Source organism: Janthinobacterium sp. SUN033 (assembly GCF_030397595.1).
GTDB lineage: Bacteria > Pseudomonadota > Gammaproteobacteria > Burkholderiales > Burkholderiaceae_D > Janthinobacterium > Janthinobacterium kumbetense.
On sequence record NZ_JAPQNV010000004.1, the window covers coordinates 115,344 to 227,573 of the forward strand.

Annotated in this window: 111 protein-coding genes and 1 tRNA gene (2 of these 112 running past the window's edge); 21 read left to right on the top strand and 91 right to left on the bottom strand. The window is 63.2% G+C overall.

The annotated features are described in order from the left end of the window. Positions 1-1,392 carry the 3' end of a translocation/assembly module TamB domain-containing protein gene (locus OX460_RS17580; protein ID WP_289899449.1) on the top strand. It extends 3,036 nt beyond the left edge of the window, so 1,392 of the gene's 4,428 nt are visible here — the last part of the coding sequence; the start codon falls outside the window, past its left edge; its stop codon occupies positions 1,390-1,392. A 73-nt stretch (positions 1,393-1,465) separates the two neighbouring features. On the opposite strand, the gene OX460_RS17585 is transcribed toward OX460_RS17580, so the two are convergent. Together OX460_RS17585 and OX460_RS17590 are read right to left on the bottom strand one after the other, a co-directional pair. Beyond that, positions 1,466-1,705, bottom strand: a complete 240-nt coding sequence (locus OX460_RS17585) for a hypothetical protein (protein WP_099378551.1) — start codon at positions 1,703-1,705, stop codon at positions 1,466-1,468. A gap of 24 nt (positions 1,706-1,729) precedes the next feature. After that, a complete protein-coding gene (locus tag OX460_RS17590) occupies positions 1,730-1,882 on the bottom strand; it encodes a hypothetical protein (protein ID WP_168208500.1) in 153 nt (50 codons plus the stop codon). A 223-nt stretch (positions 1,883-2,105) separates the two neighbouring features. Here OX460_RS17590 and OX460_RS17595 point away from each other — a divergent pair, with 223 nt between their 5' ends. Then, on the top strand, positions 2,106-2,624 hold the full coding sequence (locus OX460_RS17595; protein WP_289899450.1) for a hypothetical protein: 519 nt from the start codon (positions 2,106-2,108) through the stop codon (positions 2,622-2,624). A 9-nt stretch (positions 2,625-2,633) separates the two neighbouring features. On the opposite strand, the gene OX460_RS17600 is transcribed toward OX460_RS17595, so the two are convergent. From OX460_RS17600 to OX460_RS17635, 8 genes are all read right to left on the bottom strand, one after another. Continuing rightward, positions 2,634-3,443, bottom strand: a complete 810-nt coding sequence (locus OX460_RS17600) for a hypothetical protein (protein WP_289899451.1) — start codon at positions 3,441-3,443, stop codon at positions 2,634-2,636. An 88-nt stretch (positions 3,444-3,531) separates the two neighbouring features. After that, entirely contained in the window at positions 3,532-4,110 is a 579-nt protein-coding gene (locus tag OX460_RS17605) for a nucleotidyltransferase family protein (protein ID WP_354669832.1), read from the bottom strand. Positions 4,111-4,114: 4 nt separating this feature from the next. After that, complete coding sequence (locus OX460_RS17610; protein WP_289899452.1) at positions 4,115-5,125, bottom strand: DUF4424 family protein; 1,011 nt, start codon at positions 5,123-5,125, stop codon at positions 4,115-4,117. Then, entirely contained in the window at positions 5,125-7,956 is a 2,832-nt protein-coding gene (locus OX460_RS17615; protein ID WP_289899453.1) for an ATP-binding protein, read from the bottom strand. Before OX460_RS17615 ends, OX460_RS17610 begins: the two co-directional genes overlap by 1 nt. An 8-nt stretch (positions 7,957-7,964) precedes the next feature. Beyond that, entirely contained in the window at positions 7,965-8,720 is a 756-nt protein-coding gene (locus OX460_RS17620; protein WP_289899454.1) for a hypothetical protein, read from the bottom strand. Further along, complete coding sequence (locus tag OX460_RS17625) at positions 8,713-10,083, bottom strand: hypothetical protein (protein ID WP_251349306.1); 1,371 nt, start codon at positions 10,081-10,083, stop codon at positions 8,713-8,715. Before OX460_RS17625 ends, OX460_RS17620 begins: the two co-directional genes overlap by 8 nt. Positions 10,084-10,307: 224 nt before the next feature. Then, positions 10,308-11,072, bottom strand: a complete 765-nt coding sequence (locus tag OX460_RS17630; RefSeq protein ID WP_099665640.1) for a DUF3108 domain-containing protein — start codon at positions 11,070-11,072, stop codon at positions 10,308-10,310. Beyond that, on the bottom strand, positions 11,073-12,191 hold the full coding sequence (locus OX460_RS17635; RefSeq protein ID WP_289899455.1) for a DUF3108 domain-containing protein: 1,119 nt from the start codon (positions 12,189-12,191) through the stop codon (positions 11,073-11,075). It lies immediately after the preceding gene. Positions 12,192-12,340: 149 nt separating this feature from the next. On the opposite strand from OX460_RS17635, the gene OX460_RS17640 reads away from it, so the two are divergent. After that, on the top strand, positions 12,341-13,051 hold the full coding sequence (locus OX460_RS17640; RefSeq protein ID WP_289899456.1) for a PhaM family polyhydroxyalkanoate granule multifunctional regulatory protein: 711 nt from the start codon (positions 12,341-12,343) through the stop codon (positions 13,049-13,051). A gap of 21 nt (positions 13,052-13,072) precedes the next feature. On the opposite strand, the gene OX460_RS17645 is transcribed toward OX460_RS17640, so the two are convergent. The 11 genes from OX460_RS17645 to OX460_RS17695 all read right to left on the bottom strand — a co-directional run bounded on the left by OX460_RS17645 (position 13,073) and on the right by OX460_RS17695 (position 24,455). Further along, positions 13,073-13,369, bottom strand: a complete 297-nt coding sequence (locus OX460_RS17645; protein ID WP_251349309.1) for a hypothetical protein — start codon at positions 13,367-13,369, stop codon at positions 13,073-13,075. Next, on the bottom strand, positions 13,353-15,083 hold the full coding sequence (locus OX460_RS17650) for a tetratricopeptide repeat-containing response regulator (RefSeq protein WP_289899457.1): 1,731 nt from the start codon (positions 15,081-15,083) through the stop codon (positions 13,353-13,355). Before OX460_RS17650 ends, OX460_RS17645 begins: the two co-directional genes overlap by 17 nt. Before the next feature lie 11 nt (positions 15,084-15,094). Further along, positions 15,095-15,814 (bottom strand): HAMP domain-containing sensor histidine kinase, encoded by a 720-nt coding sequence (locus tag OX460_RS17655; protein ID WP_289899458.1) that lies wholly within the window; start codon positions 15,812-15,814, stop codon positions 15,095-15,097. 158 nt (positions 15,815-15,972) lie between these two features. Then, a complete protein-coding gene (locus tag OX460_RS17660) occupies positions 15,973-17,775 on the bottom strand; it encodes a family 2A encapsulin nanocompartment cargo protein cysteine desulfurase (RefSeq protein WP_289899459.1) in 1,803 nt (600 codons plus the stop codon). Next, the gene (locus tag OX460_RS17665; RefSeq protein ID WP_034784363.1) at positions 17,750-18,679 is read right to left on the bottom strand and encodes a family 2A encapsulin nanocompartment shell protein; all 930 of its coding nucleotides are present in this window, start codon (positions 18,677-18,679) and stop codon (positions 17,750-17,752) included. The genes OX460_RS17660 and OX460_RS17665 overlap by 26 nt, the downstream gene beginning before the upstream one ends. A 118-nt stretch (positions 18,680-18,797) precedes the next feature. Beyond that, positions 18,798-19,022, bottom strand: coding sequence for a helix-turn-helix transcriptional regulator (locus OX460_RS17670; protein WP_034784364.1), 225 nt, complete (start codon positions 19,020-19,022; stop codon positions 18,798-18,800). A 7-nt stretch (positions 19,023-19,029) separates the two neighbouring features. After that, positions 19,030-20,016, bottom strand: coding sequence for a serine O-acetyltransferase EpsC (gene epsC / locus OX460_RS17675; RefSeq protein WP_072457056.1), 987 nt, complete (start codon positions 20,014-20,016; stop codon positions 19,030-19,032). A 19-nt stretch (positions 20,017-20,035) separates the two neighbouring features. Further along, the gene (locus OX460_RS17680) at positions 20,036-20,533 is read right to left on the bottom strand and encodes a rhodanese-like domain-containing protein (protein WP_251349313.1); all 498 of its coding nucleotides are present in this window, start codon (positions 20,531-20,533) and stop codon (positions 20,036-20,038) included. 213 nt (positions 20,534-20,746) lie between these two features. Further along, entirely contained in the window at positions 20,747-22,378 is a 1,632-nt protein-coding gene (gene mnmC, locus OX460_RS17685; protein WP_289899460.1) for an FAD-dependent 5-carboxymethylaminomethyl-2-thiouridine(34) oxidoreductase MnmC, read from the bottom strand. After that, on the bottom strand, positions 22,378-22,941 hold the full coding sequence (locus OX460_RS17690; RefSeq protein ID WP_289899461.1) for a DNA-3-methyladenine glycosylase I: 564 nt from the start codon (positions 22,939-22,941) through the stop codon (positions 22,378-22,380). The genes mnmC and OX460_RS17690 overlap by 1 nt, the downstream gene beginning before the upstream one ends. A gap of 38 nt (positions 22,942-22,979) precedes the next feature. Next, on the bottom strand, positions 22,980-24,455 hold the full coding sequence (locus OX460_RS17695; protein WP_289899462.1) for a PLP-dependent aminotransferase family protein: 1,476 nt from the start codon (positions 24,453-24,455) through the stop codon (positions 22,980-22,982). Between the two features lie 108 nt (positions 24,456-24,563). Here OX460_RS17695 and OX460_RS17700 point away from each other — a divergent pair, with 108 nt between their 5' ends. Both OX460_RS17700 and OX460_RS17705 read left to right on the top strand, forming a co-directional pair. Then, positions 24,564-25,025: an OsmC family protein gene (locus tag OX460_RS17700; protein ID WP_289899463.1), complete on the top strand. Its 462-nt coding sequence runs from the start codon at positions 24,564-24,566 to the stop codon at positions 25,023-25,025. Beyond that, the gene (locus OX460_RS17705) at positions 25,026-25,679 is read left to right on the top strand and encodes an FMN-binding negative transcriptional regulator (protein WP_289899464.1); all 654 of its coding nucleotides are present in this window, start codon (positions 25,026-25,028) and stop codon (positions 25,677-25,679) included. 125 nt (positions 25,680-25,804) lie between these two features. Here the strand turns inward: OX460_RS17705 and OX460_RS17710 are convergent, their stop codons facing one another. The 3 genes from OX460_RS17710 to OX460_RS17720 form a co-directional block, all read right to left on the bottom strand. Beyond that, a complete protein-coding gene (locus OX460_RS17710; protein ID WP_251349319.1) occupies positions 25,805-26,758 on the bottom strand; it encodes an AEC family transporter in 954 nt (317 codons plus the stop codon). A gap of 99 nt (positions 26,759-26,857) precedes the next feature. Beyond that, positions 26,858-27,295 carry a CHRD domain-containing protein gene (locus tag OX460_RS17715; protein WP_289899465.1) on the bottom strand — a complete coding sequence of 146 codons (438 nt, stop codon included), beginning with the start codon at positions 27,293-27,295 and terminating at the stop codon, positions 26,858-26,860. A 154-nt stretch (positions 27,296-27,449) separates the two neighbouring features. Then, complete coding sequence (locus OX460_RS17720; protein WP_289899466.1) at positions 27,450-28,007, bottom strand: helix-turn-helix domain-containing protein; 558 nt, start codon at positions 28,005-28,007, stop codon at positions 27,450-27,452. Positions 28,008-28,260: 253 nt separating this feature from the next. Here OX460_RS17720 and OX460_RS17725 point away from each other — a divergent pair, with 253 nt between their 5' ends. Further along, positions 28,261-28,497, top strand: coding sequence for a hypothetical protein (locus OX460_RS17725; protein ID WP_289899467.1), 237 nt, complete (start codon positions 28,261-28,263; stop codon positions 28,495-28,497). On the opposite strand, the gene OX460_RS17730 is transcribed toward OX460_RS17725, so the two are convergent. The 4 genes from OX460_RS17730 to OX460_RS17745 are packed head-to-tail and all read right to left on the bottom strand — an operon-like array spanning position 28,494 to position 33,175. Then, positions 28,494-29,498 (bottom strand): spore coat U domain-containing protein, encoded by a 1,005-nt coding sequence (locus tag OX460_RS17730; RefSeq protein WP_289899468.1) that lies wholly within the window; start codon positions 29,496-29,498, stop codon positions 28,494-28,496. The two genes, OX460_RS17725 and OX460_RS17730, sit on opposite strands and share 4 nt — an antisense overlap. After that, positions 29,498-31,846: a fimbria/pilus outer membrane usher protein gene (locus OX460_RS17735; protein ID WP_289899469.1), complete on the bottom strand. Its 2,349-nt coding sequence runs from the start codon at positions 31,844-31,846 to the stop codon at positions 29,498-29,500. The genes OX460_RS17730 and OX460_RS17735 overlap by 1 nt, the downstream gene beginning before the upstream one ends. Before the next feature lie 57 nt (positions 31,847-31,903). Continuing rightward, positions 31,904-32,632, bottom strand: a complete 729-nt coding sequence (locus tag OX460_RS17740; protein ID WP_289899470.1) for a fimbria/pilus periplasmic chaperone — start codon at positions 32,630-32,632, stop codon at positions 31,904-31,906. 12 nt (positions 32,633-32,644) lie between these two features. Further along, the gene (locus OX460_RS17745; RefSeq protein ID WP_077399020.1) at positions 32,645-33,175 is read right to left on the bottom strand and encodes a spore coat U domain-containing protein; all 531 of its coding nucleotides are present in this window, start codon (positions 33,173-33,175) and stop codon (positions 32,645-32,647) included. Between the two features lie 349 nt (positions 33,176-33,524). Between OX460_RS17745 and OX460_RS17750 the strand changes: the two genes are divergently transcribed. Then, the gene (locus tag OX460_RS17750; RefSeq protein WP_289899471.1) at positions 33,525-34,328 is read left to right on the top strand and encodes a response regulator; all 804 of its coding nucleotides are present in this window, start codon (positions 33,525-33,527) and stop codon (positions 34,326-34,328) included. On the opposite strand, the gene OX460_RS17755 is transcribed toward OX460_RS17750, so the two are convergent. Together OX460_RS17755 and pnuC are read right to left on the bottom strand one after the other, a co-directional pair. Then, entirely contained in the window at positions 34,325-36,892 is a 2,568-nt protein-coding gene (locus OX460_RS17755) for a TonB-dependent receptor (RefSeq protein WP_289899472.1), read from the bottom strand. The two genes, OX460_RS17750 and OX460_RS17755, sit on opposite strands and share 4 nt — an antisense overlap. Before the next feature lie 332 nt (positions 36,893-37,224). After that, positions 37,225-37,815: a nicotinamide riboside transporter PnuC gene (gene pnuC / locus OX460_RS17760; protein WP_289899473.1), complete on the bottom strand. Its 591-nt coding sequence runs from the start codon at positions 37,813-37,815 to the stop codon at positions 37,225-37,227. A gap of 252 nt (positions 37,816-38,067) precedes the next feature. Between pnuC and OX460_RS17765 the strand changes: the two genes are divergently transcribed. Further along, complete coding sequence (locus tag OX460_RS17765) at positions 38,068-38,799, top strand: transporter substrate-binding domain-containing protein (RefSeq protein WP_289899474.1); 732 nt, start codon at positions 38,068-38,070, stop codon at positions 38,797-38,799. 6 nt (positions 38,800-38,805) lie between these two features. Here the strand turns inward: OX460_RS17765 and OX460_RS17770 are convergent, their stop codons facing one another. After that, positions 38,806-39,507 carry an isochorismatase family protein gene (locus OX460_RS17770; protein ID WP_289899475.1) on the bottom strand — a complete coding sequence of 234 codons (702 nt, stop codon included), beginning with the start codon at positions 39,505-39,507 and terminating at the stop codon, positions 38,806-38,808. A gap of 53 nt (positions 39,508-39,560) precedes the next feature. Beyond that, positions 39,561-40,427 carry a pirin family protein gene (locus tag OX460_RS17775; protein WP_289899476.1) on the bottom strand — a complete coding sequence of 289 codons (867 nt, stop codon included), beginning with the start codon at positions 40,425-40,427 and terminating at the stop codon, positions 39,561-39,563. Between the two features lie 119 nt (positions 40,428-40,546). Here OX460_RS17775 and OX460_RS17780 point away from each other — a divergent pair, with 119 nt between their 5' ends. Next, positions 40,547-41,452: a LysR family transcriptional regulator gene (locus tag OX460_RS17780; RefSeq protein WP_289899477.1), complete on the top strand. Its 906-nt coding sequence runs from the start codon at positions 40,547-40,549 to the stop codon at positions 41,450-41,452. Between the two features lie 46 nt (positions 41,453-41,498). Beyond that, complete coding sequence (locus tag OX460_RS17785; RefSeq protein WP_289899478.1) at positions 41,499-42,302, top strand: metallophosphoesterase family protein; 804 nt, start codon at positions 41,499-41,501, stop codon at positions 42,300-42,302. On the opposite strand, the gene OX460_RS17790 is transcribed toward OX460_RS17785, so the two are convergent. Beyond that, positions 42,299-42,472, bottom strand: a complete 174-nt coding sequence (locus OX460_RS17790) for a hypothetical protein (protein WP_289899479.1) — start codon at positions 42,470-42,472, stop codon at positions 42,299-42,301. The two genes, OX460_RS17785 and OX460_RS17790, sit on opposite strands and share 4 nt — an antisense overlap. 265 nt (positions 42,473-42,737) lie before the next feature. Continuing rightward, entirely contained in the window at positions 42,738-43,694 is a 957-nt protein-coding gene (bla, locus tag OX460_RS17795) for a subclass B3 metallo-beta-lactamase (protein WP_289899480.1), read from the bottom strand. A gap of 86 nt (positions 43,695-43,780) precedes the next feature. On the opposite strand from bla, the gene OX460_RS17800 reads away from it, so the two are divergent. Beyond that, positions 43,781-44,638 carry a metallophosphoesterase family protein gene (locus tag OX460_RS17800; protein WP_289899481.1) on the top strand — a complete coding sequence of 286 codons (858 nt, stop codon included), beginning with the start codon at positions 43,781-43,783 and terminating at the stop codon, positions 44,636-44,638. On the opposite strand, the gene OX460_RS17805 is transcribed toward OX460_RS17800, so the two are convergent. Beyond that, on the bottom strand, positions 44,635-45,162 hold the full coding sequence (locus OX460_RS17805) for a dihydrofolate reductase family protein (RefSeq protein ID WP_289899482.1): 528 nt from the start codon (positions 45,160-45,162) through the stop codon (positions 44,635-44,637). The two genes, OX460_RS17800 and OX460_RS17805, sit on opposite strands and share 4 nt — an antisense overlap. Before the next feature lie 41 nt (positions 45,163-45,203). Here OX460_RS17805 and OX460_RS17810 point away from each other — a divergent pair, with 41 nt between their 5' ends. After that, positions 45,204-45,803, top strand: a complete 600-nt coding sequence (locus OX460_RS17810) for a TetR/AcrR family transcriptional regulator (RefSeq protein ID WP_289899483.1) — start codon at positions 45,204-45,206, stop codon at positions 45,801-45,803. Here OX460_RS17810 and OX460_RS17815 read toward each other — a convergent pair. The 25 genes from OX460_RS17815 to OX460_RS17935 all read right to left on the bottom strand — a co-directional run bounded on the left by OX460_RS17815 (position 45,800) and on the right by OX460_RS17935 (position 72,076). Beyond that, entirely contained in the window at positions 45,800-46,579 is a 780-nt protein-coding gene (locus OX460_RS17815) for an enoyl-CoA hydratase (RefSeq protein ID WP_251349336.1), read from the bottom strand. The two genes, OX460_RS17810 and OX460_RS17815, sit on opposite strands and share 4 nt — an antisense overlap. Before the next feature lie 73 nt (positions 46,580-46,652). Then, a complete protein-coding gene (locus OX460_RS17820; RefSeq protein WP_035824191.1) occupies positions 46,653-47,849 on the bottom strand; it encodes an acetyl-CoA C-acyltransferase in 1,197 nt (398 codons plus the stop codon). A 60-nt stretch (positions 47,850-47,909) separates the two neighbouring features. Continuing rightward, on the bottom strand, positions 47,910-48,407 hold the full coding sequence (locus OX460_RS17825; RefSeq protein ID WP_289899484.1) for a YiiD C-terminal domain-containing protein: 498 nt from the start codon (positions 48,405-48,407) through the stop codon (positions 47,910-47,912). Between the two features lie 11 nt (positions 48,408-48,418). Beyond that, the gene (locus tag OX460_RS17830; RefSeq protein WP_289899485.1) at positions 48,419-50,830 is read right to left on the bottom strand and encodes a 3-hydroxyacyl-CoA dehydrogenase/enoyl-CoA hydratase family protein; all 2,412 of its coding nucleotides are present in this window, start codon (positions 50,828-50,830) and stop codon (positions 48,419-48,421) included. Between the two features lie 14 nt (positions 50,831-50,844). Beyond that, on the bottom strand, positions 50,845-52,635 hold the full coding sequence (locus tag OX460_RS17835; RefSeq protein ID WP_034753387.1) for an acyl-CoA dehydrogenase C-terminal domain-containing protein: 1,791 nt from the start codon (positions 52,633-52,635) through the stop codon (positions 50,845-50,847). 78 nt (positions 52,636-52,713) lie between these two features. Next, positions 52,714-53,316, bottom strand: coding sequence for a TetR/AcrR family transcriptional regulator (locus OX460_RS17840; RefSeq protein ID WP_034753385.1), 603 nt, complete (start codon positions 53,314-53,316; stop codon positions 52,714-52,716). Between the two features lie 258 nt (positions 53,317-53,574). Then, the gene (locus OX460_RS17845; RefSeq protein WP_289899486.1) at positions 53,575-53,964 is read right to left on the bottom strand and encodes an RNA-binding S4 domain-containing protein; all 390 of its coding nucleotides are present in this window, start codon (positions 53,962-53,964) and stop codon (positions 53,575-53,577) included. After that, positions 53,961-55,124: a cardiolipin synthase ClsB gene (clsB, locus tag OX460_RS17850; protein WP_289899487.1), complete on the bottom strand. Its 1,164-nt coding sequence runs from the start codon at positions 55,122-55,124 to the stop codon at positions 53,961-53,963. Before clsB ends, OX460_RS17845 begins: the two co-directional genes overlap by 4 nt. A 9-nt stretch (positions 55,125-55,133) precedes the next feature. Beyond that, a complete protein-coding gene (locus OX460_RS17855; protein ID WP_251349339.1) occupies positions 55,134-55,955 on the bottom strand; it encodes an endonuclease/exonuclease/phosphatase family protein in 822 nt (273 codons plus the stop codon). A gap of 72 nt (positions 55,956-56,027) precedes the next feature. Further along, positions 56,028-56,321 carry a hypothetical protein gene (locus tag OX460_RS17860; protein ID WP_046682130.1) on the bottom strand — a complete coding sequence of 98 codons (294 nt, stop codon included), beginning with the start codon at positions 56,319-56,321 and terminating at the stop codon, positions 56,028-56,030. 18 nt (positions 56,322-56,339) lie between these two features. Further along, positions 56,340-56,804, bottom strand: coding sequence for a dihydroneopterin triphosphate diphosphatase (nudB, locus tag OX460_RS17865; protein WP_289899488.1), 465 nt, complete (start codon positions 56,802-56,804; stop codon positions 56,340-56,342). An 87-nt stretch (positions 56,805-56,891) separates the two neighbouring features. Further along, positions 56,892-58,694 (bottom strand): aspartate--tRNA ligase, encoded by a 1,803-nt coding sequence (aspS, locus tag OX460_RS17870; RefSeq protein WP_180278639.1) that lies wholly within the window; start codon positions 58,692-58,694, stop codon positions 56,892-56,894. 63 nt (positions 58,695-58,757) lie between these two features. Further along, a complete protein-coding gene (locus OX460_RS17875) occupies positions 58,758-59,399 on the bottom strand; it encodes a DUF502 domain-containing protein (RefSeq protein WP_077398981.1) in 642 nt (213 codons plus the stop codon). Between the two features lie 40 nt (positions 59,400-59,439). Further along, positions 59,440-59,748: an FmdB family zinc ribbon protein gene (locus OX460_RS17880; RefSeq protein WP_077398979.1), complete on the bottom strand. Its 309-nt coding sequence runs from the start codon at positions 59,746-59,748 to the stop codon at positions 59,440-59,442. A gap of 79 nt (positions 59,749-59,827) precedes the next feature. Next, the gene (locus OX460_RS17885) at positions 59,828-60,430 is read right to left on the bottom strand and encodes a methyltransferase (protein WP_289899489.1); all 603 of its coding nucleotides are present in this window, start codon (positions 60,428-60,430) and stop codon (positions 59,828-59,830) included. Positions 60,431-60,449: 19 nt separating this feature from the next. Further along, positions 60,450-62,021: a ubiquinone biosynthesis regulatory protein kinase UbiB gene (ubiB, locus tag OX460_RS17890; RefSeq protein ID WP_099665676.1), complete on the bottom strand. Its 1,572-nt coding sequence runs from the start codon at positions 62,019-62,021 to the stop codon at positions 60,450-60,452. Continuing rightward, entirely contained in the window at positions 62,018-62,656 is a 639-nt protein-coding gene (locus OX460_RS17895; protein WP_251349342.1) for an SCP2 sterol-binding domain-containing protein, read from the bottom strand. The genes ubiB and OX460_RS17895 overlap by 4 nt, the downstream gene beginning before the upstream one ends. Positions 62,657-62,808: 152 nt before the next feature. Then, positions 62,809-63,753 (bottom strand): Tim44-like domain-containing protein, encoded by a 945-nt coding sequence (locus OX460_RS17900; RefSeq protein ID WP_289899490.1) that lies wholly within the window; start codon positions 63,751-63,753, stop codon positions 62,809-62,811. Positions 63,754-63,795: 42 nt separating this feature from the next. After that, positions 63,796-64,530 (bottom strand): bifunctional demethylmenaquinone methyltransferase/2-methoxy-6-polyprenyl-1,4-benzoquinol methylase UbiE, encoded by a 735-nt coding sequence (gene ubiE / locus OX460_RS17905; protein ID WP_034753359.1) that lies wholly within the window; start codon positions 64,528-64,530, stop codon positions 63,796-63,798. Positions 64,531-64,559: 29 nt separating this feature from the next. Next, positions 64,560-65,801: a sigma-70 family RNA polymerase sigma factor gene (locus OX460_RS17910; protein WP_289899491.1), complete on the bottom strand. Its 1,242-nt coding sequence runs from the start codon at positions 65,799-65,801 to the stop codon at positions 64,560-64,562. A 2-nt stretch (positions 65,802-65,803) separates the two neighbouring features. Further along, positions 65,804-66,148, bottom strand: a complete 345-nt coding sequence (locus OX460_RS17915) for a YciI family protein (protein WP_289899492.1) — start codon at positions 66,146-66,148, stop codon at positions 65,804-65,806. A gap of 215 nt (positions 66,149-66,363) precedes the next feature. Next, entirely contained in the window at positions 66,364-66,816 is a 453-nt protein-coding gene (locus OX460_RS17920) for a DUF971 domain-containing protein (RefSeq protein WP_077398965.1), read from the bottom strand. A 9-nt stretch (positions 66,817-66,825) separates the two neighbouring features. Further along, the gene (locus OX460_RS17925; RefSeq protein WP_289899493.1) at positions 66,826-67,275 is read right to left on the bottom strand and encodes an HIT family protein; all 450 of its coding nucleotides are present in this window, start codon (positions 67,273-67,275) and stop codon (positions 66,826-66,828) included. Beyond that, complete coding sequence (locus OX460_RS17930) at positions 67,275-71,315, bottom strand: DUF3683 domain-containing protein (RefSeq protein WP_289899494.1); 4,041 nt, start codon at positions 71,313-71,315, stop codon at positions 67,275-67,277. Before OX460_RS17930 ends, OX460_RS17925 begins: the two co-directional genes overlap by 1 nt. A gap of 269 nt (positions 71,316-71,584) precedes the next feature. Next, positions 71,585-72,076, bottom strand: a complete 492-nt coding sequence (locus OX460_RS17935; protein WP_099665684.1) for a YqaA family protein — start codon at positions 72,074-72,076, stop codon at positions 71,585-71,587. 201 nt (positions 72,077-72,277) lie between these two features. Here OX460_RS17935 and ilvA point away from each other — a divergent pair, with 201 nt between their 5' ends. The 5 genes from ilvA (at position 72,278) to rapZ (ending at position 77,610) form a co-directional block, all read left to right on the top strand. Further along, complete coding sequence (gene ilvA / locus OX460_RS17940; RefSeq protein ID WP_251349349.1) at positions 72,278-73,813, top strand: threonine ammonia-lyase, biosynthetic; 1,536 nt, start codon at positions 72,278-72,280, stop codon at positions 73,811-73,813. Between the two features lie 82 nt (positions 73,814-73,895). Continuing rightward, on the top strand, positions 73,896-74,738 hold the full coding sequence (queF, locus tag OX460_RS17945; protein ID WP_289899495.1) for an NADPH-dependent 7-cyano-7-deazaguanine reductase QueF: 843 nt from the start codon (positions 73,896-73,898) through the stop codon (positions 74,736-74,738). A 333-nt stretch (positions 74,739-75,071) separates the two neighbouring features. Further along, positions 75,072-75,554, top strand: a complete 483-nt coding sequence (locus OX460_RS17950) for a PTS sugar transporter subunit IIA (protein WP_071079718.1) — start codon at positions 75,072-75,074, stop codon at positions 75,552-75,554. A gap of 36 nt (positions 75,555-75,590) precedes the next feature. Then, positions 75,591-76,526: an HPr(Ser) kinase/phosphatase gene (hprK, locus tag OX460_RS17955; protein WP_034753337.1), complete on the top strand. Its 936-nt coding sequence runs from the start codon at positions 75,591-75,593 to the stop codon at positions 76,524-76,526. Positions 76,527-76,746: 220 nt separating this feature from the next. Then, entirely contained in the window at positions 76,747-77,610 is an 864-nt protein-coding gene (gene rapZ / locus OX460_RS17960; protein WP_099665687.1) for an RNase adapter RapZ, read from the top strand. Here rapZ and OX460_RS17965 read toward each other — a convergent pair whose 3' ends face one another. The 8 genes from OX460_RS17965 to OX460_RS18000 all read right to left on the bottom strand — a co-directional run bounded on the left by OX460_RS17965 (position 77,611) and on the right by OX460_RS18000 (position 84,299). After that, positions 77,611-78,696 carry an enoyl-CoA hydratase/isomerase family protein gene (locus OX460_RS17965; protein WP_289899496.1) on the bottom strand — a complete coding sequence of 362 codons (1,086 nt, stop codon included), beginning with the start codon at positions 78,694-78,696 and terminating at the stop codon, positions 77,611-77,613. A gap of 128 nt (positions 78,697-78,824) precedes the next feature. Then, entirely contained in the window at positions 78,825-79,187 is a 363-nt protein-coding gene (raiA, locus tag OX460_RS17970; protein ID WP_034778388.1) for a ribosome-associated translation inhibitor RaiA, read from the bottom strand. A 69-nt stretch (positions 79,188-79,256) separates the two neighbouring features. Further along, positions 79,257-80,735 carry an RNA polymerase factor sigma-54 gene (locus tag OX460_RS17975; protein WP_251349351.1) on the bottom strand — a complete coding sequence of 493 codons (1,479 nt, stop codon included), beginning with the start codon at positions 80,733-80,735 and terminating at the stop codon, positions 79,257-79,259. A 4-nt stretch (positions 80,736-80,739) separates the two neighbouring features. Further along, the gene (gene lptB, locus OX460_RS17980) at positions 80,740-81,495 is read right to left on the bottom strand and encodes an LPS export ABC transporter ATP-binding protein (RefSeq protein WP_077398949.1); all 756 of its coding nucleotides are present in this window, start codon (positions 81,493-81,495) and stop codon (positions 80,740-80,742) included. Continuing rightward, positions 81,495-82,076: a lipopolysaccharide transport periplasmic protein LptA gene (gene lptA / locus OX460_RS17985; protein WP_099665690.1), complete on the bottom strand. Its 582-nt coding sequence runs from the start codon at positions 82,074-82,076 to the stop codon at positions 81,495-81,497. The genes lptB and lptA overlap by 1 nt, the downstream gene beginning before the upstream one ends. A 25-nt stretch (positions 82,077-82,101) precedes the next feature. Continuing rightward, complete coding sequence (gene lptC, locus OX460_RS17990) at positions 82,102-82,713, bottom strand: LPS export ABC transporter periplasmic protein LptC (protein WP_251349352.1); 612 nt, start codon at positions 82,711-82,713, stop codon at positions 82,102-82,104. A gap of 42 nt (positions 82,714-82,755) precedes the next feature. Then, entirely contained in the window at positions 82,756-83,289 is a 534-nt protein-coding gene (locus OX460_RS17995) for an HAD hydrolase family protein (RefSeq protein ID WP_077398943.1), read from the bottom strand. Then, positions 83,289-84,299 (bottom strand): KpsF/GutQ family sugar-phosphate isomerase, encoded by a 1,011-nt coding sequence (locus OX460_RS18000; RefSeq protein WP_099665691.1) that lies wholly within the window; start codon positions 84,297-84,299, stop codon positions 83,289-83,291. The genes OX460_RS17995 and OX460_RS18000 overlap by 1 nt, the downstream gene beginning before the upstream one ends. 108 nt (positions 84,300-84,407) lie before the next feature. Between OX460_RS18000 and OX460_RS18005 the strand changes: the two genes are divergently transcribed. Then, positions 84,408-86,387, top strand: coding sequence for a monovalent cation:proton antiporter family protein (locus OX460_RS18005; protein ID WP_289899497.1), 1,980 nt, complete (start codon positions 84,408-84,410; stop codon positions 86,385-86,387). Here the strand turns inward: OX460_RS18005 and OX460_RS18010 are convergent, their stop codons facing one another. From OX460_RS18010 to OX460_RS18020, 3 genes are all read right to left on the bottom strand, one after another. Continuing rightward, on the bottom strand, positions 86,388-87,548 hold the full coding sequence (locus OX460_RS18010) for a DUF484 family protein (RefSeq protein WP_289899498.1): 1,161 nt from the start codon (positions 87,546-87,548) through the stop codon (positions 86,388-86,390). A gap of 34 nt (positions 87,549-87,582) precedes the next feature. Next, positions 87,583-88,434, bottom strand: coding sequence for an MOSC N-terminal beta barrel domain-containing protein (locus OX460_RS18015; protein ID WP_251349354.1), 852 nt, complete (start codon positions 88,432-88,434; stop codon positions 87,583-87,585). Positions 88,435-88,562: 128 nt separating this feature from the next. Then, positions 88,563-89,657, bottom strand: coding sequence for a type II asparaginase (locus tag OX460_RS18020; protein WP_099665695.1), 1,095 nt, complete (start codon positions 89,655-89,657; stop codon positions 88,563-88,565). A 133-nt stretch (positions 89,658-89,790) separates the two neighbouring features. Between OX460_RS18020 and OX460_RS18025 the strand changes: the two genes are divergently transcribed. Further along, positions 89,791-90,285 (top strand): hypothetical protein, encoded by a 495-nt coding sequence (locus OX460_RS18025; RefSeq protein WP_251349355.1) that lies wholly within the window; start codon positions 89,791-89,793, stop codon positions 90,283-90,285. Then, positions 90,282-91,118, top strand: coding sequence for a MipA/OmpV family protein (locus tag OX460_RS18030; RefSeq protein ID WP_251349356.1), 837 nt, complete (start codon positions 90,282-90,284; stop codon positions 91,116-91,118). Before OX460_RS18025 ends, OX460_RS18030 begins: the two co-directional genes overlap by 4 nt. Before the next feature lie 12 nt (positions 91,119-91,130). On the opposite strand, the gene OX460_RS18035 is transcribed toward OX460_RS18030, so the two are convergent. From OX460_RS18035 to OX460_RS18105, 15 genes are all read right to left on the bottom strand, one after another. Beyond that, entirely contained in the window at positions 91,131-93,584 is a 2,454-nt protein-coding gene (locus tag OX460_RS18035; RefSeq protein WP_289899499.1) for a TonB-dependent receptor, read from the bottom strand. Positions 93,585-93,690: 106 nt separating this feature from the next. Continuing rightward, positions 93,691-94,674, bottom strand: coding sequence for a siderophore ABC transporter substrate-binding protein (locus OX460_RS18040; RefSeq protein ID WP_099665699.1), 984 nt, complete (start codon positions 94,672-94,674; stop codon positions 93,691-93,693). Position 94,675: 1 nt separating this feature from the next. Continuing rightward, entirely contained in the window at positions 94,676-95,446 is a 771-nt protein-coding gene (locus tag OX460_RS18045; RefSeq protein WP_289899500.1) for an ATP-binding cassette domain-containing protein, read from the bottom strand. Further along, a complete protein-coding gene (locus OX460_RS18050; RefSeq protein ID WP_289899501.1) occupies positions 95,443-96,393 on the bottom strand; it encodes an iron chelate uptake ABC transporter family permease subunit in 951 nt (316 codons plus the stop codon). Before OX460_RS18050 ends, OX460_RS18045 begins: the two co-directional genes overlap by 4 nt. Then, the gene (locus tag OX460_RS18055) at positions 96,390-97,346 is read right to left on the bottom strand and encodes an iron chelate uptake ABC transporter family permease subunit (protein WP_289899502.1); all 957 of its coding nucleotides are present in this window, start codon (positions 97,344-97,346) and stop codon (positions 96,390-96,392) included. The genes OX460_RS18050 and OX460_RS18055 overlap by 4 nt, the downstream gene beginning before the upstream one ends. Then, positions 97,343-99,127, bottom strand: coding sequence for an ABC transporter ATP-binding protein (locus OX460_RS18060; RefSeq protein ID WP_289899503.1), 1,785 nt, complete (start codon positions 99,125-99,127; stop codon positions 97,343-97,345). Before OX460_RS18060 ends, OX460_RS18055 begins: the two co-directional genes overlap by 4 nt. Next, positions 99,121-100,887, bottom strand: a complete 1,767-nt coding sequence (locus OX460_RS18065) for an ABC transporter ATP-binding protein (RefSeq protein ID WP_289899504.1) — start codon at positions 100,885-100,887, stop codon at positions 99,121-99,123. The genes OX460_RS18060 and OX460_RS18065 overlap by 7 nt, the downstream gene beginning before the upstream one ends. Before the next feature lie 103 nt (positions 100,888-100,990). Then, a complete protein-coding gene (locus OX460_RS18070) occupies positions 100,991-101,971 on the bottom strand; it encodes a FecR domain-containing protein (protein ID WP_289899505.1) in 981 nt (326 codons plus the stop codon). Positions 101,972-101,974: 3 nt separating this feature from the next. After that, on the bottom strand, positions 101,975-102,493 hold the full coding sequence (locus tag OX460_RS18075; protein WP_251349364.1) for a sigma-70 family RNA polymerase sigma factor: 519 nt from the start codon (positions 102,491-102,493) through the stop codon (positions 101,975-101,977). 121 nt (positions 102,494-102,614) lie between these two features. Further along, on the bottom strand, positions 102,615-104,027 hold the full coding sequence (locus OX460_RS18080) for an oligosaccharide flippase family protein (protein ID WP_289899506.1): 1,413 nt from the start codon (positions 104,025-104,027) through the stop codon (positions 102,615-102,617). A gap of 21 nt (positions 104,028-104,048) precedes the next feature. Beyond that, on the bottom strand, positions 104,049-104,597 hold the full coding sequence (locus tag OX460_RS18085) for a dTDP-4-dehydrorhamnose 3,5-epimerase family protein (protein ID WP_099665707.1): 549 nt from the start codon (positions 104,595-104,597) through the stop codon (positions 104,049-104,051). A gap of 55 nt (positions 104,598-104,652) precedes the next feature. After that, positions 104,653-105,681: a glycosyltransferase family 2 protein gene (locus tag OX460_RS18090; protein WP_289899507.1), complete on the bottom strand. Its 1,029-nt coding sequence runs from the start codon at positions 105,679-105,681 to the stop codon at positions 104,653-104,655. Positions 105,682-105,687: 6 nt separating this feature from the next. Continuing rightward, entirely contained in the window at positions 105,688-106,779 is a 1,092-nt protein-coding gene (gene ychF / locus OX460_RS18095; RefSeq protein WP_099665709.1) for a redox-regulated ATPase YchF, read from the bottom strand. A 155-nt stretch (positions 106,780-106,934) separates the two neighbouring features. Beyond that, positions 106,935-107,168: a helix-turn-helix transcriptional regulator gene (locus OX460_RS18100; protein WP_034778346.1), complete on the bottom strand. Its 234-nt coding sequence runs from the start codon at positions 107,166-107,168 to the stop codon at positions 106,935-106,937. Then, positions 107,168-107,743, bottom strand: coding sequence for a DUF2975 domain-containing protein (locus tag OX460_RS18105; protein ID WP_289899508.1), 576 nt, complete (start codon positions 107,741-107,743; stop codon positions 107,168-107,170). The genes OX460_RS18100 and OX460_RS18105 overlap by 1 nt, the downstream gene beginning before the upstream one ends. A gap of 118 nt (positions 107,744-107,861) precedes the next feature. Here OX460_RS18105 and OX460_RS18110 point away from each other — a divergent pair, with 118 nt between their 5' ends. After that, positions 107,862-108,959, top strand: coding sequence for a serine hydrolase domain-containing protein (locus tag OX460_RS18110; RefSeq protein WP_289899509.1), 1,098 nt, complete (start codon positions 107,862-107,864; stop codon positions 108,957-108,959). Here the strand turns inward: OX460_RS18110 and pth are convergent, their stop codons facing one another. The 5 genes from pth to ispE form a co-directional block, all read right to left on the bottom strand. Further along, the gene (gene pth / locus OX460_RS18115; RefSeq protein WP_034778342.1) at positions 108,960-109,544 is read right to left on the bottom strand and encodes an aminoacyl-tRNA hydrolase; all 585 of its coding nucleotides are present in this window, start codon (positions 109,542-109,544) and stop codon (positions 108,960-108,962) included. A gap of 115 nt (positions 109,545-109,659) precedes the next feature. Beyond that, complete coding sequence (locus OX460_RS18120; RefSeq protein WP_077408940.1) at positions 109,660-110,268, bottom strand: 50S ribosomal protein L25/general stress protein Ctc; 609 nt, start codon at positions 110,266-110,268, stop codon at positions 109,660-109,662. Between the two features lie 166 nt (positions 110,269-110,434). Next, positions 110,435-111,385, bottom strand: a complete 951-nt coding sequence (locus OX460_RS18125) for a ribose-phosphate pyrophosphokinase (protein WP_034753270.1) — start codon at positions 111,383-111,385, stop codon at positions 110,435-110,437. 150 nt (positions 111,386-111,535) lie between these two features. Continuing rightward, positions 111,536-111,612, bottom strand: a tRNA-Gln gene (locus OX460_RS18130). 78 nt (positions 111,613-111,690) lie between these two features. Further along, positions 111,691-112,230 carry the 3' portion of a 4-(cytidine 5'-diphospho)-2-C-methyl-D-erythritol kinase gene (ispE, locus tag OX460_RS18135; RefSeq protein WP_289899510.1) on the bottom strand. 345 nt of this gene lie beyond the right edge of the window, so only the last 540 of its 885 coding nucleotides appear in the window; the start codon falls outside the window, past its right edge; the stop codon is at positions 111,691-111,693.

Consider the following 112,230-nt stretch of genomic DNA (forward strand, 5'->3'; position numbering starts at 1 on the left):
AACCAGCAGCTGCGCCTGGCCGTGAAACTGGACGGCGCGCGCGCGGGGCAGAGCGACATCAATGCCACCGTGCAAATGCTGGGCGGACGCATCAGCAACGACAGCGCCCTCTCCCTGACGGGCACCACCAGCATCGATACACTGGCCTGGCTGGCGCCGCTGACGGGCCAGCCAGGCCTGGAACTGGGCGGCGCCCTGAAAGTGGCGCTGTCCGGCAGCGGCACCATCGGCGCGCCGCAATTGAATGGCGACATCAACGGCAGCAAGCTGCTGGTGAACTGGGCCGACCAGGGCTTGAAATTGCGCAATGGCGTGCTGCAAGCCAAGCTGGCCGGCGATCAATTGCAATTGCAGCGCCTGAGCTTTGACGGCGGCGATGGCAAGGTACAGGCAGACGGCTGGGTACGCTTTGCGAATGGCGAAGCGAGCCTGGAACTGAAATTGATGGCCGACCGGCTGCAGGCGCTGTCGCGCCCCGACCGCACCTTGATCCTGTCGGGCAACAGCACCCTGGTGCGCAACGACAAGCGCTTCAGCTTCGAGGGCAAGTTCAAGGCCAACCGCGCGCTGATCGAACTGGCGCCGCAGGATACACCCACGCAAAGCAGCGACGTGGTGGTGCTGGGCAAGGAAGTCAAGGGCAGCAAGGAAGCGCCGTCGCTGCCGCTGAATATCGACCTGGAATTTGACCTGGGCAATGCCTTCCACTTGCGCGGCATGGGCATCGATGCGGACCTGGCGGGCAATGTGCGCGCCAGGGTCATCAACCGCGCCGCGCCGCGCGTGACGGGCAGCATCAAGGTTGTCACAGGTCAATACGCCGCCTACGGACAAAAGCTGTCGATCGAACGGGGCTTGATCGCCTTCACGGGCGCCTACGACAACCCGTCGCTGAACATCCTGGCCGTGCGCAAGCGTCCCGAAGGCGAAGCCTTGTCGGAAACGAATGTGGAAGCGGGCGTGGAAGTGCGCGGCACGGCCCAGGCGCCGACGGCCAAGCTGGTGTCTACCCCGAGCGTGTCGGACAGCGACAAGCTGGCCTGGCTGATCCTGGGCCACGGCGCGGAAACGGCGGCCGGCGATGAAATGGCCTTGCTGACGACGGCCGCAGGCGCCCTCTTCGGCGGCTCCGGCGGCGGCTTGCAAGGCAAGCTGGCCAATTCGCTGGGACTCGACGAAGTGGGCCTGTCGCAGGCGCAAGGGCTGGAAAGCACAGTCGTCACCGTTGGCAAGCGCCTGTCCTCGCGCGCCTACCTGACGTTCGAGCAAGGCACGAGCACAGCGACGAGCCTGGTCAAGCTGCGTTACAAGCTGAACCGCCGCATCACCCTGCAATTCCAGACCGGCACGAACAATGCCCTGGACGTGCTGTACACGTGGGCGTTCGACTAATCAGACGTTGAAGTGCAAGAAACAACAAAGGGCGCCTCGGCGCCCTTTTCTTTGCTCTGCCGCAAAGGCAAACTTACTCGGCCACGTCGAGGCCCCGCTCGATCATGCCTTCGACGTACGCGCGCAAATATTGTTCCAGCGCGGGGCCGGACAGCACGTTGGCCGTCAGCGCGCCATGGGGCGAGCCTTTCAGCACGCCATCGTGATACACGCGCGCAATCCAGGCCACGTCCGTGCCCTGGGTGTAATCGAGTTCATAGTCGAACGATTCTCCGCTGACTTTGCGTGTGTAGACTTCCTTGACAATTGCCATCTAAAACAGCCTTTCTTGACGAGATTAACTGGGATGCGGGTGCGGCACGGGATCGTCCTGCGGCACCGGGTGCACGGGCCCCGGATGGTGCCCGGGCGCTTCTTGCGGCTCCGGCGCCGGCATGGGTTCATCGACGGGCGCCGGGTCGGGCGCGCGGTGGGCATGGATGACGGACATGGCTGGCCTCCCGGCGGACAAAAGAAGACCATACCACGAGATGCCCGCCGCCTGTCCATGTTTGCCTGCCGGCCTGACGTCCGCGGCCGGCGGCACGGCGTGACAAGGCATAGTGCTTGCATGCCATGTAAATGTCAACATGCAACTTTTACCGTTTGACAAGCATCGCCGCCTGCCCCCATCTGGCTTACAATCGCTGTTTTACCCGTACCCGATTGCATACATGGAAACCACCACCCTCGCCCTGCTGTTACTGGTCCCGCTGCTGGTCTGGCGCATTTATTCGCGCCTGAAGAAACTGGTGGCGCGCCAGAAATCGCAGCTGTGGCGGCACTGGACGGTGGCAATCGCCTTCCCCGCGCTGCTGCTGTTCCTGGCGACGACGACGAAGTTCGACGTCCTGCCCCTGTCCAGCCTGGGCGCGGCCGCGCTGGCCGGCGGCTGGCTGGGTGTGCTGGGCTTGAAGCTGACGCGCTTCGAACAGGTCGGCAAGGACTTTTTCTTTACCCAGCACCGCTACCTGGGCCTGGCCATCACGATGCTGTTCATCGCCCGCCTGCTGTACCGTGGCATGCAAATCTACATGAATTCACGCGCCGACGTGCCCGTGCCGCCGCCACCGTTCGGCCAGAGCGCACTGACGATGGCCGCCTACGGCCTCGTCATCGGCTACTACGCCGTGTATGCGTGGGGCCTGGTGCGCTGGCGCCAGCGCAACCAACCGCTGCAGGCGCCCGAATAAGTCATCCCGTCAGTAGTACTGGCACAGGCCTTCGCAGGTCGTCACCGACAGCGCCTGGCGTATCGTCGCCAGCGCCGGCGCCAGGGCGGGATCGAGGTCCTTATCCGCATCAGCCAGACTGCCCAGCAAACGCTCGCGCAACGGCGGCGCCATCAGCGCGACGTTCGGCGTTGCGTACTGCGCGGCCGCTTCCAGCATGCGCTTCTTTTGCGCCACGGTCCAGAACGGCACTTGCACGAACTGCACCACGCCGACATACAGGGTGGTCGAGCCCTTGCTGAAGGCGCGCGCCCGCATGCGCTCCGTACCGCTCACTACCTGCAGCGGCTGGCTACTGAATTCCTGCTCCATCAAGCCAATCAAGTGCGCATGGCAATGCATGCCAAAGGCAAAAAAAGTACTCATTTCATCGCCATAATTGGCCAGGTTCTCCGTTACCTGGTCATTGCGCGCCTGCTGCAACTCGGCGCCGGACAGCGGCAGCGGCCGCTCGCTGCCAAACGTGTAATACGCCTTGCCGATGTTGGTTGCCCGTTCGCACAGGGCCACGCTCGGGTTGATGTCCTGCAACGCCGCAACGGGCGCCCGGAACAGGCCCGGCGCGTCGGTAATCCGGGCAATCAACGCTGCCACTTCAGGGTCGCCCAGGCGCGGCAAGCCGCTTTGCAGCGTGGCCTTGGCCATCAGCGCTTCCAGGCGCGCGCTGGCTTGCTGGAAATCGGTATAGCTGTCGGCCCAGGCGGCGGGCGCCGCGAGGATGGAGGAAAGGCAGAACAGGCGGCCGAGGCGGCGCAACGGCATGGAAATCGACAGGGACATGGGATCAGGAAAACACTATTGGAAAATTGGCAATTATAGGCAATCTGTATCCACAGTGCATTTAATTATGTTTTAAACCACGTTTCACCTAGGCGATGATGGTGACGCGCGGCCAGCGCGCCGCATAATCCTTGCTGGCCAGGCGCTGCGCATAGCCGTCCAGGCTGATGCGCGCCGGGTTGCGCCGCACCACCATATCGAACAGGTCATCGAGGCCATGCGGCGCGATGATGCCGATTTCGCCGTCAGGCTGCAGCGAGATGCCGACCGAGGTGGCAAACTCGGGCCAGGTAGCGATGGCGTCTTCCAGCGACAGCAGGGGCGGCACGGCGTAGCCGAACGCGTCTTCGAACCACAGGTGCACCCGCGCCTGGTTGCAGACCTCCCACGGCACGCCGGGCAGCACGGTTTCCAGGCGCTGGCGCAGCTGTGTTTCGCTTTCGGGATGCACATCGCGCGCATCGAAATACGCCACGTCGACGTCGCTCAAGGCCGACGCTTGCGCGTAGCCATGCAAGGCATCCCACACAAGGTTGCGCACGGCGCCGGCGCCGATGCAGCAATGGGGCAAGCCCAGCTGCGCCACGGCGTGCAAGGCTTGCATGCACCACGGCGTGGCGCTGGCGATGGCGCGCAGGCGCGCCGCCAGTGCTTCCTGCCTGCTCACGCAGCTAGGGCCGGATCTGCGGCGCCACGCCGTCGTTGGCGACCGTGCCTTCGACATTGCCGAAGTACACGTCCAGGTCTTGCTTCGGATGGAAGTTGCGCAGCTTGACTTGCAAGGTGGTGGGATTGATTTTGGTAAACGTGCCGGGGAAGCACAGGCTGACCAGCTCGTCCGGCTTGCCCTTGATCAAGTTCAAGGTAAAATCTTCGATGCCATTCTTCCAGGTATTGCCGGTAGTCAAAATGTACGACACCCACACGGCATTGACAAAGCCGCTTTCGCCCTGCTGGGCCGCCAGGCGGTTCCACGTCTTGTAGAAGGCCTTGTCGCCGCAGTATTTCTTTTCAAATGTATTGCCGTCGCCCAGGTAGGACGCGCCCGGACCAGCCGCGACGAACGGCGCATATTGATGGCGCACGCGCACGACTTTGCCGGCAGGGAATTTCTGCTGCCACAGGTAGATGACTTTCACGGTCCAGGCCGGTACCCATTCCTCGTCGTACAGCTGGGCCAGCAAGCCTTCGCGGATCATGATCTTGCTCTGCGCGGCCGTCAGCGGCGCCACTTTCTTGTCGAACGGCGTATGCGAGGGGAAATACGCGATTTGCGCGTCCGACAGGCCCAGCTGGCGCAAGCGGGCCGTCACGTCGTTGGCGTCGAGCTTGGCGACGAAGGTGGTTTTATATTCCTTGCGCTTGCCATCCACGTCGACGGTAAACTGCTGTGGCTGGCCATAATACGTGGGCGAGCCGTGGTAGCCGGAAGCGTATTCGGGCAGCGGGAAGAAGATCGTCTCCTCCACATCCGTTTTCGACTCATTGAGGAACTCGTATTCGACCTTGATCAATTCCGCACTCACGCTGAGCACTTCCTTTTTCATGGCCACGGCATCCGTCTTGCCGAACAGGATGCCGCCTGCGCTCACGGAGCCGATGCCGTCGTTGGCCACGGCCGGCGCCGAACACGCCAGCGCCAGCGCCAGCGCGGCAGATGCCAGCAAGGTGCGCACCAGCATCACGCCACCTTGCCCGAGACGGGATCGACCCGGCGCTGCAGCACGAAAATCGGTTGCGCCCATTGGGTATCCTTTTTCTTCTTGCTCGTGATCAAAGTCAGTTCCGATGGATCGTAGACATCCGTGTTGTGCGTCAACGGCGTCGTCATCAGGTATTGCGCTTCCGTGTTCTTCAGGAATTCGCCCACCAATTGAATATTGCGGATATCGAGGTGGGCAAACGGTTCGTCGATGAAGACGAAGCCGCCGGAACCGTCTTCCGATTTCAGCAAGCCGATCAGCAGCACCAGCGATTTCATCACTTGCTGGCCGCCCGACGCTTCGCCATCGTTCATGCCGATCACGCCCTTGCCGTCGAACTTGAAGCGCACGTGCAAGCCCGCCTGCGACAGCTGCACGTCGTCGTTTTCCAGGCGCACGGGGTCAGCATGCACTTCGATGCCGGCCAGTTCGCCCAGCTCCTTGATGTTCTTGCTGTACGTCTTGATGGTGTAGCGCAAGCGTTCCATGTAGGCGCCGCGGGCATTGCCCGTCGCTTCGATGGCGCGGTTGTTCTGGTAGCGGCGCTCGTCCGTTTCTGACTGGCGGCCATGCAACTGGTCCGACAGGCGGTGGTGCTGGTCGATGACGGTGGCGTCGAGTTCCCAGTCGTCGCGCGCCAGGCTGTTTTGCAGGCTGGCCACGCGCAAGTCGACCTGGTGCGCATTCTGATGCTCGGCCACGAGGGCCGCGCGGCGTGCGGGACGGCGCCAGCTTTTCGGCAAGTGGCGCCACGCATGGCGCAGGGCCAGCAAGGCGCGCGCATGCTCGGCGCGCTGTTCGATTTGCTTCTTGTAACCGAGGCGCGAGCCCGCTTCCGCCTCGGACAGGGCCAGGCGCGCGTTTTGCCACACGGTATCGGCACGCGTGCGCGCCACGGTGGCGTTCTTCGTCAGGTTTTGCAACTCGCCCAGGCGACCGCCCACTTCCAGGCGCTCTTCCTTCAGCGGCTTCGAGTTGCGCAGCGCTTCGGCGAATTCTTCCTGGCGCGCACTGAGTTCCTTGGCCGCGTCGACGCCGGCGATGCGCGCTTTCAAGGCGCCCACTTCGGCCGCCAATTTCGAAATCGCCAGGGTCAGGGTGTCTTCCTGCCCTTCCAGGCCCGGCAGGGAGCGCAGCAGCGCTTCCAGGCGGCCGCTGCGGCCAGCCTGGCCGAAGCGGTAGCGCGACGCTTCCACGAACAGCGAGCGCCCGCCGCGGCGTTCGCGGTGGTACGCCTCGGGCGTGATCCACTCTTCGTGGTTGCCCAGCTTGAAACCTGCTTCGACGGAATCGACGCGCGCAATGCGCGACAGTTGCTCGATCAGCCAGCTGGGCACGGGCGCGGAAAATTTCACCACGGCCAGCAAGCTCTCGTCTTTCGCGACAGGCGCCGTGACCAGGTCGGGCACGATGAAGTGGCGATAGCGCTCCTTCTCGGCCAGACGATAGGCGGCCGCCGCATCCTTGGCCTTGTCCAGCAGCACCACCGAAGCGTAACCGCCCAGCACGCCTTCGACGGCACCCTGCCAGCGGCTGTCCGTCACTTCGACGATGTCCGACAGCATGGCGTGGCCAATGCCCGCATCGCGCAGCGCACGGCGCATGCCGCGCACGTTGTCCGGCTCCGGCATGGCCGTCTTGCCTTGCAGCGCGGCAATAGTTGCCTGTTCGCCCGCGATGCGCGCCGCCAAGGCGTCGCGCTGCTGGCGCTGCTGCAGCAATTGCGCTTCCTTCTGTTCCAGCTGGGCCGCCACTTCGGCGATGTCGCTGCCCGAGTCCGCCGCCAGCTTGTGCAAACGGTCTTTCTGCTCCAGCAGGCTGTCCAGCGGTTTGAGCTTGCTATTGATCAAGGACAAACGACTCTGCAAGCCGATCGATTCCTGCTCCAGCAAGGTTTCGTTCATTTGCGCGTCGGACAGGGCCTTCGCCTGCGATGCCAGCGCATTGCGTTTATCGGTCAGCTGCTGGTCCGCCTGCGCCATCGGTTTGCGCGCATCGCGCAATTGCCGGCTGGCCGTGGCCGCTTTTTCGCGCGCCTCGTGGTACTGCAGGCTGGGCAGCACTTCTTCCAGCAGGTTGCGGCGCTCTTTATGCAGCCCTTCCCACTGGTGGTAATTGGCCACGCGCAGGCGCAGGCCTTCCAGGTTGGTCTTCGACGCTTCCAGTTCCGTCTCGAAGCGCTTCAGTTCCACTTCCGTGTCGCGCTGGTGGCGCTTGGCTTCGTCGTAGGCGTCCAGCACTTCCTTGTCGCCGAACACCTGGAACACCAGGTCGAGCAGCTGGCGCGGCGCGTATTCGCACAGCTTGTCCGTCTCGCCCTGCTCCAGCGCCAGCACTTTCGACATGGCGGGCGACAGGCCCGCATTGGCCAGGCGCTTGCGGTAGTTTTCCACGCCCAGCCAGTCGTTGGCATCCGTGATGTCCTCGATCTGCACATTGCCCGGACGCATCAGATACTGGCGCTTCCAGTCGCCGCCATTCTTCTGGATCTGGCAAAACAGCGTCACTTCATCGTCGCTGAAGAAGCCGGAACTGCGGAACGGCCGGTTCGACAGCTGCTTGCCCACGTTCTTGTTGTCGACCACGGCGCGCAGCCAGGCCGTCTGCTGGCCCGAGTGGCGCGCATAGTGCTTATACGTGCGTCCCATCGAGCAGTCGAGGCCGAACAGGGTGCGCAAGGCGTCGAGCAAGGTCGTCTTGCCCGAGCCGTTCTGCCCCGCGATGGTGATGATCTTCGCGTCGAGCGGAATATTCTTGATGCGCTGCCAGTAATCCCAGTGCACCAGTTCAAGTGATTTGATATGAAACATGGGCGCTTTCAGTGAGGGAGGTCGGACGACGATGCGTCGCCGGCATCGTCGGCGTCGGGCAAGTCGCCGATGTCGGCGGACAGCTCGTCTGCCAGATCGGCGTCGAGCAGCGGATCGCCGCTGACGGCCACCAGGCGCGACGGCGCGCGCTTGAACACGTCGGCCAGGGCGCCATTGATGATGCGCTCTTTCAGCACGTCCGTATCCATCATCAGGTCCAGCAGCGGGCCTTCCAGGATGAAGTCGCCGCGCCGCTCGATGAAGCCCAGCTTGGCCAGGGTGCCCAGGTTCATGTCCATGCGCGTCTTCTTGCCCAGCTTGTCGCCGAAGTCCGACAGCAGCGCCTTGTAGGAAATGCCGATCGACGCGTCTTCCGCGCGCGGCAGCGGTTTTTCCGTGCCAAACATGTCGTTCTGGTCATCGTCCGCGTGCTGGTGCGTTTCCTGGCGTTCACGCTTGGGCAGGATGATCTGCGCCCACAGCACCACCAGCAAGGCCACGCCATCGCGCGCCAGGCCGAAGTTATTGTTTTGCCACACGTCGCGCGCGCCGAAAATCTTCGGTTCGATGGTGCGCGTCAGTGCCAGGGTGACATGGTCGGCGTACACGTTGTCGAGCAATTTCAAGCCGCAGGCCAGCAGGCGCGCATCGATCTCGGCGCGGAACAGCTCGTCGGACAGCACGCGCTTGACGAGCTTGTCGTCGCGGCGCAGGGTTTGATGCGTGAGCAGGCGCGCAATCAGGATTTGGGAATCGTCATTCATCAAAGGTGGCGCCATCTAAATCAAGTGAAACATTCAGTGAAAGCGAGGCGATCGACATGGCCGCCACGTGGGGGTCGGTCAGTTGGACCATCTCGTCGGTCGGAGTAAAAGTGATCGGCAAACGGGCCAGTTCGGCCGTGGATCCCTGCAAGCTCGCTTCGGAGACGTCACCCAGCAGCGGCAGCATGGAGGCGCGGTACGAAGCCACGGCAAAGCTGGCCGGCAACAGGGAATCCTGCACGGGCACCGATTTCGGCCCTTCTTCGCCGATGCTGGGGAAATTGCCCAGGCTGGCGAAGTTCGACAGGCGTTCGAGCAAGTCATCGAGTTCGAGTTGCATGGCGGGACCGTCGCTGATGGTGGTGGGCGCGTCCTCTCCGCTGGGCAGGCCCGTGTTGATGACACCCGCCGCCCGTTCGGACAGCAGTTCCGTTTCGGCCACGTCGATCATTTCGGCCGGCGTGGAGAACAGGGGCACGACAGGCTGGTCGATGGCGCCTTCGGCCAGGCTGGCCAGGTCGTCATGCAGCAAGAGCCAGCGCTTGATGTCCGTGGTCGACAGGCCCGACTGGCCCAGGTGCACCCGCTGGCGCTCGATCTGGTTCAGGGCGCGCGAAAACATGCCTTGCATGTTCAGCAATTTGCTTTGCGCGCGGCCGATCGCCTGCGCTGCCTTGTGCGTGGCGCTGTCCGCGTTTTCATCGGACGTGATCGCCACGAGGATCTCGGACCCCTTCTCGACCCAGTCGCAAGCCATGTTCCATTTCGCTTGCGCCGTGCGCAGGCGGAATTCGGAACCGGAGGCGATCGCGTCGGAGAATTCTTCCGTCAAGTCCACCAGGCGGCCCAGCAAATGCTGCAATTGCTCGACCGACACGCCACCGACGGCTTGCGCGCCCGCCACCTGCGACAGCAGGAAACCCATTTCCGCTTCATCTTCCGTCTGCCCCAGGCCCAGCAAGCTGTCGATGGCGGACAGCACATTGCGCGCCATCGGGGTCACGCGGTACACGCCCTGCTGCGCATCCCAGGCCAGCAACTGGTTCGAGCGCAGGCGCAGCAAGACCGTTTCCAGGCTTTCCGGCAACAGATATGCGAGTTTCGTATTGATATCGGCACGCGTATAGGCGGACGTGGCCGCATCGGACGCGAGCTCGCGCAACACCAGCAGACGCACCAACACGCCATCGAAACCGCCGTGGAACAGGGCCGTAAACACTTGCAGCAAGGGCTGCGCCCGCTTCAAGTGAAAAACTTGCTCAATTTCATCGGCCGAAATATTGGGCTGGAAATGCGCCTGCAAGGAATCGTGATGCTCCTGCTCTGTCTGATTTGCATCCGTAGCCACGGCTGCACTTGCCATTATATCAATCATTCTTTTCCGGATGAGTGTTCAGCGGGCGGCGCTGCGGGCTAACGCGGCGCTGCGGGGCGGGGGCGTCAGTATATCAGTTCTGACATGCAATTTAGCGCATGGGAGGGGGCAGTGCGGACATGGCGCAACACGGCAGGTGCGCCGTGCCAGGCCAGGAGGATGAAATGGGGGGCCAAACACGGCATGCCTGGTCCCAATCCATTAGTGAACACTTACTTCCTGACGATCTTTTGCAAGGTTTGCTCGACGTAATCGCCGTCTTCATCGGCGAACGTCACCTTCACGGGATACCATTCCAGCGACGGTGCCAGCCACAGGTCCACTTGCTGGCCCTTCTTGTCCGGCGGCGGCGCCTTGACCAGGTGCACGGCTTCCACCAAACCCTGGCCCGTGGCGACCGTTTCCTGCTTGACGACCTTGAAGGTCCACGGTTCGGCGTCGTGGCGGCCGGCAACGAAGAAGCTCCATTCCGAGCCGGGCGTGAATTTTTCCGGGGTGGCGCGCGCCACGCTGACCAGTTGCCAGACGGTACTGTTGCGATCCTGCTCGCCACCTTTCAGCGGATACGTTTCATCGCCTTCGCTGAAGACGATGCTCTTGCTGTCGCGCTTGAAGGTGGTCGTGGCCGCTTCCTTGCGGAAACGTTTTTCCACGAACTGCGCCGGCGCCAGGCCGTAATCGTCGACCGTGCCTTCGCTGCGCTGTTCCAGGATCTTGCCGAACAGGGCGGCCTTGGTTTCGGCCAGCAGCGAATACTTGCCGTCGCCGGCGCGCCAGTTGCTGACCGATTCGCCGGACAGCGCAATGCCGCGCTGTTTCGCCTTGATCGAATAGACGAGGTCGGCCGACGGCGCCAGCTTGTACGGGCGCTTGATGACGGGATGGTCCACGGGTTCGTCCGCCGCCATGGCGGGCGTCAGGGTGGCCGCCAGCAGGCTGGCAGCCAGGACGCGTTTCAAGGTAGTCAAAGTAGTCATTTATTTTCCTGTTGATTCATTTACGGAGATCTTGGTCACGGTTTGCGTGGTCAGCGCCCCGTTCGCTTCGGTATTGCGTATTTGTACCGGATACCATTGCATGGACGGCGCCAGCCAGACATCGAGCTGCGACGAATACGTGCCGGGCTTCGGCGGCCGGCGCAGGTGCCACGTCACCAGGCGGCCCATTTTCGTGTCCAGTTCTTCCTCGCCCACCAGGTGGAAGCGGAACACGGTCGCTTCCTTTTCCTCGCCGACGAGAATGTCGATATTGCCCACCAGCTGGTTGACGTCGGCACGGCCGATGGCGGCCAGCTGGAACGGCACGGTGGCCTTGTCCTGCGCCCCTTCCTGCCATGGCGCCGTGGCCGTCGTTGCCGAAAACGTGATGGCCTTGGCGTCGCGGTTGAAATGCGTGGCCGTTTGCGCGCGGCCCTTGCGTTTCTCCGTGGCCGTGACGGGCACGATGCCGCTGCCATCGATCCGGCCCTCGCTCGTCAGCACCAGCAGGTTGATGCGCGTGATCAGCATGCTCAAGCCCACTTCCAGTTTCAGCTGATACGTGTCGCCCCGGTTTTCCCACGCCATCGCGGCCACGCCCTGCCACTTGGTGCCGTCCGCATCGCGCCGGTCCACGTGCAGGTCGAACTGGGCCGAAGCGGGCGCGTTCGTCTTGTAGTGGCGTGCCTGCTCGACGGGCGGTGGCGGCGGTTCGCTGGCCGGCGCGGGCGCGGTGGCCACGGCGGGCGCCGGCGCCGTGATGGCCGGGGCCGCCACGGCGGCCGGCTCGCTCGTGGCCGGGCCTTCCGGCACGTCGCTGACGGGCGCCGTCAACTGCGGCGTTTCGCTCGACGCCAGCTCCGTCGGCGGCGGTGGTGGCGGCGGCCTGGGCTTGGGCACGGGCCGCAGTTCGGGCGGCGGCAGCGGCACCACCGGCAGGGGCTTGGGCGGCTCGGCGATCAAGGCCATGCTGACCATCTGCGCATGATTCTGTCCCAGCGGCACCATGCTGGCGCGCGAGGTGAGCCACTCCAACGCCACGTAATGCAGTACGCCGATGACCGCGACAAAGATGACGGTGCGGCGGCGCGGTGGCGAAAAGAAGGAGTCAGGCATCATAGGCCGTAGTGTAACGCTTCCGCCCCGCTTCCCGCTTCTTGCCCGTGCTCAACTCTTAATGTTTTATGTAAGAAAATGTTGGCGGCATTGCGTCAGTTGCAAGCCGATATCTGCTACGCTAAGGCTATCCACCTACCAGGAGATTTCGCATGGCAAACCCGCAAATGCCCCAAATGCCGGGCGCAGCAGTTGTGACCGATACGCTCGACTTCGTCAAAAACCTGTGGGGCAGCATGAGCGTGCCCGGCATGGGCATGCCTGGCATCACGGCGCCCACCATGTCGGTGGAAGAGCTGGACAAGAAAATCAATGACTTGAAGGCCGTCGAAGCATGGCTGAACCTCAACACCAGCATGCTGCGCGGCAGTATCCAGGCGCTGGAAGTGCAGCGCGGCACCATCGCCACCTTGAAATCGATGGGCGCGTCCCTGGCGGCAGCCATCACCCAGCCCGGCGCCAGCGAAAAATCCGTGTTTGAATCGGTGCCCTACGCTTCCGCGTTTTTCCAGCAAGCCACACCTGCGGCGCCTGAACCGAAACCGGCGCCTGCGCCCGCACCGCCACCCGCTGCGGCGGCGCCCGCCGATGCCGGCAGCCAGGCCGGAGCCCAGCTGGCCAATCCAAGTGCCTGGTGGAATTTGTTACAAGATCAGTTCACGCAAGCCGTCTCGACAGCAATGTCGTCCGACGCCGCCAGCGCGGCAGCGGCCAGCTTTGGCGGCGTCAGCAAAGCCAAGCCAGCGGCCAGCAAGCCGGCCAAACCTGCCGAAGCAGGCACGGCAGCCAAGGCCAAGGCCCCGCTGCGCAAGGCGCCCGCGAAACGCGCAGCGCCCAAGGCCAAAGCACCAGGCAAGGCCTGATGTTTCAAGCCGGCAATATGATCAGGCGATACGATGAATGCGGATCGCCTCGATCATGTTGTCGGCCTGGCGTTTTACGTCACCGATCGTGATCAGGCCTTCGTCGGCCAGCGCCTTGGCGTGCTCGTACGAAGACTGGAATGTTTCCAGCGTGTCTCCCTTGGCGGCGACCGGGCGTACCCAGGCAACGGCGCCGACCTTCATTTTTTTGTATACTTCATTGACCACATCACGCATAGTTTCTTCCTTATTGTTGTAAAGCAACTCAAGCACGGGCGAACCCACGCTGGCCCCTAGTTTATCATCCGGCACGCTCACGCACGGCTTTTCCCCCTTTTTCCGCTGCCGGCGGCGCATTTTCCGGCGCCGCGACGGCGTCTTCCGGCCCGGGCGGCGGCGTCAGCTGCACCAGTTGCTCCATCAATTGCGCGAAGCGCTGCTGCCCTGGTGCAATTTTGTCTACATACAACAACACTTCCATGGCTTCGGCCGCCAAATCTGCCTGAAACCCGCGCTGCTGCAGGAAGGAAACGATGATTTGCGCGGAATTGAACAGGATGCGCAAGTTGTTCGGCAGTTTTTCGCGCGCCGCGCGCATCCAGGCGACCGCTTCGTTGAGCTTGTCCGTCTTCCACAGCAGCACGCCCTTGTTCATCAAGTCCGACGCTTCCTTGCGCGAGGCGATGATCAGGCTCGTGCCTTCGTCGCCCATCTTCGCCTTGTCGAATATCTTTTGCACTTCGTCCTGCACCACCTGGTTGTCGTGGTTGTTCTTCACCACGTAGCACAGCAGGCCGGCCGGCGCATCCTTCACGCCGACGGCGAACAGCAGGGTCGCCAGCTCCATGCAGATGGCCTTCTCGGGCCGCGCCGGGTCTTCCAGCAGCATGGCTTCGAGCTCGTCGCCGCACTTGCGCGCGCGCCGGTAATCGCCCGTTTCGTGGTGCACCATGCCTTCCGTGATCTTCGCGCGCAAGCCGATCTGTTCGGGCGAGAATTCGCGCTGCGCCAGCAACAGCCACTGCAGCGCCTCTTTCGCATCCTTCTTCAGGCCGCACACGCGCGCCAGTCCCAGGTAGGCGTCCGGCGTCTTCATGACGGAAAACTCGCCGATGGAAATACACTTGCGGAAAGCCTTTTCCGCCATGCTGACATTGCCCACTTTCAGGGCCGCCAGTCCCAGGTTGCGCTGGCGCGGCACGGAATTGGGCGACAGGCGCGCCGCCTTTTCCAACACGCCGCACGCTTCCTCGTGCTGGCCCATCAGCTGGTAGGCGACGGCCATCTGGTCGTAGGCGTCGATGTAATACTTGTTTTCGACGATCACGCCCTGGAAAATCTGCCGCGCCGCCTCGTGTTCGCCGTTATTCATGCGTATCTTGCCCAGGCCCGCCTTGGCCCAGCTGTAATCGCGCTCGGCCAGCACTTTTTCGTACACGACGCGGGCTTTTTCCGGCTCGCCGCTTTTCAGCAGCAAACTGGCCTTCATGCGCAGCAATTCCAGCTCGTGCAGCTTGTTGACCTCGATCTGCGCGTCGCACAGCTTGGCCGCGCGCAGATAATCCTTTTCCATGCAAGCCTGGTCGATTTCACGGAACACCTGCTTCTTGTGCCACACGCGGTTCAGCCGCGTCAGCAGCACGCCTTCCGTGATCGGCTTGATCAGGTAGGCGTCGGGCTGGTGCTCGGCCGCGCCCATCACCGATTCCACGCTTTTTTCGGCCGATACCATCAGCCACACGCTCGATGGCGCCGTCAGGTTGCGCACGCGCGTCTCTTCCAGCACTTGCTGGCCATTCTTGCCTTCGCCCAGGTTGTAGTCGCACAGCACCACGTCGTAGCGCGTCTTGGCCAGCAGCTTCATGGCTTCGCCGCCGCTGGCCGCCTGGTCGATATGGCGCGCGCCCAGGTTGCGCAGCGATTCGCGCAGCAGGATGCGGATGCCGATGAAGTCGTCGACCAGCAGATAATGTTTGTCGGCCCAGTCGGTGCTGCCCGCTTCGGCGGCGGTGGCGTGGCTGTCTGTCGTCATGGATTCCTCGTTCAGGGCAGGCGCAGGATGAAACAGCCGCCGCCCAGCGCGCCGCCATTTTCCAGGGCGATGCTGCCGCTGCTGCCCCGGTGCTTGTGCATCTTTGCCACTTCGCTGGAAAAATACAGGCCCAGTCCCGTGCTGTTGGTGGAAAAATTCACGCCGGCCGCCATGCCATCCATGGCCGCGCTGCCCGCGTCGAGCAAGGCCTGGGTATAGCCGTCGCCATTGTCTTCCACGCGCAGCTCCAGCATGTCGTCGTGCTCCCGCACGGACAGGCGGATCGTGTCTTTCGTGTAGCGGATGGCGTTGTTGATGGCATGCGCGAGCACGCCGATGACCAGGTCTTCATCGAGGGTCCAGATCAGCTCGGGCGGACAGGCCGTCTCCAGCTGGATGCCTTTCGAGGCCAGCAGGATCTTTTCCTGGTCCACCACCTGGTCGATGACCTGGCTGACCAGTTGCGGCTGCACGTCGAAGGGGTAGCCGGGCTTGCCCACTTCCTTGTACAGGGCCAGCAGCTGGATCAGGTTATCGTTGAGGCGCTTGGTCTGGTACAGCATCTGCGCCATCTGCAGGTAGGCGGGGTCGGCCCGGGGCGCGGGCTTGGCCTGCTCGGCCGCCAGCAGCGACTCCAAGGTGCCGCTGACAACGCTGATCGAGTTTTTCATGTCGTGCACGGTCGACGCCAGGAACAGGAAAAGCTCGGGCGAGCTGTGTTGATCTTCCACCGGATATCTCCTTGGGGGCCGCGGCTTGAATATTGCCAAGGATAAATTATACCGCCAGCCTGCGGGCGCCTGCCAGCCAGGCGCAAAGTCCGTGACATGACGCAACAATGCCGCCCCCGCTGGCGCAGGGGCGGCATCGACTTGACAAGGCGGCAAGATCAGCGGCGCGCGCCCGCCAGGCGTCTGACCACGACGATCATGCGGTCGATTTCCTCATACGTGTTGTAGAAGGCGAACGAGGGGCGCACGGTCGCTTCCACGCCGAAGCGGCGCAGAATCGGCTGGGCGCAGTGGTGGCCCGAGCGCACGGCGATACCCTCGTCATTGAGGGCGCGCCCCACTTCCGCCGGCTCGTAACCGGCCAGCACGAACGAGGCCACGCTGGCCTTGTCCAGCGCCGTGCCGATCAGGCGCACGCCGGGAATCGCTTGCAAGTGGTGCGTCGCGTATTCCAGCAGCGCGTGCTCGTAGGCGGCGATGTTTTCCAGGCCGATGCGCTGCACGTAGTCGATGGCCGCGCCCAGGCCCACGGCATCGGCGATATTACCCGTGCCCGCTTCGAAACGGTTCGGCACGCCCTGATAGACGGTGCGCTCGAACGTGACGTCGGCGATCATGTTGCCGCCGCCCTGCCACGGCGGCAATTGCTCGAGCAAATCCGCCTTGCCATACACGGCGCCGATGCCCGTCGGACCGAACACTTTATGCCCCGAAAACACATAGAAATCGGCGCCCAGCGCCTGCACGTCCACGCGCAGGTGCGACACGGCCTGCGCGCCGTCGACCAGCACGCGCACGCCGGCCGCATGCGCGAGCGCGATGATCTGCGCCACGGGCGTGACCGTCCCCAGCGCATTCGACACCTGCGTCACGGACACCAGCTTGGTGCGCCCGTTGAGCAGCTTGCGGAATTCATCAAGGATGATCTGTCCGCTGTCGTCGACGGGAATCACGCGCAATGTCGCGCCCTTTTCCGCCGCCAGCTGCTGCCACGGCACGATATTGGCGTGGTGCTCGAGCTGCGAGACGATGATCTCGTCGCCGCTGCCGATGTACTTGCGGCCAAAGGTATTGGCGACCAGGTTGATGCCTTCCGTGGCGCCACGCACGAAGATGATTTCATTGGCCGAAGCGGCGCCCAGAAAACTGGCCACCTTGGCGCGTGCCGCTTCATAGGCATCGCTGGCGCGCGCCGCCAATGCGTGCGCGGCGCGGTGGATGTTCGAGTTCTCGTGCGCATAGAAATACGACACGCGGTCGATCACCGACTGCGGCTTGTGCGTGGTGGCCGCATTGTCGAACCAGGCCAGCGGCTTGCCGTTGACGCGTTCGGCCAGCACGGGAAAATCGCGCCGCACGGCATGCACGTCGAACGGCGCCGGCGTCTGGTGCTGGCCAGGCGTCGTCGCCGAGGGCAGCTCGGTCTGGAAATAGAACGCGGGCTGGCCACTGGCTGGCGAGACGGGCAGCTGGCGCGCGGGCGCCTGCTGCGGCGTGGCAAACAGACCCCGCACATCGTCGGGCACCGCCTGCCCTTGCCCCTGCCGCGCCAAGCCATCGAGGCCATTGCCCGACGCGGGATAACCATGCGCGCCACCGATAAAATAATACGGCGACGGCGCAGCCGGCGCATTGATCGCCGACAAGCGCGGCGTCGGCACCGACGCGGGGGCCGGCGCAATGGGCGCTTCCAGGGGCGCCGTCACGGGCGGCACCTGCGCCGTCGCCACGCCGGGAACGATGGCGGCGAACGCAGGACCGGGTTGCGGCGGCGGACGGTTCGCATAGCGGGGCGCCGCATCGAGCACGCTGCCGGAACCGCCGAGGCTGGGCGACTTGTCCAAGCCCGGCAGGCGAGCAAAAAACTCGCCCGCCAGACGGTTCAAGGTCGCTTCGTCGGGTAAAAACGGGACGGCAGGCAAACCCGCCGCGCCATCACTTGTAGGTGTCTGGGTAGTCATGGTATTTACCGATCTCCACGTCTTCCAGTACGGCCAGCGCATCGTCGGTCAGCACGGCCAGCGAGCAATACAGCGAAATCAGGTAGGACGAAATCGCGTGGCGGTTGATGCCCATGAAGCGCACGGACAGGCCCGGGCTTTGCTCGCCCGCCAGGCCAGGCTGGAACAGGCCGATCACGCCCTGGCGCTGTTCGCCCGCGCGCAGCAGGATGATCTTCGTCTTGCCGTCTTCGATGGGCAGCTTGTCGGACGGCACCAGCGGCACGCCGCGCCACGTGAGGAACTGGGAACCGAACAGGCTGACGGTCGGCGGCGGCACGCCGCGGCGCGTGCATTCGCGGCCAAAGGCGGCAATCGCCAGCGGATGCGCGAGGAAGAAGCCCGGTTCCTTCCACACTTTCGTCAGCAGTTCATCGAGGTCGTCCGGCGTGGGCGCGCCCGTCAGCGTAAAGATGCGCTGGTCGTCGTGCACGCTGGCCAGCAGGCCGTAGTCGGGATTGTTGATCAATTCGCTTTCCTGGCGCTCCTTGATCGTTTCGATGGTCAGGCGCAGCTGCTCCTTGATCTGGTCGTGCGGACTGCTGTACAGGTCCGACACGCGCGTGTGCACGTCGAGCACCGTGCTGACGGCATTGAGGAAGTATTCGCGCGGCTGGTCGTCGTAGTCGACGAAGGTTTGCGGCAGTTCCGACTCGTCGCGCTGCGAGCAGGCCACGCGCACGTCCTTCGGATTTTTCACGCGGTTCAGGCGGTAGATACCCGCTTCCACGGGCAGCCATTGCAGCAGGTGCACGAGCCAGCGCGGCGTGATCGTGGACAGCTGGGGGACGCTCTTGCTTGCATTGGCCAGCTGGCGCGCGGCGTTATCGCCCAGCGCGAACTGGTTCTCTGTTGCTTCTGCCATGACTACTCCTGATGAGAAAAGTGAATATGCTTATCTGAAAAACAAATAAAGTATCAAGCGTCTCCCCTGATCTCTCAACATGCTATCGCCATCAACGGGGCGTTTTAATCCACCCGCTTTAATCCACCAATTCCGGCTCGCAGCGCGCCATCAAGCCCGCCAGGCCGATGCCCAGCGCGCCGGCCAGCTTTTCCACCGTCAGCAGCGACGGCGTGGCGGCGCCCCGTTCGATCTCGCCGATGAAGGAGCGGTTCAAGTCGGCCGCTTCGGCCAGGCGCTCCTGCGACCAGCCATGCCCTTCGCGCAACTGGCGCACGGCCAGTCCAAACTGTTTGATCAACATGCTGTCCTCATGGGTGATGGGCAAAAGCGGGGTGGGATGGCGCCGGCAACTCCGGCGCCTCCTGCTGGTTATGCGCTTGCGTGACATGGCTGCCGGGCGCCACGCTGCGGGTCAGCCAGACATTGCCGCCGATGACGGAGCCCTGGCCGATGGTCACCCGTCCCAGGATCGTCGCGCCCGCGTAGATGACCACGTCGTCCTGCACGATGGGGTGGCGCGCCAGTCCCTTTTTCAGCACGCCGTCGGCGCCGGCGGGAAAGCGCTTGGCGCCCAGGGTGACGGCCTGGTAGATACGTACCCGTTCGCCGATGATGGCCGTCTCGCCGATCACCACGCCCGTGCCATGGTCGATGAAAAAACTGCTGCCGATGATGGCGCCCGGGTGGATGTCGATGCCCGTCTGCGAATGGGCCACTTCGGCGATGATGCGCGCCACCAGCGGCGCGCCCAGTGCATACAAGGTGTGCGCCAGGCGGTAATGGATGATGGCCAGGATGCCGGGATAGCACAGCAGCACTTCGTCGACGCTGTGGGCGGCCGGGTCGCCATGGAAGGCTGCCGCCACGTCCGTGTCGAGCTGGGCACGGATGCGCGGCAGCGCGCGGGCGAAGCGCTGCACGATGGCCAGCGCCTGCTGTTCGATGGACACCGTCTGCTGCAAGCCGTGCTGGCGCGCGTGGTAACTGAGTTCGCGCCGCACCTGTTCGTGCAAGCCCGTCAGGGTCGTGTCGAGCGTGTGGCCGACAAAGAAATCCTCGCTCTCCTGCTGCAGGTCGAGGGGACCCAGGCGCATGGGGAACAGGGCCGCGCACAGGGCTTTGATGATGTCGTGCAAATGCTGGCGCGACGGGAATTCGCGCGCGCCGCACTCCTGATTGCTGGCCAATCCTTCGCGCCACTGCTCGCGCACGGCGCGCAATTCATCGACGATCTGGCGCAATTCCCATTGCGGCTGCGCGGCAAGGGAGACAGGGGGAATGGCTCGCTGGTTCATGGTGATCCTGAAGGGAGATTTAATCTTGCAGCCAGGGCAGCGCATGCCAGCGCCAGCCACCGCTGTGGCCGCGCTGCTGCTGCTCGTCGAGGTCGCCCTCGAAGCCTTGCGCGATATTGAAGACGTGCGTGAAGCCCGCCTTGGCCGCCGCTTCGGCAGCTGCGGCCGAACGCTTGCCGCTGCGGCACAGCAGCACCACGACGGCGTCCTTGCCGCCCACTTTCGCTTCCAGTTCGCGCGTAAAGCGGGGATTGCGGTTCATGGACGTGCCGGTCGCCCACGCCACGTGCAGCGAGGCGGGCACGTAGCCGACGAAGGTGCGTTCTTCATTCGTGCGCACGTCGACCAGCACGGCTTTGCCGGCCTGCACCAGCTGCCATGCATCCTGCGCACTGACGATGCCCGCATACGGCAAGCCTTGCGCCTGCGCCTGGGTACGCGCGAGATTGAGCACTTCGTCAAACGCCGCCTCGCCGTGCGCGGCGCGGGGATCGAAAATCAGTTCTGCAGCAGCCATCTTTCCACCTCTTTATTCCGTCGTCAAAAACCAGCACGAGTCCACTGTAGCGAACTTATGTTGTTCGGAAAACAAATTAAAAAGAGTTTGGAAAGCTGAAAAACGTATATGGAGAAATCGAAGGGGGAGCGTCTGGAAATGCCCAGGGCCAGGCGGAGTGCCGAAGACAGTACGAACGTACGGCGAGGCAGGACAACAACGCCATGGGCTTTTTCAGGCGTTCCGGCGGCGCTCGCGCAGCAGGAAGCGGGCAGGATCGAGCGCCTCCGCCAGTTGGCGCTCCAGCGGCAGCGGTTCGCCCTCCAGCTGGCAAGCCAGCAGCTCGGCCGCCAGCGGCGCCCAGATCAGGCCGCGCGAGGCATAGCCGAGCAAGCCAAACAGGCCGGGCCAGCGGGGCACGTCGCGCAGGCGCTCGCAGCGGCCTGGCACGCCGGGGTCGGGCAAGGCGCCCGCCAGCGGCAAACGGTCCGGCGCCACGCAGCGAAAGCCCGTGCGCCCGGCCAGCGGCGCCTCGAACGGGGCTACGCCAAGGATGTCGGCGATCTTCGCGATATTTTCTTCCTGGCTCGATGGGCGCAACGTGGTGTCCGCGTCCGCATCGTAGCTGGCGCCCACGCAGACGACACCCTGGTGCGCCGGCGTCATGTAGGCTTCGCGGCAGACGACGAACGGCAACGAAGGCAAGCTGCCTTCGGCCAGGTGCGTGACCTGCCCGCGCACGGCGTCCAGCGGCAGGCCGGCCGCCTGCTCGACATCCACGGCCCCCGTGCCCGCCGCCAGGATGACCGTGGGCGCGGCCGCGATCAGGGTGCCTTGCGCATCGCGCACCAGCCATTCCTGATCGCCGCGTTCCAGGCGCAGGGCGCTGCTGGAAAAGCGCCGCGTGAGCAGGGCGCCGCAGGCGTCCAGCATGGCGGCGCAGACGGAGGACGGGCGCGCCCAGCCGCCCTGTTCGAACCACCATGCGCCATCGGGCGCCGGCGCACCCAGCATGGCCGCCGCCTCGGGCGCTTCCAGCCAGCGGGCGAATTCGCGCGGATACAGGCCGCTGGCGGCGATCTGCCGCTGCACCTGCGCATGCGCGTCATCGCGCGCCAGTTGCAGCACGCCGCATTGCGCGCCATCAAAGGCGCTGCCGATGCCGCCCAGGTCTTGCCAGTAGCGCAGCGAGTACAGGTAGGCGGCGCGCACCAGGCGCGTGGCGATATTGTCGTCCTTCGACAGCTGCGGCATGAAGATGCCGGCCAGGTTGCCAGACGCCTCGCTGGCCGGCTGCGCGTGGCGTTCTATCAAGGTCACCTTCCAGCCGCGCGCGGCCAGGCGTTCGCAGGCGGCCGCACCGGCCACGCCCGCGCCGATGACGATGGCGCGCCGCTCGGGCGCCACGGCAGCCACGTGCTCTGCGCGCCGCGCATAAAACATGGCGCGCAAGCGGCTCTCGTCGAAGACAAAACCGTTCTTTTGCAGCGCCATGCGCTGCGCCTCGTCCAGGTGCACGGCCTGCAGGCGGGCGCCATCGACCATCAGGCGCGCCAGCACGGGCGTGGCTGCCGGCACCCAGGCCAGGTGCACTTCGTCGACACGCGCCGACAATTGCGCCAGGCAGGCATCGGGTTCGCCGATCAGCACATCGAGCGTGACGAGGCCATCGTGCGACACCATGCGGTGCAGGCCCGGCACGCAGGGCGGCCACTGCGCGCGCCACTGCTCGGGCAAGTGGTTGGCGTCGACGGGACGCGGCGCCAGCGCGATGTAATGCAGGCGGCGGCCGCCATGCGCCGCGCAGGCGGCACGCAAGCGGGCGCCGTCAAAATCCGTGTCGAGCAGGACCAGCGCGCGGCGCATCAATGCCCCGCGCGGCAAAAGCAGGCGGGCGCATGGTCGTCGACCATGCCGATGCCCTGCATGTAGGCGTAGATGATGGTCGAGCCGACGAACTTGAAGCCCCGCTTGAGCAAATCTTTCGACAGTTTGTCGGACAAGGCCGTCCTGGCGGGACGCTCGCCGGTCTGCCAGCTGTTGACGATGGGCTGGCCATCGACATACGCCCACAGGAAGCTGTCCAGGGTCTGCCCTTCCGCGCGCAGGCGCAAATAGGCTTGCGCATTCGTGATGGCCGCCGCCACCTTCAGGCGGTTGCGCACGATGCCCGGATCGAGCAGCAGCTGCGCCACCTTGTCCGGGCCATACGCGGCGATCTTTTCCGCATCCCAGTCGTCAAAAGCGGCACGGTAGGTGTCGCGCTTGTTGAGGATGGTTTCCCAGCTCAGGCCCGCCTGCGCGCCTTCCAGGTTCAGCATCTCGAACAGCCGGCGCTCGTCGTGGCAGGGCACGCCCCACTCCGTATCGTGGTAATCGAGATAACGGGGATTGGCCGGATTGGCCCAGGCGCAGCGGGTAATATTCATGGTCGTGTTCTTCATGTGCAGGCAAGTACCAGTATAGTTTATCGGCCGCGCAGGAGGCGCCCCAGTTCCTGCAAGCCGTGCGCCATCTCGGCCGGGGGAATCGCCGCAAAGCCCAGCAGCAGCCCGGGCGGCGTGGCGCAGGCGGCGCCGGCGTCAGGATCGGCATAGTGGCCCAGCGGACGCAATTCGATGCCCCGCGCCAGGCCCGCGCGCGACACCGCTTCCTCGTCATGGCTGCCGCGGAAATACGCGCACAGTTCCAGGCCGCTGTCGGCCGGGCCGCAGACGAGCTGATCGTCGAGTTCGCGCGCCAGGCCACGCACCAGCAGGTCGCGCCGCTCGGCATTGCTGTCGCGCGTGCGGCGGATATGCCGGCCAAAGTGGCCCTCGGCGATGAAGTCGGCCAGCGCCATCTGCGGCACGATGGCCGTGTGGCGGTCCATCACGGCCTTGGCCTGCACCAGCGCTTCGGCCAGCGCGGGCGGCGCCACCATGTAGCCCAGGCGCAGGCCGGGGAACAGCACTTTCGACAAGGTCCCCACGTACACCACGCAACCGGCCCGGTCCAGGCTTTGCAGCGAGGCCAGCGGCGCGCCCGTGTAGCGGTATTCGCTGTCGTAATCGTCTTCCACCAGCCAGGCTTTGTTTTGCGCGGCCCAGGCCAGCAAGGCCAGGCGGCGGGGCAAGCTCATGCTCACGCCCAGCGGCATCTGGTGCGATGGCGTCACGTACGCCAGCTTCGCCAGCGGGCAATGCGCCACGCCATACGCCACGTCCAGCCCCTGCGCATCGACGGGCACGGGAAAGACGCGCGCGCCGGCCGCGCGCAGCGGGCCGCTGGCGCCCCGGTAGCCGGGCGACTCCATCCAGGCCGCGTCGCCGGGCGCCAGCAGGATGGTCGACAGCAAAAACAGCGCCTGCTGCGAACCGGAGGTGATGACGATCTGCTGCGGCGTGCACTGGACGCCGCGGGACGCCTTCAGGTACACGCACAGCAGTTCGCGCAGCGGCAGGTAGCCGGCCGGGTCGCTGTAGCCGAAATGGTGGTCGGGCCGGCGCCAGCGCCGCGCTTCCAGGCGGTTCCACACGTCGAACGGGAAATGGTCGATGCGCGGCATGCCAACGCGAAAGGCGCGCAGCGGCCCCCGGTGGAACGCCACCTGGCGCATGGCCGCCACCACGCCCTGCCCGCGCGCCGACAGGGGCCGCAGCAAGCCCGGCGCCGCGGCAGGGACAGGCAGCGGAACGTCGCGGCTGACAAACGTGCCGCGCCCCACGGCGCCATCGAGATAGCCTTCGGCCGCCAGCTGCGCATACGCATTGAGCACCGTCTGGCGCGACACGGCCAGCAGGCGGCAAAAGTCGCGCGTGGGCGGCAGCTGCATGCCGGGACTCATGCGGCCATCGAGGATGGCGGCCTTGATGGCCGCATACAGCTGGCGAAACAGCGGTTCGCTGGCGCCGCGCTGCAGCGGCAAGGCGGCGATGATCTGGTGCAGGTGGGAAACTGGCATGGTGGCATTCTTGAATTGGTAGCTTCAAGATAGCACTTATTGGCTGTTTTAAATAGCCAAGACTGGCGCTAAGATGGTGCATCCCCCTTCTACTCTTGCGGAGCACCCATGCATCAGTTTTTCGCCACCGTGGCCTGGCAGCGTGACGGCCACGATTTCGCCGGCCAGCGCTACAGCCGCGGCCATGAATGGCAGTTCGACGGCGGCCTGACGGTACCCGCTTCGTCGTCGCCCCTGTCCGTGCCGCTGCCCATGTCGGTGGCGGCCAACGTCGATCCGGAAGAAGCGCTGGTGGCCGCCACGTCGAGCTGCCACATGCTGTTCTTCCTGTCGCTGGCAGCGCAGCGCGGCTACGTCATCGACGACTACCGCGACGACGCCGTCGGCGAGCTGGGCAAGAATGCCGCCGGGCGCCTGGCCATGACGCGCATCGTGCTGCGTCCGCGCATCGTCTTCGCGGGAACGCCGCCCTCGCCCGAGGCGCTGGCCGCGCTGCACCACGACGCGCACGAACGCTGCTACATCGCCAATTCGCTGACGGCCGACGTGGTCGTGGAAGGAGCGCACTAGATGTACACGCCCGCCACCTTCCGCGAAGAGCGCCTCGATGTGCTGCATGGCCTGGTCCAGGCGCATCCGCTGGGCGCGCTGGTGCGCCATGGCGCCGATGGCCTGTGCGCCGACCACCTGCCGTTCGAGATCGCCGCGCCCACGCTTGATGCGCCATTCGGCATCCTGCGCGCCCACGTGGCGCGCGCCAATCCGCTGTGGCGCGCGGCCGGCGGGAGCGATGATTGCATGGTGATCTTCCAGGGGCCGCATGCCTACATCACGCCCGCCTGGTATGCGGAAAAGCAGCGCAGCGGCAAGGAGGTCCCCACTTTCAATTACGCGGTGGTGCACGCGCACGGCCCCCTGCGCGCCATCGACGACGCAGCGTGGCTGCTGGGATTGCTGGAGCGCCTGACGGCGCGCCATGAGGCAGATCAAGCCGCGCCTTGGAAGGTGGGCGATGCGCCGGCCGGCTACATCGAGAAACTCTTGAAAGCCATCGTCGGCATCGAGATTCCCCTCACCCGCATCACGGGCAAATGGAAGCTGGGGCAGAACCGCAGCATGCAGGACCAGGCCAGCATGGCGCATGGCCTGGCGCTGGACACGCAAGCCGGCGCGGCGCAGGCCCTGGGCGCGCTGATCGCCGCCAACGTCAAGTCAGCCAGCTGACAGCCGCCGAAAACGTCAAAAACGACAGCGCCGTCGACACCAGAATGATGCGGGCGATGCGCGCCGCGCAGTGCTCACGATGATGCGCAAGGCGCGCGGCGCGGCCCGGGACAACGAGTCCACCCTCACGCCAGCCAGCTGACAGCCGCCGAAAACGTCAAAAACGACAGCGCCGTCGACACGAGGATGATGCGGGCGATGCGCGCAGTATTCGCGCCGAAACGTTCCGACAGCAGCGAGACGTTGCTGGCGCTGGGCAGGCAAGCCACCAGCACCATGCAGGTCAGCGCAAACGGATCGAGCGGCGCGCCCAGCGCGATGGCCGCGTGGCCGATGCCCCACACCAGCAGCGGATGCAGCAGCAGTTTTTTCAGCGCCACGGGCACGTACTCTTTCATCGGCGCCGGGTCGGCCGTGCTCATTTGCGAACGGGCCAGCACGGCGCCGATGGTAAACAGGGCGACGGGCGAGGCGGCGTCGGCCAGCAGGCCCACCGTCTGCATCAAAGGCTTGGGCAAGGCCAGTTCCAGCCACGACGTCAGGGCGCCCAGCACGATGGCCCACGGCATCGGATTGCCCACCATGCCCTTCAAGGCATTCATGACGGCCGCGCGGCTGCCATGCGCGCCGCCGCTGCCGATGCGCGACAGGGCGATGCACAGCGAGCTGGTAATGAGCATGTCGACGACGATGGTGACGATGACGGGGCCCGAGGAGCGGGGACCGAGCAAGGTCAATAGCAGGGGCACGCCCATGAAACCCGTATTCGGGAAAGCCGCCACCAGCGCACCGAAGGCGGCGTTGTTCCAGTCGATGCGGTGGCTCAGGGTCGTGGCCGTGGTGACGCCCACCATGATCAGGGCGCACAGCAGGTAGACGCCGAACACGCTGGCATCGAGCAGCTGCGCGATGGGCGTGGCGGCGCCAAAGCGGTACAGCATGCAGGGCAGCGCGAAGTACAGGACAAAACTGTTCAAGCCGCCGATGGCGGCCAGCGGCAGCAGCTTGCGCCGCACGGCCAGGTAGCCGCACAACACCAGGGCGAAGAAGGGAAAGGTGATGGCGAGGATGGTCAGCATGGAGCGCCATTGTAGCGCGCTGCACTGGCCGGCCGCCTGGCGCAAAAAAAGGCCGCTCGCGCGGCCCAAGGAGGTTTTCGGAAAAACGCAGGCGGCCGGCTAGGGTTTGAGCTGGGCGCGGATCTCGCCGGCCGGATAGGCGGCGCTGTGCACGTTCACGTACAGGTTGCCGGCCTGGTAGCTCGCATACTGGGGCGGCGTGAGCATGGTGCCGGCCGGCACGGCAAACATGCCTTCGGCGGTTTTCACCAGCGGCACGATGACGGGGCCGTTCGCGCCGGCGGGCGCTTCATGGATGTGCGCGACGGTGGCCACCATGCCCGTGTAGCGCACGCCGCCGCTGACGCTGCGGTCGTGCGCGACGCGGATATTGCTGCTGCCGCTGGCCGTGCTGGTATTGGCCGGCACTTCCTGCGCGCCCGTCAGGGTGACGTCATGGCCGCCCGGATGATGCGGACCGTGGGAACAGGCGCCCAGCAGGGCGGCCAGCGCCAGCACGCTGGCGGCGCGGCGTACGTGTTGCGGCAATGTGGTCATCGCGGTACTCCTTCAACGGACATCGGCTCACGGATGGCGCCCTGCCCTGCACTGCCGGGCCAACGCCGCACTTGATGCATGGTGCAACAGTAACGCCATGCCGCCTTGTCCGCTTTGCTGTACGCCAAACTTGCTGCTCGCCTGCAGCGCATCTTCAGGCCAGATGACCTTCCGCCACCCAGCCGCGGTTGACGGCCGGCGCCTTCGGCTTGGGTGCGATGCCGCTGCTTTTTTCAGCATCGAGGATGATGCTGCGCATGCTGTCGCTGGCGGCCGGCCCCGGCGCGAACGCGTAGTACTCATCATTGATGGGCAAGCCCGTCGTGGCGTCGACCAGCACCGGGTCGGCGGCCAGGCCCGTGTCGCGGCTGGCAATGACGAGGCTGGCGCCTTCCGGTGCGAAGTTCTCATTACCCCAGGCAATAAAGGCCAGCAGCACGGGCTTGAAGGCGCGCCCGGATTTGGTCAGCACATAGTCGTAGCGGGGCGGCTTGGCACAGTACAGGCGGCGCGTCATCAAGCCTCCTTCCACCAGGTCGGCCAGACGGCGCGTCAGGATGGTGGGCGCGATCTTGAGGCTTTTTTCAAATTCGTCGAAACGCGTCTTGCCATAAAACGCTTCGCGCAGGATGAGGATGCTCCACCATTCGCCCACCTTGCCGAGGCTGCGAGCTATCGGGCAAGGCAAATTATTAAAGTTGGTATGTTTCATGACCATCTCCTCGCATAAATTCCAGCACATCGATCAAAAAATGCCCTTTGCGGCATCAACACTTCAGTTACTATTCATTTGCAAGCCACTTGCCGCCCATGACAACGGCATAAAAATACGCAAAAAATCACTTTTTTATTGCCCTATTACAATAATGTCTTGTTCAACCACCCCGATCCCGGTGCGAAAAACGTTGCCAGCCAGCCCAGCACGCGCGACTGCCAACAGGCGTTTTTTACTCGATAGATGCTCGATGACTCCTTTGAAGCTTGCCGTACTGCCCGCCCTGTTCGCCCTCGCCGTTTGCCAGACCACCACCGCCGGTACTGTCTCCTCCGCATCGTTCCAGGCCTCCTTCGTCATCCACGAAGCGTGCACCGTCGTCTCGCAGCGCGGCAGCGCCCAGGTGCGCTGCCAGCACAACACGCCCTATTTTCTGCACCAGCAGGCAACGTCATCGGGCGCCGGCCTCGTCACCGTCACGTTCTAGAAATAAATCGTTGCCGTCACCGTATCCTTGTAATCGCCAGGGCGCGGCGACACCTGCGCCGGCACCCGGCCGTAGATCGTCAGCGGCACGCTGGCGCCCGTTCCCGTCCCCGTCACCATGCTCGTGCCTGCCGTGCCATCGCCCCATGGCGCACCATCGAGGGTGGCGGACAGCAAATAGCTGACCTTGTCCGTCGTCACCGTGTTCTTCATTTGCCGGTTGGCCACATTGGCCGCCACGCTGCCGCCGTTCAGGGCAATCTGATAGGCATTGTTATTGACGCAGCGCACCGACAAGGTGCTGGTACTGCGCAGGTTACCCGTCAGGATGGAGGCGTTAGCAAACGCCATCGGCGTGGCCGTGATGGTGCAATCGTTGACGGCCGTGGCATTCACCGTGAAACCGAAGCTGCCGCTGCTGGCCGTGCACCCCTGCAGGTTGACGAGGCCATACGTGGTGTAGGTGTAGGTGCCCACGCCGGCAAAGCTCGACGTATAGACGGTATTGGCGTTGGCGACCGTGGGCACGGCGGCCAGGGCGGTGCCGGCAGGAATCTTCGCGTACACGGTAAACGTCGTCGAATACGTGCCGGGCGGGGCCAGCAAGCCTGCCGACAGGATCAGGCCGAAGGTCGATGGCGCGCCCGCCACGCCGGCGCCGCCCCAGATCTTCGCCGTCGCATACGAACTGTCCACGTACACGTTGTATTCCATGCGGTTGCTGCCATTGCCCAGGTTGCGCGGCAGGGCCGAGGTGGAATTCGTGCCCAGCCCCAGCGAGATGCACACTTGCGCATTGGGCGTGAGCAACTGCCCCAGATTCAGGGATGAAAACACGCAGCTGAAGGTCCCCGTTGCCTGCGCAACATAATCGCTGCCGGAAATCGGGCTGACGTTGCCAAAATCGATATTCGTCATGCTGACCGAGCAGGTATCGGCCTGCGCCGCCCCGCCCCAGGCACAGCCCAGCAGCACGGTCAGCCAGAGCAGCAGGCGGCGCATCAGCGGCCTGCCCCGGCGCTGGCAGCGGCGCAGCGCAACGGCCCGATCACGGGCAAGCCGCCCGCGACCGGACGCACATAGGCAAAACGCAGCGTGCATGCGCCGTCGCCCTCGCCGACTTGCAACTCGTTTTGTTCGAGCAGGTCGTCGACGAAAACGATGCCGTCGAATCCCACCACCGTCTGCTTGCCGCTTTGCACGTGCAACACGGGCAAGCCCGTGGCCAGCGCTTTGCCCTGCGCATCCTGGACGATGACGGTGGCCGCGCTGTAGCGCTCGATGGGAAAGGCCGCCAGCACGCCCGCCAGGTATTGCGGCACGACATTGATATTACTCACAGGCACCCGCGCATCAACATCAAGCTCATCCGTGGCGATGCTGACCTGGTTATTGCCATAGGGATTCAAATTCGGCACCAGCAGATAACCGCCCCTGCCCGTCACGCCGATCTGGCGGTTTTCATGCAGCACAGGAATATTACCCACGCCGCCCGTGGAGACCAGCGCAAAACCGTTGCCCACCTGGCGCGCCGCCTCGACATGGCCATCCATCAGCACCAGCGCGCCGGCCGCGCCCAGCGAAGAGGCACTGCCCATGCTGCTGCTTTGCGTGCGCGCGCTCACGCGGCCGTCGTTGCCCAGGTATTCCACTTGCGCCTGCCGGTAGGCATTGCTGCCCGCCGTGCCAGCCTGCACGCTCCAGCCGAAGCCGCCGCCAAAGTCCGCCGCGCGCTGCGCGCTGACGCTGCGGCCGCTCTCGCCGTTTTGCCGGCTGCTGTTCACGCTGAGGGCCAGATTGTTGTCGAAGGCCATGCTCAAGCCAAAGTAAAAGCCCCGCTTCTCGCGTTGCCGCAAGTCCTGGAACAGGCTGGCGTTGAAGAACAGGCCGTGGAACAGGGTGGCCGAATAGCCCACGGTGGCCAGTTTCGATGGCGGCGCGCCAGGCGTGCGGTAGCTGATATAGCTGCTGCTGATACTGCTTCCTGCAGGCAATGGCAAGCTGACGGTGAGGCGGTCGGCCGCGCGCACCACGGGGCTGCCGTCGCGCGAGGCCAGGTCGCCAAAGCCGGCGCTGGCGCGCACGCTTTGCGCATCGACGCTGAAGCGCGGCCCCAGGTATTGATAGCCGGCGCCCAGCTGCGCGCCGCGGCTGCGGCCGGCGCTGGCCGACAGCGAACCGCTCAGCACGCCCGCCTGGCCCAGCCGCACCAGCGCGCCCGCCCCCGCCTGATACAGGCCGGCGGCCAGTTCCGCATGGCCTTCGAGGGTGAAGCTGTCGCTGACGCCGTGGCGGCCGGAAGCGCTGGCAACCAGTTGCCGTTCATAGCCGAACAGGCGACGGCCATAGTCGCGCCGCACGGCGCCCGCCTCGACCGAGTAATCGCTCAAGCCGCTGGCCAGCATGCGCGTATCGACATACAGGGGCAGCACGGTCGTCACGCTGCGCCCCAGCGCATCGCGCGTGATAATGGTGGCTTGCCCTGCGCCATTGATGCCGGCCACCTGGTTCAGCACGAATGGCCCGCTGGGCACGCTGGCAGCATATTGCTGCACGCCATTGACATACAGGCTCAGCGACGAAGGCACGAGCGCCGTGCCATCGACGGAAGCGACGGGAAAGGTCAGCAAGTCGGGACGCAGCTGGAAATTCTTGCGCCACTGCACGCCGCCGACGCGCACGGCGCGGCTCCAGCTCAGCGACGAAGAAATCAGGTCGCCAACTTGCCACGTTTGCAAGGTGTCGGGGTCGGCGTGGCTCCAGAAGGTGTCAAAGCGCATGTACTTGCGCTGGTCCGACCCCAGGTTCACCGTGCCGGTATTGCTGAAGACGCCGCTGTCATTGAAGTAGCGCAAGTCGTTGAAGATGGCGGCGCGCCGCGTCCGGCCCAGTTCCGCATAGGCTTCGTAATTGAGGACGGCACCGGGCGTGACCGTCGATGGCGGCGTCTGCGCCGCCGTGCGCGCGCTGATGCGGTAAGGCGAGCGCAAGTCGTCCGCCACCCGCAGCGACACGCTCTGGCGCGCCGCATCATATTCATAGCTGAGTCCGGGAATCGCGTCGAGCGCCACCTCGGTCTGACCGGGTGCGACCAGGCGCGCGGGGTCCAGCCCCAGCTGCTGCAAGTTCGCCACACTGCTGCGCAAGCCTTTGCCCACCTGGGTAAAGCGCAAGATCAGCCCGGTTGATTCAGCATTCACAGTGACCTCCAGATACAGTTCATTCGGCGCCGCCGGATCGCTGGGCAAGCTGGCGGGACCCGGATCGGCGCCCGTCAGGCCCGCCGCGCCATCGGCCCTGGCCAGCGGCGCCATGACCAGCAACAGCCACGCTGCCAGTGCGCGTTTCATGGTGTGGCCGCTTGCGCCCGGGGCGCGCAGCAGGCCGCCCCGTCATGGCAGCCATGTTCAAGGTGTCGAAGTCTTGGCAATGAGTGCCTTGGCATTCACATTTACCGCAATACTCAACGGCCCATCCAGCTCGGCCTCCCTGGCAACGGGCAGGCGCCAGACGCGCATGCGTGCCGCCAAGACATAACCAAACAGTCCCTTGCTGATGACAAACTCCTTGCCCGCCGGGTTCGTCAACGTCATCGCACCGATCTGCGCATGGAAATTGCCGCTGTTCTTGATGCGCAACATCCACTCGCCCTGTTCGCGGAAAACTTGCCAGTCGAGCACTTCCTTGCCCGGCGCACCGGCCGGCAGCACGAACACGGGCACCGAATAGCGCAGGCGGATATCGACGCCGCTGCGGCCCGCCTCATCCTCGCGGCTGACTTCATCGATGAGCACGCGATACGTCTTTTCCTGCGCGACAGGGCCAGCCAGGGCACGCACGAGGCGGATGGTCTGCCGGCTGTTGGCGGCGATTTCGACGATCGGCGGACTGGCCACCAGCTCCTGCGTCGGCGCCAGCGTTTCCTCGCCATCGCGCTGGTCCCAGACGAATACCCGCACTTGCCCGTAGATGGGCTGGTCACCGAGGTTTTGCAGGGTGAGGCCGGCCGCATTCTGCGCCGCGCGCAAATTGAGCGTCACCGGCGAAATCTGCAGGCTGGCACCGTGCGCGCCCGCGGCGCAGCAAGCCAGCAGCGCCAGCACGCCTTTCATCAGGGAAACAACACCGGCCTTCACGCGGCGCCTGGCTTAAAAGTAAACGGTGGCCGTGATGGTCGACTTGTAGGTATCGGGCGCCGGTGTCGCCTGCGGCGGAATATTGCCGTACACCGTGATCGGCTGCGAGGAGCCGTTGCCCGTGCCACCGACGGTATTCGTGCCCTGGGTATCGCCCCACAAGGTGCTGCCGGCCGTCTGGTACAGATTGAATTGCACCGTTCCCAGGTTGCCGCCGGTACCGCTCAGGTAGCGCGTCGTGCCGGTCGAGCCGGTGCCCGTTCCCGCCGTCAAGCCCACGTTATACAGCGTGGTATTGGTGCAGGTGACATTCACGGTCGTATTGACGTTCACGGCAGTAGCCAGTACACCCTGACTTTGGCCAAAGTCGAGATTGGCCGCCGCGATGGTGCAATTGGCGATGATTTTCAGGGTAACGTCGAAGGTGGTATTGGCGCTGCCATTCAGATACACGGCTGCGTCGGCGCCACGCGGCAAGAGCGCCGTGGCGGCAATCGCCACGCTGGCGGCGACGATAAGACGGGGGAAAATAACTCGCAACATGATACCTCCTGATGATGGAACATCATTAATGAGCCCGCCAATTTGAGGGGCATCGAGGATAGTCACGGTATTGCCGGCGTTTTCTTGGGCACGCAAACCAGGACGACAAAATACAGGTGCCAGGAGTCGGGAACCCGGGGACTCCGGCACTTTTTGCAGCATTGGCAAAACAGATTTTTTGGCAATCGACATTGCTTAAAATCAATGCACGAATGAATTATTGGCGATCTGGGAAATCCGCGCTTCTTCTGGCGGAGAAACATCTTTTGAAACACGAGAAAAGCAGAAAAAAAAGAAAAAGCGAGGCATAATAAGCCACAACTTGCTATTTGGTTAAGTCATCCATGCCATGCCATTGACCAGCGAAACCATCAAAAAGAACATCTTGCTCGTGGACGATTCCGCGTTCGAGCAGCGCATGCTGATGGAGCTGCTCAGCGAGCAACCCTACCGTTTCAGCATCGCGTTCAACGGCTACCAGGGCTACCAGCTGGCGCTGGCCACGCACCCCGACCTGATCCTGCTCGATGTGCGCATGCCCGAGATGGATGGCTACACGGCGTGCCGTTTGCTCAAGGCCAATCCCGAAACGGAGCAGATACCCGTGATCTTCCTCAGCGGTGCCGATGCCGCCAAGGAACGCGTCATGGGCTTGCAGGTGGGGGGCGTCGACTACATTTCGAAGCCATTTACGCCGGAAGAACTGGCCGCGCGCATCCATATCCACCTGGGATTGATGCGTAAAAGCAACAGTACCCTGCCGGCGACGCCGCCGATCAGCGACAAGCTGCAGCATCCCGACCTGGTCTTCGTTAATGCCGTAAAGCAACTTATTCTCGACAACCTGGGCAGCCTGCCGAACCTGTCCGAAATCGCCCGCAGCGTCGGCACTTACCGCGAAAAGCTGACCCTGATGTTCCGCGAGCAGACGGGCATGACGGTCTTCGCCTTCATCCGCGAAGCGCGCATTGCCCGCGGCGTGGAATTGCTGCAGCAGACGGACATCGACGTGCAGGATATCGCCCTGCTGATCGGCTTTCACAACGCGGGCAACTTCGCCACGGCCTTCCGCGAGCGCATGGGTGTCACGCCCAGCGCCTACCGCCAGCGCCTGCAGGAGCAGACGGGCCAGCGGCAGGCGGCGGGTGGCTAGAACTTGTAGTTCAGCTTGAGCGCCGCAACGCGTCCGCGCGGGTCGGCCTGGGTAAAGTCAAAGCCGGTGGAGGCATAGTCCCAGGGCGCGCGCTTGTTGGCCAGGTTTTGCACGATGAAGGTAACGTTCGCCTGTGGCGTCACCTGCCAGCTGCTGGTCGCGTCAAAGGTGCTGAAGGCGGCCACCGATTCATCGAGGTGCGTCTCCTGCGCATAGCTGCCCACATAGTTCCAGGTCAGGGTCGACGACCATTTCCCCTGTTCCCAGGTGGCCGAGCTGACGCCGCGCCACTTCGGAATGGAACCGAAGTGATTGGTGCCGGCGCCATTGGTGAGCGGCGCGCCATCGGACAGCGGCTCGGCAAAGCGCAGCACGCGGCTCAGCTGACCTGCCAGGGTCAGCTTGCCCCAGTCCTTGTCGACAAAGCGCTGGCGCAGGTCGATATCGATGCCCGACACTTCGCGCTGGCCCTGGTTGCGGAACTGGCGGTACAAGGTCGTGATGCGTCCATCGGCACCGCGCGTGATCTGTTGCGGCGCCGTGCCTTCATTCTCGAGGATGGTGGTGGCGCTGGCCGTGCCGATCACGCCATCCTGCTTGATGCGGTAGTAATCGAGGCCGATGCTCGAGCTGCTGGTGGGCGACACCACCACGCCCAGGTTCAGGTTTTTCGAGCGCTCGGGGCGCAGGTTCGGATTGGCGATCGTCATCACCGTCACACCGCGCGCCTGCGTCGGCGTCAGCGGATCGCGGGCATCGATCACGCTGGTATAGCTGACGGCCGTGCTGTCGGTGATTTCCGGCAGCGACGGGGCGCGGAAGGCGCGTGAAACAGTGCCGCGCAGCAACAACCATGGCGCCGCCTGGTAGCGCGCGCTGGCCTTCGGCGAAAACGCATTGCCGAAGTCGCTGTAATGGTCGGCGCGGCCGGCCACGTTGACGGACAGATCCTTCACGACGGGCACGTTGAATTCGGCGAACAGGGCCGACACATTGCGCGAGCCGTTGATGATGTTGAGCGCGGGGCGCAGTTCCGTGCCCGACAGCACGGCCGTCGAGGTTTGCGAATCCATCTTTTCGCGGCGCCATTGAGCGCCGGCGGCAAAGCCCAGCGGGCCAGCTGGCAAGTCCCAGATATCCTTGGCCGCCGAGAAGTCGAGCGTGTCGAGCGTCGATTCGGCCGGGCGCAGGGTCGACAGGCGCAGGCGGTTGCGCACCGCTTCGCTGTTTTGCGATTGATCAAAGAAATTGTAGCTGCCTTCGGCCAGCACTTTCTGGAATTCGTAGCGGTTGACGAAGTTCTGCACCGTTTCCTCCAGCTTGCTGCTGGAATGGGCCACGGCCGTATCCCAGTCCCAGCCCGCCCAGGTGCCCTTGGCGCCGGCCAGCGCGCGGTAGAAGGTGACGCGGTCCTGCTTCAGGCGCGGCCCCAGGTCGAACAGGGTGGCCGTGAAGGGCAAGGGCGTCGTGCCCGGATTGTTCGGGTGCCCCACGGGCAGCACCACGGGGATGGTGTCGAGCAGCTTGGTGCTGTTGTTCCACACGCGCGTGGCGTTATTCACGCTCAACGGCGCGCTGAAGGTCTGGTCGGCGCGCGAATAACTGTGCAGCAAGTCGACATAGGCTTCCGTGTCCGCGTTCAGCTTGAGGGTGCCGCGCAGCGAGGAGTGGATGCGCTGGATGCCCGGAATCAGCGTTTTATACGGCGCCGGATTGTAGGCCAGCACCTGGCCGCTGCGATCGGGATTGATATCGTTGTACGGCACCAGTTGCAGCGGGCCGCGCACGCCGCCCAGGGTCTGCGTGGGATCGTTGCCCGCGTAATTCGTGACAGCCCAGCCCAGGCTGCCGCGCTGCTGCTTGCGGTAATCGGCATCGCGCAGCCATGCCACGTCGCTTTGCTGCAGCTTGTCGCGCTGCTGCGCGTCGACCGAGAAGACCACGCTGTAGCCATCTTCCTCGAGCTTGCCGAAACCCGTTTGCAGCGCCGCGCTCTTTTCATGCTGGCCCGTGCCTTGTGTCGAGCCGCCCCATTGCGCCGTGATGTCCGTGCCCGTGAATTCCTTGTACAGGATGATGTTGACCACGCCGGCCACGGCGTCGGAGCCGTACACGGACGAGGCGCCATCCTTGAGCACCTCGATGCGCTGCACGGCCGCCATCGGCAGGCTGTTCAGGTCGACGAAGGTCTGCTGCAAATCCTGCGCCGTGGCATAGCTGGCCACGCGGCGGCCATTCACGAGGATCAGGGTGTTTTGCTGGCCGATGCCGCGCAGCGACAGGCCCGAGGTGCCGGCCGAGAAACTGCCCGTATATTGCTCGTTGTAGCTGTTGCCGCTGTTGGCGGAGATGGCGCGCAGCACGTCCGACACGCTGGTCTTGCCGCCGGCTTTCAATTCCTTGGCCGTGATGACCTGCACGGCGCTGGCGCCCTCCTTTTCGCTGACGCGGATATTCGATCCGGTGACATTCACGCGCAGCATGTCGTCCTCGGCATGGGCAAGGGTGGTGACAGCGGGAAAGGCGGCGGCGATGGCAAGACTGATGGCGAGTGGTTTGAACATGGTTTCCTCTTATTGGGATTGCAGCCTTTTTCCGATAAAAAAGGCCGAGCAGGGGCACGCGGACCGGGTGGGCCAGCGGGCAAACGACAACGAAATGGATGGAGTGACTTAGGGGATGCGTGGACGGGCACGCACCGGCATCCACTGCGCCATGCATTGCATGGTCAGTTGATGACAAGTAGCGTAAAAACTGGCAAAAGGGGTAGAACGCAACATAAAAGACACCGGTAAGCGGGGAAAGGCCACTATATCCCGGTATCTTTATCGCGTGAACGAATTAAAAATTGATTGTATATACGATTTGAATCTAAGGACTTGTCGTTTGACAACATTCAAGCATCGGCATGCGCCACTGGCGCCAGCGCCGCGCGGCGCGCCTGCACGCTCCACCAGTACCAGGAAACCACGGCATTGACCCAGTAAGCGGCATACAGCACGGCCGTCAGGTGCAGACCGCGGCTGTAGTAGAGCGGCACGGCCACGGTGTTGACCAGCAGCCAGAAACCCCAGGTTTCGATGCGCCGGCTCATCAGCAGGAATTGCGCGATGATGCTAAATACCAACACTGCCGAATCGATGAACGGCGCGTAGGCATTCGTAAAGCGGTGCAGCAGCATGCCGTAGATCACCACGGAAGCGATGCCGGCCGGCACCACCCACGCCAGGCTGCGCCAGCCCGTGCGCGTGATCGGCAACGGCTTGCCGCCGGCGCCACGCCGCCATTGCAGCCAGCCGATGACGCAGGTGACGATGAAAAACAGTTGCAGCATCACGTCGGCGTACAGGTTGACCTGGAAAAACAGCACGGCAAACAGCACGCAGCCGACCAAGCCGATCCACCAGGAATGAATATTGTTGCGTCCGGCCAGGATGATGGAGGCAGTCATCAGTACATTGGCGGCGATCTCGAGCGGGGCAGTCAAGCGGTCTTCCTTTGCGGGGCAGTGGTGGCACCGCGCCACTATAGCCGATTACACTGCACGGTGTTCGCCGCGCCGGAGGGGATTTCCATGGTGGAAAGCGGCAAAAAACGCGCAAACATCGAGGAAATGCGAACCAGGCCCGCCTTCCGCAGCCTCAGCTCTTGACTTCCGCGGCCATTCTGGCAAATTGAATATCAAGTTGAAACTCCTGGAAACCTCCACATGCGCATGCGCCATCTCCTGTTTGCGGCAATGCTCGGCATAACTGCCCTGCCCGCCGTGGCTTGCCGCATGACGATGGCGCTGGAACAGTGGCCGCCGTATATCTACCGCGATGCCCGGGGCCGCTTTACGGGCCTGGACCTGGAGTTGCTGCAAGCCATTTTCAAGGAAGCCCGGTGCACCCTCGTCACCTTGCCGGAACTGCCCACCGCGCGGCGCCAGCTGCTGTTCCAGAAAGGGGGGCTGGACCTGATGCTGGCCGCGTCCGAGACGCCGGAACGCCAGTCCTATGCCCGCTTTTCCCTCTCGTACCGCGACGAAGCCGTGGGCCTCTTCAGCAAATCCGGCGCGCCCGCCGGCCACCGCCAGATCGCCAGCTTTGCGCAGCTCATGCGCGGCAACTCGACCTTGCTGGCGCCCAAGGTGGGCTGGTATGGCGCGCAGTACGCGGCGGCCCGGCCGGCGCTGGAAAAGGCCGGCCGCCTGAATGCGTTCGGCAGCTTCCAGCAAGGCGTGCGCATGCTCGATGCGGGCCGCGCCGACCTGCTGCTGGGCGACGTGCTGGCCGTGCGCCACGAAGCGCGCCTGCAGGGCGTTGCCTTGCACACCCTGCCCTTCCTCATCCTGCGCGCCCCCGTGCACCTGATGCTCAATGCGCGCACGACCAGCGCCGACGACCTCGCACGCCTGAACGCCGCCATCACGCGCCTGGAACAGCGCGGCGCGCTGGCGGCGATACGCAGCAGCTACGAAGCGCCGTAGCCGCGGTCAGCCCTTGCTGGCCGCTTCGAGGATTTCCAGCTTCGTTTCACGGCCGTTCTTTTGCACGCCCTGCGCCTTGTCGTAGCTTTCGATCAGGGCGCGGTACGGCGGCACGATGTGGTCCGTCATGATGGCGGCAAACTCCATCGCATCGGCGCGGTTCCAGGTGCTCATCACTTCAGCCAGCACGGCATACGTGTCGATCGGCACGGCGCCTGCCTGCGTCACGCGCGCCATGGTGATGTCGGTGGCCATCTTCGACCAGTTGCCCGAGGCGTCGATGATGGCAAACACCTTGTAGCCGGCCGCCAGCGCGCTGATGGTGGGGAAGGCCATGCACACGCTGGTGAGCGTGCCGGCGATCAGCAGGGTCTTGCGGCCCGTCTTTTCGATGGCGTCGACCCAGGCCGGATTGTCCCAGGCATTGATCTGGCCCGTGCGCGGGATGTAGACGGCTTCCGGGTTGAAATGGTGGATTTCCGGGATCAGGGGGCCGTTCGGGCCGTCGGGTACGGAAGCGGTGGTAAACGTCGGCATGTTGGCCAGGCGCGACAGCTTGGCCAGCGCCGTGACGTGGCCGCGCAGCACATGCTGCTCGATATCGCGCACCAGCTGGAACAAGCCGCTCTGGTGGTCGATCAGCAGCATGACGGCGTCGTCGGGATCGATCATCGGGGGCAAACCGTTGAAATTGGCGGGGGTGCTCATGGTGGTCTCCTCAAAAAACCATGCCGCGGGATGCGGCATGGGTACTGCACACACTACTTCTCGATGCGGGCGAAGCGGCCGCTGTTGAAATCCTCGAACGCCTGCGCGATTTCCGCTTCGCTGTTCATGACGAAGGGGCCGTGGCCGACGATGGGCTCTTCAATCGGCTCGCCGCTCAGCAGCAGCACCACGGCGTCGTTGTTCGCTTCGATGGTGATGCTGTCGCCATCGCGCTCGAACAGCGCCATCTGCGCTTCGCGTACCACGCTCTCGCCGTTGACCAGCACCGTGCCATGCAGGACGATCAGCGCCGTGCTCCAGCCTCGGGTCACGGGCAGCTGCGTCAGCTTGCCCTGGGCCAGGCGCAGGTCCCACACCTGCATCGGCGAGAACGTGCGGGCCGGGCCATGCTGGCCGTCGAAGTCGCCGGCGATCACGCGCACGGAACCGGCATCGTCCGGCAGCGCCACGACGGGAATGGTGTCGCTGGTGATGGCCTGGTAGCCGGGCGCCGTCATCTTGTTTTTCGCTGGCAGGTTCACCCACAGCTGCACCATTTCCAGGGTGCCGCCCGACTGCGTGAAGGCGGGCGAGTGAAATTCTTCATGCAGGATGCCGGCGCCGGCCGTCATCCATTGCACGTCGCCGGGACCGATCACGCCGCCCTGGCCCGTCGAATCGCGGTGCGCCACTTCGCCCTTGTAGACGATGGTCACCGTTTCAAAGCCGCGGTGCGGGTGCGAGCCGACGCCGGGCGGACGGGTGCCGGGCGCAAACTCGGCAGGGCCTGCATAGTCGAGCAGCAGGAAGGGGCTCAGCTGCTTGCCATGGCCGTTATACGAAAACATCGAGCGCACGGGGAAACCGTCGCCGACCCAGTGCTGGCGGGGTGCGCTGTAGATACCTGTGACTGTGTTCATCTCGATCTCCTGTTGGGGTTTGCATTACGATGAAGACAGAATACGCTTGCAACGATGAAGGCGGTAGACAGTAAAATATGCCATCAGCGTTCCAAAAATAGAACGATCAAGGAGGCGGCATGCAGGATCTGAACGACTTGTATTACTTTGTGCAGGTGGTCGACCATGGCGGTTTCGCGCCGGCCGGGCGCGCGCTGGGCATGCCGAAATCCAAGCTGAGCCGGCGCATCGCCCTTCTGGAAGAGCGCCTCGGCGCGCGCCTGCTGCAACGCACGACGCGGCATTTTTCCGTCACCGACGTGGGCCAGACGTTTTATGAACATTGCAAGGCCATGCTGGTGGAAGCGGAGGCGGCGCAGGAAGCCATCGAGCTGACGCGGGCCGCGCCGCGCGGCACGGTGCGCCTGTCCTGCCCCATCGCCCTGCTGCATACACTGGTGGGTCCCATGCTGGCCGGTTTCATGCGCGCGCATCCGCAAGTGACCCTGCTGCTGGAAGCGAGCAACCGCCGCGTCGACCTGGTGGCCGAAGGCATCGACGTGGCCATCCGCGTGCGCCCGCCGCCGCTGCCCGACAGCGACCTGGTGCTGCGCGTGCTGGCCGAACGCAGCCAGTGCATGGTGGGCAGCCCGCTGCTGTTCGCCGGCGCGTCCGCGCCGCAGGCACCGGCCGACCTGGCCGACTGGCCCAGCCTGGCCCTGGGCACGCCGCAACAGCACTACCAGTGGGATTTGCATGGCCCGGACGGCGCACGCGCCCAGCTGCGCCACGTGCCGCGCTTCGTCACGGGCGACATGCTGACCTTGCGCGACGCGGCCGTGGCCGGCGTCGGCGTGGTACAGCTGCCGACCATGATGATCACCGAGCAGGTGGCCGATGGCAGCCTGCTGCCGCTGATGGAGCAGTGGCGGCCGCAGCGCGAAATCATCCACGCCGTGTTCCCGTCGCGGCGCGGCCTGCTGCCGGCCGTGCGCGCGCTGCTCGACTACCTGGCGCACGGCTTCGCCGCGCTGGAGGAAGAGTGAGGGTTTTCAGGTACGATGGCATACCCTCCCATCGCCTGGATGCCGCATGCGTTTATTGATCCTGTCGGACCTGCACCATGAGCTGTGGCGCGACGAAGCGCCGCAAGGCGACCTTGCGCTCAGCTGCCCCGATGCCGTCATCCTGGCTGGCGACATCGACACGGGCGCCCGCGCCGTCGCCTGGGCCGCCACCGCGTTTGCGGGGCTGCCGGTGCTGTACGTGCATGGCAACCATGAAGGCTATGGCCACCACCTCGACAAGGTGCGCCAGGAGCTGCGCAGCGCCTGCGCCGCCACGGACAACGTGCACTTCCTCGACTGCGGCACGCACGTCATCACCGACCAGGCGGGCAACGCCGTGCGCTTCCTGGGCGCCACCCTGTGGACGGATTTCCGCCTGCTGGGCGACGACACGCGCCAGGCGGCCATGCGCGACGCGGAAGCCGTCATGAACGACTACAAGCGCATCCGCCTGGCCAACATGGGCTTTCGCAAGCTGCGCGCGGCCGACACGGCCATGTTCCACGCGCAGCAAAAAGCGTGGCTGGCGCGCGAACTGGCGCAGCCTTTCGATGGCGCGACCGTCGTCATCAGCCACATGGCGCCGTCGCTGCTCTCGGTCGACGATGCCTACGGCAGCGAAGGCTGTTCGCCCGCCTACGCCTCGCGCCTGGACGAACTGGCCGCGCAGGCGGACCTGTGGGTGCATGGCCACATCCACGCTTCGCGCGATTACCACATCGGCCGCTGCCGCGTCATCTCGAACCCCTGCGGCTACAAGACGCGCAGCGGCACGCCGCAAAATCCCGCTTTTGATCCGAACTACATCGTCGACCTGCCGGCCCGCTAATCGTCAGCTTTGAGGCGGCCCGCCAGCCATTGCTGCAGGCGGTGCTTGCCAGCCCGGCGCGCCGCGCGCGGCGACGCTACCGACTGGTGCACGCCGGCGCCGCCGCGCAGCCTGGCGGCGGCCACCAGCGGATTGCGCGGCTTGGACGTGGCTTTCACTTTGATTTTCATGGTATTTCCTTTCAATCCGGTCATCCAAAACAAAAAACCCCGGCGAGTTTCCTCACCGGGGTTTGAAGGACACCGGCTCGGGATCGGCAATACTGCCGATGACCCCGAGCGTCATGCACGGGGCTAGTGGTCGTACAATTTGCTGCCAGCCTGCTCGAACATGGGTTTCCTTTCCTTTATCTGGTTAATCTGCACTGCGGACGCTGATTCTGCGCCGTATGCTGCAGTGCGTCAACCGCTTTTCATGGCGTATGCGCCAACGTTGTTATTTTGTCGCAGCCTCGCCGGCCATGGCTTGTTCCTTGGCGATGCGGGCGTCGAGCTTCGCTTCATTTTTGGCAGCGTAGTTGCTGCACGCCTGCGCATCGATGAAGGGATTCGGCGTGACGCCTTCCAGCAGTTGCGTGAGCTTGCGGTCGCCGTCCGAGTGGTCGGGGTGGGCCGAGATCAGGATGTCGCACGGCAGCCTGGCGAAGTCCTGCATGACGCGGCGGAAGGCCGGCGTCAGGTCCGCATGGCGTTCATCGGCAAGGTAGTGAAAGTCGTCGGCCGCCACCGGCGTGAGGCTCGCGCCGAACACCACGTTCAGGCATTCCTGACGCTCCGCATCCTCGCACGACACCCAGGTCCAGCTGGTGCTGCCCGGCGTATGCCCAGGCGTATGGCGCGCCGTGATGGTCACGTCGCCCAGTTGCAGGGCTTCGCCATCGGCGATCTCGCGCACGTTGTCCACGGCCGGCATGGGATCGATTTCGCCCGCTTGCGGATCTGCGGCAAGCACCGCTCCCGCGCGCAGCGCCTGCGCTCCCAGCGGGCTGGCGATCACTTGCGCGCCGCTGTCGCGGGCCAGGGCGGCGATGCCGCCCGAATGATCGAAATGCGCTTCCGTACTCAGGATGAACTTGATGTCTTGCAGGCGAAAGCCCAGCTCGAGGATATGTTCCTTGATGGCGGCCACCGATTGCGGCAATGCGCCATCGATGAGGATCAAGCCTTCGCGCGTGTCGATCAGCACCACGCTCAAGCCGCCCACGCCCACGTAATACGTGTCGCCGTGGATGCGCGCCGGTTGCTGCGGGCGGTTCCACTGCGCCGCATACGGCGAGGCGATCGGCTGCGTCAGGGGATCGACGGCGGGCGTGGCGGCATGCGCCGTCAACGGCAGCGCCATGGCGGCCAGCGCGATACTGAGCAAGGTCTTGGGAAGGAAGAAAGGCGGCATGCGGCTCCAGGAAGATAGGCAGTATGAATTAATGCCACAGGGTAACGTCGCTACCCTCGCGCGGTCAAGCAGACGGGCGTGGCGACTTGCGCTACGATAGAGGCCCATTGACTGCCGTGCGCCTTGCCGCGCCCAATGCCATGCGTTTGCTGATCCTGTCCGACCTGCACCTGGAAGTCTGGGGCGAAGACACGCCCGCCATCGACCTTGCCGCCTGCCGCCCCGACGTGGTGATCCTGGCCGGCGACATCGACACGGGCAGCAATGCCATCGCCTGGGCCGCGCGCACCTTCGGCGCCCTGCCCGTGCTGTACGTGCACGGCAACCACGAAGGCTACGGCCACCAGCTCGAACGCATGCAGGACGCCGTGCGCGACGCCTGCGCCAGCGCGAATGCGCACGGCGCCAACATCCGCCTGCTCGACGGCGACGCCGTGGTACTGAACGGCGTGCGCTTCCTCGGCGCCACGCTGTGGACGGATTTCCTGCTGTTCGGCGCCGAGCGCCGGGAAGAAGCGCTAAACGCGGCGCAAGCCTACATGCCCGACTACAAGCGCATCAGCACGGGCGGCGACACGCCCCGCCTGCTGTGCGCCAGCGACACGGCGCAGCTGCACGCGCAGCACCGCGCCTGGCTGGAGCGGCAGCTGGCGCAACCGTTCGATGGCAAGACGGTCGTCATCACGCACATGGCGCCATCGATGCTGTCGGTGGAAGCGCAGTATGCAGACAACCTCGGTTCGCCCGCCTTCGCCTCGCAGCTGGACGCGCTGGTGGCACAGGCCGACCTGTGGGTGCATGGCCACATGCATGCCTCGCTCGACTACCGCATTCAGGACTGCCGCGTGGTCTGCAACCCCTGCGGCTACAAACGGCCGGACGGCACGCCCGAGAACGAACGTTTTGACACAGGCTTCATCGTCGACCTGGCCAGCGCGGCTTAACGTTTTCCATAGCGCAGCTGCACCACGCCGCTGGGCAGCTCGCGCGTGCCGTCCAGCCGCCAGTCGCTGCGCGGCAAGCCATCCTCGAACAGGCGCACGCCCCGGCCCAGCACCACGGGCAGCACGGACAAGGTGACGCTGTCGACGACCCCGTCGCGCAAGCCGGCGCGGATGACGGCGCCGCCATCGAGGTACACGTGGCGGCAGCCTTCCGCTGCCAGGTCCTGCAGAACTTCCCGCACGCTGCCTTCGCGGCGCTGCTCGCCATGGCGCGGCGCGAAGTCGCGGTGGCTCAAGACCACCACGCGCTTGCCCACATACGGCCACGGCTCGAAGTCCAGCACGGCGTCGTAGGTGGTGCGGCCGATCAGCAGGGTATCGACCTGCTCCATCAATTGCGTATAGCCGGTGGCCTCGGGCGAGTCGGGGGCCAGCTCGGCCAGCCAGGACAGGTCGCCGTTTTCCCCGGCGATGCAGCCATCGAGGCTGATGCCGAGAAAAACGCTGACGAAAGGTTTTTGCATGAGTGCTCCTTGATTTAATTCTACGGTGTAGAATTATGCCCATGAAAATCCCAAAACTTCAAGCCATGGAATCTCCCGTGCGCCGAGCGGGTCGTCCGCGCCGCGCCCTGCCCGCGCTGGACAACGCCAGCATCCTGCACGCGGCCCTGGCCCTGCTGGAAGAAAAAGGCGAGGCGTTTTCCATGCGCGCGCTGGCGCAGAGCCTGGGCGTCGACGCCATGGCCCTGTATCACTACTACGCGGGAAAAGAGGAATTGTTGCAGGCCTTGATGGCGCAACGTTTTGCCGCGCTCGACCCGCGCCAGCCGCCGTTTACGCGGCGCCAGGCAGCGCCACGGCGTGTGCTGGCGCTGTGCGCGCTGTACCTGGAACTGGTCAGCGCCACGCCGTATTTCGTGCGCCTGATGGCGCGCGGACTGGTGGAGCAAGCCGACGTGGCCGAGCGGTTTATGGCACTGTTCGAGCTGGCCGTCGACGGTCTCGCGCTGGACAAGAAAACCCGCTTGCGCGGGCGCGATGCGCTCGTCGATTTCCTGCACGGCTATGCGCTGGCGGGCAGGCCGGTGGGCGAGACGCAGTGGCACGCCTCGGTTTCCCTGATCCTGGCCGGCATGCAGGCCAGTGTTGAAACAAGCGCTTAATTGAACTGCTTGAAATCCGGCTTGCGCTTCTGGAAGAAGGCCGTAAACGCTTCCTTCGCCTCGGCGCCGCCCAGCATGGCGCTGAACAGTTTGTTTTCGTCGGCGATGGCCGCCTTCATCGGCTCCATGCGGCTTTGCTTCATCAGGCGCTTGGTGGCGCGAATCGAGGCGGCCGGCAGGGCCACCAGCTTGGCGGCCTGGCCTTGCGCGAAGGTCATCAGCTCGTACAGGGGCACGACTTTCGACACCAGGCCCATTTCCAGCGCTTCGCTGGCCGGGAACGACTCGCCCAGCATCAGCTTTTCCGCCGCGCGCGGGTAGCCGGCCAGTTGCGTGAGCAGCAGGCTGGAACCGAATTCCGGGCACAGGCCGAGCTGCGTGAACGGCATCGAGAAGCTGGCATTGTCGGCCGCGTAGACCAGGTCGCAATGCATCAGCAGGGTCGTGCCGATGCCGATAGCCGGGCCGGAAACGGCCGCCACCACGGGCTTGCTGCTGCCGTACAGGGCGCGCATGAACTGGAACACGGGCCGGTCGTGGTCGAGCGAGCCATCCTTCGGGCGCGCCGTCTTCATGAAGTCATCGAGGTCGTTACCGGCCGTGAAAATCTCGCGCTTGCCGCAGATCAGGATGGCGCGCACGTCGTCGTCCGTCTCCGCCGCCACCAGCGCATCGGCCAGGGTCTGGTACATGGCGCCCGTGATCGCATTCTTGCGTTCCAGGCGGTTGAATTCCAGGGTCAGAATGCCCTCGCTCTTGCTGCACACAATATCCATGTCGTCTCCAAAAAGATAAAGGGCGCCGGGGTAATCCCGCAGCGCCCTGTTTTATTGCTTTAGCCCGTCGAACTTAGACGCGTTCAAAGATACCTGCTGCGCCCATGCCGGCGCCCACGCACATCGTGACCATGCCGTACTTCTGCTTGGTACGCTGCAGCGCGTGGATCACGGTGGCTGCGCGGATGGCGCCGGTGGCGCCCAGCGGGTGGCCCAGGGCGATCGCGCCGCCCATCGGGTTGACCTTCGATGGATCCAGACCCAGGTCGCCGATGACGGCCAGCGCCTGTGCGGCAAACGCTTCGTTCAGCTCGATCCAGTCCAGCTGGTCTTGCGTGATGCCGGCGGCGGCGCATGCTGCAGGAATGGCGAATTTCGGACCGATGCCCATGATTTCCGGCGGCACGCCGCGCACGGCGAACGAGGAGAATTTCGCCAGCGGGGTCAGGTTGTGCTCGCGCAGGATTTTTTCGCTGACGATCAGCAGCGCGCCGGCGCCGTCGGACATCTGCGAGCTGTTGGCGGCCGTGACGGAGCCCTTGGCCGCGAAGACTGGCTTCAGCTTGGCCAGCGACTCCATCGACGAATCGGCGCGCGCGCCTTCGTCCGTGTCGACGGTGCGGCGCGTCACATCAACCTGGCCGGTAGCCAGGTTCGGCGTGCGCGTGATGATTTCCACGGGCGTCGTTTCCGCCTTGAAGAAACCGGCTTGCTGCGCGGCGATGGCGCGGCGGTGCGATTCGACGGAGAACGCGTCCTGCTGTTCGCGCGACACTTTCCATTGCTGCGCCACTTTTTCGGCTGTCAGGCCCATGCCGTAAGCCATGCCGATGTTCTCGTCGCTGAACATGTCGAGGTTCATCGACGGATGGTGGCCCATCATCGGCACCATCGACATCGATTCGATGCCGCCGGCGATCATCACGTCGGCTTCGCCCACGCGGATGCGGTCGGCCGCCATGGCGATGGCCGTGATGCCCGAAGCGCAGTAGCGGTTGACGGTGACGCCGCCCACGGTTTTCGGCAAGCCTGCCAGCAGCACCGAGTTACGCGCAATATTGAAGCCCTGCTCCGCTTCCGGGAACGAGCAGCCGATGATGGCGTCGGTGATCAACGCCGGGTCCAGGCCAGGCGCTTGCGCCAGGGCCGATTGCAGCACGCGCACCAGCAGGTCGTCCGGGCGGGTGTTTCTGAACATGCCGCGCGGCGCCTTGCCGATCGGGGTGCGGGTTGCAGAGACGATGTAGGCGTCTTGAAGTTGTTTGCTCATTTTATGCTTTCAAAGATGTTGAACGAGGTTCGTGTTCTGTCGAATGTCCGGGGTAGAGGCTTATCGCTTCTGCGACAAATACCAGTCCACCGTCACCTGTGCCGCCAGCGTGCCTTCGGAGTCGAAAATATCGACTTCCACGGGAAACGCCACCTTGCCATCCTGCGCCAGCTGCGCCTTCAAGGCAGCCAGGTCGCCCGGTACCCGGCCTTCGGCGCGCGTCGCGCCCCGGGCCACCTTCTGGTACTGGATGCGCGACTCCTTGGCCACCGGGCGCAAGCCCAGTATCAGCTCGGCGAAGCCGCCCGCCATGGCCGCGCCGGAAGCCGTTTCGGCCAGGGTAAACAAGGCGCCCGCATGCTGCGTGCCCAGGTGATTATTCAGTTTTGGATTTTCCGGCAGCGACACCTTCGAGGTGCCGGCGCCGATGTCGTCGATGCTGATCCCCAGCAGCCGCACGAAGGGCAAGGTGTCCATCATCTGTTGTTTGATACGGTCATACACCATGCTTGGCCTCACGCGCAGTAATACTTTAAAAACGAGGGACAGGATCGTCATCGACGCTGTGCTTAGTTGCGTACCGGTTTACCGGTTTGCATCATGCCCATGATCCGTTCCTGGGTTTTCGGATGGTTCAACAGCTCCAGGAATGCCTTGCGTTCCATATCCAGCAGCCACTGTTCGCTGACGAAGCTGCCCTGGTCCACGTCGCCGCCCGATACGATCTCGGCGATCATCTCGCCCAGCTTGAAATCGTGCGCCGAAATGAAGCCGCCGTCGCGCATGTTGACCAGCTGCGCCTTGATGGTGCCCCAGCCGTAACGGCCCGTCACCTGGATCAGCGACGGCAGTTGCGGACGGAAGCCCGCGTCGAACATGGCGCGCGCTTCGACCTTGGCCACGTGCAGCAGCTCGTAGGCATTGAACACGATCACGTCGTCTTCCTTCAGGTAGCCCATTTTCTTCGCTTCCAGCGCCGATTTCGACACGTTGGCGGTGGCTGCATTGGTGAAGCCCGTTTTCAGGAATTGCAGGATATCGTTGCCCTTGGCTTCCTTGTAGGCGCGCTGCGCCGCTTCCTTCAGGCCGCCGCCGGCTGGAATCAGGCCCACGCCCACTTCCACCAGACCGATGTACGACTCGATCGAGGCCACGCGCTTCGATGCGTGCAAGGCCAGCTCGCAACCGCCGCCCAGTGCCAGGCCAGCGACCGCGGCGATCACCGGCACATTCGCGTATTTCAGCGACATGAAGGTGTTCTGCAGTTCGGCGATGATCGGATCGACGGCTTTCACGCCGCCTTGCATGAACGCCGGCAGGGCCGATTGCAGGTCGGCGCCGGCCGAGAAGGCGCCGCCTTCGGCTGCATCGGCGTGCCAGATCACCAGGCCCTTGAAGTTCTTTTCCGCTTCGGCCAGCGCCAGTTTCAGGCCATTGATCACGCCTTCGCCGATCACGTGCATCTTGGTCTTGAACGAGATGATCAGGACATCGTCACCCGTATGCCAGACGCGCACGGATTCGTCTTCGAAGACGGTGGTGCCGGCGGTCTTGGGGTCGGCAGCGCCGCTGCCCAAGTTGGTGCCAAAAACGGGCGCGCGGAACGGCTGGCGGTCATATACGGACAGGGTCGAACGTGGCACGAAGCTGTTCGACACGGCCGAATACGAACCTTCCGGCGTATGCACGCCGCCTTGTTCAGCGACCGGGCCTTCGAAGACCCAGGCTGGCAGCGGTGCATTGCACAGCGCGTGGCCGGCGTCGATGTCTTCCTTGACCCAGTTGGCCACTTGCAGCCAGTTCGATGCCTGCCACGTTTCAAACGGACCCACGTTCCAGCCGAAGCCCCAGCGCATGGCGAAGTCGATGTCGCGCGCATTGTCGGCCACGGTGTCCAGATGGATGGCGATGTAGTGGAAAGCGTCGCGGAAGATCGCCCACAGGAACTGGCCTTGCGGGTTCGTCGATTCGCGCAGCGCCTTCATCTTCTTGACCGGATCCTTTTCCTTCAGGATGCGGGCGATGATGTCGGCAGCCTTGGCGCCGCCGGCCACGTATTCACCGGTGGCGAAGTCCAGGCGCTGGATTTCCTTGCCGACCTTCTTGTAGAAACCTGCGCCGCTCTTCTGGCCCAGCGCGCCTTTTTCCACCAGCGATGCCAGGACGGCCGGCGTCTTGTAGACGGCAGCGAACGGATCGTTCGGCAGGTAGTCCTGCATGGTCTTGATCACATGGCCCATGGTGTCCAGGCCGACCACGTCCGCCGTGCGGAAGGTGCCCGACTTGGCGCGGCCCAGCTTGGCGCCCGTCAAATCATCGACGACGTCCACGGACAGGCCGAATTTTTCGGCTTCGTGCACGATGGCCAGGATGCCGAACACGCCAACGCGGTTGGCGATGAAGTTCGGCGTATCCTTGGCGCGGACCACGCCCTTGCCCAGGGTGGTGGTCAGGAAGCCTTCCAGCTGGTCGGCGATCTGCGGCTTGGTGAACTCGGTCGGGATGATCTCGACCAGGTGCATATAGCGCGGCGGGTTGAAGAAGTGCACGCCGCAGTAGCGCGATTTCAGGTCGGCGTCGAAGCCTTCGGCCAGCTTGGTGATCGACAGGCCCGAGGTGTTCGAGGCGAAGATCGCGTTCGGGCCGATGTGCGGGGCCACCTTCTGGTACAGGTCGTGTTTCCAGTCCATGCGCTCAGCGATGGCTTCGATGATCAGGTCGCAACCGGCCAGCAGGTCCAGGTTGTCTTCGTAGTTGGCCACCTGGATCAGCGCGGCGTCATCCTTGTTGCCCAGCGGCGCAGGCGACAGCTTTTTCAGGTTCTCGATGGCGCGCAGCACGATGCCATTCTTCGGGCCTTCCTTGGCCGGCAGGTCGAACAGCACGACCGGCACTTTCGCGTTGATGCAATGGGCGGCGATCTGCGCGCCCATCACGCCGGCGCCGAGGACGGCTACTTTTTTAACGATGAAATTGGTCATATTTTCCTCAAGTCTTAGAACAGGTCTGCGTCGAGTGCCATCAGGTTGGCCGAACCGGAACGCGCCTGACGGATCAGGGTTGCCGTTTCAGGCTGCAAGCGGGCGAAGTAGAAACGTGCGGTAGCCAGTTTGGCGGTGTAGAACTTGTCGCCGCTGGATTCTTTTTCGAGGGCGATCTTGGCCATCTGCGCGAACAGGTAGCTGTAGATCATGTGGCCGACGACGCGCAGGTAAGGCACGCATGCCGCGCCCACTTCGTCCGGATTCTGGAATGCCTTCATGCCGATTTCCATGGTCAGCTTGGTGACTTTGTCGCCCAGGTCGCCCAGTGGCGTAACGAATTCGCTCATCGCTTCATCGGTGCCGTTGTCTTCGACGAAAGCCTTGATCTTTTCGCCGAACTTGCGCAGCTTGGCGCCGTTGTCGCCCAGGATCTTGCGGCCCAACAGGTCCAGCGACTGGATCGTGTTCGTGCCTTCGTAGATCATGTTGATGCGCGCGTCGCGCACATACTGCTCCATGCCCCATTCCGAGATGTAGCCATGGCCGCCGAACACTTGCATCGCGTCCGAAGTGGCGATCCAGGCGTTGTCGGTGATGAAGGCCTTGATGACAGGCGTCAGCAGCGCCACTTCATCGGCCGCTTCCTTGCGCACGTCGGCGTCCGGGTGGTGCAGTTCGCGGTCGATCTGCAGCGCCACGTAGGAGGTGAAAGCACGCGCGCCTTCGGCGTAGGCTTTACCGGTCAACAGCATGCGGCGCACGTCAGGGTGCACGATGATGCGGTCGGCCGGCAGTTCCGGGTTCTTGATGCCGGACAGCGAACGCATTTGCGTGCGGTCCTTGGCGTAGATCAGCGCGTTCTGGTAAGCGATTTCCGTCAGGCCCAGCGACTGCATGCCCACGCCCAGGCGGGCCGCGTTCATGAAGACGAACATGGCGTTCAGGCCCTTGTTCGGCTGGCCGATGATCCAGCCTTTCGCGCCGTCCAGGTTCATCTGGCAGGTCGAATTGCCGTGGATGCCCATTTTTTCTTCGATGGCGCCGCAGGTGATCGGATTGCGCTCACCGACCGTGCCATCCGCGTTTGGCAGGAATTTCGGCACCAGGAACAGCGAAATGCCTTTCGAGCCTTCCGGCGCGTCCGGCACGCGGGCCAGCACCAGGTGCAGGATGTTTTCCGCCATGTCGTGCTCGCCGGCCGAGATGAAGATCTTGTTGCCGGTGATGGTCCAGGAACCGTCCGCCTCAGGCAGCGCTTTCGAGCGCAGCAGGCCCAGGTCGGTGCCGCAGTGCGGTTCGGTCAGGCACATGGTGCCCGTCCATTCGCCCGACACCAGCTTCGGCAGATACACTTCCTTCTGGTGGTCGGTGCCGTGTTCCTTCAGGCACTCGTAGGCGCCGTGCGACAGGCCTGGGTACATGGACCAGGCCTGGTTCGACGAGTTCAGCATTTCATAGAACGAATTGTTCAGCACGACAGGCAAGCCCTGGCCGCCGTATTCCGGATCGCACGCCAGGGCCGCCCAGCCGCCTTCAACGTACTGCTTGTAGGCTTCCTTGAAGCCTTTCGGCGTGGTCACGCTTTTCGTGACGGGGTCGTGGTGGCAGCCTTCGCGGTCGCCGGAGTGGTTCAGCGGGAACAATACTTCGGAGGTGAATTTGCCGCCCTCTTCCAGCACCTGGTTGATGATGTCGGCGTCGACGTCGGCGTACGACGGCATTTGCTTCAGTTCTTCTTCCACTTGCAGGAACTCATGCAGGACGAATTGCATATCCCGGATTGGCGCGACGTATTGACCCATAATTTTCTCCTGAAGGCGATTAGCTAAAGTGTTGTACTTGTAAGTGCGTGTGCGTTGTTGCGGATACTGCCTGACGGCTTATTTGCTTGTGACGGAATTCTGGTACGACGCCAGCAGGCGGATAAAGCCCGCTTGCGCCCGTTCGATGCTGCCCGGCACGCGCAGGAAACGCGCGTCGTGATGCAGGGCCAGGATCAGGCCATACATCTCGTACACCAGCTGCTGGGCATCCGTGTCCGCTTTCAGGTCGCCCGTGGCGATCGATTGCTCGACACAGCGCAGCAGCGCGCCCTGCCAGGCCCGCACCATGGCCACCAGGGCTTCACGGATGGGACCGGGACGGTCGTCATACTCGACGGCGCCGCTGATATAGATGCAGCCCGAAGCAATTTCCACGCTGACCCGCTTGACCCAGCGCGCAAACATCGATTGCAGGCGCTGGATGCCGCGTGGTTCTTTCATGCTGGGAAAAAAGACTTCTTGCTCGAAACGATAGTGGTAAAGCTTCAGCACTTCCATCTGCAAGTCTTCGCGCGAGCCAAAGTGGGCAAACACGCCCGACTTGCTCATGTTCATTTTGTCCGCAAGCAACCCAATGGTCAGGCCTTCCAGGCCGTCGCGGCTGGACAGGTCCAGCGCCACGTCGAGGATGGCTGCACGGGTCAGTTCGCCCTTGCGCATGAATTTGACTGAAGTATTCAAGAGGTCCGTTCTAAAAGTGATGTTGCCGATTTGGCGGACTGAAGCGAGGGTAAAAAAAAGCACGCCTCGAAAAAATCCGAACGCTCGTACTATTATCCACTACCACGTAAAAGTCAAACGGGAACTTTAGAGCCGGCGTTCTATTGGTGCAGCGCAGCATTTTCAGGCTGCGTGTTTACAGCGATTTCAGGAGGGCAAAAGCGTCGCGCGCCCTTGCCGCCCCACATCAGGCGGGCCTCAGGAAAGGTCGCCTGCCTTGCTCAATTGACGGCGGTCGCGCTTGGTCGGCCGCCCCTTGATGGTGGTGCCCGGCTCGCGGAACAGCTTGCGCTCCTCGGCCAGCTGCTCGCGGCGGGCGATGCTGGCCAGCGTTTCGCCATACAGCAGGCGCGCCACGGGCGCCGCGCCGCGCTTGTCGGACAGGCCCAGCACGGCCACTTCCCACGTCTCCGCGCCATTATCGATGGCCAGCTCGTCGCCCACGCGCAGGCTGCGCGCCGGTTTCACGCGCTCGCCGCCGACTTTGACTTTCCCCGTGTCGACGGCTTCGCTGGCCAGCGAGCGCGTCTTGAAGAAGCGCGCCGCCCACAGCCATTTGTCCAGCCTTACCGTTGTCATCTCATTCATGCGTACTTGCCTACTGAAAAAATGCGCATCACCAGCCGGTACACGAGGAACGCAGCTTCATAGCCGATGCGCCGGAAACGGCCGATGTGCTTGAAATCATCCTGGTGAATCACGATGCCGTCGGCGACGCCCTGCTCTATATGCTGGCGCAAGCTTTGCGCGAACGCCACATCCTTGATGACCACATTCGCTTCCTGGTTCAGGAACAGGCTCAGCGCATCGATGTTGCTGGAACCGACCGTCGCCCAGTCATCGTCGACGACGGCCACCTTGGCGTGCAGCTGCGTCTTGCGGTATTCGACGATTTTCACGCCGGCGGCCAGCAGTTTCGGATAAAACGAATGCGCCACGGCGTCCTGCATGCGGAACTCGCCCACGCCGATCAACAGCACCACGTCCACGCCCCGCTGGGCCGCCTGGGCCAGCGCACGGCGCAACTTGTGGCCGGGCGCGAAATACGGGTTGGCCAGCATCACGCTTTTCCTCGCCTGTCCCAGCGCCTGCAAATAGGCGCGCTGGATGGTGCGGCGGTTGCGCAGGTTGTCGCGCACGACAAAGCCGGCCACCACGGGGTTCTTCGCCAGCTCCTTGCTGACGACGCGCATCTTGCGGTACAGCTTGATACGCCGCACCAGGTTCATCTTGCCCAATCTTGCCCACTGCGCCTGCACTTCTTCGTGGATGGCGTCCACCAGCGGGCCCTTCACCTGCACGGCGAAATCCCAGCGCGGCGCTTCCAGGCTGATGCTGTGGTCGTAGTCGCAAAACATGTCGTCATTGATATTGATGCCGCCCACCAGGGCGATTTCACCATCGGCCACGCAAATCTTGCGGTGCGTGCGCGTGATGCCGCGCCGGAACCACGGATTGAAGATGCGGTGGTGCACGCCAGCCGCTTCCAGCTCTGCATGCATGGCGTTGACCCGGCGGTTGCCCGTGCCGAACCAGTCCGTGATCATGCACACCAGCACGCCGCGCGCGGCGGCACGCTTGAGCGCATCGAGCACCAGGGCGCCCGTGGCGTCGTCGGCAAAGATATACGTTTCAAAATACACTTCCGAGCGCGCGCCGTCGATGGCGGCGATCAAGGCTGGAAAGTAATCGGTGCCGCAATACAGCAGCTGGATGTCGTTGTGGGCGATGAAATTGACTGTGCGCATGCCGGCAGTCTACGCGAGTTTCAAAGCAGCAACTATCGGCGCGTGGTCCGACAATTTGGCCCACAGGGTGCCGTGCATCACTTGCGCGCCTTCCACGTGGAAACCACGCACATAGATGCGGTCCAGGCGGAACCACGGCAAGGCGGCGGGAAAGGTACGCGCCGGCACGGGAATCGGCGTTTTCGTCTGGCGCCGCGCCAGGGTGCGCACCAGGTCGCCCAGGGCCGAGTTCGACGCGCGCTGGTCGAATACCTCGACCACACCGAGCGCATTGCGCAGCTTGTCGCTGAGCGTGTTGCGCCAATCGTTGAAGTCGCCCGCGATGATGACGGGCTCGCCATTCGGCGCCGACTCCATGACGGCGTCGATCAGCGCCTGCGTCTGGCGGCCCCGCCCCGACTCGAACAGGCCCAGGTGGACGACGTAGCAATGCACGTCGGCCTGCGGCGTCTTGAGCACGCAATGCAGGATGCCGCGTTGCTCGTAGGCATGGTCGGACACGTCGTGGTTGGTTTGCGAAGCGATGGGAAACTTGCTCAGCAAGGCGTTGCCATGGTGGCCATGGTCATACACGGCATTCATGCCGTAGGCGGAATGGTGTTCGGGGCCGGCAAAGAACTCGTGCTGCGACGCTTCCGGCCAATGCTTGTGGCCGTTCTTCTCGGCGCCATAGCGGGCCGCATTACGGTCGTGCTTGCCTTGCACCTCTTGCAAGAAGACAACATCGGCATGGAACAGGGCAATCGCCTGCTTTAAAGCATGCACGCGGGGCAAGCCCCGCACGGAGGAGACACCCTTGTGTATATTATAAGTTGCTACGCGGATTTTCATGCATTGATTCTACTCCCAGACAGGCCCCGCGCGGCGCCGGCCTAGGTGCGCGTGCGCACCTAAAACCCACAATCAGGCCAGCATGCGTCCCACGCCCGCCGTCACGCTGACGATCAGCGCGGTAATACCCGCCGCCCAGACGATCTTCACCAGCAACGGTGCGCCACGCCAGGCCACGGTGCGCTTGCCCTTGGCAAACGCGCCCGGATGCAGCAGCCAGCCGATGGCCATCAGCGGCATGCCGATCGGCGGCGTGCGGCCGGGCACGGTGGAGCTGAACAGCAGGAAGATAAAGCACAGGCAAAAAACGATGCCCAGGGTGCCCAGCAGTTTTTGCTGCGCAGTCAAATGTAACCAGTTCAACATGGAATGCTTTCTAGAAAATCAGGTGGGACGCGCCAAGCCCGTCATGGCCGGCAATTGCAAGATCGCTTCCGCGTTGGACGACGAGAAACAGCGGTCGGCCGCCGCCAAGTAAGGCAGCCACGCATGCTGCAAATGCTCGCGCGGGCTCAGGGTGACGGCGATGTCGCGCGGCACTTGCACGCTGAACACGTGTTCCGTGTTGCGCGTCACGCCCGGCGCATAGCGGTGGCGCCAGATCGGATAGATCTCGTACACATTCGACAAGTTCCAGTCGCGCAGCACGATATCGTGCCCATCGGCAACGATGCCGGTTTCTTCCGCCAGTTCGCGCGCAGCCGTCTGCAGCAGCGGTTCGTCGACGGCGTCGACGGAACCCGTCACGGATTGCCAGAAACCGGGTTGGCCCGCGCGCTCGATCAGCAAGACGTCAAGGTCCGCCGTATGGATGACGACCAGCACGGAAACGGGAATTTTATGGCTCATATCAAGAATGAAAAAGGCGCCTCGCAGCGCCTTTTTTTGCCTCAGCAAGTAAAACGGTAGCGGCTGCCTGGGCAGCCGCATGCTTCATTACACTACTTTTGGCTCGGTGCTGCGCAAACGGATGTGCAGTTCGCGCAGTTGCTTCTCGTCAACTTCCGACGGCGCATGGGTCAGCAAATCTTGCGCGCGCTGGGTTTTCGGGAAGGCGATCACGTCGCGGATCGATTCGGAACCCGTCATCATGGTCACGATACGGTCCAGGCCGAATGCCAGGCCGCCATGCGGTGGCGCGCCGTATTGCAGGGCGTCGAGCAGGAAGCCGAATTTCAGCTGCGCTTCTTCGGCGTCGATCTTCAACGCGCGGAAGACCTTGCTTTGCACTTCTTCGCGGTGGATACGGATCGAACCGCCACCCAGTTCCCAGCCGTTCAAGACCATGTCGTAGGCCTTGGCGATGCAGGCGCCCGGATCGCTTTCCAGCATGTCTTCATGGCCGTCTTTCGGCGCCGTGAATGGGTGGTGGGTCGCCGTCCAGCGGTCCGCTTCTTCGTCGTGCTCGAACATCGGGAAGTCGACCACCCACAATGGCTTCCACACGTCTTCGAACAGGCCGGCTTTCTTGCCGAATTCGCTGTGACCGATTTTCACGCGCAGCGCGCCGATGGCATCGTTGACGACCTTGGCCTTGTCCGCGCCGAAGAAGATCAGGTCGCCGTCTTGCGCGCCCGTCTGCTCGAGGATCGTGGCCAGCACGTCGGCAGGCAGGAACTTGACGATCGGCGACTGCAAGCCTTCAGGACCCTTGGCTTTCTCGTTGACCTTGATGTAAGCCAAACCCTTGGCGCCGTAGATGGCGACGAACTGGGTGTAGGCGTCGATTTCCGAACGGGGCATGCTGCCGCCTTGCGGTACGCGCAGGGCTACCACGCGGCCGCCCTTCATGTTGGCGGCGCCGTTGAAGACCTTGAATTCGACCGACTTCATGACTTCGGTCAAGTCCGTGAAGGCCAGCTTGACGCGCATGTCCGGCTTGTCGGAGCCGTACAGGCCCATCGCTTCGGCGAAATCCATCACCGGGAACGGGTTCGGCAAGTCGATGTTCAGCGTGTTCTTGAAGACGACGCGGATCATGTCTTCGAACAGGTCGCGGATTTCCTGTTCCGTCAGGAACGAGGTTTCGCAATCGATCTGCGTGAATTCAGGCTGGCGGTCAGCGCGCAAGTCTTCGTCGCGGAAGCACTTGGTGATCTGGTAATAACGGTCGAAGTTGGCGACCATCAACAGTTGCTTGAACAACTGTGGCGATTGCGGCAAGGCAAAGAAGCTGCCCGCGTTCACGCGCGACGGCACCAGGTAATCGCGCGCGCCTTCTGGCGTCGACTTGGTCAGCATCGGCGTTTCGATGTCGATGAAGCCCAGCGCGTCGAGGTACTTGCGCACTTCCATCGTCACCTTGTAGCGCAGGCGCAGGTTGTTTTGCATTTGCGGGCGGCGCAGGTCCAGCACGCGGTGTGTCAGACGCGTCGTTTCCGACAGGTTGTCGTCGTCCAGCTGGAACGGCACGGGCACGGAAGGGTTCAGCACTTCCAGCTCCGAGCAGACCACTTCGATCTTGCCCGATTTCAAGTTGTTGTTGATCGTGCCTTCGATACGGTTGGTCACGACGCCCGTCACGCGCAGGCAGAATTCGTTGCGCACGGCTTCGGCGACCTTGAACATCTCCGCTTGTTCCGGGTTGCAGACGATTTGCACCAGGCCTTCACGGTCGCGCAAGTCGATGAAAATCAGGCTGCCGTGGTCGCGGCGGCGATGTACCCAGCCGCACAGGCTGACGGTTTGTCCCAGCATGGCTTCGGTAACGAGGCCGCAGTATTCAGTACGCATAGACATAAAATTCTCAGTTCAGGTTAGTGAGTGTTCAATCCGGCCACGTCCCGCATGGGACGCCTGCCTTTATTCTTTGGCTGCCGGGGCCGGTACAGCAACAACTTCCGCAGGCGCCACCACGCCCATCGAGACGATATATTTGAGCGCCGCATCGACGCTCATGTCGAGTTCGACGACATCGCTGCGCTTCATCATCAGGAAAAAGCCCGATGTCGGATTCGGCGTCGTCGGCACGTACACGCTGACATAGTCGCCCACCAGGTGGTTCGCCGCATCGCCGCCCGGCACACCGGTCAGGAAAGCGATGGTCCAGGAGTTCTGGTGCGGATACGGCACCAGCACGGCCTTGCGGAAGGCATTGCCCGACGGGGAAAACAGGGTATCCGACACTTGCTTGACGCTCGAATACAGGGAATTGACGATGGGTATGCGTTGCAGCAATTTTTCCCACAGTTTCACCACGTAATTGCCGACCAGGTTATTCGTCAGCAAGCCCGTGAAGAACACGATCAGTACCGTCAATACCGTGCCCAGGCCGGGAATGGTGCTCAGCGCGGGAATCTGGCGGCCGAACCAGACGCTGGGCTGCGTACTGCCGGGCACCAGCAACAGCGACTGGTCCATCGTGCTGATGACCAGATTCAGGACCCAGGCCGTAATGGCCAGGGGCACCAAAATCAGTAATCCGGTAATAAAGTATTTACGCATCGGTTTCTCGGTAAGGGATCGTATCGGCGCGGCGCGCTTTTCAGTCCGCTTTCGGCGCAGCGGCAGCCGGGGCGGGCGCAGGGGCCGCGGCAGGCGCGCTCTCGGCGGCCGGGGCGGGTTTGGCGTTATCGGCCGGGCCCGTCGGAATGGCCGTGGTGGGCGCCGTGCCGCCGCGGAAATCGGTCGCGTACCAGCCGGTGCCCTTCAATTGGAAACCGGCGGCCGTCAATTGCTTCTTGAAACTGGGCTTGCCGCACGACAGGCACACCGTCAGTACTGGATCGGAAATCTTTTGCAAGACGTCCTTGGCAAAACCACACTCGTCACAACGGTAAGCGTAAATCGGCATCTCTACTCCGAGAAAATCATCAAAAACCCTGAATTATAAAGCTTTTCCTTTGTCGCCAGCGGAAATTGCCCCGCCCGCCTCAGTCCGCCTGGCGGCGCCAGCTCATCCAGCGCTCCTTGCCGGCGAAGACGGCGATGGAATCGTCGACGGCGTCGTCGGCCAGGCAATCGAAATGCGGCGCCAGCAATTCCTGCAGTGTCTCACGCGATATGCCGAACGGCGGCCCCTTGGCATTGTCGTCAAAGAAGAAGTAGCCGGCCAGCATGGCACCGGGCGCCAGCAGCTGCGCCCAGCGGGCCGCCACTTGCGGCCACATGGCGCGCGGCATGGCGCACAGGAAAGCCCGTTCATAGATCAGGTCCAGCGGCACATCGGGTTCCCAGGCAAAGAAGTCCGCTTCCACCACCCGCCCTGCCCGCTCACCCAGCTGGATGCGCGCGGCCGCCACGGCACCGGGCGAAAAGTCGATGGCCGTGGCATCCCAGCCGTGCTCCAGCATGAAGACCAGCTCATACGCCGAGCCACAACCGGGAATCAGGCAGCGCAGGGGCACCGGGCTGCCGGCAACGAAGCTGCGCAGGCGCGCGGGCACGCCGCCGTGGTCCCAGGGCGTGAATTGCTTCTCGAAACGCTCGTCCCAGAAGGCGGGCGAGAGCGGGTCGCGGGTGTGGAAGTCAGCCATCACTTACGTCCTCAGCCAGTTAAAACGGCAGTTGATGCCAGCGCATGAACACTTGCAAGCCCAGTGCGCCGAGCGCGAAAGCGCCCACGAAGTAGACGATAAAGCTCAGCAAGCGGTTCGTCTGGCGTTGCTCCGCCAGCAAGGTTTTCATCAGTTCCACCTCGTTTTCGCGCGGTTCGCCATGCACCGTCAAGGCCTGGTGCAGTAAGCGCGGCAGTTGCGGGAAGATGTGCGCATAGCGGGGCGCCTCCGCGCGCAGGCGCTCCATGAAGCCTTGCGGCCCCACCTGGTTGCTCATCCATTTTTCCAGGTAAGGCTTGGCCGTTTGCCACAGGTCCAGTTCCGGGTCCAGCTGGCGGCCCAGGCCCTCGATATTGAGCAGGGTCTTTTGCAACAGCACCAGTTGCGGCTGCACTTCCACATTGAAGCGGCGCGAGGTCTGGAACAGGCGCAGCAACACTTGCCCAAAGGAAATATCTTTCAGCGGACGGTCGAAGATGGGCTCGCAGCAGGCGCGCACGGCCGCTTCCAGCTCATCGACGCGCGTATCCTTCGGCGCCCAGCCCGATTCGATATGCGCCTCGGCCACGCGCTTGTAATCGCGGCGGAAGAAGGCGAGGAAGTTTTGCGACAGATAATCCTTGTCGTAGTCGTTCAGGGTACCGACGATGCCGAAGTCCAGCGCGATGTAGCGGCCGAACGATTCGGGCGCGATCGACACGAGAATATTGCCCGGATGCATGTCCGCATGGAAAAAGCCATCGCGGAACACTTGCGTGAAGAAAATCTCCACGCCATCGCTGGAGAGCTTGCGCAAATCCACGCCGGCCGCCACCAGGCGCTCCGTCTGCGACACGGGAATGCCATACATGCGCTCCATGACGATGACGCTGCTGGAACAGTAATCCCAGTGCATTTCCGGCACCAGCAGCAAGTCCGAGTTGGCGAAGTTGCGGCGCAGCTGGCTGGCGTTGGCCGCCTCGCGCATCAGGTCCAGCTCGTCGTGCAGGTATTTGTCGAACTCGCCCACGACTTCCTTGGGTTTCAGGCGCTTGCTGTCGGCCCACAGGCGGCTGGTCCAGTCGGCGGCGATGTGCATCAGGGCCACGTCTTCGTCGATCAGCTTTTTCATGCCTGGACGCAAGACCTTCACGGCCACTTCGCGGCCATCTTTCAGGGTGGCAAAGTGCACCTGGGCAATCGAGGCGGACGCCACCGGTTCGCGCTCGAAGCGGGCAAACAGCTGGTCCGGGTGCGCGCCCAGCGACTTGGTGATCTGCGCGACGGCCAGGTCGGAATCGAACGGCGGCACCCGGTCTTGCAGGCGCGCCAGCTCTTCGGCGATGTCGAGCGGCATCAGGTCGCGCCGGGTCGACAGCACCTGGCCGAATTTGACGAAAATCGGGCCCAGCTCTTCCAGCGCCAGGCGCAGGCGCAAGCCCCGTGGCGACGACAGGTCGCGCCAGAAAATCAGGGTGTCGATCAATTTGGCGGTGCGGGGAACTTGCAGACCAGAAATCGCTATCTCATCCAGGCCGTACTTGATGGAAACACGGATGATTTTAAACAGGCGCAGGAATTTCAATATCATGTAGACAAATCCGGTGAGGAGGGCTGCGGCTGGACGGCGGCGACCGCCTTTTCCAGCCGGGCAAGGCGCTTGGCCAGGCGTTCGACGTCATCGCGCACGCGCGTCACGCCAGCGGAATACTCTTGCAGGGTAGAAGGACGGATCAGCATGGGCTGTTCGTCGAGAAAATATTCGGCCACGTTTTCCGCCAGCTTTTGCTGGCCCGTGCGCACAAAGGCGGCCGCATCCTTCGCGCCGGACACGAGGCGCGTGGCCAGCATGGGGCCGACGACCTTTTCCAGGTCGTGCTCGGCTTCCCAGCGCAAGCCCTTGCTCAATTGGGAAATCGCATTGGCAAACTCGGCATCGCCTTCGATCTTGACGTAGGAAAACGCCCGCTCGCGGTTTTGCAGGATCAGCGGCACATCGGACAATTTCACGCGGATGGTGACGTTGGCCGGCATGTCGGCCGGCGCCGCCTCCAGCATGCCGGCGCTGTCGACGCGCAGGCGCAAGGCCACGGCGCCCGTGTCGATGCAGGCCAGCTTGCCGGCGTGCACGGCCAGTTGCTGGCGCGCCCACGGCTCCTGCGCCAGCAAGTGGTTGATTGTCGCGATGACGGGCGTCATCAGGGAGAGATCGGAAAGTGGTGCCATCTATATACTGCGCGCCGCGCGCGCCCCCAAAAAGAAAAAACCGCCCATCAAACAAGGTGGGCGGTTTCGATCTTACCAGTTCAGCAGGAAATATCTCTCAAGCATCATGCATTCCGCATGGACTTAAGCCATTATTCAGCAAGTTTTTACAATTAATTCAATTGCTGGATGCCTGCCAGAACCCAGCCGCTATTGCCGCTGACGGGTTTCGACATATTCCATACTTCCGCGAACGGTTCCGCTGCGGCGCCCGGCGCCGAACGGATCAGGCCCGTGAACTTTACGCTGGCCAGGTAGTCGTTGACGCTCGTTTCGATTCCCAGCAGTTCGGCATCGATGGTGACGACATCCGTAAAGTCTGGCTGCGCGCCCCGTTCCTGGATTTGCATGCGCAGTTCCGCATACACTTCCGGCGACGTGAATTCGCGGATATCGTTGACGTCCGCCTTGTCCCAGGCCGCTTGCAGGCGAATGAAATTGCTTTTCGCGTGGCGCAGGAAGGCGTCCTTGTCGAAGTCGCTTGGTACGCCCCATGGCGCGGCAGCCGGGACCGGCTTGTCCAGGCCTACGCCGGACGAGACGGGTTGCAGCGGCGGCAGCGGCGGGATGCGCGAACCGATGTCAGGCACGTTGCCCGCTGGCGCAGGCTGGTTGCCGCCAAAACCGGCAAACGGCGCATTGCCGCCGGCATTATTGTCGCGTTTGCCACGTACCATGCGGTAGATGAAGAACGCCACGCCGGCCAGCAAGGTCACCATCAGCAGGGTGCTGATCATGCTGGCCAGGGCGCCGCCCAGGCCGAAATGCGACAGCAGCGCGCCCAGACCCAGGCCCAGCAAGGCGCCGCCCAGCAAGCCCTTCCAGCGGCTCGGTGCCTTGGCGGCAGGGGCCGGCGCGGGGGCTGGCGCAGGTTGCGCCTGGCGTGGCGCGGCGGCCGGCGCCGGGGTTGGTGCCGGCGCAGGCGCCTGGCGGCCCACGTTTTGCGACTGGCGGCCAAACGAACGGCCACCGCCCATGGGACGGGCCAGCGCCTCGCCCAGCATGGATACCGTGGTCGCGGCCAGCATCATGCCGACCATAAATTTCTTCAATTTCATTCCATCTCCTAAAATCACCGGCTTGGTGAGTTACAGCTTGAGTTACATCTTGATGCCGGTATGCAAAGCGGCAATGCCTGCCGTCAAATTGTAGTACTGCACGCGCTCCAGGCCCGCCGTTTCCATCATGGTCTTCAGCGTTTCCTGGTCCGGATGCATGCGGATCGATTCTGCCAGGTAGCGATAGCTTTCCGCGTCGCCGGCGATTTTCTGTCCGAACCACGGCAAAACCGAGAACGAATACAGGTCGTACGGCTTTTGCAGGGGCGCCGCCACCTTGGAAAACTCCAGCACCAGCAACTTGCCGCCCGGTTTCAGCACGCGGCGCATTTCCGCCAGCGCCACATCCTTGTGCGTCATGTTGCGCAAGCCAAAGGCCACGCTGACCCGGTCGAAATAATTGTCGGGGAATGGCAGTTTTTCCGCGTCACACAACAAGGTGGGGGTGAGCAAGCCGCGATTCAAGAGGCGGTCGCGGCCTACGCGCAACATCGATTCATTGATATCGGTCAACCAGACTTCGCCGGTAGGGCCCGCCTGCTTGGCGAATGCCTTCGACAGGTCGCCCGTGCCGCCGGCGATGTCGAGCACCTTGAAACCGGGACGCACACCCGCGTTGGCAATGGTAAACGTCTTCCACAGACGGTGCAGCCCGCCCGACATCAAGTCGTTCATCACGTCGTATTTGGCAGCGACGGAATGGAACACCTTGGCGACTTCGCGCACTTTGTCGTCTTCTGCAACTGTTTTGTATCCGAAATGGGTCGTATTGGTCATGGTAGGCAGTCTGTTTGAACTTGGGAGCATTATACAAGCGGCAGGCGCATTTCCCCGTGACGCCGGAGAAGGTATTGCCTTTCCACCGCATTCGCGGCCAGCATGGCCGCCCGGGCATACGCCGCCAGCGCCCCCCGCCGGTCGCCCTGGCGGCGCAGCAAGTCGGCCCGGGCCGCGTGCAGATAATGCGAATTGGCAAGGCTGGGCACGGCTTCCAGGCGTTCGAGCCACGCCAGGCCGTGCTCTGCGCCATGCGCCATCGCGCAGGCGATCACGGCATTGAGCAAGATCAATGGTTCCGGCTTGTGCCGCAACAAGGCGCCATACAGGGCGCTGATCTGGCGCCAGTCCGTCTGGCTGGCCGTGACGGCCTTGGCGTGCAAGGCGGCAATGGCCGCCTGCAACTGGTATGGGCCCGGCGCGCGCGCCGGCAAGGCCAGTTCCAGCAGCGCCAGTCCCTCGGCAATCAGGGCGTCATCCCACAGGCGACGATCCTGCTCTTCCAGTGTCAGCAAACAGCCTGCGGGCGAGAGGCGGGCCGGGCCGCGCGACGCCTGCAGCAGCAGCAAGGCCAATAGCCCCTGTACTTCCGGCTGGCCGGGCTGCAGGCTGTCGAGCAGCCGCCCCAGGCGCAACGCTTCCGCGCACAGGTCGGCGCGCAGCAGGCTATCGCCGCCGCTGGCGCAATAGCCTTCGCTAAACACCAGATAGATGACATGCTGCACTTGCGCCAGCCGTTGCGGCCAATCCTGGGCCGGCGGCAACTCGAAAGGGATGCGCGCTTCGGCGATCTTGCGCCTGGCGCGCAAGAGCCGCTGCGACAGGGCAGCTTCCGCCAAGCCGAAGGCACGCGCGATCTCGCCCGTGGACAAGCCACACAGGGTGCGCAAGGCCAGCGCCACCTGCGCCTCGGGCGCCAGCGCGGGATGGCAGCAGATGAACAGCAGGCGCAGACGGTCGTCCTCGATGGCTTGCGTTTCATCAAGCATGGCCGCCGGCAGGCAGGACAGCACGGCCTCGGCCTCGCTGACGCTCTTGCCCGCGCGGCGCACGTGATCGAGGCCCGCGTTGCGCGCCACCGAGCTGAGCCAGGCCGCGGGATTAGATGGGATGCCCGCCTGCGGCCACAGTTCCAGCGCCTTGCGGCACGCTTCCTGCAACACATCTTCCGCCAGGCCCAGGTCGCCGAAACGCCGCATCAGGCCGGCCAGCACCCTGCCCTTTTCCTGGCGAAAGACGTGTTCGACGGCCGCAATGGCGTCACCGGCCATGTTTATGCCGTGACAGGCCGCACTTCGATGGTGCCCAGGGAAGCCGCCGGGCAACGCCCGGCCCAGGCCAGCGCCTCGTCCAGGTGGGCGCAGTCCAGCAGGTAATAGCCGCCCAGCTGCTCCTTGGTTTCCGCGAACGGCCCATCCGTGATGACAGGCTTGCCGTTTTGCACACGCACGCTGGTGGCGCTGCGCACAGGCGCCAGCTCGGCGCCGCCGCGCATCACGCCCGCCGCTTCCAGGTCCTGCGTATAGCTGGCAAAGTCGGCCATCAGGCTGGCCATCTGGCCTTCCGGCATCGTTTCATAGCACGCCTCGTCGGCGTAGATCAGGATCATGTATTCCATAGTCTCTTCTCCAAAAGAAAAATGCCCGCAAGCGCGGGCATCCATACGACGAACGGGGCGGCGGCAATCCGACAAGATTACCGCATTATTTTTTCTAAACACCTAAAAAACCGTAGCGAGCGGAAGCAAGTTGTGGCCGAGAAGCGGAGCTGTGCTTGAGCACAGTGAGCATCGGCGGCCGCAAATGGCGACGCGCAGTAGATTTTTCAGGTGTTTTAATGCTTGTGCCCGCAACTGGGTCCGTGAACATGACCGCCGGAAGATTGCTTGACCGTCATGTCCGCCTTGGCGTCGCGGCCGCTGTCGCCCGGGTAGCCGGCTGCCGCCAGCTGGTCCAGATAGGCTTGCCACAGGGTCGCTTGCTCAGCGCCCAGCTTGTACAGATAAGCCCAGGTGTACAGGCCGGAATTGTGGCCATCGCTGAAGGTGGGCTGCACGGCGTAGTTGCCGACCGGCTCCAGACCCGTGATGCCGACCAGACGCTTACCTAATTGCAAGGTTTCCTGGCCCTTGCCATGGCCCTGTACTTCGGCCGACGGCGAGTACACACGCAGGTATTCGAACGGCAAGGCAAATTCGCTGCCGTCGTCGAACGCCACGTCGAGCACGCGCGACTGGTTGTGCACGGTCAAGCCGGTGGGTTGGGGTGTTGCTGCTTTTTCAGTCATGACAATACTTTATGCGGATAAACGTTGAAGGATGGCGTCGCGCAAGGCCGGCAGCAGGGCGCGGCGCGCGGCCAGCACCTCGGGCGCCGTTTCGCGCTGGATCACCGCCCAGCTGGGGTTCGGGAAATGCGCGTCGTCGCGGTAGCGGGGAATCACGTGCCAGTGCACGTGCGGCGTCATGTTGCCGAAACTGGCGACATTCACCTTTTCCGGCTGCATCACTTCCCGCACGGCCAGTTCGACTTGCCACACGACTTCCATGACGTAATTGCGCTCGCCCGGCGTCAAATCCGTCATTTCCTTCACGTGTTTGTTCCAGATCACGCGGCAAAAGCCGGGGTAGCTCGGGTCGTCGACCGCCACGACGGACAAGCGTTCGCTGCGCCACAGCAAGGTCTCCAGACCCTGCTTGTTGGCGTAGCCGTCCAGCAAGTTGCACAGATCGCAACTCGTGGACATCACACGAGCACCCGTTCGATGCCGCCGTCATTGGCGCGTTTCACATAATCCGGCATCCAGTTCTCTCCCAGCAAGTGTTTGGCGATCTCGACGACGATGTAATCGGCCGTCGTGCCCGAATCGTCATTGTAGCGCGACAAGCCTTGCAGGCACGACGGGCAGCTGGTGAGGATTTTGACGTCGCCCGTGAAACCGTCGCCGCGCAGCTTGTCGGCGCCCTTGACCATCTCTTCTTCCTTGCGGAAACGCACTTGCGTGGAAATGTCCGGGCGCGTGACGGCCAGCGAACCCGATTCGCCGCAGCAACGGTCATTCTTCTCGATCTTCACGTTGTCTACCGTGCTGATCAGGGAATTGATGGTCTTGCCCGATTCCTGCAGCTTCATCGGATTGTGGCATGGCTCGTGGTACATATAGCGCGTGCCGTTGACACCTTCCAGCTTGACGTTTTTCTCCAGCAAATACTCATGGATATCCATGATGCGGCAGCCAGGGAAAATCTTTTCAAACTGATACGTGGCCAGCTGGTCGTAGCAAGTGCCGCACGACACGAGCACCGTCTTGATGTCCAGGTAATTGAGCGTGTTGGCCATGCGGTGGAACAGGACGCGGTTATCCGTCATCATCTTCTCGGCCTTGTCGAACTCGCCCGCACCCCGTTGCGGATAACCGCAGCACAAATAGCCCGGCGGCAAGACCGTCTGCACGCCCACTTCCCACAGCATCGCTTGCGTAGCCAGGCCCACTTGCGAGAACAAACGTTCCGAACCGCAACCAGGGAAGTAGAACACGGCTTCCGTATCGGCCGTCGTCGTCTTCGGATTGCGGATGATCGGGATGACTTTATCGTCTTCGATATCGAGCAGCGCGCGTGCCGATTTCTTCGGCAGGTTGCCCGGCATCTTTTTGTTAATAAAATGAATCACCTGCGCCTTGACGGGCGGCTTGCCTGTCGATGGCGGCGGCGCCTTGGTTTGCTTCTTGGCAAATTTCTTCAGCAAGTCATGGCCCAGGCGCTGCGCCTTGTAACCCCAGCCGATCATGACCTTGCGCGTGGCGTTGATGGTCACGGGATCGGTAGCGTTGAGGAACATCATCGTGGCCTTGGTGCCCGGATTAAAGCTCTTCTTGTCCATCTTGCGCAGCAAATTGCGCATGTTCATCGACACATCGCCAAAGTCGATGTTGACGGGGCAAGGCGTCACGCATTTATGGCAGACCGTGCAGTGGTCGGCCACGTCCTCGAACTCTTCCCAATGCTTGATGGAAATACCGCGGCGCGTCTGTTCTTCGTACAGGAAGGCTTCGATCAGGGACGAGGTCGCCAAGATCTTGTCGCGCGGCGAGTACAGCAAATTGGCGCGCGGCACGTGGGTCGAGCACACGGGTTTGCACTTGCCGCAACGCAAGCAATCCTTGACGCTGTCGGCGATGGCGCCGATATCGCTTTGCTGCATGATCAAGGACTCATGCCCCATCAGGCCGAACGATGGCGTGTAGGCATTGCGCAAGTCGGCGCCCATGCCCGGCAGGTTCAGCAATTTACCCTTGTTGAAACGGCCTTCCGGATCGATGCGCTGCTTGTAGCTGCGGAATTCGCCGATCTCTTCTTCCGTCAGGAATTCCAGCTTGGTGATGCCGATACCGTGTTCGCCGGAAATCACGCCATTGAGCGAGCGGGCCAGGATCATGATGCGGCCCACGGCTTCGTGGGCGTCCTGCAGCATTTCGTAATTGTCCGAGTTGACGGGCAAGTTCGTGTGCACGTTGCCATCGCCCGCATGCATGTGCAGCGCGACAAACACGCGGCTACGCAGAATGCGTGCATGAATCGCCGTCGCCTCGTCCAGGATCAGCTTGAACGCGGCGCCGTTGAAGATCTGGCGCAGCTGGGCGCGGATCTCTTGCTTCCAGGTAATGCGCACGGTGCGGTCCTGCACCACGTCGAACAGGGTGGCGTCGGGCTGCGTTTCCAGACGCGCATCGAACACGGGCAGCAAACGCTCCATGCCCAGTTCGGCCAATTCGCCCTTCACGTCCGCCAGCGGACGGTCCAGCTGGGCCAGCAGATAGGTCCAGCGTGCCGTGACTTGCGCCAACAGCTGCTGCGCCTGCTCGGCGCGGTCGCCCAGCATTTCCGCATCGTCGACCCGGTCGTCGGACGCATCGTCGCTCTTGCCTACTGGCAAATTACCCTTGCCAAAGAATTCGCTGAGGGCCTCGGCCAATTGCAGTTTATTCTTGATCGACAGCTCGATATTGATGCGTTCGATACCATCCGTGTATTCGCCCATGCGATTGAGCGGGATCACGACATCTTCATTGATCTTGAACGCATTCGTGTGCTTGGCGATCGCCGCCGTGCGAGCACGGTCGAGCCAGAATTTCTTGCGCGCTTCCGGACTGACGGCGACAAAGCCTTCGCCCACGCGGGTGTTGGCGATGCGCACCACTTCCGACGCCGCTTGCGCGACGGCATTTTCATCGTCGCCGACGATGTCGCCAAACAGGGCCATCTTCGGCAGCACGCCCCGCTTCGACTTGGTGGCGTAGCCGACGGCGCGCAGGTAGCGCTCGTCCAGATGCTCCAGGCCCGCCAGGCGGATGGTCGTGTATTGCTCGCCTTTCGCCGGCAAGCCGTCGAGGTAATCCTTGATTTCCACGATCGACGGGATCGCGTCGCGCGCCTGGCCGAAGAATTCCAGGCAGACGGTGCGGGCGAACTTCGGCATCTTGTGCAGAATCCAGCGCGCCGACGTGATCAGGCCGTCGCAGCCTTCCTTCTGGATACCCGGCAAGCCGGCGAGGAATTTATCGGTGACATCCTTGCCCAGGCCTTCCTTGCGGAACTTGCGGCCAGGAATTTCCAGGATTTCCGTCTTGAACGGCGCGTTCGGTTTCGTCGCGTCGCGCGTGCTCGGGTGACGCCATTCCAGCTGGAAACGTGCCAGTGCGATATCGTGGATCTTGCCCAGGTTATGGTCGAGGCGCGTGACGTCGAGCCAGTCGCCGTTCGGGTCGACCATGCGCCACGAGGCCAGGTTGTCCAGCGCCGTGCCCCACAGCACGGCTTTCTTGCCGCCCGCATTCATGGCGACGTTGCCGCCGATGCAAGACGCGTGTGCCGACGTCGGGTCGACGGCAAACACGAAACCAGCCTTTTCCGCCGCTTCCGACACCTTGTTCGTGATCACGCCGGCGCCCGAATTGATGGTCGCGTATTCGTGCGTGAGGCCCGGCAAGACCGTCATTTCCACGGCGCCCAGGGTGATGAGTTTTTCTGTGTTGATGACGGCCGACATCGGCGTCAGGGGAATCGCGCCGCCCGTGTAGCCGGTGCCGCCGCCGCGCGGGATGATGGTCAGCCCCAGCTCGATACAGCCCTTCACCAGGCCGGCCATTTCCTCTTCCGTGTCGGGCGTGAGCACGACGAACGGGTATTCCACGCGCCAGTCGGTGGCGTCCGTCACGTGCGACACGCGCGTCATGCCGTCGAAGCGCACATTGTGCTTTTCCGTATAGCGTCCCAGCACCTTGACCGTGCGCTTGCGCAAGTCATAGGTCTTGCGGAATTCGTCGCCAAAGTCGGCCACGGCCTTGCTGGCCGCTTTCAGCAGCAGCTCCACATTGGCGCTGCGCGCTTGCGCCACTTCGGGCGCTTCGCCACTCGCGGCCACGTCGCCGCCGGCCGCGTCGATGGACAGGCGGCGCTTGTCGACTTCGGCCAGGCGGTGATGCAAGGCATCGATCAAGCCCTGGCGGCGCTTCGGATTGTCGAGCAAGTCATCCTGCAGGTAGGGATTGCGGCGCACGACCCAGATGTCGCCCAGCACCTCGTACAGCATGCGGGCCGAACGGCCCGTCTGGCGGGCGCCGCGCAGCTCGTCGAGCAGGCGCCAGGAGTCCTCCCCCAACAGGCGTATGACGATCTCGCGATCGGAAAACGACGTGTAGTTATACGGGATTTCGCGCAGGCGGCTTGCTGCGGGACCATTCGGCGTTTCTGCCAGTAAAGCTTGGATATGTGCGGGAGCGTTCATGGAGTGTGGTGACGATGTGGACTGGACCCTAAAGACCCATTTTATCTTATTGCGCCGCACCATGCGGGAACAGCCTTATGCCGCCCAAGGTTTAAGCACCGCATCCGTCACCATAGCAAATACGGAAAAGCCTTATTTTGCATGAATAAAAAACCAGTGTTGATCATTTTTTGACGCAAAAATGCCAAGAATCAGAGTCTGCTGCAAACTATCGAACTGCCCAAAAATGGGGCAAAACGGCGTTGCATTACGCCCCGTTTGCGCCCACTTTACGCCAGCATTTGTCCAATCCGGTGCCACACGCCATCGGGCACGTACAGCAGCAAGCCCGTCATGGTCAGGTAGCGCGCGCACTTGCCGACGGCCATGTAGGCCACGCTGGGCCAGAACGGCAGCTTGAGCCAGCCGGCCAGGGTGCACAGCGGGTCGCCCACGATGGGCAGCCAGGCCAGCAGCATGGTCTTGGCGCCATAGCGGGCCAGCCAGCGGAACCAGCGCGTGTCGCGTTCCTTGGCAAACGCCTGCTTGGCCCGGTAGCCCATCCAGTAGTCGACGATGCCGCCCAGGGTATTGCCCAGGGTGGCGACGCCGATGGTGGCCCAGAACAGCGCGGGATTGGCCTTGATGACGGCAAACACGGCCGGTTCCGAGCCGAGCGGCAAGAGGGTGGCGGAAATAAAGCTGATCAGAAAGACCGATGTCAGCCCGACTTCCGGTGCTGCGATCAGCTGCAGCAGCCAGGCGATTGCGGATTCGATCATGGAACACTTCGCGATGCAGTAAGGCTCTCCATTATAATGAAGAGCAGCTTGCGCGCCGCACAATCCGCGCCGGCCGGCAAAGGCCTACCCGCCCGCAGTTCCACAGAGCATTATTGTCGCCAGGCTATCCGCCGCGGCGCCGCCGCTATCGCCCGACACGCTCCAGACCCTTTCTGGCCCAGAATCACTTGCTTGCAGACTATGAACATCGACTACCTCAAGAAAATCCTGACCGCCCGCGTCTATGACGTCGCTACCGAAACGCCGCTGGAACTGGCCCCTGCCCTGTCGCAGCGCCTGAACAACCAGATTTACTTCAAGCGCGAAGACATGCAAAGCGTGTTCAGTTTCAAGATTCGTGGCGCCTACAACAAGATGTCCAAGCTGAGCGAAGCGGACCGCAAACGGGGCGTGATTTGCGCCTCGGCCGGCAACCACGCCCAGGGCGTGGCCCTGTCGGCCGCGCGCATGGGTTGCCGCGCCGTCATCGTCATGCCGACCACCACGCCCCTGGTGAAGGTCGAGGCGGTCAAGGGACGCGGCGGCGTGCACGTGGAAGTGGTGCTGCACGGCGAGTCGTACACGGATGCCTACAACCATGCGCTGACCCTGGAAAAGGAACAGAAGCTGACCTTCGTGCACCCGTTCGACGATCCGGACGTGATCGCCGGCCAGGGCACGATCGGCATGGAAATCCTGCGCCAGCACGCCGGCCCCATCCACGCCATCTTCGCGCCCATCGGCGGCGGCGGCTTGATCGCCGGCATTGCCGCCTACGTGAAACAGATTCGTCCCGACATCAAGATCATCGGCGTGCAAAGCGTCGATTCGAACGCCATGGCCCGTTCGCTGAAAGCGGGCGAGCGCGTGACCCTGAACGACGTGGGCCTGTTTGCCGACGGCACGGCCGTGCGCCTGGCCGGCGAGGAAACCTTCCGCCTCGTGCAGGCGTATGTCGATGAAATCATCACCGTCGACACGGACGCCATCTGCGCCGCCATCAAGGATGTGTTTACGGATACGCGTTCCATCCTGGAACCGTCGGGCGCGCTGGCCATCGCCGGTGCCAAGGCCTATGTGGAACGGGCCAGCCTGACCAAGCATCCCGTCAACAATGAAACCCTGATCACCATCGCCAGCGGCGCGAACATGAATTTCGACCGTTTGCGCTTTGTCGCGGAACGGGCCGAACTGGGCGAATTCCGCGAAGCCGTGTTTGCCGTCACCATGCGCGAACAGCGGGGCAGTTTCAAGCGTTTCTGCTCGCTCATCGGCGCGCGCAACGTAACGGAATTTAATTACCGCATCAGCGATGAAAAAGCCGCGCACGTGTTCGTCGGCATTCAAATTGCCGACCGACATGAATCAAGCGTGCTGGCGAAGACCTTCGAGGAACACGAATTCAAGACCCTGGACCTGACCCACGACGAGCTGGCCAAGTCGCACATCCGCCACCTGGTGGGCGGCAAGAGCCGGCTGGCGCAGGACGAGTTGCTGTACCGCTTCGAGTTCCCGGAGCGCCCGGGCGCCCTGATGCGCTTCCTCGACAGCATGGCGCCGAACTGGAATATTTCCCTATGTCACTACCGCAGCCAGGGCGGCGACGTGGGGCGCATCCTGATCGGCCTGCAAGTGCCGCCCGATGAGATGGGAGAATTCGCCCGCTTCCTCGATACCCTGGGCTACCGTTACTGGGATGAAAGCAGCAATCCCGTCTATAAGCTGTTCCTGGGGTAAGCATCACCTCCCGGCGGCGGCTACTCGCCGTCGGGAGAATTAGGCTACCATGCGTGCTTGACTGAATTCACGCCACACGACCATGACCACCACCAACGACCTCGCCGAACAATCCCCGCTGGGCAAAAGCTCCGCCTACCGCACCGATTACGCGCCGGAACTGCTGTTTCCCATTCCCCGCCAGGGCAAGCGCGACGAGCTGGAATTGCGCGGCACCCTGCCGTTCTTCGGCCTCGATATCTGGAATGCGTATGAACTGTCGTGGCTGAATCAGCGCGGCAAGCCGCAAGTGGCGATTGCCAAGGTCAGCGCCCCGGCCGATTCGCCGAACATCATCGAATCGAAGTCGTTCAAGCTCTATTTAAATTCGTTCAACCAGACCAGGCTGGACAGCCCGGATGCGTTGCTGGTCCTGCTCAAGCAGGATTTATCGAAGGGCTTCGGCGCGCCCGTGCAAGTGGAACTGACCTTGCAGGACGATTTCGGCAAGCTGAAAATGGGCGAATTCGACGGCGTGCTGCTCGACCGCCTGGACCTGGAAATCACGCAATACACGCCTTCGCCGCTGCTCTTGAAGGCGGCGCTCGATGAAGCGCCGGTGGAAGAAAAACTCGTCTCGCATTTGCTCAAATCGAATTGCCTGGTGACGGGCCAGCCCGACTGGGGCAGCGTGCTGATCGAGTACGCGGGACCGCAGATCGACCAGGAAAGCCTGTTGCGCTACCTGATCGGTTTCCGCGAGCACAACGAATTCCACGAGCAATGCGTGGAGCGCATCTTTGTCGATATCTTGCGTCAGTGCAAGCCGCAAAAACTGTCCGTGTATGCGCGCTACACGCGCCGTGGCGGCCTCGACATCAATCCCTGGCGCAGCAACTTCAGCACCGGGGCGATGCCGGGCAATCTGCGCAATGCGCGCCAGTAACGCCAAACAACACCCCGCAACCATGCCAACAGGAATGTTGGCTGTGTTTTAAAACAACGTTGCAGTAGTGCCGCAGAGCATGTCAAAGACGCTGAAAAATCGGAAAATCGGCATTCGGCGGCGGAAAAACCGGCGCACCGCGTGTTTTTAATCAAGAAATAGCCGATACACGCCGATGTTATTTTTTTGCTAAAATGATGACCATGTGGGCTGTAGCGCCCACTGCGCCCGCAGCGGGCGTATACTGTTGAGAATTGGCGTTACAGGCCGCCGAAACAGGCCTATAATTCGGCTCGCAAGCCCTCTGCGCATTGCACCATTTCATTGAGTGTCATGACTAATCTTAGCAAAATATTATCCCTCGAGAACGTCCTGCTGGACCTGGAAGTCTCCAGTAAAAAGCGCGCCTTCGAGCAAGCCGGCCTGATCTTCGAAAACAATTACGGCATCGCCCGCTCTACCGTCTCGGACAATCTGTTTGCCCGCGAACGCCTGGGCTCGACCGGCCTGGGTCATGGCGTGGCCGTGCCGCATGGCAGAGTCAAGGGCAGCAAAACCTTGAAAGCGCCCCTGGGCGCCTTCGTGCGCCTGGCCGAGCCGATTCCATTCGAATCGCCCGATGGCAAGCCCGTCAATCTGCTGTTTTTCCTGCTGATTCCAGATCATGTCACCCAGCAACATCTGGAAATCCTGTCGGAAATCGCCGAAATGTTTTCCGACGACGCCTTCCGCACGGCATTGGCCACGGATCCGGAACCGAAATCCGTGCATTCGCGCATCGTCAATTGGCAACCCAGTCTGCAAGCGGCAGGTTAAACTTCAGGTATTCCTCCACTCCTGAAGAAGACTGCCATGTTGCAAACGCCGCTGACGATACAACGCCTGTACGACGATAATCGTGAAAGTCTGCAACTGGGCTGGTTCGCCGGCTTCCCCGGCGGCGAGCGCCTGATCTCGGGCGACGTCTCCTCGGCCGCCGACCAGGTGGGCCACTTGAACCTGATCCATCCGGGCCGCATCCAGGTCTTCGGCCACCAAGAAATCAATTACTACCAGCGTCTGAAGGTCAACACGCGCACCCACGTGATCGGCGAACTGATCGCCGGCGGTCCGCCCGCGCTGATCATCGCGCAAGGGCTGGAAACGCCACCCGACATCCTCGCCATCTGCGACGAGCAAAACATCCCCCTGTTCTCCACCCCGCTGCCGGCCGCGCAAGTGATCGACTTCCTGCGCGTCTACCTGTCGAAAAAACTGGCGCAGCGCATCATCATGCATGGCGTGTTCATGGACGTGCTGGGCGTGGGCGTGCTGATCACGGGCGATTCGGGCCTGGGCAAGAGCGAACTGGGACTGGAATTGATCTCGCGCAGCCATGGCCTGGTGGCCGACGACGCCGTCGAATTTTCGCGCATCGCGCCCAACATGATCGAAGGCCGCTGCCCGCCCCTGCTGCAAAACCTGCTGGAAGTGCGGGGACTGGGCTTGCTCGATATCAAGGCCATCTTTGGCGAAACGGCCGTGCGCCGCAAGATGCGCCTGAAGCTGATCGTGCACCTCGTGCGCCGCAACGCGCTGGAAGAAGAAGTCGAGCGCCTGCCATTCCTGTTCCCCACGGAAGACGTGCTGGGCTTGCCCGTACGCAAGGTGGTCATCCCCGTCGCCGCCGGCCGCAACATCGCCGTGCTGCTGGAAGCGGCCGTGCGCAATACGATTTTGCAACTGCGCGGCATCGATACCTTGCAGGAGTTCATGGAACGGCAGAGATTAGCAATGAGTGGCGACTAGTCTGCAGTGGAGTTCACCCTTGCAAGGGCGAACCGTTGCGCAGGCACGCAGCAGTGCTGCGTGAATTCCCTGCTTCACCAACGACTTACCATGAGTGGCGACTAGCGTTGCAAGAAGCACGCCCTCTTTTGTTTAACCAATACTACAGTCCAAATTGCAATAATTTGTAAAGATAGTTGCCTTGGGAGCGGAGCGCCGGTCTTTATTGTATGATCGGGTTATGCATATCGTCCTTATCACCGGAATATCCGGCTCCGGTAAATCCGTCGCGCTCAATGTGCTGGAAGATACCGGTTACTATTGTGTCGACAACCTGCCACCGGCCTTGCTGCCCAGCCTGGTGCAGACCCTGCTCGACGAAGGTACACCGCAACTGGCCGTCGCCGTCGATGCGCGCAGCGCCGAATCGCTGACCAGCCTGCCGCACAATGTGGCCCTGCTGCGCGACCAGGGGCACGACGTCAAGGTCATGTTCCTGACAGCCACCACGCATTCGCTGGTGGCGCGCTTCTCGGAAACGCGGCGCAGCCATCCGCTGTCGCACGAATTGCGTCCGAACCAGAATCCGGCCAGCCGCCGCACCCTGATCGAGTGCATTTCGGAAGAGCGCGAACGCCTGTCGACCATCGAACAGCTGGGCCATGTGATCGACACGTCGGAACTGAGCGCCAACAAGCTGCGTGCCTGGATCAAGGATATCGTCGCCTCCGAACGCGCGCCGCTGACCCTGTTCTTCGAATCGTTCGCCTTCAAGCTGGGCGTGCCGCTGGACGCCGATTTCGTCTTCGACGTGCGGGCCTTGCCGAATCCCTATTACGACCTGGCCTTGCGCCCCCTCGACGGACGCGACGCGCCCGTGATCGCCTTCCTCGACGCGCAGCCGAGCGCGCTGGAACTGCTGGCCGACATCCGCGCCTTCATCGAGAAATGGTTACCGTCATTCAAGTCCGACAACCGCAGCTACCTGACGGTGGCCCTCGGCTGCACGGGCGGCCAGCACCGCTCCGTGTACATGGCGGAGCGGCTGGCGCAATATTTCGGCCCCAACGAGCGCGTCGTTCTACGCCACCGCGAGCGCAGCTAATTAATCGAGGTGGCGCAGCGGATGCGCCGCGGCCGGCCAGACGGGGGCAAAGAAGCGCGCCACCATGGCCGCGTCGACTTCGTCCAGGCTGGCGGGGTTCCAGCGGGGCGCATTGTCCTTGTCGACCACCAGCGCGCGCACGCCCTCGAGCACTTCGCCATGTTCGAAATTGTGGCGCACGACTGTGCGCTCCAGGCGCAGGCAATCGGCCACGCCCAGGTGGGCGCCCCGCTGCAGCAATTCCAGGGTCACCGACATCATCAAGGGCGAACGCAGGCGCATGGCCGCCAGCGCCTTGGTGGCGAACGCGCCGTCGTCCTGCGCCAGCGAAGCCATGATGGCCGCCACGGAGCCGGCGCTGAAATGGCGGTCCAGCGCCGCGCGCGCCGTGGCCAGGGGAGATACCCCCGCCTCGGCCTGGAATGGCGCCGCCAGCGCCTTGATGGCCACAGGCAAGGCCTCGCCCGGCGTCGATTGAAACAGGTCCAGCAGCGCCCCCATCTGCGCTTCGGGCAGGTAGACATCGGCCAGGCCCGTGTACAGGGCGTCGGCCGCGTTGATCGTCAAGCCCGTCAAGCCCAGGTACAGGCCCAGCTGGCCGGCCAGGCGGGACAGGAAATAACTGCCGCCCACGTCCGGAAACAGGCCGATATTGACTTCCGGCATGGCCATGCGCGTGCGGCCCGTCACGATGCGCAAGCGGTTGCCTGGCCCGGCTTGCGCCACGCCCATGCCGCCGCCCATCACCACGCCATCCATCACGGCGATATACGGTTTCGGGTAGAAATGAATTAAATGATTTAAAGCATATTCTTCCGTGAAGAAATCTTCCAGCAGGGCGCTGCCGCCTTGCGGCGTGGCCAGACCCGCATCGTAAAAGAAACGGATGTCGCCGCCGGCGCACAGGGCCTTGTCGCTGCTGGAGCGGATCACGACGGCGTCCACCTGCGGATCGTCGCGCCAGGCCAGCAGGGCCGCGCTCAGGGCGCGCACCATCTCCAGCGACAGGGAATTCAAGGCTTTCGGACGGTCAAGCACGATGTGCCCGGTGCGGTTGCGGATGGAAGTCTGGACGAAGTCGCTCATGGCAGGCAGGAAAGAAGTGAAAGTGCGAATATTCTAATGCCTGCGCGGGGAACATTGCGTTCCGCTGGGCGCAAAAAAGGGCGCAATGTGCGCCCTTAGTTGATCACAACTGCTGGAAGCGGGTGGCCTTAGACGGCGACGACGGCTTCTTCCTCGGAGTTGTCTGGCAGATGCTTGATCGCCTCTTTACCGTGCCCTTGCACTTTGGTTTTGTATTTCATCACTTGCCTATCGAGCTTGTCGATCAGGGTATCGATCGCGGCGTACAGGTCGTGCGCCAAGCTTTCCACATAGACAGTCTTGCCGCTCAAACGCAGGTTGACTTCAGCCTTTTGACGTTTTTCTTTCTCTTTGAGGTTATCCACGGTCAGAATCACGGCGATATCGATGACTTGATCGAAATGACGTTTCACGCGCTCCAGCTTCGTTTGTACGTATTCACGGATGGCTGGTGTCACTTCGAGATGATGTCCGCTGATGGTGAGATTCATACACACTCCTAAAGATGATCGGGTTCGTGCGGTCCATCCTATCCGGCCCGCAGAGGAACCGAAAAAAACTTACAAACACTTACGCAGGCTCACTGGCGGAATTTTTAATGCTTCCCGGTATTTGGCAACAGTACGTCGCGCAATCACCATGCCTTGTTCCCCCAGCATGTCCGCAATCTTACTGTCGGATAAAGGATTTTTAGGGTCTTCTGCTCCTGTCAGTTGCACGATCAATGCCCGTATCGCCGTCGATGACGCTTCGCCCCCCGCTTCGGTGGCGACGTGGCTACCAAAGAAATATTTCAACTCGAACATGCCGTGCGGGGTCAGCATGTACTTTTGAGTTGTTACCCGCGAGATAGTACTCTCGTGTAAACCCAGTGTATCAGCTATTTCACGGAGCACAAGGGGGCGCATGGCAACGGCCCCATGCGAGAAAAAGTTCTTTTGTCTTTCTACTATCGCCTGCGCCACGCGCAGGATCGTGTCGAAGCGCTGGCGCATATTCTTGATCAGCCACTTGGCTTCCTGCAACTGTGCGCCCATGGCGCCCTCCCCCTTGCCCTGCTTGAGCAAGTTGGCGTACATGGCGTTGACGCGCAGGCGCGGCATGACGTCGTTGTTCAGGGTGACTTGCCAGCCATTGCGCGCGCGCTTGACGACGACGTCGGGCACCACGTAATCGGACACGTCCGAGGCGAACACGGCGCCCGGATGCGGATTGCACTGGCGAATCACCGTCTGCGCTTCGCGCAAGTCTTCATCGTCGCAATCGAGGGCTTTTTTCAGCTTGTTGAAATCGCGCTGGGCAAACCAGGCCAGGTGCTTTTCCACGATCACGAGGGCCATGCGCCGCGTCACCATGGCGATGTGCGGCAAGCGCTTGATTTGCAGAGCCAGGCATTCGGACGCGTTGCGCGCGCCCACGCCCGGCGGATCGAAACTTTGCAGCAGCGACAAGGCCGTGCGCATCTCGTCGGCGTCGATTTCCAGCTCTTCCGGCAGGCGCGCCAGGATGTCGTCGAGCGACTCTTCCAGGTAGCCATTGTCGTCGAGCGCGTCGATGATCAGCTCGACCAGCGCGCGGTCGCGCAATTCGAGCACCGTCACGCGCATCTGCTCCATCAGGTGTTCGCGCAGAGTGCAGTGATGGGCCTCCAATTGCGGACGCGAATCTTCGTCGTCGGGCGCCTTGCCCCGGCTCGCCTCACTCCAGTCGCTGTCGCCGCCATCCGCGGCGGCCGGGCTGTCGCCCCCCTCGCCGTCAAACGCTTCCGCTTCGGCCGGCGCTGCGGGCGCCTCCTGGCCTGGTGGCTGGGGCGGCGCTTCGGCCGGTGCGGCCGTGGAGCTCAAGGCCCCGTCGGACAGCAGGCGCAGCGAGCGGTCGAGCGGATCGTCGAGGCGTTCGAGCAAGGGATTGTCCGTCAGCAATTGCTCGAGTTCCTGGTGCAATTCCAGGGTAGACAATTGCAACAGGCGTATCGATTGCTGCAACTGCGGCGTCAGTGCCAGGTGCTGCGAAGTGCGCAGCTGCAATGATTGTTTCATTGGCTTACATGCGGAAGTGTTCGCCCAGATAGACCCGGCGTACCGACTCGTTCGCAATGATGTCGTCGGGGCGTCCCGACGCCAGCACCGAGCCCTGGTTGATGATGTAGGCGCGGTCGCAAATACCCAGCGTCTCACGCACATTATGATCGGTAATCAGCACGCCGATATTGCGCTCCTTCAAGAAACGCACGATGCGCTGGATCTCGATCACGGCGATCGGATCGACGCCGGCGAACGGCTCGTCGAGCAGCACGAAACGGGGATCGGTGGCCAGCGCGCGGGCGATTTCCACGCGGCGGCGTTCGCCACCGGACAGGGACAGCGCCTGGTTCTCGCGCAGCTTTTCAATCTGCAAGTCGGCCAGCAATTTATCCAGCCGCTCCTCGATCTCGGCCTTCGTCAGCGGACGGCCTTCGACGGTCTGGATTTCCAGCACGGCGCGGATATTGTCTTCCACCGTCAGCTTGCGGAAGACGGACGCTTCCTGCGGCAGGTAGGACAGGCCCATCTGCGCGCGGCGGTGGATCGGCAGGCTGGAGATATCCACGCCGCTGATATCGATGCTGCCGCCATCGGACGGCACCAGGCCGACGATCATGTAGAACGAGGTGGTCTTGCCGGCGCCGTTCGGGCCCAGCAAGCCCACCACTTCGCCGCATTCGACTTGCAGCGAAACATCATGCACGACTTGCCGCTTGCCATAGGTTTTTTGCAGCCCGCGAACGATCAGGGTGCTGCCGCAACGTGTATTTTCCATTATTTCTTTCCTGGCGCGGGCGTGGCCGGCGCTTTCTCCGCTGCCGGCGCCTTGGTCTTCGGCTGGATCACCATGCGCACGCTGCCGCCATCGGCGGTGCTGGTGCCGCTGTTGGAATTTTCCATCGCAAATTCTTCCTTGCGGCTGTCATACGAGATGAAAGCGCCATTGGCCACATCGGTGACTTTCGCGCCTTCCAGGCGCGTCAGCTTGGCTCTGGAAAACAGTTTCACCACTTCCGTCTTGTTGTCGTATTCCACGCGCTCCGCTTCGCCTTCGACCCACAGGTCGCCCGCGCCATCGCGCTTCTGGCGGAAGGTCGCAAGCTTGCCGGGATCGGCCCAGAAGGTGATGAACTGGTAGCCTTGCGGGTCTTCCGTGATCAGGGCCCGGCCCGCCTTCATGGTCAGGGTCCCCTTGACCAGCACGACGTCGCCCGTCAGGGTGCGCACCTGCTTGACGTCATCGACGTGGCCGCTGCGTGCCGTGATGACGGCTTCCTTCTCGGAATCGGCCTTCTCGGCATGCGCCACGCCCATGATGGCCAGCGAAAATACGGTCAACAGCAAGATGTTCTTCATAGTATGGTTTCCTTGTTTCATTCTGTCATTTTGCCGCCGCGGCCGGGCGCGGTTTCGGCGGGAGGACCATGCGCAGCGCATTCTGCACTTCCACCACGCCGGTGGCGTTATTCGCCTTCATGCCGATGCCATTGATGCGCGAGGCGCCCGTCAGGATATCGACAGGCACGTCCGTTTCCATTCTTTCCTCGTCCGGGAACACCGTCAGCGCTTCCGTCTTGACCGTCAGGTTCTGCGCCTTCGGACTGGCCACGCGGTCGATCACGACCTTGCGGTGCAGTTGCAGCCGGGTATTGTCCTGGTCGATATGCGCCTGTTCCGCATTCATGTTCATCGGCGGCATGCCTGGCGTGAGCTTGCGCACGAAGGGCTGGTCGATATCGGACGAATCGTCCAGCGGATAATGCGTGAGCTTGGTGCCCGACACGATATAGCTGGGCTTGCCCGTCAAGTCCATGCGCACCATGCTGAAATTGGTGATGAAATAGTCGGGTTCATCCAGATGCTTGCTGGCCGTGATGTCCTGGCCATTCTTGTTCATCACCTCGAGCAGCCAAAAGCTGCCCAGCGCGACGACGACCGCGCCCAGCACGGTAAAAATCATGCGCCAGCGATGGGCGCCTCCTGGCTTACGCATAGGGCTTCACTCTTTCAAAGGTCACTGGCGAGGCGGCGCGCCTCACTCCAGGAACGGCGCCATGACGCGCGCATAGTTGTCCTGGGCGCGCAGCAGGAATTCGCAGATCTCGCGCACCGCGCCGCGGCCGCCGCCGGCCTGCGTCACATGGTGCGCCAGGCCCTGCGCCTCCGGACGCCCGCCCGGCACGCTGACGGCAAAGCCCACGCGTTTCAGGATGGGCGCGTCGATGACGTCGTCGCCGATATAGCCGCATTGCTCTTCCGTCAAGCCCGTCAGCGCCAGCAATTCGCGAAACGGCGTCAGCTTGTCGTGGCCGCCCTGGTGCACATGGGTAATGCCCAGGTCTTGCGCGCGGCGCGCCGTGATGGCCGAGCGGCGCGCGCTGATGATGGCCGTCTGCACGCCCGATTCCTGCAGCAGCTTGATGCCCAGGCCATCATACACATTAAACGTTTTCATCATCTCGCCGTCCGGGCCGAAATGCAGACTGCCGTCGGTGAGCACGCCATCGACGTCAAAGATCATCAGTTTGACCTTGGCCGCCCGCGCCAGGTTGTCCGCCACGCTGTCCATCAGATCACCTTCGCTTGCGTCAGATCATGGATATGCAGCGCGCCCACCAGCTTGCCGTCGGCATCGACGACCAGCATCTGGTTGATGCGGAACTGCTCCATCACGGCCACGGCGTCGACGGCCAGGCGTTCGGGCGCGATGCTGCGCGGCTGCGCATGCATGACGTCGCGGATCGCCACTTGCGTGAAATCCTGCACGCGCTCGAACATGCGGCGCAGATCGCCATCCGTAAACACGCCCACGGGGCGGTTGTCCGCGTCGACGACGGCCGTCATGCCCATGCCTTTCTTCGTCATTTCCTCCAGCGCCTGCAGCAAGGAAGCGTCCACGGGCACCTTGGGTACGCGTTCGCCGCTGCGCATGACGTCATGCACGTGCGTGAGCAAACGGCGGCCCAGGGCGCCGCCCGGATGCGAGCGGGCGAAATCTTCTTCCTTGAAGCCGCGCAAGTCGAGCAAGGCCACGGCGATCGCGTCGCCCAGGGCCAGGGTGACGGTGGTGCTGGCAGTCGGCGCCAGGTTCAGCGGACAGGCTTCTTTCTCAACAGAAATATCCAGGTGCACGTCGGCCAGCTGGGCCAGGCTCGAATTGGGCTTGCCCGTCATGGAAATCAGCACGCCGCCCATGCGCTTGACGACGGGCATGATGGCCATCAGTTCCGATGATTCGCCGGAGTACGATATGGCAATAAAAGCATCGTCCGAGGTGACCATGCCCAGGTCGCCATGGGCCGCTTCGGCCGGATGCACGAACAGGGCCGGCGTGCCGGTGGAAGCGAGGGTGGCGGCAATCTTGCGCGCAATATGGCCGGACTTGCCGATGCCGGAGACGACGACTCGTCCCTTACATTGCAGCAACATCGCCACGGCGCGGCCGACGCTGTCGTCCGTGGCCAGGCGCGCATGCAGCGCAACGATGGCGTCGGACTCGATCTGCAAGGTGGTGCGGGCCAGCGCGACAGCGCGCTCGGTCGTCGCTTGCATGTCAATTCGATCAAAAGCTTTCAGCATTGTTTTTTCATGGGTTACACTCATGCCCAAAGTATAAACGAATTAGGAAAGCAAAAAACTTGCCAGTCACAACAAACAACGATTTCCATTGACCGTACCGGGCAACCCATGTTTTCCTCGCTTGAACTGACCCTGATGTTACTCGGCAGCGCCGTGCTGGGCGTGGTCGCTTTCAGAATGTTGCATTTGCCGCCCATGCTGGGCTACCTGGCCGTCGGCATCGTCATCGGCCCCCACGCGCTGGGCCTGGCGGCGGAAAACGAGGCCAGCCACACCTTGGCCGAGTTCGGCGTCGTCTTCCTGATGTTTTCCATCGGGCTCGAATTTTCTCTTCCCAAGTTCCTCGCCATGCGGCGCATCGTCTTCGGCCTCGGCATGGCGCAGGTGGTCACCACCATCATCGCCACCGTCGTCTTCGGCTGGTTTGTCGCCCGTTACCTGTCCGCCTACATCCACCTGAGCTGGCAAGCCGCCTTCGCCCTGGGCGGCGCGCTGGCCATGTCGTCGACGGCCATCGTCTCGAAAATGCTCACGGAGCGGCTGGAACTCGAAAGCGAACACGGCCGCAAGATCATCGGCATCCTGCTGTTCCAGGACTTGGCCGTCGTGCCCCTGCTGATCCTGATTCCCGCCCTCACCCGCGATTCGGACAACCTGGCCGAAACCCTGGCCTGGGCCGGCGGCAAGGCCCTCGTCGTGCTCATTTTGCTGCTGTTCATCGGCCAGAAGATGGTGCGCGGCTGGCTGACCATCGTCGCCAAGCGCCGCTCGCAAGAGTTGTTCATGCTCAACCTGCTGCTGATTACCCTGGGGGCGGCGTGGATCACGGAACGGGCAGGATTGTCGCTGGCCCTGGGGGCCTTTGTTGCCGGCATGCTCATTTCCGAGACGGAATTCAAGCACCAGGTGGAAGAGGATATCAAGCCCTTCCGCGATGTGCTGCTGGGCCTATTCTTCATCACCGTCGGCATGCTGCTCAATATCCGCGTGGTGTTTGAGAACTGGTGGCTCGTGCTGCTCTTGCTGTGCGGCCCCGTGCTGCTGAAATTCGCCCTGATCGCGGGCCTGGCCCGGCTGTTCGGCTCCAGCAACGGCGTTGCCTTGCGCACGGGGCTGGGCCTGGCGCAGGCGGGCGAATTCGGCTTCGTACTGCTGAACCTGGCCGGCGGCATCAAGCTGATGGACCCGTTCGTCGTGCAGGTGGTGCTGGCGTCGATGGTGCTGTCGATGCTGGTGGCGCCCTTCCTCATCGCCAAGTCCGACGCCATCGTCATGAAACTGGCGGCCAACGACTGGATGATGCAATCCTTGGCGCTGACGAAGATCGCCACGCGCACCATGGCGTCGCAGAAACACGTGCTGATTGCCGGCTTCGGACGCAGCGGGCAAAGCCTGGCAACCCTGCTGGCGGAAGAAAAGATCGAATACCACGCGCTGGACCTGGACCCGGAACGGGTGCAGGAAGCGCAGCTGGCCGGCGCCCACGTGTCGTACGGCGACGCGGGCCGGCGCGAAAGCCTGGTAGCGGCCGGTATCTACCGGGCCAGCGCCGTGGTGATCACGTACGCCAACACGCCTTCGGCACTGAAATTATTGCATTTACTCAACGAAATGGCGCCCACCTTGCCCGTCATCGTGCGCAGCCACGACGATACCGATCTCGACCAGCTGAAGAAGGCGGGCGCGGCCGAAGTGGTGCCGGAATTGATGGAAGGCAGCCTGATGCTCGCTTCGCACGCGCTGATCATGATGGGCGTGCCCCTGCGCCGCGTCGTGCACCGGGTGCAGGCCGCGCGCGAGGAGCGCTATGCCTCGCTGCGCGGCTATTTCCACGGTTCCAGCGACGCGGGCGACGATGCCGAGCTGGAACGCCTGCATACGGTCACCGTCAACGAGGGCGCGCACTGTGTGGACTTGCCCTTGAGTGCGATCGACGTGGCCGGCTGCGGCGCGTTTGTCACGGCCATCCGCCGCGGCCGCGGCCGCCTCGACGTCACCCCCGAGACGCAGCTGGCCAGCGGCGACGTGGTGGTGCTGCGCGGCACGGCCGACGCCGTGGCCAAAGCGGAAACATTACTATTAAAATAACTATTCGGACGGTGCCTGCCAGCTGATGACCTTGTTGCGGCCATCAGCCTTGGCCTGGTACAGGGCCTGGTCGGCGTGCGCCACCAGTTGCTGCGCCACCGTTTCGATCGGCAGCAGCGCCGCGTCCGCTTCCAGGCTGGCCACGCCGATCGAGACGCTGACCCACGCTTGCGCGCTGCCCGGCAAGTCGAACATGGTGCCGGCGATGCTGGCGCGGATGCGTTCGGCAACGAATGTCGCACTGTCGAGGTCAGCGTCGATCAGCAGCACGACGAATTCCTCGCCGCCGAAGCGGCCCAGCGCATCGGAGCGCCGCAATTCCGTGCGGATGCGCGTGGCCACTTCGCGCAGCACTTCATCGCCACCCTGGTGGCCATAGGTGTCATTGACCAGCTTGAAATGGTCGATATCGATATACATGCATGAAATGCAATAATTCTGGCGCCGCGCGCGGGCGATTTCTTCCAGCAGCCGGCGGTCGATATAACGGCGGTTGTAGACGCCCGTCAAGGAATCGGTCAAGCCGATGTATTTCAGCATTTCATTGCTGATCACGTTTTCCAGGCAAATGGCGATGATGGAAGCCATGTGCTTGATGAAATCCGTGCCCAGCACGGGCGTAAAGCGCGTCACGTCGCTGCTGGCCAGGTTCAGGCTGCCGATCAGGCGCTTGTTGCGCAGCAAGGGCACCAGGGCCACGCTGCGCAGGGGCGAACCGATGCCAGGGAAACGCGGGCCATGCACGGCGGCATCAAAGGCGCCCAGCAGCGGCAGCGGCGGCAAGGCCGCTTCGCCCTCGGCCACGGGTGCCGACGGGGCAAAGCCCAGCTCCGCCACGGCATGTACGAACAGCAACTGCGGGAAGGCGCTGAAATCGACGCCCAGCTTTTCCATCACCAGCACGATATCGTCATCCTCGTCGAGCAGGCTCAAAGTGACGCCGTCGAGGTCGGAAATCACGGGCAAGGTGCGGAAAATGGTGCCGATCAGTTCGGGAAACGTGGACGCGCCGACGATTTCCAGATCAAACGCCTGGTGGCGGCACATGATGTCGTGGTTGCGCTCGACCTGTTCCAACAGGAAAGCCATGCGCGCCCGCAAGGCCTGGTTTTCGGCTTCGAGGCTGGCAATGCGCGGGTCCGGCGGTATTGCTTGATTCATAGAAACCTTAAACCCTTCTGTGCGGGCGCCATGCTTAAAATGCCAGTTCGAAACCGATGTCCTGCCCCACTACGATACGCTCATCGCCGCCTTCGGTAACGATGGCGTTCATGCCGAAGCAGATGGCGCCGTCAAGCTCGGGCTTGGCGCGGTAGCCATGCATGACGTCGAGCGGGTCCGGTCCGGGCACGCCCGTGGCCTGGTCCACCGACGGAATCGGGCAGCGCGAGCACGGCTTGACGGGTTTTAACACGGTCGCGCCGAATTGCAGGAAGTCGGCGTAGTCTTCCTCGAAAGCGCCGATATCGCCGATGACGAGGTTGGGACGGAAGCGGTTCATCGGCAAGGCCTCGCGGCCGGCGGCGCGCAGCTTGTCATTGACGTCGGCTAGCGAGGCGCTGCCGGCGATCAGCACCGGATAGCCATCGGCAAACATGGTCGAGGCGGCCACGCCATCCGTCCACTTCGTGCTGGTGGCGCGCACCACGTCCGGGTGAAAGCGCACGAGGCGGCACGGCACGCCGATGGCGTTGGTAAACCAGGTGGCCGTGACGTCGTCGCAATCGTAGGCGCGCACGGTATCGTCCCACACTTGCACGTCCAGCATGGGCGCCAGTTGCGGATGCGGCAAGCCCAGCTCGATTTCCAGCCGCAACATGCCCGGCGCGCGCAATTCCAGGGTGGTGGCCTTGATGGACGGCACGATCAGCGCCATGCGCGGATGTTCGCGCTGCGTCAGGAAGCGGCCGTGCTCGTCCACCACCATCCATTCGCGGTCGAACACGTGTTCGCTCATCAGCCCTGAGCGCGTCAGGACCGCCTCACGCAAATGGATGCCGGCGCACGATTTGATCGGATACAGGATGATGTCGGACAGGATAGCCATGGACAGGGGAGAAGGAACAGTGTTGCTGCTTCAGCCAGGAAGTTATTCAAAAACGAAGTATGGCAGCAAAGCGGGCAAGCGTAAATCCGCCAAGCCCAGCCGCAGTGGCCGGGCCGGCGTGACGGCGATCAATACGTGTAGAAAATACGCTGGATTTCTTGCGTACTATTGGTTTTGGTCAAGGCCAGCATCAGCAGGATGCGGGCTTTTTGCGGGTTCAGGGTGTCGGATACGACACTGTCGAGTTCATCGTCGTTGGCTTCGCCATTGCGCGCCACAATGCCCTGGCCGACGCGGCTCGAACGCACGATCAGCACGCCCTTCTGGCGCGCTTCCACCAGGGCCGGCTTCATTTGCGCGGCCACGCTGCCGTCGCCCACGCCCGCGTGGATGATGCCCTTGGCGCCGGCGGCGATGAAGGCGTCCATGCCGACGCGGTTCATGTTGGCGTAGCCGTAGACGATGTCCACTTGCGGCAAGGCATCGAGCTTGCTGATATCAAATTCCGATTCCAGCGTGTGCTTGCGCGTCGACTGGCGGTAGAAGAAAGCCTTGCTGCCCTGGATGTAGCCGAGCATGCCCAGTTCCGGCGACTTGAAGGTGTCGGTGGTCGAGGTGTTGGTTTTGGTCACTTCGCGCGCGGCGTTGATCTGGTCGTTCAAGGCCACCAAGACGCCCTTGCCCACGGCTTCCTTGCTGCCCGCCAGCATCACGGCGTTGTACAGATTGATGGGGCCGTCAGCCGAGATGGCCGTCGACGGACGCATGGCGCCCACCACCACCACCGGTTTATGGCTCTTCACGGTCAGGTTCAGGAAATACGCCGTTTCCTCGATGGTGTCGGTGCCGTGCGTGACGACCACGCCATCGACATCGCTCGAGGCCAGCAGCACGTTGATGCGCTTGGCCAGGGCCAGCCAGTGGCTATTGCCCATGCTTTCGCTGGCGATCTGGAACACTTGCTCGCCTTTCACGTTCGCCACTTTTTTCAATTCCGGCACGGCCGCGATCAGGCGCTCGACACCCACGGTGGCCGAGGTGTAGCCGACGGTGGTGGTGCTGTCGGCGCCGCTGCCGGCGATGGTGCCGCCCGTGGCCAGGATCACCACATTCGGCAATTTGACGGCCGCCTGCTGCGCGCGCGCGGGGGAAGCGGCGATAAAGCCCATCAGCATGGTAGCCAGCATCAGCTGTGCACAAGAATGGAATTTGCGTGAAAACATGGTGCTCCCGTGAGGTGTACTGTCAAAAATAACAAAGTCGTGTGCAAATTATATGTCATCCATGCCAGGGCAAATCCCGAATTCATGTGTATCGCGCAAACGTGCGCGCCTTCCCTTGCGCTACAGTGGCGCCATGTCCACACTGCCGCCCATCCGGTCTTGCCTCCTCCTGCCGTTCGTCTTGATGGCGCTCAATGCCTGCGCCACGCAAATCGAACTGCGCACGGCGGCGCAACAGGAACAATGGGGGCGTGAAGCGGCCAGCCAGGGGGACTGGACACAAGCCATGCGCAACTACGCGGACGCCGTCGGGAACGTCGAACTGGGCCACGGCGATCTCGCTTGGCAAGCACGGCTGCACCACCAGGCGGGACGCGCCGCCAGCGGGGCCTGCCGCTACGATGCGGCCGAATTTCATTTCCGCCAGGCCATCGCGCTGGCGAAACGCAGCAAACAATCGAGCGCCCTCGACTACAAGGCGCTGATCGACCTGTATGAACGCGAGGGCAAGGCGACGGAAGCCTTGGCCGTGCGCAATGAACTGGGGTTTCATCAATCGTGGGCACTGGGCGCCTTTGCCGACCTGGAATCGCTGCCGGCGGGCAAACCTTGCGGAGTTGCTCGATGAATATCGCACGCACCTTGCTGGCCGCCTCCACCCTCTGCGCCACCATGGCGCCGGCGCGCGCCGTCGAAGCACCGCTGCCCTTATGGGAAGCGGGCGTATTGGGCGGCACGGCCGTCACTCCCGCCTATCCGGGCGCCAGCGAACGCTCGATGCGCAGCCTGGCCCTGCCCTATCTGATTTATCGCGGGAAAGTCTTGCGCGCCGACCGCTCCGGCGTGGGCGCGCGCCTGTTCAATACGGAGCGATTCGATTTCGATATCGGTTTTGCCCTGTCCTTGCCGGCCAGGTCCAGCGACGTGCCGGCCCGGCGCGGCATGCCGGACCTGGGTACCCTGGTGGAATTTGGCCCGCGCCTGAAAATCAGGCTGGCCGAGCCGACGCAGCACAGCCGCCTGGGGCTGGAGCTGCCCTTGCGCGCCGTCATCGAAGCGCGCGGCGGCCTGCGCCGCCAAGGCACCACCTTCGAGCCGCGCCTCGTCTACGCGCTGCAAGACGGGCAGCAGGCCTGGCACGTCGATGCCAGCGTCGGCGCCGTGCTGGGCAATGCCACCATCAACGATTACTTGTATAGCGTCAGCCCCGCATTTGCCACCGGCCAGCGCCCCGCGTATGCGGCAAAAAGCGGGCTGATGCTCACGCGGCTGGGCCTGGGCGGTTCGTACCGGCTGCAGCGGGACTGGCGCGCCTTTGCCTTTGTACGCTACGACACTTACACAGGCGCCGCCAACCGCGCCAGTCCCCTGCTGCGCCAGAACAGCGGCACCTCGGCCGGCATCGGCCTGATGTGGACGTGGCAACGTTCAAGCAGCCTGGCGCGGGGCCCGGACGACTAGCGGCTAGACGGCTTAAAACTCCGTCGTGGCCGACAACATGACCGTGCGCGGCGCGCCCAGGCCCAGGCTGGTCCATTGCGGCAGCGCCCAGTACGCCCTGTTGCCGACGTTCGTCACGCTGGCGCGCACCGTCAGGGGCCGACCCGCCGCCTTCGTCGCATAGCGGGCGCCCAGGTCAAACACGGTGCGGCCCGGCACGGACATCGAATTGTCGGCATTGATGTATTGCTTCGATGCCGCCGTCGCGTTCGCCGTCAGGGTCACGCCAGGGATGGCGGGCGTATCCCACTCAACGCCCAGCTTGGCTTGCAGCTTGGGCACGCCCGTCGCCTGCTTGCCCTGGTTGGCGCCGCCCATGGTCTTGCTCAAGACCGGGTCGACATACGCCACGCCGCCCATCAGGCGCACGTCGCGCAGGGGCGAGCCGAAGAAGCCCCAGTCGATGCCGCGGTTGCGCTGTTCTCCGCCAAAGGAAAAGATATTGCTGACCGGGTCGACATAGCTGCTGGGGCGCTTGATTTCATACACGCTGACCGTATGCGCGAACTCGCCCAGGTCGACCTTGACGCCAAGCTCCGCCTGCTTCGATTTGTACGGCGCAAAGACCTCGCCCGAGTTGGCGGCCGTCAACGGCGCCGTGGCGCCCTGGCTCAAGCCTTCGATGTAGTTGCCGTACAAGGAGATGGTTTTGCTCGCCTTGACCAGCAGGGCGACGGCGGGCGTGGTGGCGCTTTCGTCATAGCGCGAGGTGCGCGCGCCCGTCTTGATGTTGAAGTTATCGCTGAGCACTTCCTGCCGGCGCAAGCCCACCGTCAACTGCACGGTGTCTTGCGCAAAGGAAAGTGTATCGACGAGGCCAAAGCTGGCCAGGCGCAGTTCCGCCTTGGATATTTGCGGCGCGTCGAAGCGCGTCGCCGGGCCCCAGACGGGATGGTAGATATTCGTGATCCAGTCTTTCGCCAGGGTATTGCGGCGGCCGTACTGCTTGTCCGTGTGGTGATAATACGTGGCGTTGACGGCCCATTGATGGCCGATGTCGCCCGTGCGCAACTTGCCCCGCAAACCCGCTTCCGCCGACTGTTTTTCCACGTCGAAGCCCAGGTCGGCGACGTTGGTGCGGTAATCGCCGGCCGTGTTGAATACCTGGATCAGATACGCGCCCGTCGACTGGTAGTCGGCCCGGCTGGCCCCCACGGCCGCATACGCCATCACTTGCGCGTTCAAGTCCAGTTCGCCGCGCAGCATGGCGCCCTTGTCCTTGGTATCGTAAAACGCCCAGCTGGGATTGAGCAGGGTTTCCGCTTTCGGCGGACGCGGCACGGGCAAGCCGGGGGCCAGGTTGACGCCCCGGTTCAAACCGTCGGCGCGGTCCTCGCTGTGATACAGGTCGGCGGACAGGCGCGCGCCATTGCCACGCCAGTCCAGCCCGACCGAGACGAGCCGGGTCTTTTTTTTCTGATGGTCGATGGCGCCGTCGCCGTCGCGGTAGACGCCGTTGACCCGAATGCCGAATTGTTGATTCTCGCCAAAACGTTGGCCCAGATCAATATGCCCTCCCCATTGCGAGTCCGACATGTACGACGCCGTCACGCGCGCCAGCGGCGCATCGCCCGCGCGCTTGGGCACGAGGTTGATGCTGCCGCCCACGGAACCACCCGGTGGCATGCCGTTGAGCAAGGCCGACGGCCCTTTCAGTACCTCGATGCGCTCAAACATTTCAGGCGACGTGCGGTAGTACGGCGAGATGCCGTACAGTCCGCCAAACGCGACGTCGCCGATATTCGAGCTGAAGCCCCGTATCGAATAATTCTCGCCGATGATGCCCGTCATGCCGCTGCTGAAGACGGTAGGGTCGGCGGCGGAAATCACGTCGGTGATGTCGCGCGCTTGCCGGTCTTCGATGAATTTATCCGTATAGCTGATGGTGTTGAACGGCGTTTCCATGAAATCCTTGTCGCCAAGAAATCCCACGCGGCCGCCGGACGCCACTTGTCCGCCTGCATAGGCATCCGTCACGCTGTTGCCCTTGCCCCACACCGTCACGGCCGGCATGGTGGCGGCGGCTTCGGCGGCGGCGCTGTGCGCCGGTTCGCGGCGCACCGTGTAGCTGCCATTGCCCTCGCGCACGGCTTGCAAGCCATGGCCACGCAGCAATTCGTAAAAGCCTTCAGGCACGCTGTAGCTGCCGGACAGGCCGGCGCTGTTCTTGCCTTGCAGTAAGCTAGCCTCGACCGTCAATTCGACGCCCGCCTCGGCCGCGAAAGTGTTGAGCGCCAGGCCCAGCGTACCGGCCGGCACGCTGAACGCTTGCCGGGCCTGGCCCGCCCCCGCTTGCGCGTACGCTGGCGAGGCCGCCACGCCCAGCGCCCCCACGGTCAAGCCCGTGATGAGCGCCAGTTGCACGGCGGTGGCGATACGGCTCAGGTTCAAGGCGGGAAGATGGCGCGTTGCCATGCGTTGGGTCATAAAGTAAATCCTTTCAGAGGGGATGATTGCTTGTTCTCACCCTATCTCCCGAACGAAAAGGCAAAACCCTCAATGCAAATACGACTCATTACGAAAATAATTTATCTCACTGATAACCCTTGAGCACGTCGTCGATCACCCGTTTCAGCGACGTCACGCTGGCCGCCGTGATGTACCAGGCGTCCGCATCGACGAAGACCACGCGGCCGTTCTTCCAGGCATTCGTCTGGCGCAACAGCGGATTGGCCATCTGTTCGGCCGTCATGACGGGACGGTGTTCCATCACGGCCGTGCGGTCCACCACATAGATGATGTCGGGATTGGCTTGCTGGATGAATTCGCTGGAAATGGGCTGGCCATGCAAGCCCGCCTCGATGGCCGAGCTCGCAGGTTTCACGCCCAGCGCATCGAACACAAAACCGTAGCGCGACCGCACGCCGAAGGAGCTGAAGGCGCCGTTGTTATGCAGCACGATGAGCGCCTTCTCGGGACGCTCCTGCGTCACCTTGCGCGCATCCGCCACCTTGGCGTCGAGCTCCGCGGCTTTCCGGCTGGCAATGTCTTCCTTGCCAAAGATGCGTCCCAGTGTCAGCAAGTGTTGCTTGACAACTTCGATGTGCTTGCTCTCACTGTTCTGGTAATCCACGTCGAAATGCAAGGTGGGCGCGATCTGGCTCAGTTCCTTGTAATGGTTGGCCTGGATCGACGTCATCAGTATCAAATCGGGCTGGAGCGCGTGGATATGCTCGAGATTCGGCTGCACGATGGCGCCCAGGTCGCGGATGCCCTGGTCATCCTTGTAGCGGGTGAGGAAATGCGGCACGTAATCCTTCACCATGCCGGCCACGGGCACGCCCAGCTGGTCGAGGAAATCGACTTCGTTCATGTCGAGCACGGCCACCCTCTGTGGGCGCTGCTTGAGCACCGTCGTGCCCAGCTTGTGCTCGATGGTGATGGGCGCAAACGCCTGCGGTGACGCGGAGGCGGCAGGCGCTGACGGCGTCGTGGCTGCCTTGTCGGTGCAGCCTTGCAGGGCGGCCATGGCGGCGAGCAGCACGGCCAGCGCGCGGCGGGATTTGTTCCAGATCATCTCAAGCTCCTGTGGGGGTAAAGTAATTGCAGACGCAGCCGCGCTCGTTGCGCACGATGTGAAAATCGATGTCGTACAGCGCGCACAAGCGCTCTTCCGTCACGACTTCGTGGGCGGGGCCGGAAAAGCGCACGGCGCCGCCCTGCATGGCGACGATGTGGTCCGAATAGTTGGCGGCGAAATTGATGTCGTGGATCACCAGGATCACCGTGCGGCCCTGCTCGTCGCACAGGCGCCGCAGGGCGCGCATGATTTGCACGGCATGCTTCATGTCGAGGTTGTTGAGCGGCTCGTCGAGCAGCAAGATATCCGTCTGCTGGGCGATCGTCATGGCCAGGAAGGCCATCTGCCGCTGGCCGCCGCTCAGCTCATCGACATACGCCAGGCGCAGATGCTCCAGCGACAGGAAGGCGATGGCGTCATCGATGGCTTGCCGGTCCTGCTCTGTCAACGCGCCTCGGCTGTAGGGAAAGCGGCCGAAGGCGACCAGCTCTTCCACCGTCAGGCGCAAGTGAAAATCGGGCGACTGGCGCAGGGTGGCCACGAGTCGCGCATAGTCCCGGATCTGGATGGCTGCAATGCTGCGCCCGTCTATCATAATCTCGCCGCCTTGCGCTTCCTGCAGACGCGCGATGAGCATCAGCAAGGTCGTCTTGCCGGCGCCGTTCGGGCCGATCAAGGACGTCACTTTTCCCCTGGGAAACTGCGCGCTGACCTTGGCCAGCACGCGCTTTTCGCCGTAGCTTTTGTCAATCTGTTTGACGTGGATCATGCTGTACCTCGGGTGCGGACCATGAGCGCGAGGAAATAGGCGCCACACACCAGGTTGACGAGGATGCCAACGGTGGTCCGGTAATTGAAAACGTGTTCGACCAGCAACTGGGCGGCCAGGAAGATGGCGATGGCGATGGCGCAGCCCAGCGGCAAGGTGACGCGGTGGCGCGCCGTGCGGGCCAGGGCGTAAGTTGTGTTCGCTACAAAGATGCCCATGAAGGCCGTCGGTCCCAGCAAGCTCGTCGACACCGCCACCAGCACGGCGATCAGCGCCAGCTGCAGCCGCACCATGCGCCGGTAATCGATACCGAGCGAGATGGCCTGTTCGCGCCCCAGCGCCAGCACGTCGAGCGCCGGCAAGGTTTTCAGCACGGCCACGCAGGCGGCGCCCGCCAGCACGGCCGAGTACAGCAACTGCACGGGCTGTGCCTTGTTGAACGAGGCCTGGCTGAATCCTTGCAAGATGGCAAATTCACCGGGACTGATGCGCAACTGGATGAACTGGGTAAATGTGCCAATCACCATCGTCAGCACGAATCCCAGCAGCAACAGGAAATACACGTTGTTCTTGCCATCACGAAACAGCCAATAGTGGATGGCCCAGGAATACGCGAGCATCAGCGCGATCGACACGACAAAATTGCCGTTCTGCCCCAGCAGCACGACGCTGTGCATGCCCATCGCGAGGATCAGCAGCGATTGCAGCAGCAAATACACGGCTTCGTAACCCATGACGGCCGGCGTCAGGATGCGGTTGCCGGCGATGGTCTGGAACACAATCGACGAGACGGCCACGCAAACGCCGCCGATGACGATGGCGGCCAGGCGCGACATGCGCTTGGGAATGACGTAATCGACATCCAGATTTGCGCCGATGAAAAGGAAAGCGAGCGCCAGGGCCAACACGGCCAGCCAGAGCATGCGCTGGTTCAAACGGCGCCTCATCGCCGCCCCCGGATGATCAACATGAGGAACAGCACGCCCCCCACACCCCCTGCCGTCAGGCCGATGGGCACTTCGAATGGATAGATCAGCAAGCGCCCCGCGATGTCGCAGGCGAGCAGCAGCGACGCGCCGCCCAGCGCGACAATGGGCAGGGTGCGGTCCAGCTTGTCGCCGTAGCGCAAGGCCACCAGGTTGGGGATGGCCAGCCCGACAAACGGGATCGCCCCCACCGTGATCACCGTGGCCGCCACCGTGACGGCCACCAGCATCAGACCCAGCGCCACCGTGCTCCCATAGTTCAAGCCCAGGCTGGTAGCCATGCCCTCGCCCATGCCCAGCACCGTAAAGCGCTGCGCATACAGATACGTGAGGGCAACGATGGGCAGGATCAGATAAATAATTTCATAGTTGCCCTGCACGATCTTCGAGAAATCGCCCAGCAGCCAGCCCTGCATGCTTTGCAGGATGTTGTTGCGGTAAGCATAAAACTCGGCCACGGCGCTCAGCACGCCGCCATACACGAGGCCGATGACGGGCACGAGTATCGTGTTCTTGAAGCGGATGCGGCGGATCAGGGCCACATACACGAGGCTGGCGGCAAAGCAGAAGGCCAGCGCGAACGCCATCTTGCCGGCCGTGCCCGCCGAGGGCGCCACGGTGAGCGCCACGAGGATGCCCAGCTTGGCCGCGTCGAGCCCGCCCGAGGTGGCCGGTTCGACGAATTTGTTGCGCACGATGTGCTGCAGGATGACGCCGCACACGGACAGGCCCACGCCCGTCAGCACGAGCGCCGCCAGGCGGGGCAGCCGGCTGGCCGTCAGGGTCAGCCAAGCATCGGCGGACAGCGCGCCGGACGAGGACAACAACTGCGCCCACTCCATCTGCCTGGCGCCCACCAGCAAGGACGCGCAGCACAGCAGGAAGAAGACGAAGAACAGACGCGCGCGTGTCAAATGCCGGACTCCGTGCCAGCCTGGCGGGCGGGCGCGGCGATGCGCCAGCCCTTGGCCGCCTGGCGCTGGGCCAGGAAGTGCGCGTACAGGCCGTGCTGCGCGCGCAAGGTGGCTGGCGCGCCCTGCTCGCGGATCGTGCCACCGTCCAGCACGACGATCTGGTCGGCCATGGCCACCGTCGACAACTGGTGGGCGATGACGATCACCGTGCGCTTGCCGCGCAGCCGCGCCAGCGCTTCGGCGATGGCGGCCTGGTTTTCCGCGTCAAGCGCGGCCGTCGCCTCATCGACCAGCAAAATCGGCGCATCCTTGACCAAGGCGCGGGCAATCGCGATGCGCTGGCGTTCGCCGCCGGACAGGCGCGCGCCGCCCTCGCCGACCAGGGTATCGAGTCCCTGCGGCAGGCGGGCGATGATCTCGGCCACGCCCGCCTGCCGCGCCGCTTCCAGCACCTCGGCATCGGTGGCGCCGGGCTTGCCGATGCGAATGTTGTCGCCGATGCTGCCCTGGAACAGATAACTGTCCTGGAATATCTGGCTGATCTGGCCGGCCAATTGCTCGCTGGACATGTCGCGCACATCGACGCCGCCCACCAGCGCCGCGCCGGCACTGGCGTCAAAGAAGCGCGCGATCAGGCGCACCAGGGTCGTCTTGCCGGAGCCGGACGCGCCGATCAGCGCCGTCATGCTGCCCGGCGCAATGCGCAGGTTGATATCCGTCAAGACGTCGGCCTGATCCTGTGCATAGCGGAATGCCACGTCGCGCAATTCGACGGCGCCATCGCGCGGCGCTTGCGGCTTGTCTGCTTCCGGCAGCGGCTGCACGGCGAAAATATCGCGCGCCGCGTCGAGCGGGCCGCGCGCGCCGCGCAGCACTTCGCCATAGCTGGCCACTTCCTGCAGCGGGTCGACCAAGCGCACCACCAGCAGCAAGGCCACGATGACGGCGATGGCGTCGCCCGCGCCGGCAGCACCACCCGCCAGGCTGTCAAGCCACAGCGCGGCGGAGGCCAGCAAGGCGGCAAAGATGGCTTGCACGGTCCAGGCGTTGAGCACGGACGACAGCGCCGACAGGTAAATGAGCCGCGTGCCCGCGTGGCGCTGCGCATCGATCGCTTGCTGCAGGAAACGCGTGCCGCCGCCATCCCCGTTGCCATTGAATGCGCGCAAGACGGATTGCGCTTGCGCAAACTCAACGAGGCGCTGGCTGGTCTGGGCAAAATGGTGGTGATAGGCATCGTCGGCGCGCTGGCCCAGGTACGCGGTGAGCCGCAAGGCGCCGGCCAGCAGGGGCAGCGCCAGCAGCGCGATGAGACCCAGCTGCCAGCGCAGCGCGAACAGCGCGATGAGCATCACGACGGGCGTGACGGCGCCGCAGATGACGGGCGTCAACACGTGGGCGGGCAGCTGGGCTACATTCATCATGCCTTGCGTGATGACGTGGCCCAATTTTGCCGTGTTGTCCGGCGTGAACCAGCCGACGGGCAGGCGCGCGACGTGGTCGCCCAGGCGCTGGCGCGCCCCTCGCAGCACCGTCACGCCCACGCGCACGCCGGCCTTTTCCACCTGGCGCCGCCAGGCCCAGCAGGCAACCAGCCCGGCCAGCAGTACCAGCAGCCACAAGGCCGCGCCGCCCACGTCGCCACCCAGCAGGCGGCCCAGGGCCAGCACCAGCGCCGTGATGGTCAATCCGCTGAGCACGCCATACGCGAGCGCCATGGCACAGTAGCGGCGGAACACGGGCGCGTCATCACCCAGCAGTTGAATAAACGTTTTCAGCATGAGAGCACCGCGTCTTCCTGGAAATCCGGATAGCCGCCCAGCGCCCACAGTTGCGCATAGCGGCCCTTGTCGGCGAGCAAGCCGGCATGGCTGCCCTGTTCGACGATGGCGCCGTTCTCGACGACGACGATGTTGTCGGCATGCATCACCGTGTCGAGCCGGTGCGCAATGATGAGCAGGGTGCGGTCCCGGGCAAAGCGCGACAGCGCGTCCTGGATCGCCACCTCGTTTTCCGCGTCGGCCGCGGCCGTCGCTTCATCGAGCACCAGCACGGACGGGTCGAGCAGCACGGCGCGGGCGATGCTCACGCGCTGCAACTCGCCGCCGGACAATTGCGCATCCTCGCCGATGACGGAATCGTAGCCGCGCGGCAAGGCCAGGAGGCGTTCATGGATGTTCGCCAGGCGCGCCGCCTGTTCGATCTCGTGCATGCTGGCCGATGGCCGTCCCAGCGCGATGTTCTCGCGCACGCTGGCGTGGATCAGGCGCACTTCCTGCAGCACGAAACCGATGCGCCGGTACAGCTCGGGCGTGGCGATGTGCCGCAGGTCGACGCCGCCCAAGGTGATGCGCCCCTCGGTCGGGTCGAAAAAGCGCAGCAGCAGCCGCGCCAGGGTCGACTTGCCGGAACCGGAAGCGCCGACGATGGCCGTCACCGTGCCGGGCGGCAAGGTCAGCGTGATATCCGACAACACCTTGTTGTGTCCATCGTAGGCATAGCCGACGCCTTCCAGGCGGATCTCCGTGCCGTCGGGCAACTGCTGCTCATCTGGCGCCGGCTGCGCCAGCACGGGCGTATCGAGCAAGGCTTGCACGCGCTGGGCCGCTCCCGTGGCGTTGTTGAGGTCATGCGTCAGGTAATGCAGCAGCAGCATGGGCGCGGAAATGCCGGGCGCCACGAGGGCGAACGGCAGGATATCGACGGGCGCCATCCAACCCAGCGCCACGAAGGCCGTACCGGCAAGCACCACCACGCCCAGCACGGCGACGGGCGCGATCAGCGCGTTGGCATTCGCCATCGAGCCGACCAGCGGACGGGTAAACGCGGCAAACGCCTCGGCAAACGCATCGACGGCCGTGCGGTAGCTGCCGTGCGCGCGTCCCGTGGCGCCGAACGCCTTGACCACGGGAATGCCGTTGACGAATTCCACCACGGCATTATTGATGCGCCCCATGCCGGCGACGAATTGTTCCATGTTGCCGCTGCTGGCTTTCATGGCGCGGCCGAAGAACAGGAAGAAGCCGGGAAACGGCAGGATGGCGATGAGGGCCAGGCGCCAGTCCATGGCGAACAGGTAGATGACGGAAATGGCGATGGCGCCCACGGCGCGCCCCGTCGTCGTGTAGAAGTGGGCCGTGAGGCTGTGCAGGGTATTGATGTCGTCCTGCATCGCCTGCTTGACCTCGCCAGAGGCCCGGCTGGTGAACCAGCCCAGCGGCACCTGCCCCAGGCGCTGCATGGCTTGCAGCCGCAATCGATGCGTGAGGCGGTTATCGGCCAGGTGTGCGGCCAGTTCGCCCAGCGACATCAGGGCCATGCCGAGGAACAGGCAGGCGACGCTGGCGAGGATGATCGGCCACACAGCGCCCGGCGCCAGCGCGGGGGCCATGGCGATTTGCGCGATCTGCGCGATGCCCGCCAAGGGCACCAGGGTGAGCATGGACCCCGTGCCGGCCAGCACGGCGGCGACGATCAGGCGTCCGCGGATGGGATGCAGTATCCGGCTGATCGGGCCGGGCTGGCGGCGTTGGCTACGCATGGGAAAAATGGGAAAAAACGTACATAAGGTCAATGGATAAGGGTGGCTCTCACCCTATATCCCGAACGAGAATGCAAAACCCTCAATCGGGCCCGAAAAATTGTCAGGCAGCGGCCTGGGGTATGGCTTGCACCGTCACCCAGTAGCGCGTGCGCGCGAGGATTTGTACGGGCAAGGCCAGCGCCAGGTTATGCAGCGCGCGATCCGTGTCGCGCAGGGAAAACACGCCGTTGACGCTCAGGCTGGCCACGGCCGGGTCGCAGCGCAGCAGGCCGGGGCGATAGCGGGCCAGTTCCGCCAGCAGCTCGTCCAGGCGCATGTTGTCGGCCACCAGCACGCCCTTCGTCCAGGCCGCCGCGCTGGCCGGCACGGGGGCGGCCGATTGCACGATGTCGGCCGAGAAGATGGCGCTGTAGCCCGTGGCGATGCCCACGGCGTGGCCGGGCGCATGCGCGAGGCGTATTTCGACGGCGCCCTCGAAGACGGCCACGCGCGACGTGTGTTCGTCTTGTCGCAAGGTAAAACGCGTGCCCAGCGCCTGTACCGTGCCGTGGCGGCCCTGCACGCGGAAAGGCCGCTGCGCCGGGTCGGGATCGTGCGCCGTGGTGACGAGGATTTCGCCGCTGCGCAGGATCAGCAAGCGCTCGCTGGCGTCGAAGCGCACGTCGATGGCGGAAGCGGAAGCGAGCATCACGCGCGTACCATCAGGCAAGGTAATCTCGCGGATCTCGCCCGTGGCCGTGCCGTGGCCGGCCGTGGCCACTTGCCAGGCATCCGTGCCGCGCAGCATGTACGCCATGCCGCCCACGGGCAGCAGCACGGCCAGCAGCTTCAGGGCACGGCGGCGATTCAGGTAGGCGGCGGGCGCCGGTTCGCGCAGCGCGTGCCGGGCCGCATCGCGCGGCACGCTGTGCAGCTTGCCCTCGAACGCTTGCAAACGCTGCCAGGCGATGGCGTGGTGCGGATGGGCCGCGCACCAGCGGGCACAGGCAGCCCGGTCTTCGTCGCTGGCGTCATCGGACCACAGGCGCGCCATCCACTGGGCAGCCTGCTGCACGACGGCGGGCGCAATCACCACCTCCATGGCTCAGGCGTCCGGCGCGTGCATGGCCTGGTAGCAGGCCAGCAAACCGGCGGCGATGTATTTTTCGACGGACGAGACGGACACCTGCAATTCGGCGGCGATGTCGCGATAGCTGAGGCCATCGAGTTTGCACAGCAACAAGGCCTTGCGCGCCTTGGCGGGCAACTGGTGCAGCACCGCATCGATTTCTGTCAGCGCCTCGATCACCAGCGCGCGCTCTTCCTCGGACGGCGCCAGCGCCTCGGGCACCAGGGCCAGCACTTCCAGGTAGGCGGCCTCGATCTGGCGGCGGCGGTACAGGTCGATGACCATGCCGTTGGCGATCTGCGTCAGGTGACGGCGCGACTCTCCGGCCGGCGGCATGCGCCCCGTCTTCATCAGGTGCAGGTACACATCGTGCGCCAGGTCGGCCGCATCGAAGGCATTGCCGAGTTTACGGCGCAGCAAGCCGCGCAGCCAGTGATGGTGGTCGGTGTACAGACTGCTGACTTGCTGCTGAAGCGCTAACTCGGCGGTGCTCACGATACCCTTCCTGTCGCCAACGGCCGGCAAGAACAGGCGCATCGGATTATAAATGAGAATTATTCTCATTGTACGCCGAGTGACGAGGAAAACGCAATACGGCGACGGGCAGCAAACGCCCTCAGCCCTGCTGCCGGACGGGCCTGAACAGCCTGAACGCGGCCCACAGCGAAGGCCGGTAGACGTGCAGTGCGGCAGCGAGCAGCACGCCCCACGCCAGCGGAGCAAGCATCCCCAGGCGCTGGGCAAAAAACGCGTGGCCCGCCGCCAGCAGCGACAGCAGGACGGTGCTCAGGTACAGCGAACGACGCGGCAGCGGACGCCAGACGCGCATGCCCAGCTCCGTCTTGACGACGAAATACACGAGGAAGCCCAGCAGTTGAGACACGGCGGCGCCCGTGGCGCCATGGCGCGGCACCAGCACGGCGCCCGCCAGCAAGGTGCCCAGCAAGCCGGCAGCAAAGGCGGCGATGGAAAATGCCGGACGGCGGGCCAGATTGATGCCGACGCCGGTCACTTCCGCCAGGGCATACAGCAGCGGCTGGCCGACCGTGGCCACCGCCATGTACGCGACGCCGTGATAGTTGGGAGGCAAGACCCAGCCGATCAACCAGGCCAGGGCGCCCGCCAGGCAAAAGCCCACCACCACGATGGCCTGCGCATGGCGGCAAATGGCCGCAATATTCGACAGGCCGCCGCCGGCCGCGGCCCATTTGTGTACTTGCGGTATCCAGACAATCGTAAAAATCGATTGCACCAGCCAGGCGCCGGCGGCCACGCGCGTGGCCAGCGCATAAATGCCGAGTTCGTCAAAGCCGGCAAAGAAACGCAGCAAGCCCATACCGGCCGACAACATGAACATATAAAAAATCCCGCTCACCAGCAGGGGCGCGGCCTCGGAAAGCAGGCGCCGCAGCAGCACCCGGTCCACGGCGGTGTGCCAGGCTTGCGCCAGCGATACGCGCGCATGCCACAACAGCCATAGCGTGACCAGCCAGGTGGTGGCCACGACCAGGCTTGCCAGGTGCACGAAATTGCGCTGCGGATCCCACCACAGGACAGGCAGCAGCAACAGCAGCGACATTTTCGGCAATACCTGCGCCAGGCTGAATACCCAGGCGCGCTCCTGCATGCGGAACAGTTGCGCGATCAGGCGATTGGCCAGGGCGCTCAGCATGCCGGCAGCGAACAGGACAGCCAGTGCAGGTTGCGCCACATCAAATAACAGTTGCGCTACCGGCGCGGCAAACACGAGTATCACGGCCAGCGCCACGGGCGCGAGCAGCACGGCCGGCAGCAGGCACGCTTTCAGCAAGCCGCTACGCGCGGTGCTGTAATGGTATTCATGCAGGAAAGCCTTATCCAGCCCCAGTGACAGCAGCAAACCGGCCACCGTGCATGCGGTCATGAAGAAATCCAGCTTGCCGATGTCGGCAGGCGGAAACAGCCAGGCCACGGCAGGTACGGTGGCCAGGCCGCACAGCAGCGACAAGATGGGGCCGGCTGAAAAACCCGCGAGACGGTTCAGGCGCATCGTTCAGCCGGGCCGGGCATCTCAGCCATGCCTGTCGTTGGAAAAACGATAGGGCACCGTGTCCGAATCGGCCGGCACGCGCCAGTGGTCCGGCGCATCATAGCGATACGCATGGTCCACCGCATTGACGAGGATGGCAAGAGTGCTGCAGTAATTTTGCACGCCATGCCAGACGCGCGGCGGCACGACGAGCAGGCCGGGACGCCTGGTGCCCAGCTTGAATTCGTTGAGCATGCCAAAGGTGGGCGACTCCTCGCGCGCGTCGTACAGCACCACGCGCATCTGGCCCGCCGCCACGAACAGGCGGTCCGTCGTGATGGCATGCGCATGCCAGGCGCTCAGTCCGCCCGGCTCCAGGGTCGAGGCGAATATCTGGCCTATCTGTGCCGCATCGGGCACCCATTCGGTGCGGAAAATTTCGGTCAGGCTGCCGTACGCCGTCAGGACAGGCTTGATTTCCTGAAAGATCACGCCATCGATCAAGGAAGGCGTTGCCGGCTTCCATTCCTTGGTAATGCTGACGCCATCCTGCTTCGCGCCAGCCAACAACCAGTTATCTTTCTCAGCCACCAGATCTACCCCTAGAATTTTATAAAAATGCTCTTATGTATTGCAACCGTATTATCTATCGCCGCGACATGTCCTTCAATCCCCGGCGGCGGCGTAATTCACGTAAAAATGTGCCTTTGCGCCAATATTTGAGCCAGAAGCCGGGATGCGGCGGCCACAGCCCCAACATATAGCAAAGACGGCGTGACAATGCTTTCATGGCCGTTATCGCGGACTGTAGCGGTGCAATAAGACGCTCACGGCCCACCTTGCCATACAGCGTGGAGACGGCCTGCAGAATATTCAGCGGATCCTGCATGTGCGCCCACCAGAACGCATGCTCGGCGTGTTGCCGCTCCAGGTAGGCATTGCTGCGGCTGCCAGACTGGATCAGGATGGCGCCGATGCGGGGGTGGGCCAGCATCGGCCGTCCCGCGCGATACACGCGGTGCAGCCAGGCTTGCGACGGCCAGCAGCGCACTTCCCATGAGGGCTGCCATGGGCCGATCTGCAGGGCCAGCTCGCGCCGCATGATCCACAGGGTAGCGGGCACGTCCATCCACGGACGGTACGGTTGCACGCCATCCGCCAGCGCACCCACCATGTGATATCCCACCGGCAAAACCACCAGTCCCTGGCCAAAAGCCAGGTCGGCCCCGGTGCGCTCGAGGACCTCGATACTGCTTTGCAAATGATCGGGCAACCACAAGTCATCGTGGTTCAGGAATGCCAGATAGGTGCCGCGGGCCAGGCTGACGCCGACATTGTTGGGTCCCGTCTGTTCGCCGTAATTGGTTTCCAGATTCACAAAGCGGATACGCGCGTCGCCGAACGCGGCGACCACCTCGGCCGTATCGTCGGTGCAGCAATCGCCGACAATAATCAGTTCCCAATCCTGCACGGTGCTGGCGAGTGCCGACTGAATAGCGTACCCGAGGATATTGCTCCGGTTGTACGTGGCCATGACAATGGAAACGAGCGGCGGTTTCTCCGGCTGCATGGCTGGCCTTTTCAAATAGACAAACAAAAAATGCCGCCCAAGTGCATTGAGCGGCATTTCGCAATGGACGAATGCAGTATGTTGCTGGCGCTCGCCAGCAAGCATCTGTCCTTAGACGTTGAACAGGAAGTTCAGCACGTCGCCATCCTTGACGACGTATTCCTTACCTTCGGCGCGCATCTTGCCCGCTTCCTTGGCGCCCGCTTCGCCCTTGTAGGCGATGAAGTCGTCATAGGCGATGGTTTGCGCGCGGATGAAGCCGCGTTCGAAGTCGGTGTGGATCACGCCGGCCGCCTGCGGTGCCGTGGCGCCGACAGGGATGGTCCAGGCGCGCACTTCCTTCACGCCAGCCGTAAAGTAGGTTTGCAGGCCCAGCAGCTTGTACGCGCCGCGGATCAGACGGTCCAGGCCTGGCTCTTCCATGCCCATGTCGGCCAGGAAAGCGCCCTTGTCGGCGTCGTCCAGGTCGGCGATTTCCGCTTCCAGCGCCGCGCAGATGGCGACGATAGGGGCGTTTTGCGATTGCGCATAGGCCGTCAGCTGGTCCAGCAGCGGGTTATTCGTGAAGCCCGAGTCGGACACGTTGGCCACGAACATGGCCGGCTTGGCCGTGATCAGGCACAGCGGCTTGATCAGTTCCATTTCATCGGCGTCCAGGCCCATCGCGCGCACGGGTTTCGCGTCGTTCAGGTAAGGCATCATGCGTTCCATGATGGCCAGCAACTTGGCCGCATCCTTGTCGCCCGAGCGGGCTTTCTTGTTTTCGCGGTGGATGGCCTTTTCCACGGTGCCCATGTCGGCCAGCGCCAGTTCGGTCTGGATGACTTCGATATCGTCGAGCGGGTTGATCTTGCCGGCCACGTGGATGACGTTGTCATCTTCGAAGCAGCGCACGACGTTGACGATGGCGTCCGTTTCACGGATGTGCGACAGGAACTGGTTGCCCAGGCCCTCGCCCTTCGATGCACCGGCCACCAGGCCGGCGATGTCGACGAATTCCACGATGGCGTTGACCATGCGTTCCGGCTTGACGATGGCGGCCAGCGCATCCATGCGTGGGTCCGGCACTTCGACGACGCCGACGTTCGGCTCGATGGTGCAGAACGGATAGTTTTCAGCCGGGATACCGGCTTTCGTCAGTGCATTGAACAGGGTGGACTTGCCGACGTTCGGCAAGCCGACGATACCGCATTGGAGACTCATGGGAAAACCTTTAAATAATCAATTTTGCCGGCAAGCGGCTGGTGCAAAAACGGCCTGTACAGGCGTTTTCTGGATAATCTTGCTGTAATAAATCTGGTAAGGGTCAATTGTACCTCTATGCACCCTACTCTTCAAAAAAACCGCCCTCTGTGCCGCTAACTGTCGCCATCCCCGTCGTCCGGCTGCGACGCATCGAATTCCAGGATGTCGCCGGGCTGGCATTCGAGCATCTCGCAGATTTTCGACAGGGTATCGAAACGCACGCCGCGCACCTTGCCCGACTTTAGCAGCGACAGATTCTGTTCCGTGATGCCGATGAAGGCCGCCAATTCCTTCGATTTCACTTTTTTCCTGGCCAGTACCAGGTCGAGGCGCACGACGATGCCCATCAGATGAACCCGCTGTTTTCATCGGCCAGGCGCTGGCCTTCGTGGAGGATTTGCGCCAGCGCAAAGAACACGGAGCACAGCAGCAAGGTCCACAGGTCGCCGCCCGTGACGTCGACCACCAGGCGCAACTGACCCGCGCCCTCTTCCAGCAAACCGAACAGCATGCCGCGCACGGTCGGCTCCAGCAGGGTCAACAGCGTTCCCAGCAGCAAGCCGCCCGCGAAACGGCGAAAGTGCGCCGCCACCTGCGGCGTAAAGTACACGCCCTGCTCGAACTGGCGCAGGACCCGGGCCAGCTGGCGCACGGCATCGCCCAGCACCAGCAAGGCCGGCAAGGCCAGCGCCAGGCCCAGCACCCGCTGCCACCACGGCATGGCCGCCAGGTGCTCGAATGGCTGGCTCTGCAGTTGCAGCATCAACTCGTACATGCCGGCGCCACCCAGTGTCCCATGCGCGGCCGGCGCAGGCGCCAGCCAGCCCAGCACCGTCAGCAGCAGGTACAGCACGAAGAACGTCGTCACGCCATGGCGCACGCGCCGGCTCAATACAGCGGGGCCTGACTGATTTTTTTTCATATTTAAAAGTATACGAAAGTACAAAGTGCCGTTAGAATAAATTATCGTAAAACAATAATTAAATCATGTTTTGCGACCATTTTAACATGTTCACCCTATCCTATCGACTGGAGACACCATGAAAACCCTGCTTGCCTCACTCGTTTGCAGCACCGCCTTCTTGCTCGGCGGCACCGCCCGCGCGCATGACTTGAACGCCATGCTGCAGCAGGCGCTGGCCGACAGGAGCGTGCCGGCCATGGCCATCCTGCTCATTCGCGACGGCAAGATCGATGCGCAGGCGCAGGCGGGCGTGCGCGCCAACGACGGCCATGACGCCGTACGCGCCGATGACGTGTGGAATATCGGTTCCGACGGCAAGGCCATGACGGTGACCCTGATCGCGCGCCTGGTGGAGCGGGGCGTGCTGTCGTGGGATGCGCCGCTGTCCAGCATGCTTCCCGCGCTGAGCGCCGGCATGCGCGCCGAGTACCGCGACGTCAACCTGATGGACTTGCTGGCGCACCGCGCCGGTTTGCCGCCCAATCCGGACGAGGACTGGATCAATTCCACCTACACGGATGCACGTCCCTTGCCCGTGCTGCGCCTGGAATACGCACAGCGCGCGCTGGCCGACGCGCCGGTGGCCGCGCCGCGCGGCGAATCGCATTATTCGAACAGCGGCGCCATGATCGCCGCCGCCATCGCCGAGCGGGTCACGGGCAAGACCTATGAGGAACTGATGCAGGCGGAAGTATTCGGCCCGCTGGGCATGCAGGCCGCGTTCGGTCCCACGGTGCGCGGACAAAACCTGGGCCACAAGGAAGGCAAGCCGATCGCCGGCTTGATGGCCAGCAACCCGCTGATGATGGCGCCCGATGGAGAAATTCACCTGAGCATGGCTGACTGGGCCAAGTTTGCGCTCGATCAACTGCAGGGCGAACAAGGCAAGGGCAAGCTGCTGAAACAGGAAACCTATGTCTTGCTGCATACGGCGCAGGGCGACACGAACGCGGCACTGGGCTGGGGTGTGATGCATTTCCCGCCCCAGGCGCCACAGCGCGTGCTGACCCACCTGGGCTCGAACGGCTACTGGCACGCGCTGATCGCGCTGGCGCCCGGCAGCGGCGACGGCTTGCTGATCGCCGCCAACGCGGGTGAAGGCAGCAGCGCCCAGGCCAGCCAGCAGCAGATGGCGAAAACCATCATGGCAGGCTTCGGCAAGGCGGGGAAATAATTACGCGGTGTGCAACTTCATGGTCGCCGCCTCGAACTTGCCCTCGACGATCAGCGGCATGACTTGCAAGGATTTGTCGATCGCCTGCTCGATCAGCTCCTGGTCTTCGCGACGCGGGCGGTGCAGCACGAAATCGGCTACCTGCTGCTGCAGGCTCAGGGTGCGCGGATGGCCGATGCCCAGGCGCAAGCGCCAGTAATCCTGCGTGCCCAGCGCGGCCGTGATGTCCTTCAAGCCATTATGGCCGCCGGCCGAGCCGCCCTTCTTCAGGCGCGCGATGCCGGGCATCAGATCGAGTTCGTCGTGCACGACCAGCACTTCATCGGCGGCGATCTTGAAGAAACGCGCCAGCGCGCCCACGGATTGGCCCGAGCGGTTCATGAAGGTCAGCGGTTCGAGCAGCCAGACTTCGTTGCCGCCGATGGAGGTCTTGGCCAGCATGGCGTTGTAGCGCGAATCGCGCTGCAAGCGCGTGCCGGGCAAGCTGTTGGCGAGGTTGTCCACCAGCCAGAAGCCGGCATTGTGACGGGTTTGTTCGTATTCGGGTCCCGGGTTGCCGAGGCCGACGATCAGGCGTATGGGCATGGCTGTGTCTGCAGTGTAAAAACGTATTATCGGTGAAAACAGGCAGAAAAAAACCCGTCCGGAGCGAACCGGACGGGTTTTTCCTTGCGACTACCGCATTGCTGCGGCGGCAAAATTACTTCTTGTCAGCAACAACTTCAGCAGCAGCGGCTTCAGCAGCAACGTGGCCAGCCGGTACCGAAGCGGTAGCGATGGTCAGGTTGGCGCCGTGGGTGACCGCGGTCACGCCAGCTGGCAGGACCAGGTCGCCAACGTGCAGCGAGTGACCGACGTCGATGTTCGACAGGTCAACGTTGATGAATTCTGGCAGTTGGCCTGGCAGGCACGAAACTTCGATTTCGTTGGCTACGTGACTGATGGTCGCGCCGTGCAGTTTGACTGCTGGGGAAACGTCAGCGTTCGTGAAGTGCAGAGCAACTTTCACGTGGATAGCTTGCTTAGCGTCAACGCGTTGGAAGTCAGCGTGCAGAACCAGTTGTTTGTATGCGTGGACTTGGAAGTCGCGCAACAGAACTTGCTGGGAAACGCCGTCGATTTCCAGGTCCAGGATCGACGAGTGGAACACTTCTTTTTTCAGCGCGTGGTACAGGGCGTTGTGATCCAGCGAGATCAGCACTGGGGCTTCAGCGCCACCGTAGACGATACCAGGGGTTTGGCCGGAAATGCGCAGGCGGCGGCTCGCTCCGGAACCTTGCAATTCGCGTTTAAATGCGATAACTTTCATGTGAAACTCCAAGAAGAACAAGGCTTGCGCCTTGTGTTATGAAGATTCCCGCGACCAGGAATCTTCGAAAATGGGCGCATACGCGCCCCGAAAACTAAAATACTACGGCGCAACAGGCAAAAAGCCGGTCGCGCCGCAGGTGACGTCTGTTGCTGCTCTTGTCGAATTAATCGATAAAGAGGGAAATAACCGAATCGCCCTTGATGATGCGCTTGAACGTCTCGGCCAGCAGCGGCGCGCACGTCAATTGACGGATCTTGCCGCAGGCCAGGGCCGCTTCGGACAGGGGGATCGTGTCGGTCACGACCAGCTCATCGAGTGGCGAGGCCGAAATACGGTCGATCGCCGGGCCCGACAGCACCGCGTGCGTGCAATACGCCACGACTTTTTTCGCGCCGCGCTCTTTGAGCACTTCGGCAGCCTTCGTCAGGGTGCCTGCCGTGTCGACCATGTCATCCATGATCACGCAGTTGCGGCCTTCGACTTCACCGATGATGTTCATCACTTCGGACACGTTCGCTTTTGGACGACGCTTGTCGATGATGGCCAAGTCGCAGCCCAGGCGTTTTGCCAGGGCGCGCGCACGTACCACACCGCCGACGTCCGGCGACACCACCAGCAAATCTTGGTAGTTTTTCTTTTGCAGGTCGCCCAGCAAAATTGGCGAAGCGTAGATGTTGTCGACTGGGATATCGAAGAAACCTTGAATCTGGTCAGCGTGCAAGTCCATGATCAGGACGCGCTCGACACCAGCTTCTTCCAGCATGTTCGCTACCACCTTGGCCGAAATTGCCACACGCGCGGAGCGTGGACGACGGTCTTGGCGGGCGTAGCCGAAGTAAGGAATCGCGGCGGTGATGCGGCCAGCGGAAGCACGTTTCAAGGCATCAACCATCAGCATGATTTCCATCAGGCTGTCGTTGGTTGGAGCACAGGTGGATTGCAAAACAAAAACATCCTTGCCGCGTACGTTTTCGTTAATCTCGACCATTACTTCGCCGTCGGAGAATTTCGAAACGTTTGCTTTACCGAGAGGGATGCCGAGGTTTTTTGCGACCCCCTCTGCCAACGCTGGATTCGCGTTGCCGGTAAAAACCATCAGGTTTTCGTAAGCCATGGGAGTCCCAAGAGGTGATATAGAAGTCTTGAAAAGCACTAACCGGGCATAGGCCCGGTCAGTCATTGTTTAGAATATGCCGCGTGGCGACATATCTGCTTTTTCCCGTACTGGACGCCAACTTCGCATCGACAGACTACGGTGAAATGGTGGCAGGGGAAGAAGGATTCGAACCTTCGCATGCTGGAATCAAAATCCAGTGCCTTAACCAGCTTGGCGATTCCCCTACGTTACTGACTGCTTGCCGTCATGTTGGCCAGTATTATACCGACTATTTGACGCTAAGCAAAATCTTTTTTTGCTCTTTACAACACCGTGAGCATCGGGTGGCGATTCAGCGCTTTTGCCTTCCAGGCGATCCAGACTGGTGGCACATTGCTGAGCACCGCATCCGCTTCTTCCTGACTGCCAAACGCACTAAACACACAAGCACCGGAACCAGTCATCCTGGCCTCACCGTAAGCACCCAGCCATTCTACCGCATCTGCTACCGGCTTGAAAAGACTGCATGCCACTTGCTGTAAATCATTCTTACCAAACCCGCCCGCATCGTTTCCTTCTGCGAGGTGCCTGGAAAAGTCCGCTATTGTGACGGGTTCGGTATTTCTCGTCAAGCCTTCCGCGCAAAAAATTGCGGCGGTAGGCACTTGCACGCCCGGCTCGATCACCACATACCAGCATTCGGGCGTGGCGACGGGCTGCAGGGCCTCGCCCACGCCTTCGGCAAAGGCGTTTTCGCCAAAGATGAAAAACGGGATATCGGCGCCCAGCGGCAAGCCCAGCGCCATCAATTCCTCGCGGCTCAAGCCCGCTTGCCACAGGCGGTTCAAGGCCATCAGGGCCGT

What these genes read in the sequence shown, in the direction of transcription:
- OX460_RS18110 (WP_289899509.1), top strand. Translation starts at nt 107,862, where the DNA reads ATGAAAACCCTGCTTGCCTCACTCGTTTGCAGCACCGCCTTCTTGCTC.
- bla (WP_289899480.1), bottom strand. Translation starts at nt 43,694, where the DNA reads ATGCCGCCTTTCTTCCTTCCCAAGACCTTGCTCAGTATCGCGCTGGCC.
- OX460_RS17720 (WP_289899466.1), bottom strand. Translation starts at nt 28,007, where the DNA reads ATGAAACATACCAACTTTAATAATTTGCCTTGCCCGATAGCTCGCAGC.
- OX460_RS17660 (WP_289899459.1), bottom strand. Translation starts at nt 17,775, where the DNA reads ATGACTACCCAGACACCTACAAGTGATGGCGCGGCGGGTTTGCCTGCC.
- OX460_RS18105 (WP_289899508.1), bottom strand. Translation starts at nt 107,743, where the DNA reads ATGAAAAAAAATCAGTCAGGCCCCGCTGTATTGAGCCGGCGCGTGCGC.
- OX460_RS17930 (WP_289899494.1), bottom strand. Translation starts at nt 71,315, where the DNA reads ATGAACGCTCCCGCACATATCCAAGCTTTACTGGCAGAAACGCCGAAT.
- OX460_RS18035 (WP_289899499.1), bottom strand. Translation starts at nt 93,584, where the DNA reads ATGACCCAACGCATGGCAACGCGCCATCTTCCCGCCTTGAACCTGAGC.
- OX460_RS18020 (WP_099665695.1), bottom strand. Translation starts at nt 89,657, where the DNA reads ATGTTTTCACGCAAATTCCATTCTTGTGCACAGCTGATGCTGGCTACC.
- nudB (WP_289899488.1), bottom strand. Translation starts at nt 56,804, where the DNA reads ATGAGCCATAAAATTCCCGTTTCCGTGCTGGTCGTCATCCATACGGCG.
- OX460_RS18015 (WP_251349354.1), bottom strand. Translation starts at nt 88,434, where the DNA reads ATGGCTATCCTGTCCGACATCATCCTGTATCCGATCAAATCGTGCGCC.
- OX460_RS18030 (WP_251349356.1), top strand. Translation starts at nt 90,282, where the DNA reads ATGAATATCGCACGCACCTTGCTGGCCGCCTCCACCCTCTGCGCCACC.
- OX460_RS17715 (WP_289899465.1), bottom strand. Translation starts at nt 27,295, where the DNA reads ATGACCACATTGCCGCAACACGTACGCCGCGCCGCCAGCGTGCTGGCG.
- OX460_RS17900 (WP_289899490.1), bottom strand. Translation starts at nt 63,753, where the DNA reads ATGAAATTGAAGAAATTTATGGTCGGCATGATGCTGGCCGCGACCACG.
- ilvA (WP_251349349.1), top strand. Translation starts at nt 72,278, where the DNA reads ATGAACATCGACTACCTCAAGAAAATCCTGACCGCCCGCGTCTATGAC.
- OX460_RS17965 (WP_289899496.1), bottom strand. Translation starts at nt 78,696, where the DNA reads ATGAGCGACTTCGTCCAGACTTCCATCCGCAACCGCACCGGGCACATC.
- OX460_RS17855 (WP_251349339.1), bottom strand. Translation starts at nt 55,955, where the DNA reads ATGAAAATCCGCGTAGCAACTTATAATATACACAAGGGTGTCTCCTCC.
- OX460_RS17860 (WP_046682130.1), bottom strand. Translation starts at nt 56,321, where the DNA reads ATGTTGAACTGGTTACATTTGACTGCGCAGCAAAAACTGCTGGGCACC.
- OX460_RS18050 (WP_289899501.1), bottom strand. Translation starts at nt 96,393, where the DNA reads ATGAGGCGCCGTTTGAACCAGCGCATGCTCTGGCTGGCCGTGTTGGCC.
- OX460_RS17785 (WP_289899478.1), top strand. Translation starts at nt 41,499, where the DNA reads ATGCGTTTATTGATCCTGTCGGACCTGCACCATGAGCTGTGGCGCGAC.
- rapZ (WP_099665687.1), top strand. Translation starts at nt 76,747, where the DNA reads ATGCATATCGTCCTTATCACCGGAATATCCGGCTCCGGTAAATCCGTC.
- OX460_RS18065 (WP_289899504.1), bottom strand. Translation starts at nt 100,887, where the DNA reads ATGCGTAGCCAACGCCGCCAGCCCGGCCCGATCAGCCGGATACTGCAT.
- ubiE (WP_034753359.1), bottom strand. Translation starts at nt 64,530, where the DNA reads ATGACCAATACGACCCATTTCGGATACAAAACAGTTGCAGAAGACGAC.
- OX460_RS17920 (WP_077398965.1), bottom strand. Translation starts at nt 66,816, where the DNA reads ATGACTGAAAAAGCAGCAACACCCCAACCCACCGGCTTGACCGTGCAC.
- OX460_RS17710 (WP_251349319.1), bottom strand. Translation starts at nt 26,758, where the DNA reads ATGCTGACCATCCTCGCCATCACCTTTCCCTTCTTCGCCCTGGTGTTG.
- OX460_RS17635 (WP_289899455.1), bottom strand. Translation starts at nt 12,191, where the DNA reads ATGATGCCTGACTCCTTCTTTTCGCCACCGCGCCGCCGCACCGTCATC.
- OX460_RS17835 (WP_034753387.1), bottom strand. Translation starts at nt 52,635, where the DNA reads ATGGGTCAATACGTCGCGCCAATCCGGGATATGCAATTCGTCCTGCAT.
- OX460_RS18060 (WP_289899503.1), bottom strand. Translation starts at nt 99,127, where the DNA reads ATGCTGAAAACGTTTATTCAACTGCTGGGTGATGACGCGCCCGTGTTC.
- OX460_RS17885 (WP_289899489.1), bottom strand. Translation starts at nt 60,430, where the DNA reads ATGGCTGACTTCCACACCCGCGACCCGCTCTCGCCCGCCTTCTGGGAC.
- OX460_RS17950 (WP_071079718.1), top strand. Translation starts at nt 75,072, where the DNA reads ATGACTAATCTTAGCAAAATATTATCCCTCGAGAACGTCCTGCTGGAC.
- OX460_RS17805 (WP_289899482.1), bottom strand. Translation starts at nt 45,162, where the DNA reads ATGCAAAAACCTTTCGTCAGCGTTTTTCTCGGCATCAGCCTCGATGGC.
- lptA (WP_099665690.1), bottom strand. Translation starts at nt 82,076, where the DNA reads ATGAAGAACATCTTGCTGTTGACCGTATTTTCGCTGGCCATCATGGGC.
- OX460_RS17620 (WP_289899454.1), bottom strand. Translation starts at nt 8,720, where the DNA reads ATGAATGACGATTCCCAAATCCTGATTGCGCGCCTGCTCACGCATCAA.
- OX460_RS17825 (WP_289899484.1), bottom strand. Translation starts at nt 48,407, where the DNA reads ATGACGATCCTGTCCCTCGTTTTTAAAGTATTACTGCGCGTGAGGCCA.
- OX460_RS17610 (WP_289899452.1), bottom strand. Translation starts at nt 5,125, where the DNA reads ATGCTGGTGCGCACCTTGCTGGCATCTGCCGCGCTGGCGCTGGCGCTG.
- OX460_RS18040 (WP_099665699.1), bottom strand. Translation starts at nt 94,674, where the DNA reads ATGATCTGGAACAAATCCCGCCGCGCGCTGGCCGTGCTGCTCGCCGCC.
- raiA (WP_034778388.1), bottom strand. Translation starts at nt 79,187, where the DNA reads ATGAATCTCACCATCAGCGGACATCATCTCGAAGTGACACCAGCCATC.
- OX460_RS17765 (WP_289899474.1), top strand. Translation starts at nt 38,068, where the DNA reads ATGCTCGGCATAACTGCCCTGCCCGCCGTGGCTTGCCGCATGACGATG.
- aspS (WP_180278639.1), bottom strand. Translation starts at nt 58,694, where the DNA reads ATGTCTATGCGTACTGAATACTGCGGCCTCGTTACCGAAGCCATGCTG.
- OX460_RS17640 (WP_289899456.1), top strand. Translation starts at nt 12,341, where the DNA reads ATGGCAAACCCGCAAATGCCCCAAATGCCGGGCGCAGCAGTTGTGACC.
- OX460_RS17810 (WP_289899483.1), top strand. Translation starts at nt 45,204, where the DNA reads ATGAAAATCCCAAAACTTCAAGCCATGGAATCTCCCGTGCGCCGAGCG.
- OX460_RS17840 (WP_034753385.1), bottom strand. Translation starts at nt 53,316, where the DNA reads ATGCGCAAGGGCGAACTGACCCGTGCAGCCATCCTCGACGTGGCGCTG.
- OX460_RS17615 (WP_289899453.1), bottom strand. Translation starts at nt 7,956, where the DNA reads ATGTTTCATATCAAATCACTTGAACTGGTGCACTGGGATTACTGGCAG.
- OX460_RS17770 (WP_289899475.1), bottom strand. Translation starts at nt 39,507, where the DNA reads ATGAGCACCCCCGCCAATTTCAACGGTTTGCCCCCGATGATCGATCCC.
- OX460_RS17915 (WP_289899492.1), bottom strand. Translation starts at nt 66,148, where the DNA reads ATGGAATACATGATCCTGATCTACGCCGACGAGGCGTGCTATGAAACG.
- OX460_RS17895 (WP_251349342.1), bottom strand. Translation starts at nt 62,656, where the DNA reads ATGGCACCACTTTCCGATCTCTCCCTGATGACGCCCGTCATCGCGACA.
- OX460_RS17775 (WP_289899476.1), bottom strand. Translation starts at nt 40,427, where the DNA reads ATGAACACAGTCACAGGTATCTACAGCGCACCCCGCCAGCACTGGGTC.
- OX460_RS17755 (WP_289899472.1), bottom strand. Translation starts at nt 36,892, where the DNA reads ATGTTCAAACCACTCGCCATCAGTCTTGCCATCGCCGCCGCCTTTCCC.
- epsC (WP_072457056.1), bottom strand. Translation starts at nt 20,016, where the DNA reads ATGAACCAGCGAGCCATTCCCCCTGTCTCCCTTGCCGCGCAGCCGCAA.
- queF (WP_289899495.1), top strand. Translation starts at nt 73,896, where the DNA reads ATGACCACCACCAACGACCTCGCCGAACAATCCCCGCTGGGCAAAAGC.
- OX460_RS17880 (WP_077398979.1), bottom strand. Translation starts at nt 59,748, where the DNA reads ATGCCGATTTACGCTTACCGTTGTGACGAGTGTGGTTTTGCCAAGGAC.
- OX460_RS17585 (WP_099378551.1), bottom strand. Translation starts at nt 1,705, where the DNA reads ATGGCAATTGTCAAGGAAGTCTACACACGCAAAGTCAGCGGAGAATCG.
- OX460_RS18090 (WP_289899507.1), bottom strand. Translation starts at nt 105,681, where the DNA reads ATGCTTGCTGGCGAGCGCCAGCAACATACTGCATTCGTCCATTGCGAA.
- OX460_RS17665 (WP_034784363.1), bottom strand. Translation starts at nt 18,679, where the DNA reads ATGGCAGAAGCAACAGAGAACCAGTTCGCGCTGGGCGATAACGCCGCG.
- ychF (WP_099665709.1), bottom strand. Translation starts at nt 106,779, where the DNA reads ATGAGTCTCCAATGCGGTATCGTCGGCTTGCCGAACGTCGGCAAGTCC.
- mnmC (WP_289899460.1), bottom strand. Translation starts at nt 22,378, where the DNA reads ATGCGCCGCGCGCTGGTCCTGCTCGACACGGATTTTGACGGCGCCCGC.
- OX460_RS17595 (WP_289899450.1), top strand. Translation starts at nt 2,106, where the DNA reads ATGGAAACCACCACCCTCGCCCTGCTGTTACTGGTCCCGCTGCTGGTC.
- lptC (WP_251349352.1), bottom strand. Translation starts at nt 82,713, where the DNA reads ATGCGTAAGCCAGGAGGCGCCCATCGCTGGCGCATGATTTTTACCGTG.
- lptB (WP_077398949.1), bottom strand. Translation starts at nt 81,495, where the DNA reads ATGGAAAATACACGTTGCGGCAGCACCCTGATCGTTCGCGGGCTGCAA.
- OX460_RS17725 (WP_289899467.1), top strand. Translation starts at nt 28,261, where the DNA reads ATGACTCCTTTGAAGCTTGCCGTACTGCCCGCCCTGTTCGCCCTCGCC.
- OX460_RS17830 (WP_289899485.1), bottom strand. Translation starts at nt 50,830, where the DNA reads ATGACCAATTTCATCGTTAAAAAAGTAGCCGTCCTCGGCGCCGGCGTG.
- OX460_RS17670 (WP_034784364.1), bottom strand. Translation starts at nt 19,022, where the DNA reads ATGTTGATCAAACAGTTTGGACTGGCCGTGCGCCAGTTGCGCGAAGGG.
- OX460_RS18080 (WP_289899506.1), bottom strand. Translation starts at nt 104,027, where the DNA reads ATGCGCCTGAACCGTCTCGCGGGTTTTTCAGCCGGCCCCATCTTGTCG.
- OX460_RS18120 (WP_077408940.1), bottom strand. Translation starts at nt 110,268, where the DNA reads ATGAAAGTTATCGCATTTAAACGCGAATTGCAAGGTTCCGGAGCGAGC.
- OX460_RS17690 (WP_289899461.1), bottom strand. Translation starts at nt 22,941, where the DNA reads ATGAATATTACCCGCTGCGCCTGGGCCAATCCGGCCAATCCCCGTTAT.
- OX460_RS18070 (WP_289899505.1), bottom strand. Translation starts at nt 101,971, where the DNA reads ATGGAGGTGGTGATTGCGCCCGCCGTCGTGCAGCAGGCTGCCCAGTGG.
- OX460_RS17815 (WP_251349336.1), bottom strand. Translation starts at nt 46,579, where the DNA reads ATGGATATTGTGTGCAGCAAGAGCGAGGGCATTCTGACCCTGGAATTC.
- OX460_RS17600 (WP_289899451.1), bottom strand. Translation starts at nt 3,443, where the DNA reads ATGTCCCTGTCGATTTCCATGCCGTTGCGCCGCCTCGGCCGCCTGTTC.
- OX460_RS17630 (WP_099665640.1), bottom strand. Translation starts at nt 11,072, where the DNA reads ATGACTACTTTGACTACCTTGAAACGCGTCCTGGCTGCCAGCCTGCTG.
- OX460_RS17695 (WP_289899462.1), bottom strand. Translation starts at nt 24,455, where the DNA reads ATGCCAGTTTCCCACCTGCACCAGATCATCGCCGCCTTGCCGCTGCAG.
- OX460_RS17925 (WP_289899493.1), bottom strand. Translation starts at nt 67,275, where the DNA reads ATGTCCACGAGTTGCGATCTGTGCAACTTGCTGGACGGCTACGCCAAC.
- OX460_RS17705 (WP_289899464.1), top strand. Translation starts at nt 25,026, where the DNA reads ATGTACACGCCCGCCACCTTCCGCGAAGAGCGCCTCGATGTGCTGCAT.
- OX460_RS17730 (WP_289899468.1), bottom strand. Translation starts at nt 29,498, where the DNA reads ATGCGCCGCCTGCTGCTCTGGCTGACCGTGCTGCTGGGCTGTGCCTGG.
- OX460_RS17625 (WP_251349306.1), bottom strand. Translation starts at nt 10,083, where the DNA reads ATGGCAAGTGCAGCCGTGGCTACGGATGCAAATCAGACAGAGCAGGAG.
- OX460_RS17680 (WP_251349313.1), bottom strand. Translation starts at nt 20,533, where the DNA reads ATGGCTGCTGCAGAACTGATTTTCGATCCCCGCGCCGCGCACGGCGAG.
- OX460_RS17735 (WP_289899469.1), bottom strand. Translation starts at nt 31,846, where the DNA reads ATGAAACGCGCACTGGCAGCGTGGCTGTTGCTGGTCATGGCGCCGCTG.
- OX460_RS17790 (WP_289899479.1), bottom strand. Translation starts at nt 42,472, where the DNA reads ATGAAAATCAAAGTGAAAGCCACGTCCAAGCCGCGCAATCCGCTGGTG.
- OX460_RS17750 (WP_289899471.1), top strand. Translation starts at nt 33,525, where the DNA reads ATGCCATTGACCAGCGAAACCATCAAAAAGAACATCTTGCTCGTGGAC.
- OX460_RS17745 (WP_077399020.1), bottom strand. Translation starts at nt 33,175, where the DNA reads ATGTTGCGAGTTATTTTCCCCCGTCTTATCGTCGCCGCCAGCGTGGCG.
- OX460_RS17820 (WP_035824191.1), bottom strand. Translation starts at nt 47,849, where the DNA reads ATGAGCAAACAACTTCAAGACGCCTACATCGTCTCTGCAACCCGCACC.
- OX460_RS18005 (WP_289899497.1), top strand. Translation starts at nt 84,408, where the DNA reads ATGTTTTCCTCGCTTGAACTGACCCTGATGTTACTCGGCAGCGCCGTG.
- ubiB (WP_099665676.1), bottom strand. Translation starts at nt 62,021, where the DNA reads ATGATATTGAAATTCCTGCGCCTGTTTAAAATCATCCGTGTTTCCATC.
- OX460_RS17935 (WP_099665684.1), bottom strand. Translation starts at nt 72,076, where the DNA reads ATGATCGAATCCGCAATCGCCTGGCTGCTGCAGCTGATCGCAGCACCG.
- hprK (WP_034753337.1), top strand. Translation starts at nt 75,591, where the DNA reads ATGTTGCAAACGCCGCTGACGATACAACGCCTGTACGACGATAATCGT.
- pth (WP_034778342.1), bottom strand. Translation starts at nt 109,544, where the DNA reads ATGCCCATACGCCTGATCGTCGGCCTCGGCAACCCGGGACCCGAATAC.
- OX460_RS17975 (WP_251349351.1), bottom strand. Translation starts at nt 80,735, where the DNA reads ATGAAACAATCATTGCAGCTGCGCACTTCGCAGCACCTGGCACTGACG.
- OX460_RS17590 (WP_168208500.1), bottom strand. Translation starts at nt 1,882, where the DNA reads ATGTCCGTCATCCATGCCCACCGCGCGCCCGACCCGGCGCCCGTCGAT.
- clsB (WP_289899487.1), bottom strand. Translation starts at nt 55,124, where the DNA reads ATGCGCACAGTCAATTTCATCGCCCACAACGACATCCAGCTGCTGTAT.
- OX460_RS17650 (WP_289899457.1), bottom strand. Translation starts at nt 15,083, where the DNA reads ATGACGACAGACAGCCACGCCACCGCCGCCGAAGCGGGCAGCACCGAC.
- OX460_RS17995 (WP_077398943.1), bottom strand. Translation starts at nt 83,289, where the DNA reads ATGGACAGCGTGGCGGACAACCTGGCGCGGGCGGCCAAGGTCAAACTG.
- OX460_RS17700 (WP_289899463.1), top strand. Translation starts at nt 24,564, where the DNA reads ATGCATCAGTTTTTCGCCACCGTGGCCTGGCAGCGTGACGGCCACGAT.
- OX460_RS18025 (WP_251349355.1), top strand. Translation starts at nt 89,791, where the DNA reads ATGTCCACACTGCCGCCCATCCGGTCTTGCCTCCTCCTGCCGTTCGTC.
- OX460_RS18045 (WP_289899500.1), bottom strand. Translation starts at nt 95,446, where the DNA reads ATGATCCACGTCAAACAGATTGACAAAAGCTACGGCGAAAAGCGCGTG.
- OX460_RS18010 (WP_289899498.1), bottom strand. Translation starts at nt 87,548, where the DNA reads ATGAATCAAGCAATACCGCCGGACCCGCGCATTGCCAGCCTCGAAGCC.
- OX460_RS18000 (WP_099665691.1), bottom strand. Translation starts at nt 84,299, where the DNA reads ATGCTGAAAGCTTTTGATCGAATTGACATGCAAGCGACGACCGAGCGC.
- OX460_RS17845 (WP_289899486.1), bottom strand. Translation starts at nt 53,964, where the DNA reads ATGAATGAGATGACAACGGTAAGGCTGGACAAATGGCTGTGGGCGGCG.
- OX460_RS18125 (WP_034753270.1), bottom strand. Translation starts at nt 111,385, where the DNA reads ATGGCTTACGAAAACCTGATGGTTTTTACCGGCAACGCGAATCCAGCG.
- OX460_RS17780 (WP_289899477.1), top strand. Translation starts at nt 40,547, where the DNA reads ATGCAGGATCTGAACGACTTGTATTACTTTGTGCAGGTGGTCGACCAT.
- OX460_RS17910 (WP_289899491.1), bottom strand. Translation starts at nt 65,801, where the DNA reads ATGGCCGGTGACGCCATTGCGGCCGTCGAACACGTCTTTCGCCAGGAA.
- OX460_RS17875 (WP_077398981.1), bottom strand. Translation starts at nt 59,399, where the DNA reads ATGCGTAAATACTTTATTACCGGATTACTGATTTTGGTGCCCCTGGCC.
- OX460_RS18100 (WP_034778346.1), bottom strand. Translation starts at nt 107,168, where the DNA reads ATGGGCATCGTCGTGCGCCTCGACCTGGTACTGGCCAGGAAAAAAGTG.